Source organism: Bacillus sp. AF62 (assembly GCF_050312695.1).
Taxonomy (GTDB): domain Bacteria; phylum Bacillota; class Bacilli; order Bacillales; family Bacillaceae_G; genus Bacillus_A; species Bacillus_A cereus.
Window position 1 is genome coordinate 56,721 of record NZ_JBNPJZ010000082.1, and the last position, 95,266, is coordinate 151,986.

The following is a 95,266-nucleotide window of genomic DNA, read 5'->3' on the forward strand; positions in this document are numbered from 1 at the left end:
CAAACGAGTGACGCAACGTATGAGGTGTAAGTTCTTTTTCAATATTTGCCTCTTTCGCTAATCGTTTTAATATTTTCCAAAATCCTTGTCTTGATAATCGATTACCATGATGGTTTAAAAAGAGTGCATCTACTACTTTTTTCCCCATTAATTCTCTTCTTCCTTTTTCAATATACTTTTGAATCGCTTCCGTTGCTAAACTTCCTAGTGGAATAATTCTTTCTTTATTCCCTTTCCCTATGCAACGAACAAATCCCATCGTTAAATGTACATCTTCTAAATTGAGTGCAATCAATTCTGAAACACGAAGTCCTGTCGCATACAGTAACTCTAGCATCGCCTTATCACGAATCCCAAAAGCACTTGTCATTTTTGGTGTTTGAAGTAACGCCTCTACTTCATCAACTGATAATACCTTTGGTAATTTCCGTTCCCCTTGTGGCGTTTCAATATGTACGGATGGATCGTGTTCTACCGCTCGTTCACGAAGTAAAAATTGGTGGAACGAACGAATTGATGCGATATGACGCGCCAATGTTTTCGAAGATTTTCCGTTCTCTTTTAAATACTGCAAAAAGTTAACAATGTGTAAACGGGTCACTTCATGAAAAGTTTTCGTCTGTTCCACATTTTGCAAATACTTTACGTAGCTTTTTAAATCCCGTTCATAAGATACTACTGTATTCTTTGCTAATCCTTTTTCGACAACCATATAATGAATAAAATCTTTTAATTGATCTTCCACTCTACACTACTCCCCATTTTCATAGAAAAACATCATTCTATTTACGAAAGCATCCTTTGCCGGTTCTTCATTCCCTGATACTTTTTCTACAGTCTCTTCTTTAGGTTTTTCATAACGATGATAGCTTTCATATTCTTCATTTATCCATAGTATAGCGAAATAAAACAAAATCGTACAACTTGTAAATAATAAAAATACTTTTATTCCATCAAAAGTTAATTTTAAAGCTCGGCGCATTGTAAATTCCTCCAAAATATAAGTTATTACAACATATGCCAAGCTTTCACCAATTTATACCTTATTCAAATAAAAAACCTCTTCCTAGATAAATAGGAAAAGGTTATTTTTCATCCGTTTCATTTTCTTGACAATTTTTACAAATCCCATGGAATGTTAAACGATGATCTTTCACCTTAAAGCTCCAGTCTCGTTCTACTTTCCTTTCCACTTCACCAAGTAAATCTTCTTGTATTTCTTGTACAGCACCACATTGTGTACAAATCAAATGATGGTGGAAACGCTGCGCACCTTCTTGGCGTAAGTCATAGCGTGAAACACCGTCTCCGAAGTTAATCTTATCGACAACTTTTAACTCAGATAATAGTTCTAAAGTTCGATAGACGGTTGCTAATCCGATCTCTGGCGACTTTTCTTTTACAAGGAGGTAAACATCTTCTGCGCTTAAATGATCTTCTTCATTTTCTAGCAGCACACGAACTGTTGCTTCACGTTGCGGTGTTAATTTGTAGCTCGCTGCATGTAATTGCTTCTTAATTCGTTCAATTCTTTCTTCCATTCGGTACTACTCCCTCCTCGCCACTCTTACACCATTATATCAGAAGAAGGGCTTCTGTCAAAAGAAAAAACAATAAAAACAAATTGATAATTATTCTCAAAAAGTATTTATTTTTTATTAATAGCCTCAACGACTTCTTTCATTAAAACTGGTGATGCGTAAGCCTCCACACTAGAAGCAAGTGCTAACACCACTCCAATTACGAGAAAGAAGCATGTATAACGGATTAATAATGGTAATAGTGGCTCGGTTATTTTTCTAATAAATTGATGCCTAATCATCCGTAAAGAAAAACTTGCAGCAATAGTTGTCATAACGAGAAAGACTGGAATGATAATTAAATTTTGTGGCAAAACAGATACAAAAGCTAATAATAGTCCATTCCATCCATGCTGACTTACTAAAAAACCAACTGTAAATCCAACGACAACTCCTTTTACAAATAATAAAATAAAAATAAGTGGTAATCCAATAATTGAAATCCCTAAAATCCAAATAAATCCGATGTATTTTAATTGCGAAAAGTAACTTTCTCGAAACATTTCGCCTGCAATGGCAAATTCTCCTTTAGAGACTTGTCCAAAAAAACGTTGTAAATAAAATGATAAATCTTGTTTTTGATTGATTTGTAAACTATTCACCAGAATGGCTCCGAATATTACTCCCATCAATAATAAAACGGCGTTAAATATATATAATGAAGAGTTTTCCTGTATGTGAGACATTACACGGTCTTGCCAATTTTTTCGCCACATTTTTCTTCCCTCCGTTCACACTCTTATTAAAAATGTATGAAAGAAAGAAAAAAGTATGACGAATTAACATTGAAATTCCGCTCTACTTTGCTAAACTAAAAAGTAGAGAATAGGAGGGATTTCTCTTGAAACCATTATTATTAGATTTTCCAACATTATTTCAAACTGAACGCTTGCAAGTTCGTAAACCATTTCCAGGTGATGGTGCAGAAGTATATGAAGCAATCCAAGCTTCTCTAGAAGACTTAGTACCGTGGATACCAATTAACGCTGAAACAGAAGAGAGTGCTGAAGAAATTGTTCGCGAAGCTCACGGACAGTTTTTACTTCGTGAAACACTTGATTTTCACTTATACGATAAAGTATCTGGTACATTCATCGGAGCAATTACACTAAAGCCTGAAATCTGGGATATTCCAAAGTTTTCACTTCACTTCTGGCTACATAGTGCCTATACAAAACAAGGCTATATGACCGAAGCTGTTAAAGGTGCAATTCAGTTCGCCTTTGATAAACTAGGCGCTAGAAGAATTGAAATTCGTACTGATGCAACAAATATAAATGCATGTAGCTTAGCAGAACGTCTAGAATTCATTCTAGAAGGGACAATGGAAAATGATTTCCTAGCACCAGATGGTAGCTTACGTGATGCACGTGTATATGCAAAAATCAATTAAAAAACACTCGCCTTTGGCGAGTGTTTATTTTTGTAGTTGTAAATATTGTACTGCAAACATCGTCTTCGCATCATGAATACGAAGATCTTTCATAAGAGTAATCGCTTCTTCTAACGATACTTCCATTAATTCCACAAACTCATCTTCATCTAACTCAGCTTTATTTTCTTTTCTTGTCAAACCTGTCGCTTTATATACATATAAAATTTCATCTGCGAATCCTGGAGATGTATAGAAAGAAGTAATGAGCTCCATATTTTCACATACATATCCTGTTTCCTCTTCTAATTCACGAACTGCTGTTACCTCAGGTTTTTCACCAGGTTCTAACTTGCCAGCCGGAATTTCTATAATCGCCTTTTCAAGTGCTTTACGATACTGCTCAACAAGCACAATTTTCCCCTCATCAGTAATAGCAATAATAGCAACTGCACCAGGGTGATTTACAATTTCACGTTTACTCATTGCTCCATTTGGTAATACTACATCATCAACACGAACTTTTATAACTCTACCATCAAAAATTGGCTCAGTTTTTACTGTTCTCTCTGCAAGATTACTCATACTACTTCATCTCCCTGTTCTATTTCCTATTCTTTCCTCATACATTTTACCACATTGAAAGGAGCGTGATAGAAATGAAAGTTTATATTTTACCAAATCGCGTCACTTTAGTCGGAAAAGCATGGCAAATTCGCCATAAGCTAAAGCAATATAGCAAAGAGTATACAACTGTACAAGAGTGGATTACAGCAAATAAAGTGAAACATTAATCATGCTTTTACGGGCAGTTAATGCGAAGCGGAAAGTAAACGTTTGTCAACCTCTTTTCCCTCTCGTACAATAAAGGTAAGGAGGTTGACCTATGAAAAAACGTCAATTAGGAAACTCAGATTTGTTTATTACAGAAATGGGCCTTGGCTGTATGTCTCTCGGTACATCTGAAACAGAAGCTATGCATATTATCGATGAAGCTATCGATTTAGGAATTAATTTTTTTGATACAGCAGATTTATATGATTACGGATTAAATGAAGAATTTGTTGGAAAAGCCTTGAAGGGAAGAAGAGACCAAATTGTACTTACAACAAAGGTTGGAAATCGTTGGACAGAAGAAAAAAATGGCTGGTCTTGGGATCCTTCTAAAGCTTACATAAAGACTGAAGTAAAGGAAAGTTTACGTAGACTTCAAACTGATTATATTGACCTTTACCAACTTCATGGCGGAACAATTGAAGATCCAATAGATGAAACAATTGAAGCTTTTGAAGAATTGAAAAAGGAAGGTATTATTCGCCATTACGGTATTTCTTCTATACGCCCAAATGTCGTTCGTGAATATGCAAAACGCTCAAACATCGTTAGTGTACTAATGGAATATAACCTTTTAAATCGTCGTCCAGAAGAATGGTTCCCCCTTCTAAATGAACACCAAATTAGCGTCATTGCCCGCGGGCCACTTGCAAAAGGAATTTTAACTGACAATAATGCAAGAAAGATAGAAAGAGTAAAGGAAAAGGATTATCTCTCTTATTCTTACGATGAATTACATGCAACTCTAGCAAGTGTAAAAGAAATGATTGGAGAACGCTCTTTAACAGGAACAGCTATTCAATATTGCTTACATAATAAGACTGTTGCAGCTGTTATACCTGGTGCAAGCTCTCTTCAACAATTACAGGAAAATATACGAGCTAGCCAACAGTTACCTTTAACAAAAGAAGAATATATACAACTTCAAAAGATTGTTAAATATGACACATATGCTTTGCATCGTTAAAAATATCAAATTACCGATAAAACAGAAGACTGCCTCCAGTATTAGGAGACAGTCTTTTTTATAACGTATCATATTTATCAGGATTCGTTCCTACATGTAAATCACGATTCAACGTGTTAATTTGACGTATCTCTTCTTCATTTAGTGCAAAATCAAAAATAGTAAAGTTTTCTTTAATGCGAGATGGTGTAACAGATTTAGGAATCGTCACAATCCCGCTTTGAATATCCCACCTTAATATAACTTGCGCAGGTGTTTTTTCATATTTAGTAGCAATAGCCTGAATAATCGGGTGCTGAAATACTTCTCCGCCTCTCATTAATGGACTCCATGCTTCCATTTGAATCTGCTCACCTTGACAGAAATTACGCAACTCAAATTGCGTCAACATCGGATGAAGTTCCACTTGGTTTACCATCGGCTTCACTTTGCAATTTGGTAATAATAGTTCTAAATGATGTTTATGAAAATTAGAAACACCAATCGCACGCACTTTACCTTCTTCATACAATTTCTCTAAAGCTCGGTACGTATCAACATACTTCCCTCTTACCGGCCAATGTATTAAATATAAATCTACATAGTCCATTTGTAATTTTTTCAAACTCTTTTCAAACGCCTCGAGTGTCTCCTCATATCCTTGATCGTCGTTCCATACTTTTGTTGTAATAAATATATCTTCTCTTGGAATTCCTGATTCACGTATCGCCTCTCCGACACCGCTTTCATTTTCATATACAGTTGCTGTATCAATCGAACGGTATCCAACTTCTAACGCTGTTTTTACTGCTTGCTTTACTTCGTCTCCTTCTTTCGCTTTATATACGCCTAGACCAATCATCGGCATTTTCACGCCATTATGAAGTGTAGTTGTTGGAATATGCACAGTCGTCTCCCTTTCATTGTTACATTTTTTATAAGCCACAATTTTATTTCAACAAGATTCATCCCAAAAGTCAAAACATACGTACAGTTTACATAACACTTTTATATAGCTAAAAAATAGCGTGAACTCATTCATTCACGTTATTTTTTCTCCATTCTTTCGCTTTTTCATCCACATTGCGCACAAACTCATTTTTTCCTTCCGTATATAACGCGCCATCATATGTATACTTTTCGGCTAATTCTTTCTTTAAGGTTGCATATGCCTCTGCTTCTTCACAATGAGCCATCATATAATCACGAAATGCTAAATGCCTTACTATCTCTGGATTTCCTTTTTCAAACACGTGTAAATGATACGAGCGTTTTTCTTCAGTTCCATGAATAAAATATCGGCGTCTTGAAATACCATTTTCCCCTTTTACGATGTAACCAAGCTCTATAAATCGTTCATTCCACCCATCTACTCTTTCGATATTTTCTACTTCCATGATCATATCAATAATAGGTTTAGCTGCCAGTCCGGGAACTGACGTACTTCCAATATGATGAATTTTTACCGTTTCTGGCATCGCTGATTTTAATCTTTTAGCCTCCATTTGAAATTTTTCACTCCAATGGTTTTCATGTGGAACAACGACAATTTTTCTCATTCTAACTCCCCTTTTCTTACAAGCTCGTCAAAAAATGACCAGTGGTATTTCACTGATCATTTTTTTATTATTTAAAGTCTTTCCAAGTAAGGTTACTTTCACTTAGCAGTTCTTCAAATGATTTATTCTTTTCACGTTCTTTTTGTTCTTGGCGCTTTCTTTCCAGTTCAGCTGCCTCTTTTTCCTCTTCCCTCACTTGCAACTCTTTCTTCTTACTCTTTAATTGTTGCATGAGTGAATCATTTAATTGATCGCCTAATGTAAGTGTTTCTTTCTTTGGTTGATTCACTTGCGATTGTCTTTGCATTTGTCTTTGTTTCTTTTTCTTCATGCTACTCACCTTTTACTTTTTTCTCCATTATAGTAGATACACGATGAAATCGACAATAAAAAAGGGTCTTTACTCTATTATTCACTTTTTGTAAATATATTAATTTTTCGAAAAGACTAAATTTTTATGTAGCTATAATCCTATGAATCTATTAAAATTATGTCGTATGATGTCAGATTATAAAAAGAGGAGAATTATATTATGTGGAAAAAAATTATTCCTGCCGTTGCTGTTTTAAGCACTATTACTTTTTCAAGCGTATTTGCCGCTCCCCCATCTCAGAATCCAGCTGAACAAAACCGCTACATAGACGTACAAATGCTTGGTATTAATGATCTCCATGGACAACTAGATACTGTTAAAAAAATCAATAATAAAGAAGCTGGTGGCGCTGATTACTTAGCTACTTATTTAAAAGAACGTAAAAAACAAAACCCTAATACACTTCTCGTACATGCTGGTGATATCGTCGGAGCTAGTCCACCAGTTTCAGCATTATTACAAGATGAACCAACGATTGAATTTTTAAATGATTTAAAATTTGATGTTGGTACAATCGGAAACCATGAATTTGATGAAGGCATTGATGAAATGAAACGCCTCATTTACGGTGGATATCATGAAAAAACAAGGAATTTCAAAGGGGCTAACTTCCCCTATGTAGCTGCTAACTTCTATAACAAATCAACTGGCCGCTTATTTTTACCACCATTTACTGTAAAAATGGTAGATGGTGTTCCTGTTGGATTCATTGGTGTTGTTACAACTGATACACCAAATGTTGTTATGCCTACGATGCTTAAAAATGTACAAATTACTGATGAAGTAGAAGCAATTAATAAATCAACACAACAATTAAAACGCCTCGGCGTTAAATCGATCGTCGTTCTTGCTCATGTCGGTGGAACAACCGATGAGTCTGGGGTAACAAATGGCGATCTTACTCGAATTGCAAATGAAACAGACCCAGAAGTTGATGTTATTTTCGGTGGACATAGTCATACGTATGTAAATGGTACAGTAAATAATAAACTAATTGTCCAAGCAAATTCATACGGAACGGCTTTCTCAGACGTGGATGTAACAATTGATCGTAAAACAAAGGATATTGTAAAGAAAAAAGCTGAAGTTGTTACAACGTATCATGAAGGTGTAGAACCTGATAAACAAGTAAAGAAAAAACTAGATCAATATAAAGAAAAAATCGCACCACTTGTAAATGAAGTGGTCGGAAAATCTACAGCACCTATCGACCGTAAACAAAATGATGCTGGTGAGTCCACTCTTGGAAATTTAGTTGCCGATGCTCAGCGTCAAACGATGCAAACTCAAATCGCCCTCATGAATCCTGGTGGCATTCGTAATGACTTAGATGCTGGTGATATTACGTGGGGTGAGTTATACGGCATTCAACCTTTTGGAAATCAATTGATTAAAGTAGATTTAACAGGTCAAGACATTCGCGATATTTTAAATCAGCAATGGCAAAAAGGAACAACAAGAATGCTTCAAATTTCAGGTATTCAATATACGTGGGATGCAAATAAAACAAACGGTGAAAAAGTTACAAATATACGTTTAACAAACGGAGAAGAATTATCTCCATCTAAAACGTATAGCGTAGTTGCAAATGCCTTCTTAGCTTCTGGCGGTGACGGATTCGTATCATTTAAAAATGGTAAAAATGCAGAAACTGGTCCAAACGACTTTGAAGCGTTAGTCGATTACGTAAAACAATTAAAAGAACCAATTCAGCCAGTTATTGATGGAAGAATTCAAAAAGTAAATTAAGTGTTTCTCTAATAATAAATTTCATTTTTCACGCCATAAAGGATTTGTACTAATCCTCTATTTTATACGTAATATACATCATAAAAAGGATACTCGTTCTTCCAATGAACATAGTATCCTTTTTTTAGTTATCAAAATGTGATGTTTTGTCAACTTCATATTGCTGTAAAAATTGGTGCAACGCCTCTTCTACAAGTTTAGACTTTTGAATTCCTTTCGATTCTGATATAAGGTCCAATCTTGCTAATATTTCTGTATTAATAGAAAAGGTTCGTCTCTTTTTCTCTGTACTCTTACTCATAATTGGTGCAATTACTTCGCCTCTTTTTCTTAGTAACTCATAAATGCTTTGTAATTGCTCGTAAATTAATAATTGATAATCTGTTTTCTCATATTGAAGGGCGGTCGCTTCTTGGAGTTGTAAGTGACGTGGTTCTTCTCCATCTCCTACAAAAATACGTTTCTTCTGCTCTCCATCATATTCGTATCCAATCAATCTTAATTTCTTCGATAATGTATACGGGCTTATTTCAAGACGTTTTGCTATAATAGCGATGGATTCACGTCTATTTAAACCATCTATAATTTCTCCAATCGTCACAATTTCCCTCCTCCCGTGTTGAAATGACACTAGTATGGTATGTTACAATGATTTTCTAACAGTATATGCAAAATGAATAGCCTGTGCGATTCATACGATTTCACAAAAGGAGGTTTTCAATATGCTTTTTCGTAGCTACACCCCTCAGTTCTATAACGAAAACAAACAACTCATTCCTAATAGTATCGCTACGATAGAAAGCGTTATGATTAATAATCGAAAACAAACTCTCCTTATGCGTGGACAAAACGTAGAGCAACCTATTTTATTATGCTGTCACGGCGGACCTGGGATGGCACAAATCGGATTTATTCGCCATTTTCAAAAAGAATTAGAGAAGCAATTTATTGTTATTAATTGGGATCAGCGCGGGGCTGGTAAATCCTTTTCAATGAAAGATTTCGGAGCAAATTTCACAATCGAACAATTCGTTTCCGATGCAAAAGAAGTGATTCAATATGTACTTAAAAGGTTCAACAAACAAAAACTATTTCTCGCTGGTCATTCTTGGGGAAGTATTATTGGGCTTAACATAGCACATCAATATCCAAAGTATATCGAGGCTTACATCGGTATTGGGCAAATTGTACATATGAAACAAAATGAAGAATTGCTATATCAACATTTAATTCATTCTGCAAAAAAACATGATCATAAAAAAGCATTAGCTTCCCTTTTAAAATTAGGCAAACCACCATTTTTAGATACGAGACGTCTCATTATTCAAAGAAAGTGGCTTGGCACATTTGGAGGCGCAATCCAAAACGGATCTTCCTTTTCTTTCATACGAAAAGGTTTCTTTTCTCCTGAGTATACGCTATTAGATTGGTTCAAGTTTCTCGCAGGAAATTTAAAATCTGGCGTTTTATGGGAAGAAATGCTGACAATCGATTTCTTTTCTTCTATCTCAAGTTTATCTATTCCAGTTTATTTTTGTTCTGGTCGCTATGATTATCAAACTCCTTATGCACTCGTTCAGGAATATTGCGATATTATTGAAGCGCCTATAAAAAAGATGATTTGGTTCCCAAATTCAGCACATTCTCCTGATTTAGAAGAACCAGAATTATTCGCTAATTCTTTGCAATCAATTAAACAAGAGCTAGCTTTTCAGCATTAGTAACAAAAGGCTCTTTTACATTTCATAGAAAACATTTTATAATAATATGTCGCAAGTATGTATAAACATAGCAAAATGTTTCATATTTACTTGTCTTAACAGAATAAAAATTTAGGGAGATTACATTTATTATGAACGCTGTACTCGTCGCAGTAGCAATTATGCTATTGCTTAGTTTGTTACGTGTCCAGGTCATTGTCGCCATCATTGTTGGAGCTTTAACAGGCGGAATTATCGGCGGACTCGGTATTTCAGAAACGATTAACACTTTTACAACTGGTCTTGGAAACAGTGCTCCAATCGCTTTAAGTTATGCAATGCTTGGTGGTTTCGCTATTTCCCTTTCCAAAACAGGACTTCCAGATGCTATGATTCAAACTGCATTAAAATGGATTGGCAATGAACAAGACACGAAAAAACAAGTTTATTCTAAAATACTTATTTTATTCATTATTTTAACGATGGCTTGTTTCTCACAAAATGTGATTCCTGTTCACATTGCTTTCATCCCCATCTTAATTCCAGCACTTTTAAAAGTATTAAATGAGCTGAAAGTGGATCGCAGACTTGTCACATGTATTATTACATTTGGATTGATTACTCCTTATATGTGGATCCCTGCAGGATTCGGAAAAATTTATCATGACGTATTACAAACCAACGCTGCGCAAAGCGGCCTTACATTTGATGTCACACTTATTCCAAAAGCAATGACTATTCCAGCAATTGGTATGATTATTGGATTATGTGTAGCGGTATTCATTACGTACCGAAAACCTCGTACGTATGAAACAGAACAAATTCATACTACCGAAAATGAAATCGTTCCCTATACAAAACGTAGCATTACTTTCGGGTTATTATCTATCATTGCTACATTAACTGTTCAATTAACAACAGAATCAATGATTTTCGGTGCTTTAGCAGGTATTATCGTCTTATCGGTTAGTGGCAGTCTACCACTTAAAGAAGCAGATGCGATATTAACAAGCGGAATGCGTATGATGTCCTTTATTGGCTTTGTTATGATTGCTGCCGCTGGATTCGGCGCTGTTCTTCGAAAAACAAGACATGTTGAATCTCTGGTGCAAACGAGTGCACATATAATCGGAAATAACAAACCACTCGCTGCATTTCTTATGCTCGTTATTGGACTTCTCGTTACAATGGGAATTGGTTCATCCTTTTCAACCATCCCTATCTTAACAACCATTTTTGTACCTCTTTGCATTCAGCTTGGATTTAGTCCAATGGCCACAATTGCAATTATCGGTACAGCCGGAGCACTAGGTGACGCAGGATCTCCAGCATCGGATAGTACCCTTGGACCAACATCCGGTTTAAATGCTGATGGTCAGCACCATCATATATGGGATACATGTGTACCCACTTTTCTACATTACAATATACCGTTACTTATATTTGGTTTTATTGCCGCAATTACATTATAAAAAGGTGCGTATAAAACGCACCTTTTACTTTTTTATTTTTCCTTTTAATTGTTGAAAAGCTAATTTTCCATTATCTTTGACATAGCTTTCAATTGCCGGTAGTGATGAACCTATCCATTCACACTCTATGCTCCCATTAGGTCCAACAATTTTTAATTTATCTGGTATATGTATATTTAGAAATCTCGCTGACCGAATTAACTCAATAGCAATCTGATCACTTGAGGTTACAATTCCATCTATATACGGATTGTTTTGCAATAATGTAATAAATTGTTTATTTGTATACCCTTGTACACATTCTTCTCGATAAGAGATTCCTTCATCCCAAACAGCGTCTAAAAACCCTGCTATATAATCTTCCATTTCTTCACTTTCTTCTCCCTCACCGAAATAAGCAAGAAAGTGACACCCTTTCTCTTTTAATAAAGAAACAGCTCTCTGTCCACTTTCATAATAATTTCTATGTGATTGTTGCTCATCGATCACAACAAACGGAAATGGAATTTCTCCTACACTTTTAAAAACTGCTCTCGTCAAAATAACACCTGCAATGTTATTTTGCTTCAGCATATGTATGTATCTATCTTTATTCTCTATATTACAAATAATGATTTGATAGCCTTCTTTATATGCTATTTCCTCAATACAATGTAGCAAAGTGATGTTTGATTGGTTACATAAATTATCTACAAGTAATGCAATTATCGTTGAATTCTCTTTAAATAGTGGCTTCGCTGCACTGTTTGGCCTATAACGTAATTCTTCAATTGCTTCCTTTACTTGTTTTACTGTGTCCTCATGAACGTATCCTTTTTCATTAATAACTCGTGAAACGGTTGCGACTGAAACACCTGCCAATTTTGCAACATCACGTATAGTTGCCACATCGTCACCCCTTAATATGGTAATAGATTACAATTTTACGGTAACCTAAATTACACTATCCGTCAAGATTAATAACTCATATTTCTGAAAATTGTTACATCATTTGACTAAATGATACTCCAACTGAATTTCATGTAAAATTGGGATATTATCATATCCAATACGTGGAATTTCTTTCTTTATTTTTCGTGCCTTCTCTACCGCATTCACATATAAATTAGTCATTACAAAATTACGTTTTTGGTAAAATCGTAACGCATTCATATTATCATTTGTTGTAATAAGCCAAACCTGTCTGCACCGCTCTTCTTCTGCAACTTGTAATACACAATCCACAAGTTTCGTCCCCTATTCCTTTTCTTTCTTCAAAGCTATCTAGCGATACAATTTCACACATATTTCCAGTCACTTCATACGTTATAATTCCGATTATTCTGTCATCTGAGAGCGCAACAAATCCTGGCAACTCTTCTAACTGATGTCCCTTACCACGTGAAACCATCAATGAACTTCCCCAGTTCTTACACATGAACATTCGGATTGTTTCTTTCATCGCTGGCGTAATTTTTTGTATATGCAGCATTTCCTATTTCTCCCCTTTTATATCATTGTGATACAATATAAGTGTATCACATGTAACGGTATTTGGAGGATGAGGTAAAGTATGAAACGTTTTTTTGCAGCATTGTTTACTATACTAGGTGCAATAACTGCCCTTGGGATTTTCTTTACAAATAAAGTGATGTACTTAAAGAAAAAAACAGAGGAAGAAGTACTCGAAAGAGAAACGAAAAAACATTTTCGTATAGAGGATTTTGATGCTCTTCATAAAGAAGAAATTCATATCCCTTCACAATTCGGATACGACCTTCACGGATATTACATTCCTGCTGGTCATTCCAATAAGTTTATGGTTTTTTGCCACGGTGTAACTGTAAATAAAATAAACTCTGTAAAATATGCAAACTTATTCTTAAAAAGGGGATATAATGTCCTCATTTACGATCATCGTCGTCATGGTAAAACTGGCGGAAAAACAACAAGCTATGGATACTATGAAAAGCATGATTTGAAATCCGTAGTTGACTGGCTAAAAAACCGTTTTGGAACCAATATTACACTTGGTATTCATGGTGAATCTATGGGAGCCGCAACAATTCTTCAATACGCAGGACTTGTAGAAGATGGCGCTGATTTCTATATTGCAGATTGTCCTTTCTCTGATTTTCACGGACAATTACAGCACCGTTTAAAGGTTGAATTCCATTTACCAAAATGGCCTTTATTACCTTTAGCAAACGCATTTTTAAAAGTTCGTGACGGTTATACAATTCGTGAAGTTTCACCAATCGACTGTATAAAAAACATTAACAATCCCGTTCTCTTTATTCATAGTAAAGATGACGACTATATTTTAGCTGATATGACAAAAGCGTTATATGAAGCGAAAGAAAATAATAAGCAACTTTATATTGCAGAACACGGTGCACACGCTTGCTCTTATAATGAAAATAAAGAAGAGTACGAAGCAGCCATCGATCAATTTTTAAACACATATGTGAAAGAAACAAAAAACAGGCTTGCATAAGCCTGTTTTTTTATTGCGCTAAAACGTCTGTAACTTGTTCCATATTTTCAGAAATCCATTGCATTGCATCATCTAACGTTGGAAATTCTGTCGTTTGAAATGTTACTTCATCTTGAAGTAACCAAACATCCTTTACCTCTTGCCCTACACCTGCAATGGACCAATGTAACAAACTATATGGATGATTATCATTCAAAAATGATGCCCACGTGCGCTCATTTGCAATGTTTCGTAATGTATGTAATTGTTTATCCATCTCTCGTCACCTTACTCTAGTCAGTTATGAAAACTATTATAACACTCTCTTCTTTCTCAAACAAAGCGCTCTTTTTTCCCCGCTATTTGTGGGCAGTAAAACTCCCACCTCAAAATTCGGCTGAAACAAAGAAGTTAGGCGGGAGATTAACTACCCCTAAAAGCCCGATTGGTTCAAATAATAATTAGTGGGGGATGCCTCCCCCACTAATTAAAGTTTCACTTTATATTGCCAAGCACTTCCCTTGATTATATGATGAAATTAAGCGTTTGGGAAGGAGGGATAACGTTGGCAAAAGTACAAATTAAAGTAAATGATAATGGCTCTTTTCGCGTTACAGGGGACGTGGAATTAATCGACTCACAAGGGAATGTATTCCCAGCAAAACCGGCATTTTCTTTATGCCGTTGTGGTTTATCAAAAAATATGCCTTATTGCGACGCTTCGCATAAAGGTAAATTCGAGTCTGTTGTTAGAGCACCAGAGGCAGAATAATTTTACATGTGACATGCACATTTTTTTGTGCATGTTTTTTCTTTTTAGCAACTCCGTTATATCCCTTCTCCTTACAACATTTCTAATACTTTTATTTCCATTCCAGCCTGCATATATTTTCACACAATTCTTCACATTCGAATATTTTTTACTAGCCTTTTATTTTTTTTGTGCTATAATTTGAGCAAACAGCATCCTTCGGGGTCGGGTGAAATTCCCAACCGGCGGTGATGAAGTGAAAACTTCTAAGTCCGTGACCCGTTTTCAACTCGAAAACGGTGGATCTAGTGAAACTCTAGGGCCGACAGTATAGTCTGGATGGGAGAAGGATATGTTTCTAGTTTTTTATATAGTGAATACACTTTTATTTCAGTATGCATATTTTTAAAGATTCATTTTGATTCTTTATATATGTTTAATTTCCTATACTTATTTTTTATACTGAAATAAAAAGAGACAACTAGCGTTTAAAAATTCGATATTTTGCTAGGTTTTTTTCTTATGCAGAAATATCAATTATCGTTAGGTTTCTTTCCTATGCTTTCGTATTCAAACTATATTTCTAGAAATCACGTCTCCCAAACCCCAAGGATATTAAATCCTTGGGGTTTTTTGATTTTTTTAGGAGAGGTGAAGAAAATGACAGATCAAGAATATATGAGGATTGCCCTGCTGTTAGCAGAAGGAACATCAGGACAAACAAGTCCAAATCCTATGGTTGGTGCTGTTGTTGTAAAAGATGGAAACATCGTTGGTATGGGGGCTCATTTACGAGCTGGTGAAGAACACGCAGAAGTTCATGCCCTTCAAATGGCTGGTCAGAACGCCAAAGACGCTACCGTTTATGTAACACTGGAACCGTGTAGCCACTTTGGAAAAACACCACCTTGTTGTGAATTGCTCATCGAAAAAGGAGTTAAGCGTGTTGTAATTGCTACTCTCGATTGTAATCCGCTCGTTTCTGGTAACGGAAAAAGAAGATTAGAGGAAGCTAGAATTGAAGTAACTACCGGTGTTCTTGAAGCAGAAGTAGTTTTATTAAATCGCTACTTTTTTCACTACATGAAAACGAAACGCCCTTTTGTAACAATCAAAACAGCGATGAGCTTAGATGGAAAAACAGCAACTGTAACTGGTGAAAGTAAGTGGATTACAGGTGAAGAAGCACGTGCTGATGTTCACCAATATCGCCATATACATGATGCAATTCTTGTTGGAGTGAATACAGTTATAGCTGATAATCCTCATTTAACAACAAGAATTCCAAATGGTGGGAAACATCCTATTCGCGTTGTTTTAGATACCCATTTACGAACACCACCATCTTCTCATGTTATAACAGATGGTTTAGCACCGACATGGATTATTGTCGGTAAGGATGTAAAGAAAGAGAAGATATCTTCTTATGAATCTAAAAATATAGCTATATTCCAAATGGAAACGAAGCATATAGAAATCGAGGACCTTCTTTCCTTTCTTGGAGAAAAACAAATTCTTTCTCTATTCGTTGAAGGTGGCCAATCGATTCATGCAAGTTTCTTAAAAACAAACAATTTTAATGAAATTGTAACCTATATAAGCCCGAAATTAATTGGTGGGAAAGATGCTCCTACTTTATTTGGAGGAAATGGTTTTTCAAAATTACAAGATGCGCTTACCTTGAAAATTCAAGAGATGAAACAAATTGGTGATGATATAAAAATCGTTGCGAATGCCCGAAACGAGGTGACAAAATGTTTACAGGAATTGTAGAAGAATTAGGAACGATAGCAAACATGCAACAAAGTGGAGAAGCGATGAAATTAACGATTCATGCAAAGAAAATTTTATCAGATGTTCACTTAGGTGATAGTATCGCGGTTAACGGTATTTGCTTAACTGTAACAAGCTTTACAACTACTTCATTTACAGTTGATGCAATGCCTGAAACGATGCAGTCGACATCACTTCGCATGCTTAAACCGCACTCTAAAGTAAATTTAGAGCGAGCAATGGCTGCAAACGGACGATTCGGTGGACATTTCGTTTCAGGACATATTGATGGCATCGGAACGATTTTAAATAAAAAACAACATTACAATGCCGTCTATTACAAAATAGCAATTTCTGATGAACTGCTGCGCTATTGTTTGCATAAAGGATCCATTGCTGTTGATGGAACGAGTTTAACGATATTTGATATAGACGAATCTTCCATAACGATTTCACTCATCCCGCACACAGTAAGCGAATCTGTCATTGGAGAAAAAAATGCCGGAGATATCGTAAACATTGAGTGTGACATGATTGGTAAATATATCGAACGCTTTATTACTAAACCTACAAAACGAGTAGGTTCAATGACTGAAAGCTTTTTACAAGAAAACGGATTTCTATAAGGGGGAAGCACAATGTTTCATCGTATTGAAGAAGCTCTAGAAGATTTAAAACAAGGTAAAGTCGTTATCGTATGTGATGATGAAAACCGAGAAAATGAAGGCGATTTTATTGCTTTAGCAGAGTACATTACACCAGAAACAATTAATTTTATGATTACACATGGCCGTGGTCTCGTTTGTGTACCGATTACAGCAGGGTACGCAGAACGTCTACAATTAGAACCAATGGTATCTCATAATACAGATTCACATCATACTGCGTTTACAGTGAGCATTGACCATGTTTCTACAACAACAGGGATTAGCGCTCACGAACGTGCAACTACGATACAAGAATTGTTAAACCCCGCATCAAAAGGCGCTGATTTCAATCGACCTGGACATATCTTTCCATTAATTGCGAAAGAAGGCGGTGTCCTGCGTCGTGCAGGTCATACAGAAGCTGCTGTTGATTTAGCGAAGCTATGCGGTGCCGAACCAGCTGGAGTTATTTGCGAGATTATAAATGAGGACGGCACGATGGCACGTGTACCTGATTTAATAGAATGCGCAAAACAATTTGATATAAAAATGATTACAATAGAAGATTTAATTGCTTACCGCCGCCATCATGAAACACTTGTGACGAGAGAGGTGGAAATTACATTACCTACAGATTTCGGTACTTTCCACGCAATTGGCTATTCTAACTCATTAGATACGAAAGAACATATCGCACTTGTAAAAGGTGATATTTCAATAGGTGAACCGGTACTTGTGCGTGTTCATTCTGAATGCTTAACAGGAGATGTATTCGGTTCACATCGCTGCGATTGCGGACCACAACTCCATGCAGCACTTGCTCAAATTGAGCGTGAAAAAAAAGGTGTTCTTCTTTATATGAGACAAGAAGGAAGAGGCATTGGGCTTCTTAATAAGCTTCGTGCTTATAAATTACAAGAAGAAGGATTCGATACTGTAGAAGCAAATGAAAAACTCGGCTTCCCTGCTGATCTTCGTGATTACGGTATCGGAGCACAAATATTAAAAGATTTAGGTTTACAAAGTTTACGATTATTAACGAATAACCCAAGAAAAATTGCTGGCTTACAAGGTTACGATTTAGAAGTAGTCGAGCGTGTACCGTTGCAAATGCCAGCAAAAGAAGAGAATAAATCGTATTTACAAACGAAAGTAAACAAATTAGGACACTTACTAAACTTATAATTAAAGGAGAGATTTATTATGGTATTCGAAGGTCATTTAGTTGGTACAGGATTAAAAGTTGGAGTTGTTGTTGGACGTTTTAACGAATTTATTACAAGTAAGTTACTTGGCGGCGCTTTAGACGGATTAAAGCGTCACGGTGTAGAAGAAAATGATATTGATGTTGCTTGGGTTCCTGGTACATTTGAAATTCCTTTAATCGCTAAAAAGATGGCTAGTAGCGGAAAGTATGATGCTGTTATTACATTAGGTACTGTAATCCGAGGTGCTACAACTCACTACGATTACGTTTGTAATGAAGTAGCAAAAGGTGTTGCGTCTTTATCACTACAAATGGACATCCCAGTTATTTTCGGCGTATTAACGACAGAAACAATTGAACAAGCGATTGAACGCGCAGGTACGAAAGCTGGTAATAAAGGATATGAATCAGCTGTTGCTGCAATTGAAATGGCTCACTTATCAAAACAATGGGCATAAAAAAAGAGGCTTCGGCCTCTTTTTATTTTTTTACCTTTTTTTGTACATCTTTTATTAATTCATTCATCGTTTTTCCTTCTGTTTTTATATGAAGAGCTTGTGCTGTTCTCCATACATTCTCTCTTTTTTTCGCTTCTTCTATAATAGTAATTTCTTTTCTAACTTCCTTTAAATCTTTTCCTTCCGTTTTCAATCCAAAATGTTCAGCTTTCGTTCGAAAGTGTTGTTCGATTCTTTGTTGCATCTCTTTTTGTTCAGGATTTTCAGCAGCCTTAACTGGATCAGAACTTATTGCTTTTATTAAAATTAAACAAGTCATAATCGCTAATATGTATTTGTACATGTAAAATCCTCCAACCCAATATAAATTACATATTTACTATGTACAACTAGGGCTTGGAAAATTCGTCCACAAAAATTCTTTTTTTCGTTCAAAAACCAATAGTAACAGGCGTTCACAACTATTTATTACATTTTATTTACAAAAAAAGCAAACCCTTTTACAAGTTTGCTTTTTCATCTATCTTATAATGCACACTCTTCAATCTCAAATCCTAAATCTGCAATCATACCCCAGTCTGCAGTCGGCTCTTGTCCAGCTGTCGTTAAGTAGTCCCCGACAAAAATAGAATTTGCTGCAAATAAACCGATTGGCTGTACAGAACGTAAATTGATTTCACGTCCTCCTGAAATACGAATTTCTTTTGTCGGGTTTACAAAACGCATCATTGCCAGTACTTTTAAACATTCTACTGGCGTTAACTCTTTTTGCCCTTCAAGAGGTGTTCCCTTTACAGCAACAAGGAAATTACAAGGGATAGAATCTGCATCTATACGTTGTAATTCAAATGCAATTTCAGCACGCTCTTCAATTGTTTCTCCCATACCAAAAATCGCTCCAGAGCATGGAGAAATGCCCGCTTGTTTCGCTTTTTGAACTGTATCAACACGATCATCATACGTATGAGTTGAACAAATACTATCGTAATTATTTTCATGTGTATTTAAGTTGTGGTTATAACGATGCACGCCCGCTTCCGCTAAACGTCCTGCTTGATCTTCATTTAAGAAACCTAAACAACAACAAATCTTCAAGTCTGTCGTTTCACGAATTTCCTTAACTGCTCCAATTACGTGATTTACCTCTTTATCCGTCGGACGACGACCAGACGCTACAATACAATATGTACCTGCTTTACGGCGTATTGCTTCATGTGCCCCTTCTACAATCTTCTCCTGCGTTAACCATGCATATTTATCAATCGGTGCTTCTGAAATAATAGACTGTGAGCAATATCCACAATCTTCAGGACATAATCCAGATTTCGTATTAATAATCATATTCAATTTTACTTTCTTACCAAAGTGATGATGACGAATGATGTAAGCTGCATTCATAATTTCTAGAACTTCTGTATCATCAGCTTCTAATATCGCTATTGCATCTTCTTTCGTAATCATCTTCTCTTCCACTACGTCGTATGCAAGTTTTTTCCAATCCCTTTTTGTTTGTACTTGTTTCATTTCATCTCTTCCCCTCTTTTGTTATATGCATAAATAAAGCATGATACGTTGCCATTATCCCTTCTTTTCCCGTGAAGTCTCTTTCGTATATGCGCAGCATCGCACGAAAGAGTGAGGGACTTTGACAATATGATCCTTCATTGCTATTAGTCGCTCCTACTTTTCGAATAGAATGTAGAAACTCCTTAACTTCTGTAAAACTCTCTATGTAACATGTTTCAGAAATATGCACATCCCCTGTTTCTATCTTGCATATATGAAGCAACTGATCTTTCGAATAAAAACGTTGACCAATCGATGTTTCATTTTTTATATTTCTTTCTTCTTTCGCACGTTGGAACGAAGCATGCAATTCTTGAAATGTTTCATGTCCAAACGTTGAAAAGAGTAATATCCCATCTATAGACAAATGTTGAAATAAATTTCTTAACACTTGTTGTAAATTATTTAACCATTGAAATGTAGCATTTGAAATAATGACATCATATGATTCTTCTAATCGTAATCGCTCAATATCTTCACAGTGAAACGTTACATTTTTTACATTTTGTCTAGTTTGCGCAATTGCAATCATACTTTCAGCAAAATCAACTGCTGTAATATGTGCTTTCGGAAATAACTTTGATAATTGCTCTGTTACATACCCCGTCCCGCACCCCAGTTCTAAAATACGTATTGATGCCGTTTCACTATATCGTTCCTTTAAGATTGAAAGTAATGAATGTGCCATCTTTTTTTGTACATTTGCATATCGATCGTAAGATACGGCTGCCCCATTAAACCGTTTTTGTAGTAACGTTTTGTTGATCATGTCGTATCCCCTCTACAAATTGAATCGTCTCATTTGCGCAATATTCAAAATTCGTTACACATAACGCATGCCCTGCATCACTTACTACTTTCAGCTCGCTGCTGCTATTCTCCGTCATACTACGTGCCGCAGACAATGGGCATATTACATCCTGTTCTCCGTGAATAAGTAGTATAGGTACTTTAATTTCTTTTAGTTCTTCTCTCATATCTGTTTCTATTAAATAATCCAAACCTAGTTGTAAAGACTGAATAGAATCACCTTTAAAACGGTCTACAATGTCTTCAAAGTTTTTATTCTCTTTTAACTCATCTTTCGTAAACATATTTTCATAAAACCGCTTGAGCGTATCTTCTTTCCTTCTCGCCAAATTCCTTTTCAGCCGTTCTACATGCAAAGCATTCCATCCGTTACTGTAATCGCTCGTATTTGTAAATTTAGCAGTACCACCAATTAATACGATGCCTTTTGCCTTAATCTTTTTATAAGCTTCAACTGCTGCTAACGCTCCTAGTGACCAACCAACTAAAATTACGTTGTCGTTATGCGCTACATCTATAATTCGTTCCACAAATTCACTTCGTTCGTTCACATTACGCCAATCTATGCATTGAACAGGATATCCTTTAAAATACGGAAGTACTAAATCCCAAATATTCTCTTCCATTCCCCATCCGGGGATAAAAATAATCTTTAGCTCGTTCATACGAAAATCTCCTCTTCTTTCGCAATGTGAATAATTCGGTCAATAGCCCATTTTAAATCAGCTATTGTATGTTGCGATGTAACTGCAAAGCGAATTCGAGAACTATGAACCGGCACAGTTGGCGGACGAATTGCAATGGCCGCAATCCCTGCCTCTTGCAACCTTTTACTAAACCGTAAAGCATGTTCATTTGAACCGACTACAATCGGTACAATATGAGTTGAGCTATTCCCAATATCAAAACCAGCATCCCTTAATTTAGTTCTGAAGTATTCTCCATTTGCTATAAGGTTCTCTCTTCTTTCGTTATCTTCTTTTACAATTTCAATTGCTTTTTGCACTGCTCCTAACGTACTTGGTGGTAAAGCTGTAGTAAAAATAAAGCTTCTCATCATATTTTGTAAATACTCTATATAAATTTCATCACCTGTCAAATACGCACCATAACACCCTAAAGCCTTGCTAAACGTCCCCATATGTATATCAATTTTTTGAGCAAGATTTTTTTCTATATGAGATAACCCAGCTCCGCCGATTCCATATATTCCACTCGCATGTGCTTCATCGACTATAATGATTGCCCCGTATTTCTCTTTCAGCTGTACTAAATCTCTCAAATAAGCAGTATCACCATCCATACTAAAAACGGTATCAGTTACGATTAATTTCCGCTTTTCAGGTGACGCTGTTTTCAACAGCTTCTCTAAATGATCCAAATCATTATGACGATACCTTTTATGCTCTGCCCCGCTTAATATGATTCCATCAACAATACTTGCGTGATTTAACTTATCACTAAAAACAATATCGTGCCGAGAGGCTAAAGAAGATATGGCACCTATATTTGCCGTATACCCACTATTTACAATTAAAGCTCTTTCAGTACCTTTCCAGTCACATATGCTTCTCTCAACCTCTTCATATAATGGATGATTTCCTACAACGAGACGAGAGGCAGTCGCTCCAGTTCCACATCTTTTTGTACAGGCAATAGCAGCTTCTTTTAACCTTTCATCTCCAGCTAACCCTAAATAATTATTTGACGCTAAATTTAACATCCTTTTTTTATCTCGAATAAGCCAAGTCTCTTCTGCCTTCTCTGTTACATATAAATTTCGATACTGCCCTTGCTCATGTAATTGTTGTAATTTAGATTGAAGGTGCGCCCGCCACGTTTGATTCATTTTGGATAAACTCCTCTAATTTTGAAATCATAATATGTTCTTTTGCAGATTCTAATACTTCTTCTTTCGTAAACTCACCTTCAAAGAATGGTAATAATCCTAAAACTGGTACCCCGCTCAGCTCTTCAATCATCTCTTTATTTTCTTGCACTCTTTCCATTTCACATTCTTTGCAACCTGATAAAATGACACCCGCTACGGTTAAGCCATGCGCCTTTGCGTAAGCAATCGTTAACACTGTATGATTTACTGTTCCTAATGTAGGACGAGCTACTACAATAAGAGGCAACTGTAATTCTTTTGCAAAATCAATTACTAAAGCATCTTCTGTATATGGAACAGCAAGCCCACCTGCTCCTTCTACAAATAAGCTATTAAACTCTTTTAATAGTTCATTATAGCAATCAGTAATTTCTTTTAACTTTACTACTCTTCCAGCTCTTTTCATGGCAAGTCTCGGAGCAAGTGGTTCTTCAATAGAATAAGGGCAAATTTCATTTTCTTGTGTCGGTACACCTGATAGTACTTTTAATCTTGCCGCATCTCCCTCAGGGTTTGATGCAACATGCCCACTTTGCAACGGTTTATATACCCCTACGTTATATCCTAATTCTCTAAATACACCTGCTATAGCACCTGCAACTACTGTTTTTCCAACTTCAGTATCAGTTGCTGTTATGAAAAAACCACTCATTATTCTCCCTCCGTAACATCTGAGATTGCCTTATATAAAATGCGTAACATATCATCAATCTCTTCAAAAGTAGAAGCAAGTGGTGGCATAAATACAATCGTGTTACCTAGCGGTCGTAAAATCACACCCAGCTCTCTTGAGCGTTTACATACTTGAACACCGACTCTTTCTGTCCAGTCAAACGCTTCTTTCGTTTCCTTATTCTTCACAAGCTCAATACCAACCATTAATCCGCACTGACGAATATCACCTACATGTTTATACGCAAAGAGCTTTTCTAATTGCGCTGCCACATAATCCGTTTTACGTGCCACTTCTTCTATTAAATTTGTTTTTTCATATAGTTCTAGATTCGCGATTGCTACGGCACACCCTAACGGATTACCTGTGTAGCTATGTCCATGGAAAAATGTTTTTTGTTCTTCATATTCTCCTAAGAAGGCATTATATATTTCATCTGTCGTTACCGTAACTGCAATTGGTAAATATCCACCTGTTAAACCTTTCCCAGCAGTTAAAATGTCTGGCGTCACATTTTCATGTTCACACGCAAACATTTTCCCTGTACGCCCAAATCCAGTCGCTACCTCATCTGTAATAAATAATACATTGTACTTAGTACATAAATCGCGCAGTCCTTTTAAATATCCTTTTGGCATTGTAATCATTCCGCCAGCACCTTGCATTAATGGCTCTACAATGATGGCAGCTACTTCTTCATGCTTTTCTTTCAACAATTCTTCCATTTCTTCTAAATGGCTTTTTACAATTTCCTCCTTATTATTTCCGTAAGGAGAACGATATGTATATGGATACGGCATTTTAATCGCATCAAATAAGAGCGAACTATACACTTGGTGAAACAAGTCTATTGCTCCTACTGAAACAGCTCCAATTGTATCACCGTGATATGCTTCTTTTAATGTAACGAATCTTTGTTTCTTTGGTTTCCCTTTATGCTGCCAATATTGGAAAGCCATCTTAATTGCAATTTCAACAGCGGTAGAACCTGAATCAGAATAGAATACCTTCTTCAATCCATCTGGTACAACCTCAATAATTTTTTCTGCTAATAAAATAGATGGAACGTTAGCAAGTCCTAACATAGTAGAATGAGCAATTTTATTTAATTGCTCACGAATTGCTTCATCTAATTCCGGTACTTGATGTCCGTGAACATTTAACCATATAGATGAAACACCATCCCAATATTCATTACCATTTACATCGTATAGTTTTCTTCCCTCTCCACGTTCAATAATGACAGGATCTTCTTCTAAATAATCTTTCATTTGTGTAAATGGGTGCCATACGTAAGCTTTATTTTTCTCTGCTAATTCTTCATATGTATAAGATGATTTTTCAATCGTTCTACTATTTATTGTCACAACTGTCACCCCTAATGTTAACTTGTTTATAAATATAGTTAACATTAAATCCGAATGACTGTCAATTATTTTAAAATCAAATAGTTCTTAAAAAAGAACAACTTATCATACGATAAGTTGTTCTACTTTCCATGCTGTATCTTTCCAATTTCTAAAATAATTTCTTCATCTTTTTTCCCCTCTGTATCAATTCCAAGTTGCTTAGCGTGCTCAATTAATAAATCATGACGCTTCTCAAATCTAGCGGTATTTACTTCTTTCGTAACCTCTTCTTTTGTTTTCCCCTCAGTAGAAACTCCTAGTTTTTCTGCTGCTTTTTCCATTGATTTCTTCTCTTCTATTTCTTTTACTTTCTTCACTTCTGACTGTTGTATTTGCTTTTGTTTCAACTGCTCTGATTCAGCCGCAAAAGCTGTGTAAATTCCAGCACTTCCTCCAATAACTAATAAAGTGGTAAAAAGAATTATTTTTTTCTTCACTCTTTGCTCCCCCTTTCAAATTCATTATAACGTACATTTTTACAGCGTTAAAAACAATTATCCTTTATTTCCCTAAAAAAAACATTTAATATTTTTATTGACATGTAAGATGAAAATATGATAAAAATTTAACTAACATCATATGAATCGGCGTTGATAGGATTTAGTAGTATTTCGATTTCTGATTTCAGAGAGCTGGTGGTCGGTGCGAACCAGTACAGAGCGAATTATGAATTACCCCCTGGAGCTTCTTTTACGAAACGTGAGGAGTAGTGAAAGACGGTTATAGACCGTTATGTCTAAAGAGTGGTGAAACGACACTGTTTCACAATTTAGGGTGGTACCGCGAATTTTTCGTCCCTGCATATATTGCAGGGGCGTTTTTTATTTTATAAGCGCATATCATATGACCCTTTATTTTGTGACGCATTCATTTCACAAGCTAGGGTGGTACCGCGATTTCTTCGTCCCTGCATAATTATATGCAGGGACGTTTTTTTATCCAATCATTTCCGTATCATATAGAAGGACTAACAATTACCGGTAATTTGTCACAAAATTCTAAATTTTAGAAGGAAATATACAATATTGGCGAATTTTATATAAAAAAGAGCTATTTTACATTACTTAGGAGGGGAAAACAATGGTTTCAAAAATTGAGTCTGTTCTTTTAACAATTTTTATCTTTTTCTGTATTGGTTTTAGTGTTATTCAATTAGAAGTTTCACCACACATCCCAATTTTATTTGGTATCGTTCTTTTATTAGCATTTGGATTCCTGAAGAGAATCTCTTGGTCTACTATGGAGAAAGGGATGATTAGTAGTATTTCAGCTGGTATTCCATCTATATTTATTTTCTTACTTGTAGGCGTATTAATTAGCGTTTGGATCGCAGCTGGAACTATTCCGACTTTAATGGTATACGGCTTCCAGCTTGTATCTCCAAAAATTTTCGTTCCAACTGTTTTTGTTGTTTGTGCAATTGTTGGAACGAGTATCGGTAGTGCTTTTACAACTGCTGCAACTGTAGGACTTGCTTTTATGGGAATGGGTACTGCCCTTGGATACGATCCAGCTCTTATTGCTGGTGCAATTATTTCTGGTGCATTCTTCGGAGATAAAATGTCTCCTTTATCTGATACAACAAACTTAGCGCCTGCTGTAACGGGTGTAGATTTATTTGAACATATTCGTAACATGCTTTGGACAACAGTGCCAGCTTTCATTATTGCATTTATCGCATTTTTCATTTTAGGAAGCGGATCTGGTGGAAACGTTGATTTCTCAGCATTTATTAACACATTAGAAAAAAATGCAACGATTTCTATCGTTACACTGATTCCTATTTTATTACTGTTCCTATTCGCATTTAAAAAGGTACCCGCAGTTCCAACATTACTTGCAGGAATTGTGGTAGGGATTATTATTCTCTTTATTTTTAAACCTAGCACTTCTTTAGCTGATTTAATGAAAATTATGCAAGACGGTTACGTTTCTAAAACTGGTATCAAAGACATTGATAGCTTATTATCTCGCGGTGGCCTGCAAAGTATGATGATGTCAATCGCTCTTATTTTCCTAGCTCTTTGTATGGGAGGATTATTACAAGGAATGGGTATTATAGCGCAGCTGATGAATATTATCTCTAGCTTCGTAAAAACTAGTACACGCTTAATTATTTCTACTGCTTCAACTGCAATCGGTGTAAACTTCTTACTTGGTGAGCAGTACTTATCCATCGTTTTAACAGGACAAGCATTTGCTAATAAATACGATGAAGTCGGTTTAGAACGTCGTAATTTATCACGAGTATTAGAAGATGCTGGTACAGTAATTAACCCACTCGTACCATGGGGTGTAAGTGGCGTATTCTTAACAAACGTTCTTAGCGTTCCAACATTCGATTACCTGCCATACGCAATCTTCTGTTTAGCATGTCCAGTCGTAACCATTATCGTCGGCTTTACTGGATTCGGTCTTTCATGGAAAAAAGAAAAAGCAGTACCAGTTTCATAATATAACAAAAAGGATTACCAAATCGGTAATCCTTTTTATATTTCTCGACTATCTATTCGCTTTCTTTCTTCTAAATAACATAAGTAATCCCACTCCAACAAACGCAAGACCAGCTCCAATTGTAGAAGCAATACTTGCACCTGTTTTCGGTAAATCACGTTCATCTTTTTCAGCTTCTTTATTTTCACTTACAGTTGTTGTTGTTTCTTTTGTATTTTGATCATCTGTTGTAGTTTGTCCAGATCCAGCATTATTTCCTTCACCTTTTGGTGGTGTTGTTGGATTTCCTCCATTATTTCCTTCACCCGTTGGTGGTGTTGTTGGATTTCCTCCATTATTTCCTTCACCCGTTGGCGGTGTTGTTGGATTCTCTCCATTATTTCCTTCACCCGTTGGTGGTGTCGTTGGATTTTCTCCACCAGTTTCTTTATCATCATTTTTCTTCGTTATATCAATTGCATATTTAGCAAATTCATTTTCAGATGGTCCAACATATGATATGTTCCCATCTTTCTTTATATACTTTTGTGCATTTGGTGAAGAATCAAATGTTGTATTTAATTTATCTGCAACAATCGGTTTAAACGTCCAATTTTGATCAGCTGCTGGATCAATATTTTTTATTTTTTGCATATACTTCACAATGATTTGACGTGTTTCATCTTGTGATTGGTATACAACTTCCCCTTCACTTACACCTGGGAACGTTTGACTACTTCCACGATAGTTATTTGTAGCGACGATGAACTTTTGATCATCAGCTACTGGCTTACCTTCATATGTCATATTTACAATACGATTCGTATTTGCATTTACAACTTTTCCATCTTTATCGTATTTCGCTGGTTGTGTTACATCAATTTCGTATTTTAAGCCATCTAAAATATCAAAGTTATATGTAGGATAGCCTATATTTACTAACGGCTGTTCTTCTGTTTTCTTTGGATCAATTTGATTAAACTGACCTGCAGACATTTCAAGCCATTCTTTCACTTGTGCCCCATTTACTTTTACAGCATATAACGTATTTGGATACACGTATAAATCTGCAACGTTTTTAATTGCTAACGTTCCAGCTGGAATATCCGTATAATATGTAGCACCGTTTCGGCCACCTGCTTTAAATGGTGCGCCTGCAGATAAAACCGGAATATCTTTAATCTCTTCGTACTCTGGTTTTTTAAGTTCTTGTTCTACATACCATTTTTGCGCATTTGTCACAATTTGTACGGAAGGATCATCTTGTACTAATGAAAAATAACTATTAATTGGTGCTTTCGTTGTACCTACAGGTGTATTTACATAGTCGATTGTCGCTTGATGCTCATCTTTAATTTCATTAACTAATTTTTGATCAGATTCTACTAATGGGGTACCTTTACTATTAGCAATCGGGCGAAGTTGTGGCTTAGATTGATCTTTTTGCACTTCCCATTTTCCGTTTACCTTTTTCAATTGCATATCAATAATACCTAAGTTACTACCAAAAACACCAGGCATTACGACTGGAACACCATTAAATACATCCTTCACTTCAGTATGTGAATGTCCCATTAATACTGCATCTACGCCTGGAACTTGTGTTGCTAAATGATATGATGCATTTTCCATTTTATTTACTTCTTTATATTCGCTCTTATCGACGCCTGAATGAGCCAATGCAACGATAATATCCGCACCCTCATTTTGCATTTTTTTCACCATTATTTTTGCTGTTGCGACGATGTCTTTCGCTTTTACTTTTCCTTCTAAGTTCGCTTTATCCCAGTTCATGATTTGTGGTGGAACAAATCCCATTACACCAATTTTCACTATTTGTTTTTGGCCTGCTTCATCCACTACTTCTTTCTTTAAAATATGATATGGTTTAAAATAATTTTCATCGTTCTCTTCCTTATCATCATGGTCAACTTTATATACATTCGAGTTAATAACCGGGAAATCCGTTTTTTCAATCACCTTGTTTAAATAATCTAAACCGTAGTTAAATTCATGATTCCCAAGAGAGATGACGTCATACTTCATTAAATTCATTACACGATATAATGGATGTGTATAACTAGGATCCACACGATTCTTCGAATCTTTTATTGTATTCGCTACGTAATCCCCAAGCGGTGTCCCTTGTAATGCATCCCCATCATCAAATAGGACAGAGTTTTTCACTTCTTCACGTGCTTTATTAACGAGTGTTGCAGTTTGCACGAGGCCTACTTTATTATCTGTTTTCGTTTGATAATAATCGTAATTCATTAAGTTAACGTGAATATCCGATGTTTCTAGAATTCGTAACTTAACTGTACTCTCCCCAGTGTTCTCATCTGCATGAGCTGTTGTTGGCATTACTTGCGGTGCTATAACACCAATCGCAAGAGTTGCTCCAGCTAGCATTTTTTTTGACTTTTTCACAAAAAATCCCCCTTATACAATTACCAAAAATAATGAAATGAATCCCTATCTGTCTCTAACCACATACCTTTTTTCTTCTATTAGAGACACAATTTTCATTTCACCCTGCGCTAACGAGTAGTCCCCTTAAACGCTCGATTGATGAAGACTAACAATTAATAGGAAATAAAGCTCCCACTAATTAAAATTTCACCTTATCTGACATTATCATATATAAAGTTCTTTCCTATCGTCAATATTTTTTGACAAACTTCAACAAATTTTCTGTAAAGTTATTATAAACTTTTCATAAACATATAATATGCCCTTACATTGCTAATACTGCTGAATATGATACAATTACCAATTACAAGGAGGATGAATTTATGAAAAGAGTCATCTTAACAATTGTTTGTCTCCTCCTTCTGATCATTTCTTATTCTTATTTTGAAAAGAACGACGAGACAAAACAAAATGAATCTGAAGAAAAAACAGAAAAAACATCTGCCCCAAATTGGATTGATAAGCAAACAAACGAATCTTTTTATCATCTTGTATTAGGTGATTCACTCGCTAAAGGATATGGATCGACACAAGGTGGATTTGCTGAATTAGCTTCTACGCAAATAGAAGCACAAATTCATAAACCAATTACAGTAGAAAACCTTGGGGTAAACGGTCTTACAACAGATCGTCTCGCTAAAAAAGTTCAATCAGAAGATGTAAAGGAAAAAATTAGAGCAGCAAATATCATTACCATTAATATTGGAGGAAATAATTTATTTCGTTTAAATCGTGATGTTGGTGTTATAGATGGTATAAAAATGTTAAATAAAGAAAAAGCTCATTTTGAAGCGGATGTAAAAAATATTGTAAAGACAGTCCGAGATCAAAATCCGGATGCTTTACTCATTCTTTCTGAACTCTATAACCCGTTACAACTCGATGACTCCATCGCAAGTTATGCAGATATGTTTTTAGACGGCTGGAATGAATCCGTTTATTCTATTGCAAAAGTGAATCAACCATCTATCGTTTTGCCAATTCGTAAATTAATATCGAATGATAAAAAAGATTTGCTCTTTGACCAAGTACACCCAAATGATAAAGGCTATACGATTATTGCCGATTCATTTACAAAAAAAGTGTTGGCCTACAAATATTAAAATTCCCATGAAACAATTCTATTTTTATAACATGTCTTTTTTGTTACAATGAGAGTGGAAGGGGGCCTTTATATGGAATCACGCGAGTGGGAACGTATTGTTGATCATCTTCTTTCGCTAGTGCCTCTTTTTTATCGCAAATTTATGCTTCCTGGAGAATTTTCTTCTCAAAGACATATGCCGCCATCACATACACAAGTATTACTGCTTTTGCATGAAAACGGCACATTAGCAGTTTCCGAAATCGGCAAGCGGCTAGCGATTTCACGGCCTAACATGACACCTCTATTAAACAAACTTATTCAAGAAGAACTAATAGAGCGTCATTATAGCGAAAAAGATCGACGGGTCATTTTAATTTCTCTAACAGCTGAAGGGAAATTATTAGTAAATCAGTATCAGCAATTCATTTTAGACAAACTAAAAGAAAATTTCCAAACATTATCTGAGGAAGAGCGCGAAAAGCTCATTCATTCTCTTCAAACCATTCAAAATTTAATTTTGAAAACAAACGTATAAAGCTGCTTCTAAATAGAAGCAGCTTTATGATTCGTAATAATTACCATAGTACACATTGGAATATGGCCATGTTGTTAAATATGGTTTTTTTTCCTGTGTAGGCTGTTGTTGTGGTAATTGTGGTATTTGCTGTAATTGTTGTTGCCGATATAATTCGTATTGTCTACTCGTATCATAAACCGGATAATAATTTACATATGGATATACTTGAGGTACGTAATAATAATACATTATCCTCTCCTCCTTTTTCTTAAACATATTCAAAGGAGAAAATGAATGTGACATTGTTTATAATTGTACAAGTGGTTCTCTCACTCGTTTCTTCCTTTTCTTCAAGCGTAACTTACGGTTCTTTTCGTATAAATAATGCACAACGAAATATGAAATGAGACCAAACACAACTCCTAAAATCGTCATTCCAATTAATACATACACTTCACTTTGTAATAAGCTCTTTAATATCGTAAAAATGTGACTTGAAAACAAGTCCGATATCGTAAATGGTTCATGATGAATTTTCTGTACATGAAATGGATAAATCATTTTTCCTAGCGCATACGCAAGCGGAAATAAAAATACTGGGAGAAACGATATTTTCCCAATAATATTGCCAATAACTGCCGCAGGAAAAGATCCCTTTGCTAACCTGACGATTGGATAAAATATTACATATACGAGCGATGCCGTATAAATGACTAACATTTCTAAGCCGAATCCTATAGCAAACCCTAACGATACTTTCTTTGCGCCTTCTGGCGATCGAAGCAACTTATAATATTGAAACTTTAATATTCTCCACATCCGCTGAAAAAACGAATATGTTTTCTTAGTTGTTTTCACCCTCATCATCTCTTTAACTATATTTTTATATGTAGTATGTCCTTACACACTCTGAAAAACAAATTTAGTTTTCTCTTTTATTATAAATGATATCGAAATGGTTAACCAAATATACATCCGACATTTTAATATAAAAAAACCTCCCTTTTAGGAAGGCTCTTCTACATTTTTAAATAAACTCACTAATAACGCTTTTTGAGCATGCAATCGATTACCAGCTTGCTCAAATACGATAGACTGTGGTCCATCTATAATTTCGCCTGTTACTTCTTCTTCACGATGGGCAGGTAAACAGTGTAAGAAACGATATGTTTGTTTCGCATGCTTAACAAGTTCGTTATTGATTTGGTAAGGTTGAAATAAAGAATATTTCTCTTCTTCGCCCTCTTGCCCCATGCTCATCCAAACGTCAGTATAAATGAAATCTGCTTCATTCACCGCTAATTCAGGATCATGCAAAACTTCAATTTCAGCTCCTGTTTCCTTGGCAATCGCTAACGCTTTTTTTACAATCTCCTCATTCGGTTCATACCCTATAGGCGTTGCAACAGTCATATGCATTCCAACTTTTGCACTAGCTAACAACAATGAATGACATACATTATTTCCGTCACCTACGTAAGCTAATTTTATTCCTTTAAATGTATTTGTTTCTTCATATATCGTCATGAGGTCTGCCAATGCTTGACAAGGATGATGGTCATCCGTTAATCCATTAATAACAGGAATACTCGATTCTTTTGCAAGCTCTTCTACATCCGCGTGTGAGAATGTACGTATCATGATCCCGTCAATATACTGCGATAATACTTTCGCAGTATCTGAAACGGTTTCTCCTCTTCCCATTTGCATCTCTTTCCCACTTAAAAACATACCATGTCCCCCGAGTTGTACCATTCCCGCTTCAAAAGATACACGAGTACGAGTTGAATGCTTATCAAAAATAAGCCCTAATATTTTGCCTTGTAATAAAGGCTCTTGCTTATTCTTTTTTAAATATATAGCGAACTCAATTAAAGAAATAACTTCTTCTTTCGTTAATTCTTCTAGTGTTAAAAGATCTTTCGTATTTAATTTCGGTACTTGTACAGTTGACATGAAACTTCCCCCTTATATGATTGATACGTTTTTTGTACAAACTACTTTTTTTATTATATATACTGCCTGTTCTAACTCTTCATTCGGGACAATGAGTGGCGGTAATAGTCTTATAACATTAGGGCCTGCTTGTAATACGAGAAGTCCTTCGTTTTCTAGTTGTTCTATAAAACTTGCAACTTCATGCTTACACTCAATCCCAATCATAAGCCCCTTACCACGTATATTTTGAATACATTCGACATGCTGTAATTCCTCTTGCAGCTTCTCTAATACATACTCGCCTTTTTCTTGTACTTCTTTTAAAAACAATGGTCTTTTACTCACTTGCAATACTTCTTTCGCTGCAGCCATCGCGATGTAATTCCCGCCAAAAGTTGAACCGTGTGATCCTGCAGTAAACGACGTTCCGAGCTCTTTCCCGCCAATCATCGCTCCGACAGGAATCCCATTCCCAAGTGCCTTTGCAACGGTAACGATATCAGGCTCTATTCCCACTTGTTCATAAGCGAATAGTGTTCCAGTTCTTCCTATCCCCGTTTGAACTTCGTCTATAATAAATAAGGAACCGAACTTATTACATAATGTTTCAATCTCTTTCAAAAAAGATAGATCAGCAGGTATTACTCCTCCCTCTCCTTGAACAACTTCTACCATTACCGCCGCAACTTCTTCATTCATTACTTCCTCTAATGCTTTAATATCGTTAAAAGGGATATGTAAAAAAGATGGAAGTAATGGACCAAATCCTTCTTTTACCTTATCTTGGCCTGTTGCACTCATCGTTCCAAATGTTCTACCGTGAAAAGACTGCTGGCATGTTACGACGAGAGATTTTCCAGTATGCTTACGTGCTAACTTTAAAGCCGCTTCATTTGCCTCTGCCCCACTATTACAGAAAAACACATAATCTAATGCTCTATTTTCTGTTAATAATGACGCAACTTCTTCTTGTAAGCTGTTTGTAAACAGGTTAGATATATGCCATATATCATCAAGTTGCTCTTGTACACCTTTGAGAACAGTAGGGTGACAATGTCCTAAATTACATACGCCAATTCCTGATGTAAAATCTAAATATTGCTTACCTTTATTATCAATAACTTTCGTTCCAGTTCCCTTTACAAACTCAATAGTTCTTCTGCCATACGTTTGAAAAAGATGACTCGTCATGCAATACTCACACCTTTCGTTACCGTCGTTCCAATACACTCTCCCGTAACCTCAGTAAAATCTTTTGTACCATTCACAATACTTATCTTTTGCACTCCCATTTTCAATGATGCTAGTGCCGCCTGTACTTTCGGAATCATCCCACCTGTAATAACACCTGTTTCTATAAAAGTTGCAATTTCAGATTCATCCGTTTCCTTTACCAAATTCCCTTCATGTAATATTCCATCTACATCCGTAATAAAAATCAGCTCTTTTGCCCCTAACGCGGCCGCAATCCCAGCTGCAACATTGTCCGCATTTATGTTATAAATTTCATTACCATTTACCCCGATTGGAGCAATAACAGGAATATACCCCATATTTATTAATCCTTTTAATAAGGCTGTTTCTACATAACTTACTTCTCCCACATATCCTATCTCCTCGCTGACAGGTTGAACTTGAAGTAAATTACCGTCACACCCTGAACAACCTACAGCAAGTAAATTATGCTTTTGTAAATTCATTACGAGTTTTTTATTCGTACTTCCGCATAGCACCATTTGAACAACATCCATAACTTCTTTTGGTGTTACGCGTAATCCATCTCTTTTTTCTACGTTGATGTTACAATCTTTTAATTTGGCATCAATTTCTGGCCCACCACCATGAACAATCACTACTTTATACTTCTGTTGCAATTTCTTTATACAATCAAAAAACACAGCATTTAATTGATTCAACATACTACCGCCGCATTTCACTACAATATAATCGCTCATCTTCTCTCTCCTTATGTACGATAACAAGCATTTATTTTCACATATTCATAGCTTAAGTCACAGCCCCAAGCTGATCCTGTCTCTTCACCTAAGTGTAAGTACACATTAATGACTATTTCATCTTCTTGTAATCTCTCTTTCATTTCTTCTTCAGAAAATATTTGAGGCTCACTATTTTTTAATACCGATATAGATTGAAGAGTAATGTCAATTGTGTTCGGATGAATAGCTACTTCACTTTGTCCAATACTGCTAATAATTCGCCCCCAGTTTGGGTCTTCACCATGTATTGCTGTTTTCACAAGACTCGAACCGACTATTTGCTTTGCAATTTTTTTTGCCTCTTCATTCGTTTGAGCTCCTAGCACATTTACTTCTATTAACTTCGTAGCTCCTTCACCATCTTGCGCAATTTTTTTCGCTAAATCTTCACATACTTGCTGTAAAGCACATACGAAAGTTTCCCAATCTGTATGTTCCATATTTATCGGCCTTGTTTCGGATAATCCACTTGCCATAACGATGACCATATCATTCGTAGAAGTATCTCCATCTACCGTAATTTGATTAAATGTATGATTCGTTATTTGTGATAACGCTGTTTGCAATACGTCATGCTCTATATGAGCATCTGTCGTAATAAAACTAAGCATCGTTGCCATATTCGGATGAATCATCCCTGAACCTTTTGCAACACCCGCAATCGCCACTTTCTTCCCATCAATAATCATTTCATAGCAAGTTTCTTTCGTTATAAGATCCGTCGTTAAAATTGCTTCAGAAAAACAATATGCTTCACTTTCTTCCTTCGTCGGTATAAGAGTTGCAACTCCCTTTCGGATTATATCCATCGGCAGTGGAACACCAATTACACCTGTTGAAGCTACTGCAACGTAATTTTCTTTCATCCCAAAATGTTCCGCCCCTAATGCGCGCATCTCGTATGCGTCTTGTAATCCTTTCATTCCAGTACAAGCATTTGCATTTCCACTATTAACGATAATTGCTTGTAACTTCCCTTCTGCCGTTATACTATCCTTCGTTACTTGCAAAGGAGCTGCTTGTATTTGATTCGTTGTATACACAGCGGCACATGATGCTGGTACATCACAAACGATGGCACCTAAATCCTTTTTCTCCTTTTTTAAACCATTTGCAGTACCAATTGCCGAAAAGCCTTTCGGCGTTACAATTGAACCATTTTCTAATTTTGTAATAGACGCTACTTTAATCATCATGTCCCCCTTATACATAAAGCGGCATATGTTGTAAACCTGTTGTCTCTTCTAGTCCCGCTATTATGTTTGCATTTTGAATCGCTTGCCCAGCCGCGCCTTTCATCATATTGTCTATAACAGAAACGACCGTAACTCTTTCAGCTCTTTCATCGTAAGCTATGCCAATATCACAATAATTTGAGCCTCTCACTTCTTTTGGACTTGGAAATTTCCCTTGCGTACAAATTCGGATGAAAGGCGATTGTTCATACGTTTCTTCATACAATTTTTGAAGTTGCTTTATTTCCATCTTTTGTTTTACTTTTGCATAAAGTGTAATCATGATTCCTCGTGATATCGGTATTAAATGTGTGCTAAATGTAATTGGCTGTGATCCACTATTCCATTCTGTAAGCATTTGCTCAATCTCTGGAACGTGCTGATGCTCATTCACTTTATAAATGTGCAAGTTATCATATAGCTCAGGAAAGTGAGTCATTGTTGTTGGTGTTTTACCTGCTCCTGATACCCCTGATTTCGCATCAATAATAATCGAATCTTCTTCAATCATGCCGCTACGTACTAACGGCGCTATCGCTAGCAATGTGGCTGTAGCAAAACATCCTGGGTTTGCAATTAAATTTGCCTTTTGAATCCCAGTCCTTTTCCATTCACTTAACCCATACACTGCTTTTCTAAGAATTTCTTCTTTCGCTGCTGGCCTTTTATACCACAGTTCATATGACGAAGAATCTATCATACGAAAGTCTCCAGATAGGTCAATTACTTTTAAACCTTCTGCTAATAACTTGGGAGTTAACTCCGCCGATACTCCTGCTGGGGTTGCTAGAAATACGATTTCTGCTTCTTTTCCTATCGTCTCCACATCAATTTCTTGTAACGTATGAAAAAGGACATTTCGAAGATGCGGATATACATTTGTTATACACTCACCAACTTGTGAAAAAGAATGGAGAGATGCTATCGAAAAATATGGATGTTGTTCTAATAAACGAATTAACTCAATGCCCCCATATCCAGTGGCTCCAATAATTGCGACTTTCATAAGTTCCTCCTCATATCGATTCTTTAAATTAAGTATGATTATAATATTGTATATTTATAGAGTCAATTAAATATTTATAAATTTTTAAATCTAAAAAAACTTAATTTTATTAGAAAAATAATATACCCAACCGAATTTTTATACAAAAATAGTGCATAGTAGTTTTTTTATTTCACTTCAAGTACAATAAAACAATACATACGTACATACAGGCGGGGAAAAATATGAACGAAAAATTAATTGAGAAAATGATTATAAAAAGTTTTCAACAATATCAATGCAGTCCAATATCAAAAGAAGATCAGGAAATGCTAGTGAAACATATTCAAACGGTGACTCATTCAAATATTGAAATTGATTTATACGAGGAAATTGAGGATATTGTTTATGATTATGTAACTGGAAAACAATAAAAAATAGGAGATTTCCATATGGAAATCTCCTATTTTTTACTTAATGATTTACCTGCTACACGTTCAAATAAACCTGGGAATAAAGCATAAAGTTTCGGGCCAATTCCCATCCACTTCGGTAAGTTTACTTCACGTTTTTTCGTGTGCATCGACTTTACGATTTGTTCTGCTACGTATGTTGGTTTTAACATGTAACGTCCCATATTCTTTACATATGTACCAGATTGATCCGCTATTTCAAAAAAGTTTGTATCTATCGGACCTGGATTAATTGCTGTAACATAAATATCTGTATTCGCTAATTCCATGCGTAAACTATTCGTAAATCCTAATACGGCATGTTTCGTTGCTGCATAAGCACTCGATTTCGGAGTTGCAATTTTTCCAGCAAGTGAAGCAATATTAATAATATGTCCTTCATTCTTGTTTACCATATAAGGTAGTACCGCTTTCGTACATGCTACTAATCCAAATACATTTACTTGGAACATATCTTTTACTTCACCCATTGACGCATCTTCAAACGTTTTAAAAATACCAAATCCCGCATTGTTTACTAATATATCAATACGTCCCACTTCTTGTAATACCTTTGAAAAAACAGACTGTACTTCCATCTCTTCACTTACATCTAATACATAATAATAGCAAGACGTATTATAAGTTTCTTTAATTTTGTCTACTAACGCTTGTAGTTTCTCTTCTGTTCGAGCCATTAATACTGGAGTCGCTCCCTGTGCTGCAACTTGCATTGCAACTTGCTCACCAATCCCACTAGAAGCACCTGTAATGACGATTACTTTATTTTGTAAACGTCCTGTCATTGCTGTCACCTACTTTGCATAATAAATCAATTGTTGCGATGACTCATCAATCATCACTTGTTGATTATATGCTAAATAGTCCAATTGTCCAACCGTTTCTGAAATAGTAAGTGGTAATTGTTCTTTATATAATACCGGAAATAGTTTTACACATACTTCAAATGCTGTCATTGGTTTTTCCTTTAATAACTCAAGTACTTTAAAAGCACGTGTTTCTTGCTTTTGTAATCTCGTTTCAATAAGTTGTTTCACATTTAGAACATCTTCCCCATGCCCTGATAAAATGCGTGAAATATTCATTTCGCTTAAACGCTGTAATGTTTGATTATATTGTAGTAATGGGCGTGCCCGTTCTGTTTGCCCTTCATATGGTGGTTCTAGTATTGGATTCGAAGAAATATGACTAATGAGAGCATCTCCACCAATTAATATTCCATCAGATTCTCTATATAAAGAAATATGAGTAGAAGCATGACCTGGTGTTTCAAGCACTGTAAATCCAGGCAAAGAATTAATACGATCTCCTTCTCTCACAGTATGCGTTAACGATCTATTACAAGAATATTTAAGTGTCCTCGTCGTCAATAACGACTCGTCTTTCAAAAATGCTACTGGCACACCAAACTGTAAGGCCGTCTCTCTAAAAAATTCATGATACCGCTTTAAAAACTCTGGATTTTGTGTGATCCAAGGCTCATTCCAAGGATGTCCAATAATATTCGTCTTCTCAGAAAATATATTTAAAAGTCCACAATGATCTGCATGATGATGCGTAATGACTACTGTTTCAATATCTTCTATCGTATGTCCTAATGTACCTAATTGACTTTCTAACGCATTTCTTGCCTCTTCTGTATTCGTCCCTGTATCAATTAATGTTAATGTCTCCCCCTCAACTAAAAACACATTCACAGTTTCCACTGCAAATGGTACAGGAATCTCCATTCGGTGAATCGCCGTCATGCTTAGCCCCCCTGTCTCTTTCCGGTTCAAAAATGAATACTTCTTCAGTTTACAACTTCTATATATATTTGTCATTATTTTCAGATAAAAAGAGGTGTTTCCTATAAAAAAACGAATGTATGTACATTTATAAGAATTTCTAACCAAAATTAAAGGAGGAACATCATGTCTATTCAAAACATTTCCTTTCTCGGTGCAGGCTCTATTGCTGAAGCTATTATTGGTGGCTTGTTACATGCAAATGTTGTTAAATGTGAACAAATTACTGTAAGTAATCGTTCTAACGAGACAAGATTACAAGAGCTACATAAAAAATACGGTGTCAAGGGTACTCATAATAAAAAAGAATTACTTACTGATGCAAATATTCTTTTTCTAGCAATGAAACCAAAGGATGTTGCAGAGGCGCTTATCCCTTTTAAAGAATACATAAATAATAACGTGCTTATTATTTCATTACTAGCAGGTGTTTCTACTCACTCAATTAGAAAACTACTTCAAAAAGACGTTCCAATTATTCGTGCAATGCCAAATACATCCGCAGCCATTTTAAAATCAGCTACCGCTATCTCCCCTTCGAAACATGCAACAGCGGAACATATTCGCACTGCAACATCTTTATTTGAAACGATTGGTCTCGTCTCTGTTGTAGAGGAAGAAGATATGCATGCTGTCACTGCATTATCCGGAAGTGGACCTGCTTATATTTATTACGTAGTGGAAGCTATGGAAGAAGCTGCAAAAAAAATTGGTTTAAAAGAAGATGTTGCAAAATCACTTATTCTTCAAACGATGATTGGTGCTGCTGAAATGCTAAAAGCAAGTGACAAACACCCTTCTATTTTGCGAAAGGAAATTACTTCTCCTGGCGGAACTACCGAAGCAGGTATTGAAGTATTACAAGAACATAAATTTCAACAAGCACTTATTTCTTGTATTACACAGGCAACGGAACGATCACATAATCTTGGAAAAACATTAGAACAACTAACAAAAGAAAAATAAAAAAAGGAGCTCAAGTTTATTTGAGCTCCTTTTTCTATAATTACACTTAGTTATTGTTCTTCCCAAAAATCTCTTCTTGCAGGCGACGACCAGTCGGCGTTGCTGCAAGTCCACCTTCCGCTGTTTCACGAAGTGCTACTGGCATCGTTTGTCCGATTCTAAACATTGCCTCAATTACTTCATCACATGGAATTGTACTCGTTACACCAGCTAATGCTAAATCTGCTGAAATCATCGCATTTGCAGCTCCTGCTGCATTACGTTTTACACAAGGTACTTCTACAAGTCCTGCAACAGGATCACACACTAAACCAAGCATGTTCTTTAATGAAATTGCCATCGCTGTAGCTGCTTGATCTTGTGTTCCACCAGCCATCTCAACTGCAGCTGCAGCCGCCATTCCACTTGCTGAACCAACTTCAGCTTGGCATCCTCCTGCAGCACCAGAAATACAAGCGTTATTCGCAACAACCATACCGAAAGCTCCTGCTGTAAATAAGAATTCAATCATTTCTTCACGTGTAGGCTGCAATTTTTCTCTTAGCGCAAATAGTACACCTGGCACTGTTCCAGCAGACCCTGCTGTTGGTGTTGCACAAATAATTCCCATCGCTGCGTTTACTTCATTTGTTGCAACAGCTTTGCTTACTGCATCCAAAATCGTATCTCCAGATAAGCCTTTTCCACTCTTCATATACGCTTGAACTTTTACAGCATCTCCACCAGTTAAACCAGTTGGTGATTTCACGCCGCGAATACCACGTTCTACTGCTTGTTCCATCACGACTAAGTTCTTTTCCATACCAGCAATTACTTCTTCACGTGAAATACTTCTTGTTTCCATTTCACATTGAATCATAATTTCTGCGATTTTTACATTTTGTTCTTTAGCTTGCGCCACTAGTTCCGCTGCGTTCCGAAACATGGTGTGTCCCCCCTGCAATTAATCCATAATAGTTACTTGACAAATATTTTGTTGCGCTTTTATTTCTTCAATCACTTCATCTGCTAATAATTCATCTGTTTCAATAACCATAAGCGCTCTTCTTCCTTTTTCTTTACGAGAAACACTCATTGTACTAATGTTAATCTCGTTTGTAGCAAGGATTGAAGCTACTGCTGCAATAGCACCAAAGCGATCGTTATTTACAATAAGTAGTGCTGGACTTGTGCCTGATAATTGAAGATCGAATCCGTTTAATTCTACAACTTCAATTTTACCGCCACCAATTGAGCAAGCAACAACTTCAATTTCTTCTTCACCTTTATACAAACGAATTTTCGCTGTATTTGGGTGAGGTGCATTGGCATCTTCTTCAATGAATTCCACTTCAATTCCGCGCTCTTTTGCTATTTCTAGCGCCTCTGGAATACGTAAGTCATCTGTTTCAAATCCTAATATTCCACCGATTAGTGCTACATCCGTACCATGCCCTCGATACGTCTTTGCAAATGATCCATATAACGAAATGCTTACTCTTTCTGGTTCATGACGAAACAGCTGGCGAGCAACTTGCCCCATTCTTGCCGCGCCTGCTGTATGTGAACTTGATGGTCCAATCATAACTGGACCGATAATATCAAATACTGAGCGATACTTCATCATAACTCCCCCTAAACCTCTATGCAAAAATTTATTCTACTATTCTATTAACCTGCTACATCTGTCGCTTTTCCAGTTGTACCACGAATTTGTTCTGCTGTATGAATTGGATAATTTTTAAATAAAAGTAATCCAATATAACCTGAAATAATACCAGTTATAATAATACATAAGAATCTTAGCATTATTTTCATTAAAAAATGATATAAGATAATCCACAATAAAGTCTGGTAGCAATCCAAAGTTTAACACAGAAGCCATTGCAAGGATAGCATAAACAAGCGATATCTTTCCTATTATAATTCTCATGTTACTCTCTCATGGTTTAGTCAACTTCACTTGTTACGATAATAACTAAAAAGCATGTGACTTATCATAAATTATAATCTGCCCTCATTATAGCTTGTTTTTTATAAAACGCTTACTTTTGTTGAATTTTAAAAGTTCTGAATAAAAGTCCATTCCTGCTATTTGTATCACTTGTATGTCATCTGACTTATATAACAGTTTTTCTAAATAATCATTATTTCGTATTTTTATCGTATATATTCAAACCATTCTAATTTTCTGTATCATCCAAGTATAAGTATAAAATAATAACAGTTTTATTTTTAAATTTTTTTAGACATAAAAAAATGGTAACCCATCGTTACCATTTTTTACAAAATTATTATTTTTCTACTGGGAATGATTTCAAATCTGTCGCTATTTCTGTATTAGAAAACAACTCTCTTGCCTCTTTCAATAATTCCTTATATGTATCTCCTTGATAGCGAGAACTAATGTGAGTTAAGATTAATCGCTTCGCATTTGCCTGAAGTGCAATGCTCGCAGCTTGCTTAGATGTGGAATGAAAATAATCATGCGCTTGTTGCTCATCTTCTGCTGCGAAAGTCGCTTCATGGACAAGTACATCTGCATCTTGCGCAAGCTCCCTACTCGCTTCGCAATATCGCGTATCACCTAAGATAGTAATAATTCTTCCTTTTTGAGGTGGGCCGATAAACTCATTTCCATTTAATATCGTGCCATCCTCTAATTCAACTACTTCTCCATCCTTTAAACGTTTAAAGATTGGACCTGGTTTCACACCCATCTCAAGCAACTTATCAACTAAAAGAGCACCTTGTATATCTTTCTCTACAATACGATATCCAAAACATTCTATACCGTGTGACAATCTTTTCGTTTCTACATAAAATTCATTATCTTCAAATACGGTACCTTCTTCTGTTATCTCCACAACTTCAAGTGGATATTTCACATGTGTCGTACTTACCGATAATGCCACTTCAATAAATTGTTTAATTCCTTTCGGTCCATACACCGTTAAAGGCGTAGTTCCTCCTTGAAATGAACGGCTACCTAATAAACCAGGCAATCCAAAAATATGATCGCCATGTAAATGCGTAATAAATATTTTTTCAATGCGGCGCGGACGTACAGATGTATGTAATATTTGATGTTGCGTGGCCTCGCCACAATCAAATAACCAAGTTTGTCCTCGTTCTTCTAACAATTGTAAAGCAATTGCTGAAACGTTCCTTCCTTTTGAAGGAACACCTGCACCAGTTCCTAAAAATACAAATTCCACTTTCTTTCCTCCAGCTCTAAATATACTCTATCTCTCATCTTACGGAATGTTATTTCAAATGGCAAATTGAATTTACATAACCAATCATCTAGACAACTATATAACACGAACATTATACTTAAAAAACTTAGCAATCGTTCGTGTTTTGTGTTAAAATGATTATATTACATTTTAAGGGAGCGTTTTATTATGAAAGAAGTATTTCGTTTACAAACTGATTTTTCATCTTCATTTGATCGCTGGGTAAGTTCTTTCGTGTCTGATCACCCAGCACAATTAGAATGGACAACTTTAAAGGAATTAATCCATGAATATACAACATCACATACAAATGATACGTTACCAGCATATATTTCTTCAGCTTTAACATATTACGCCCAACGCGTTTCAACTACAAACAGTTCAGAGATTGTTATTTTTGAAAACCCTACAATCTCGTAATCTATAATAAAAAAGCACTGGTTACAGTGCTTTTTTATTTATACTTATTTAGCAAATGATTATATTCCGTCCAAAAGTCTGTATACATACTTTGATCAAACTCATCTAAAATTATCTTTTCACTTGATTTATTGAATAATTCTTTTGCTTGTAGCGCAAAAGAAACAATTTGTTTTCTATATTCATTTTCATTTACTTCTATATGAAGCCCTTCATAGTATATAGCCTTTTGATCAGTAGAAATAACTTTGACAAAATCCTTTAAAACCACATTTTCACCTATATGGTTTACAGTCCAATGAATTGAAATTGGGCATCCTAACATGAGCATAGTGCCACATCCGTGCAAAATAAGCCCCTCTTCATTTTCAATATCACAAATATATTCTTTATCTAAAGTTCGTAACAGAGCTAAAGCTGATTCACTTATTCCCCATTCCTCATCCATACCTGTTTGTGTAATAATCGTTCCATCCACATTTAAATAAATTTCCCCGTGAGAACATAAATCTTCCTGCTCATTAAACAACCACTTTTGATTCTCAATATTTATAATAAAATTTTGTGGTACCATTACAAATTCCCCTTTTATAAAAATATTTATTTTCCACATTATTTATAATTAATATCATGTATTTCATCCCATATATCTATTATAAATCCATTTAATATTTTAAAAACACAGATAAAAAAGATATTGACACTACGATTTTACAGTGCTAACATTCAACATGTAATTGAATATGGTCTCTGTTAGGTGAGGCTCCTGTATAGAGAAACGCTGCTGCCCAAAAATGTCGAGAGACGCCAATGGGTCAACAGGAAAGGTCGGAATGAAGGCCTTTTTTAACGTAGCTGGTTTCAGTACCTATGCTATACAGTGCTAAAACTCAACGAGGGAGAGGTGCATGTATTTTGTCATACACAAAAACTGTTTTTATTTATGTCTACTAGCAGTCTTTGTTGTGGACTCTTTTAACTGCGAATTCAGACCTTTACTCGTTTTGAGTAAAGGTCTTTTTACGTCTATATGCACCTTACTATGAAACAAACATAGCATATTCAGAAACTACTAAATTGTACGGAGGTGAGGAACAGTTGGCAATTGATGATTCGGCCCAGATACCCATACGTTTTACATTCATATTTCATCATGTAGGTAGGAAAGAAACTGTTCCTCACCATTTCAAATAGTTAGGTAACAGATTGTTTCCTCCTTCATGACAGAGGAGGAACTACCGATGTTTAATTTACAAAGACAAGAAACAAAGCATGCTTATGAGCAAGATAGCATGAAAACAAATAACGAATTATTAGTGGAGATTGCAACACAAGATGTAATCTCTGCGTTAAAACTTCTAGAAACAACACAAGATGGATTATCTAAACAAGAAGTGGCTCGTAGACTTTCTTTATACGGTCCGAACGAAATAGCTCATAATAAAATGGCGCCGTGGTACATTCAATTTCTGCTGGCATTTAAAAATCCATTTATTTTCGTTTTATTAGCTCTTGGAGCACTCTCCTTTTTCACAGATGACATACAAGGAACAATTGTCGTATCTGCAATGGTACTACTTAGTGCAACGATTCGGTTTTCCCAAGAATTTCGTTCTCAAAAAGCTGCCGATAAGTTAAAGGCTATGGTTCGAACAACTGCGAGCGTATTTAGAATAAATGGATTTGTACATGAAACAAAAAATGTAACGAATTTAAATCGAAATTACACAACAGAAATTTCAATTGAGGAACTTGTACCTGGCGATATTATTTCCCTTTCAGCTGGTGATATCGTTCCAGCTGATGTGCGTGTTGTATCCGCTAAAGATTTATTTGTTAATCAATCTTCTTTGACAGGGGAAGCACTTCCTGTAGAAAAATACGAACACTGCTACCATACAGAAAATAAGCATATCTTACCGAAAAACATGAAAAAAAATTACAATCCACTCGATATGGAAAACCTTTGCTTCATGGGAACAAATATTGTAAGTGGTAGCGCAAAAGCTGTTGTCATCTCAACAAGTACCGATACGTATTTCGGCTCTTTAGCAAATAAGGTAATCGGAAAGCGTGTAGAAACAAGCTTTGATAAAGGTGTAAACAAAGTAAGCTGGCTCTTAATTACATTCATGCTTATTATGGCGCCTATCGTCCTTCTCATTAACGGATTCACAAAGGGAGATTGGCAAGAAGCTTTCTTCTTCGCTATTGCCGTTGCTGTTGGCCTTACACCTGAAATGTTACCAATGATTGTATCTGCTAATTTAGCTAAAGGTGCCGTTAACATGTCTAAACAAAAAGTAATTGTAAAACAGCTAAATTCTATTCAAAACTTAGGTGCTATGAACATTCTTTGTACAGATAAAACCGGAACTTTAACAGAAGATAAAGTTGTCCTTGTTCGTCACTTAGATTCTAATGGAAATAAATGCAATCGTGTCTTGCAATTTGCCTATTTAAATAGTTTCTATCAAACTGGATTGAAAAACTTAATAGATAAAGCTGTTATTAAGCATACAGAGGAAAACAATACATTTGACCCATCAGCTTTTCAAAAGCTAGATGAAATTCCATTCGATTTCGCCCGCCGGCGTATGTCAGTCATCGTAAAAGATATTTCAGGTGAACATACAATGGTTTGTAAAGGTGCCGTAGAAGAAATTTTATCAATTTGCAACTACACTGAAGTGGATAAAAAAATCGTTACACTCACTGAGGAAATACGCTCAAATGTCAAAAAACTAAGCGAGACATTGAATAGTGAAGGTATGCGGGTTATTGCTGTGGCTTATAAAAAAGATAGAAACATAAATGATAAAGAGTACGCAGTAAAAGACGAAACTGATATGATTCTCGCTGGATATATCGGCTTTTTAGATCCCCCGAAACCATCTGCAGCAGCTGCAATTCAAGCATTACAAAAGCATGGTGTACAAGTGAAAATTTTAACTGGCGATAACGAAATTGTTACACGAAAAGTTTGTAAAGAAGTTGGATTAGATATCGGCGAACCAATCCTCGGTTACGAGATTGATTCTTTACCAGATAAAGCATTAGCAAAACTTGCTGAAGAAACGACTGTATTTGCGAAGCTTAATCCAATGCAAAAATCTCGCATTATACACGCATTACAAGGAAACGGACACACTGTAGGTTACATGGGAGACGGCATTAACGATGCTGTAGCATTACGTGAAGCTGATGTCGGAATATCTGTTGATACTGCTACTGATATTGCGAAAGAAGCTTCTGATATTATTCTACTCGAAAAAAGTTTAACTATATTAGAAGCCGGGATTGTAGAAGGACGTACTACATTCGGAAATATTTTAAAATATATTAAGATGACAGCTAGCTCTAACTTCGGTAATGTGTTTAGCGTGTTAGTAGCAAGTGCTTTCATTCCTTTTTTACCGATGCTTGCCATTCATCTTTTAATTCAAAACTTACTTTATGATATTTCACAACTTTCTATTCCATGGGACAAAATGGATAAAGAGTTTCTAGAAAAACCCCGAAAATGGGATACTGCAAACTTACGAAACTTCATTATTTGTATCGGCCCAATTAGTTCCATATTTGATATTATCACATACGTAGTCATGTGGAATGTATTTGGCGCAAATACACCGAGCGAGCAATCATTATTCCAGTCCGGTTGGTTTGTGGTTGGATTGTTAACACAAACTTTAATTGTTCACATGATACGAACACAGAAGATTCCATTTATTCAAAGCGTTGCATCAACACCCGTCGTTTTATTAACCGCTCTTATTATGGCAATCGGGATTTATATTCCATTCTCACCACTTGGTGCAGCCGTTGGTTTACAAGCATTGCCACTTAGCTACTTCCCTTGGTTAGTAGGAATACTATTAGGCTACGCTTTTTTAACACAATTCCTGAAAAAGCTTTATATTAAAAAGTTTCATAGCTGGTTGTAAAAATAAGAATGAGTGGGTATTCCCCGCTCATTCTAAAAGACATAACACATATTTATATATGGAGGTGACCATGATGGTATGGTACGACATTATATTCAGATTAGTTATAGCAATTATTGTAGGAGCTTGCATTGGAATGGAAAGACAATGGAGACATCGAATGGCTGGGTTACGAACAAATGCTCTCGTATCACTTGGTGCCTGTATATTTGTTTTATTATCCGTCATGCTTGATCATGATGCTAGCCCCTCCCGCATTGCTGCTCAAGTCGTTAGTGGCATTGGCTTTTTAGGGGGTGGCGTTATTATCCGCGATGGTTTTAGTATTAGAGGGCTAAATACGGCAGCTACTTTATGGTGTGCAGCTGCTGTCGGTACTCTTACAGGCGCCGGTTTCCTCGTTGCAGCTATATTAGGTGCAGCCGGCGTGTTACTAGCAAATATACTTCTTCGCCCAATTGCTCTTTTTATGAATAAAAAATCAAAAGAAGAATCACCTGAACAAACGAACTACTTACTTTCCCTTACTTGTTCAGAGGAAAATGAAGCACATATTCGTTTTTTACTTATGCATATGGTAAGTACAGAAGGGCTCGGTTTAAAAGAGTTGTATAGTGAAGATGTAGATTCTAATCAAAAAGTTTGTATACAGGCTACATTACATTGCAAGACAAATGCAGCTATCTTAATTGAAAAAATAGTAAGTAGAATGCTATTAGAATCTGGCGTTACTGGAGCTGAATGGAAGACTTCTTTAGATTTAGAAGCGAGTTAAATAGGAAAGGTGTCATGATTTTTACTCCTTCATGACACCTTCTACATAAATTTATTTTCTAACTTTTGTTGAAACGACTTCTCTTGCTTACGTAGTAGTTGACTACCTCGTTGTAAAAGCGGTGTTCCATACTTATCATTAATTTGATCAATGACAGCAAGTAGCGGTTCTTTTTTTGCATCCTCTTCAAATGAAAACAAATCTAATTGTTTCACCGATTCTGTCTTCCACTCTATTTCAGTAGCTGTAACACCTAGTAAACGAACGGAATCACCATCCCAATGTTGCTTCCATAAACGGGATGCTGCTTGAAAAATATCGCGTTCTTCCCAAATCGCATTTTTCAATTGCTTACTCCGTGTTACTGTTCGCCTATCATGGTATTTAATCATAATTTGAATATTATAGCTGACAAGGGTTCGCTTTTGTAACCTTTTACTCACTGACTTTGATAAACGTTCTAACATATCAAGTAATTCTTTCTCTTCATCCATATCCTTTGAAAAAGTCATCGAGTTACCGACACTTTTATGCTGTCCCATTTGACTCGGATCCACTTCCCTATCATCCATACCTTTTGCACGCCTTTGCAAATCAACACCGTGCTTGCCAATTTTAGCGCGAATGATATGCTCGTCTCCCTTTGCCAACTGTTCAATTGTCTGTATATGAATATCATTTAATTTTTCAGCTGTTTTCTCACCAATTCCATGCATTGCTCCAACTGGACGTGGCCAAATCAGTTCTGGAATATCGCGTTTTCGAAGCACGGTAATACCAAGTGGTTTTTTCATATCTGAAGCGGTCTTTGCTAGGAAAAGATTTGGAGCGATTCCAATACTACACGGAAGCTGCAACTCTGTTAATAGTGCTTGTTGAATCATCTTTGCTATTTCAAGAGGAGAACCAAGTGCGTAGCAATCTGTAATATCTAAATATCCTTCATCTATTGAGACTGGTTGTATCTTTTCTGTAAAACGAGAAAGGACTTGAAACATTTGAAATGAAGCTTCGCGATATAATGTGAAATTAGGACGCCTTACAACTAATTGCGGGCATAACCTTTTCGCTTCCCAAAGGGGCATCGTCGTACGTATTCCGTATTCTCTCGCCTCATAACTACATGTTATAATAATTCCTTTTCTCTCTTTTTCATTTCCAGCAACCGCTAATGGCTTTCCTTGTAATGATGGATCATGAGCAATTTCAACAGATGCGAAAAAGCAATTCATATCTACATGTAAAATTACACGACCATTTTTCGGATACATTTCTCGCATAGTACTCACTCCCTAATCAGAACGTTCGTTCTTTTATTATATCAAATTTTGCACAATAGTTATAATAATTACTTGTTCTTTTTTATAATCCATATAAAGAGGATACACATATGAAAGAGGCTGATTATGGTGAAATTAACTATATGTTCCTTGTAGTTATATTAATTATTTACTCCTTCCAATTTTCAACATGAATACGTTTGGATTTTTCTCTCGTCTAATATTATATACTGCTATGATTTTTCTTGTATTGGCTTATACGCCTTGTAAAAACAATCGAATCAAAATAAAAAGCGTGTAAATCACAATTGATTTACACGCTTTTTCTATTCTATTACTTCGCTACTTCTTCAATAATTGCAACAACTAATTCTGCTGTTTTTGCTAACTCTTCAACAGGAATCTTCTCGTTTGTTGTATGAATTTCTTCATAACCAACTGCCAAGTTAACTGTTGGGATACCGTGTCCTGCAATTACGTTTGCATCACTTCCGCCACCACTTTGGTGAAGAGAAGGTGTACGACCAATTTTTTCAGCTGCACATTTTGCAACTTCTACAACGTGATCGCCATCAGCAAATTTAAATCCTGGGTACATAACGTTTACTTCAACGTCTGCATGACCACCCATTTCTTTTGCAGTTGTTTCAAATGCTTCTTTCATTTTCGCAACTTGTGCTTCCATTTTCTCATTGATTAAAGAACGAGCTTCTGCGAAGATTTGTACATGATCGCAAACGATATTCGTTTGTGTACCACCTTCAAAACGTCCAATGTTTGCAGTCGTTTCAGAGTCAATGCGACCAAGTGGCATCTTCGCAATTGCTTTCGCTGCGATAGTAATTGCAGATACACCTTTCTCCGGTGCTACACCAGCGTGAGCTGTTTTCCCGCGAATAATTGCGTTCACTTTCGCTTGTGTTGGAGCTGCAACAACGATTTCACCAACTTTTCCATCACTATCTAATGCGTAGCCATACTTCGCTGTAATACGCTCACGATCTAAAGCTTTTGCACCAACAAGACCTGATTCTTCTCCGACTGTAATAATAAATTCAATTTTACCGTGAGGGATATTTTTCTCTTTTAAAACACGGATAGCTTCGAACATTGATGCTAATCCAGCTTTATCATCCGCACCTAAAATTGTTGTACCATCTGATACGATATATCCATCTTTAATAGAAGGCTTAATTCCATTACCAGGAACTACTGTATCCATATGAGAAGTAAAGTAAATTGTATCAACACCATCTTTTGTTGCTGGTAAAGTACAAATTAAGTTACCTGCACCATGACCCGTTACAGCCATTGTGTCATCTTCAAATACTTCTACACCTAAATCTGTAAATTTCTTCGTTAATACTTTGCAGATTTCTGCTTCAAATTTCGTTTCAGAATCTACTTGTACTAATTCCATAAATTCATTTACTAAACGTTCTTGATTAATCATAAGACTGCGCCTCCTGCACTACCATTATGTATGTAACACTATTAATTATAACAGAATTTCGCAAAAGTTTCGAAATACAAGACAAAAAACAGATGGTTTACATGTCTAGATAACCATCTGCTTTCTATTACTCATTTAACAATACCCAGCGCATATGATCCTCCCACACGCCATTTACCATTAACATCTTCCTAGACACGCCTTCATATTGAAAACCTATCTTCGTCACTACTTGTATAGATGCTAAATTACGAGGCATAATCGGAGCTTCTACACGATGTAACTGAAATTCCCCAAAAGCAACTTGAATTGCTTTTCTAAGCGCTTCTGTCGTATACCCTTTGTTTAACTCTGCTTTATCTAATTTATAACTGAGTACACAAGATTGATAAATGCCACGAACGATTAAATTAAATGAAATACACCCAATTATTTTCGTATCATCACCCTTTTTAAAAATCCATAGTCTGATGATTTTCCCTTCTTCGAACTCTTTTCTATCCTTTTGCAACTTTTTCTTTTGATAATCTAGCGTAAAAAAATCATCCGGTCTATACTCTTCCCAAGCTTTTAAAAATTCACGATTTCTGTCGTAATATTGAAGAACTGTTTCAGCATACGACTCATCAATTTCCCTTAAGTATAAACGATCTGTTTCGTATATTTTCATCATCGTATCTCCATTCTTCAGCTTGCCCAACTAAAAATTAACAATATACCCTTTTACTATATTCTCTACACACACTCAAATTTCCTGTTATATTTTGCAACCCCTTCCCGAATTTTGTCCTTACTCTCCCCTTGTCCATAATTTCATTTCTCGTTACAATGAAATTGTACTGATTTGCAAGGAGGTATAACGATGCATAAAAAAGCTCAAAAAATTATGGTTTATGTGATGCTAATTTCTATGCTTGTAACAACATTACTTGCTGGCGCGAGTATGTTTTGGTAAAAAGGGCGATGTGTTCGTCCTTTTTTTACTTTTTACACATGACAAAATAAACCATCTCGACATCGAGATGGTTTATTTTATATAAAACACAATCGCTACAATACTAAAGGAAAATGACATTACAAGTGCTATTACAAAACTTGTATATTGTTTCTGCTGAAATGCCCCAATAACAAAAGTGAGATTAAGTAATGCCATACATACAATCGCTACAAGATAAGAACATATATTAAAAGTTGCCAATATGAATGTAATAACAAATAGAAATCCCATAAAAAACTGCATATACGAAAGTTTTGGATTTAAGTACATATGAGCAACCCCTTTATCTAATTTTATCTTTCTATACTTTCATTAACGCATGGTTATGTACACATGTCAAGACAACTTATTACAATAGAAAAAGCCAACCTTTTCGTTGGCTTCTTCATATGCAACGGCTCCTTTTTCTTTTGCCAATTGCTGAAATGATTTTTTCGATTTCACAATCCATACTTTCGTTCCAATTGGAATACGATCAAACAAATATTCCACATCATTTTTCTTCATTCTTATACATCCTTGTGAAATATACTTTCCAATTGAACTCGGTTGGTTTGTTCCATGTATTCCATATTTACTTCCATCAGTTCCCCTTGCATTAAATCCAATCCACCTTGATCCAAGTGGATTTTTTGGCGATCCACCTGGAATATCCTTCGCAATGTAATACGGATCCTTCGCTTTCATTACAACATCAAAAGTTCCTTCTGGAGTTAATTCATTCGTTTTCCCTGTCGCTACTGGAAAAACCTTTTGAATCTTTCCATCGTCAATGTAAGCTAATTTATTCGTTGCTTTATTTACAATAATAAAAGGATCTCCGGCACGTGGATTATCCCCAAGAGGCCAAATCGGTGATAAAGAAAGACATAATATGATAGAGAGAAGATACGGCATAGATAATTCCTACCTTCTATATAAGTTCTTTTATATTATCCTTTCCCTTAAAGCGACTTTTAATGAGTAAATATTGTTCCATTTCATACACAAGTTGAACAAGTTTCGCACGTATCTCAAATTCTTCGCGTGTAGCTGGCAATGGCATGTCTCTAAATAATTCCCTCATTTCTTGAAGCTGCCTTAAGGAAATAACGCCTGTACTCTCAGGGCTAATAGCATTACCAATGTTTTCAACAACATCTGCAATCATGTCAGCTTGTTCATACGTCCACGATAAAGAAGCTGCTAATGGTATCATTCGCTCTAAAATTTCGAATTGTTGCATACGCATATTAAAATAACGATAGTAATAATCATCTTCTCGCATAAATGCATTCTCAAGTTTTTTAAACGATAAATCTCTTGCTTCATTTAACATATTCTCGGTTTCAATGAGTTCTGCTCCACTCCAACTACTTTCTCGATTTCGTAAATACACAACCATTTCAAACAAAATCGTTTTAAAATTACTCTCTATTTTATCCTGATACTCTTTTAGCTTATTTTCACTACTCGGCATATACATATTTACTAATAACGCCACGCTAATTCCTATTGTTAATATAGTAATTTCATTTCCAACTATAAGCCATGTAATTTGCTTCAATGAATATAGATGCATAACAATAACTGAACTCGTGACAATACCTTCTTGAATTTTAAGCATTACTGCAGTCGGAATAAATGTAAGTAACAATATGCTAATTGCAAGTGGTGTATAGCCGATCGTTTCAAAAATACAAAACGCGAATACCATTGATAATACACACGCTAGAAAACGATGTAACGACACTTGAAGCGATTTGCGCTTCGTATTTTGTACACATAAAATAACTAAAATACCTGCTGAACTATAAAATTCTAATCCTAATAACTGAGCAATAAAAACTGCCGCGCCTGTCCCTATTGCTGTTTTTACTGTACGGTATCCAATTTTGAACATATCATTGCTCCTATATGTATAAACGTATTTACAGCTAGTATAAAAAAAGGATGACACAATGTCATCCTTTTCTACTTATTATTCACATAACCTTTTCATATTACAATATTTTTTGTAAAAATTGTTGCGCACGTTCACTTTTCGGCGCTGCAAAAAATTCTTCTGGCGCACTATCTTCTACAAGCTTTCCTCCGTCCAAGAAAAGAACACGATCTGCCACTTCTTTTGCAAAGCCCATTTCATGTGTAACGATAGCCATCGTCATTCCTGTCGTAACTAACGATTTCATAACTTCTAACACTTCTTTCACCATCTCTGGATCTAGCGCCGATGTCGGTTCATCAAATAACATAACTTCCGGTTCCATCGCTAACGCTCTTGCAATTGCTACACGTTGCTTTTGTCCTCCCGACAAACGATTCGGATACGTATTTTTTTTATCTACTAATCCAACCTTTTCTAAAAGTTTCTCAGCTTTCTTTTCAGCTTCTTGCTTCGTTACCCCTTTTACATTGATAGGAGCATACGTAATATTTTCTAATACAGTCATATGAGGAAATAAGTGAAAATGCTGAAATACCATACCGACATTTTCACGAACATGCATAACATTCGTTTTCGGATTCGTTACTTCTTCCGTTCCAATCCAAATGTGACCATCCGTTGGTGCTTCTAACATATTCATACAACGTAAAAATGTTGATTTTCCTGATCCAGAAGGTCCTATAATTGCAACTACTTCCCCTTTTTCAATCGTTGTTGTAATTCCTTTTAATACTTCGTTTTTACCAAATGATTTATGAAGGTTTTCAATTTTAATCACTTTTCTTCATTCTCCCTTCAATTGCCTTCCCGACTAATGTAAGAATAATGACTAACATATAATAAATCAGTCCAACAAAAAGTAATGGTTCAAGATATTTAAATGTCTCACCGCCTACGATGTAAGCACGACGCATTAAATCAGTCGCGCCTATTACTGTTACTACAGCTGATTCTTTCGTAAGTGTCGCAAATTCGTTCACAAGCGCTGGTAATATATTTTTTAATGCTTGAGGGAAAATAATATTTCTCATCATTTTTCCGTATGGTATCCCTAAAGCCATTGCTGCTTCTGTTTGTCCTTTATCAACTGCTTGAATACCAGCACGAATTACTTCTGACATGTATGCACCTGAATTCAAGCTAAATGCAAGTACAGCTGCTAAGAATGCTGGTATTTCATAACCAATTATTTGCGGGACACCGAAATAAATAATCATTAATTGCAATACAAGTGGTGTACCACGAAAAATTGATGTATAAAAATCTGCTGCTATATTTAATGCTCGTATTCTAGCAATTTTACAAAGTGCTAATAACGTTCCTAAAATAAATCCTGCTAAAGCTGATACCGCTACAATTTTCAAAGTAACTTCTAAACCTTTTAGTATATATGGTATTGAAGGCGTAATCGCCGAAAAATCTAAGTTCATTCTTTTCATTCCCCTCACAGAAAAGTGAAAGGCAGCTTATTTTCCGCTGCCAAACCATTTCTTCACTAATTTATCCATTTCTCCATTTTCTTGCATTTTTTTAATTACTTTATTAAATTCAGCTGTTTTATCACTGTTTTTCGGAAGGGCAATTGCTGCTCCAACTTCTTCTGGCGCTTCTTTAATTTCAATTCCTTGTAAATCTTTCATTTTCTCTAAATAATTTTTAGCAACTGTGTCTTCTATAATTGCAGCGTCAAAACGACCAGCTTTAATTTCTTGTACGATTTCTGGTATACGGTCACGTCCCTCAACTTGGAAATCTACTTGTTTTTTAAATTCTGCCGCTTTCTCTTCTTGAATAGATCCTGTTTGTACCCCTACTTTTTTCCCTTTTAAATCCTCTACAGATTTAATGTTAGAATCCTTTTTAGAAACAACCATATTTTTCGCAACAAAATAAATATCTGTAAAATCAACATTATTTTTACGCTCTGCAGTTGGCGTCATGCCTGCCATTACGAAATCAACTTTTCCTGAACTAAGAGATGCTAATAAACCACCAAAATCCATATCTTTCACTTTCACTTCATACCCAAGTTCTTTTCCGATATATTTAGCAACATCAACATCAAAACCAATAATTTCATCACTTTTTGAAGCTTCCACGTATTCATATGGTTTATAATCTGCTGAAGTCCCCATTACGAGTACTTTCTTATTTCCTTTTGTTTCTTTCGATTCCCCATTACTACAAGCGCTGAATATACTTACAATTAAAATAAGTGCAAACGATATTGATACTAACTTCTTCATCTTTCTTCCCCCTAATGATGTATATTTAAAAGTTTAATAGAATATTTATTCGATGTTTGTATTGTATCAGCACTTTTATTTTTATGCAATATATAAAATAAAAATAAATAATAAAACAATATAAACGCTATTTGTTATGTATAAAATGATGCATAAAACAACATAACTATGCATATCTCTGAAATTTTAATAATAAATAAAAAAGGCGGCACATCCACTTGATTGTGGATGTGCCGCCTTTTCTCTTATTTTTTATAGTTCTTCACAATTCTCTTCAAAATATGATTGTAGTTTCGCAATAACTTGCATCGGTTCATGACCTTCAATTTCATGACGCTCTACCATCGTTACAATTTTTCCATCTTTTAATAAAGCAAATGATGGAGAAGAAGGTGGGTACCCTTCGAAATATTCACGCGCTCTTGCTGTCGCTTCTTTATCTTGACCTGCAAACACCGTTACAAGGTGGTTAGGACGTTTATCATAATGTACGGAATGCGCAGCAGCAGGACGAGCAATACCACCTGCACAACCACATACAGAGTTTACCATTACAAGTGTTGTTCCATTTCTTTTAAACGCTTCTTCTACCGCTTCTGGCGTCGTCAATTCTGTATATCCAGCAGAGACAATCTCTTCACGCGCTTGGCGGACAACATCATTCATAAAAAAGTTAAAATTAATCACTCTTTTCCCTCCTCTAAAACTACCTATTTGTATCTTACCAGTTAATGTTTATGAAATACAAGTAAGTTTACTTGTATTTAAGTATAGAAAAGGTGTTAGAGCAATTGCTCTAACACCTTTTCTTTAATGACCACGATGTTTTTGCTTTGCTTTTTGTACTTTAATTAAACGTCTTCTTTCTTTTTCAGCTTCTCGCTTCTCCTTAGACTGCACTTTCTTTTCTTGTTTATGCAATTCATAAGATAAACTAATCGCCTCTTGCGCCTTAGTAAAACGTTTAACATTTGTTTCTTTTGCTGCTTGTCGTATGATACGCTTTATGTTTTTAGGACGCTGTTTTTCTTTAACTTCTACACCACATTTTGCAAAATGCTGAAAATGCTCTAAAAGTGAACCATTCACAAACATAAGCACTTCTTCATCTGACGGTTCCGCTCCAAAAATATACCTCGCTCCATACAATTTCCCTTGTTCTTTGCATGTAATAATTCCAACAAAAAATTGGCCATCGTGATATACTGTCAAATCCATTGACAGCCCCTCCTTTAAAAGATTAGAAATACGGGACATCCCGGAGGGGAAGGTTACTGACATGAAATCATGCGTCTGGACTACCAACCAGAACTGTGTTTTTGTATTTCTTTCACTATTATTATATCTTTTTTTCCATAATCTTCATATATTCAGCAATCATTTTTTTATGCGATCCTACAATATAGTCAGGTAGTTCTGTTACTGAAAAGAATTTAAGCTGAACTGCTTCTTCTTTATTCATAACAAAATCCCCTTCGTATTCATCCGTATAATAGGCGGTTGTTACAGATTGAAATTCATCACCGTTTGCTAATTTTGTAAAGTAGTTCGCTCCAGAAAATACATTGATTAGTCGCAAGTTCTTCACTTTTATTCCTGTCTCTTCATATACTTCACGATAAGCTGTTTCTTCTGGTGATTCACTAAGCTCCATTAGCCCGCCAGGTAGCCCCCATTTTCCGTACGGCTCTGTCCGCTGCTGCAATAAAACATATCCATTTTCATTTATAACGAGTACAACAGCACCAACTAAAATTAAAGGGCGATGACCAACTATTTTTCGTAATTCTTCTACATATCCCACCGTATCGCCTCCTTTTTCGTTGTCCACACTATTGTATCATATGTACGAAACGACAAAATGCGTATATTTTTCATTTTTTTAACAAAATATTTATTTTATGTGATTCATCTACTGTAGCTAACATAATGGATTCGACTTCTGTACTCTCCTCTAGAAATTCTCTCGCCCACGCTTCTGTTTTTCCTAATAATGCAAGAACATCTTTCTGAATCCTCCCATCCTTTACTAATACAAAAGAAACTGGAGATTTTCTTCCCGCCACTTTAAGATCAAGCCGCGAAACTGCTTCATATTCTGGATACCGAAATATAGAAACGACACCGTTCGCTTCCCATAATGCTAATTTAATCGTTTGAATATCGCTCACATTTCGCATGCGAAGTTCCGAAAACAAATATTCCACGGTAATTCTCGCCTTTTTCAAATTGCTAAAATCAATGGAACCATTATGTATAAGAATGATAGGTGCTGGCTCTAAAAAGCGTCTCCATCTATCCCATTTCAGCATTAAAACTGAGCTTATAATATGAAGTACAACGAGTATGAACGTTGTAATCATCGAGCCCAGTAACCCTACTTTTTCATCAGACAATGCGTTAGAAATATTCCCACCAAGCAATAACACTAATACAACATCTAAAAAACGAAGTTGTGCGATAGACCTTTGCCCCATTGCTTTCGCAACTAATATTAAAAATATGTATGCTATAATAGCCCGAATAACCCATTCACTATTAGAAAGATGCCGTGCTCCTTCAAAAATATGCATATGCATCACTTTGCACTCCTTACCCGTCTCAAACTGCTATCCTGTTTTAGTTTGCAACGTTTATGAGCATATATGTAAAAAAAGCTGGTTCGTTTAAAAACGAACCAGCTTTTTTTACTTAACTGAAAACATATATTTTTTATAAGTTTTCCGTACCGATAGTATGAGCCCCATCATAATCATATTCGAGAATAAGGAACTTCCCCCATACGATAAGAAAGGTAATGCAATACCTTTTACAGGCATTAATCCAACGATCATACCGATGTTTTGGAATATTTGAACTGTTAATATACCGATCGATCCAGCGCATAATAATGTACCAAATAAATTATCAGCGGAATAACCAATAATAATTGTTCGATATAGTAGTAATAGGAACAAGAAGACAACTAACGCTGCTACGATAAATCCACCTTCTTCGGCAATTGTAGCGAAAATAAAGTCAGTATGCTTCTCTGGGATATAGACGCTTCCTCCCCCAAACCCTTTACCTTCCATTCCTCCACTACCTACAGCTAAAATCGATTGTTGCGTTTGATAACCTTGATCTGCATTTTCAAATGGATTTAACCAACCTACAATACGCGACTGTTGGTGAGGTTTTAGTAAAGTAACTAAATTATTATAGAAAAAATCTTGATACTTAAAGAAAATAAATATTAAAGCAGATAATATGGTCAACGGAATAACTGTACATAATGCTATCAATTTCTTTTGAATACCTGACATAAATAAAATACATGCAATAGCAGCAGCATATAAGAACACCATACCTGTATCAGGTTGACTATATACAACCGCCATAGGTGGAAGTGACACTAGCATAATTTTACCTACTAGCTTTAAATCTGTTTGGAATGTCCTTGCCATATACTGTGCATTATGTTTTACTGCTATACTCGCTACTACAAGTAGCAATGCAATTTTGAAAAACTCAGACGGCTGAATTTGTCCAAATACTGGGAAAACAAACCATCTTTTTGCACCTAATTTTTCAGGTGTAAAACCTGATGGTGGTAATACTTTCAAAAGAATAAGTGAAGCAAACCCAGCAATATAAAGCGGCCAAGATAATTTTTGTAACTGATCTAAATCAATGCTTGCAACAAGAAGTAACAATACAACCCCAATTATGTAGTTAACACCTTGTTTCATAGCAAAGTTTGCAGCTCCATACTGTCCCGTTTGCTGACTGCTATATATAGCAGCTATACTCGTCACACATAGTGCACACAAAATTAAAATTAATTTTACATCTAAACTTTTTAGAAACTCGGTACTTCTTTTCATGACATCCTCCTGAAACATTGTTACGGCAAAAATAAAAAACCAGGAGTCAACATTCTTCATGTTTTGACGACTGATTACACATTATCTATAAAACACTTATATAGAATAACTCTCTTTTTCATACAATACAATATATTATACTACAGTTTCATCAGTAAGATTTGCCAAAAAAATTATTCTTTTCTTATTTTATATCCATATACCATATATCAGCAATGTATTTTCGTAAATTCCTAATACATAATCGTTTATTGTAAGATTACTGGGAAAGGTATTTATACATATAGTAGGATGTAGATGAAGAAATAAGATAATAAAAAGCTCGCATAAGCGAGCTTTTTATTAATATACAGATGTATTATTTTCTGACATGTTTTCCAAAATTTCTTTAACACGTCCTAAGAATTTACCACAAATTAAACCATCAAGTACTCGGTGATCAAGTGATAAACATAAGTTAACCATGTCACGAGCACCGAACATACCGTTATCCATAATTACTGGGCGCTTTACAATTGATTCAACTTGTAAAATAGCCGCTTGTGGGTAATTAATAATACCCATAGATTGAACAGAACCGAATGATCCTGTGTTATTAATTGTAAATGTTCCACCTTGCATTTCGTCTGCTTTTAACGATTTCGTACGTACTTTTCCTGCAAGTTCTGTAATTTCACGAGCGATACCTTTAATTGTTTTCTCGTCCGCTTGCTTAATTACTGGTACAAATAGTTCTTCCTCTGTTGCAACAGCGATAGAAAGGTTAATATCTTTCTTCTGAACAATTTTATCGCCAGCCCACATTGAATTGATTTGAGGATACTCTTTTAACGCTTGTGCTACTGCTTTTACGAAGAAAGCAAAGAACGTTAAGTTAAAGCCTTCACGCTTCTTAAAGTCACCTTTGATTGAGTTACGGTATGACACAAGGTTTGTCACATCTACTTCAATCATCATCCAAGCATGTGGTGCTTCATGTTTACTACGTAACATGTTTGCTGCGATTGCTTTACGCACACCTGTGACTGGAATTTCGATATCTCCAGGCATTGTAGGTACAGAAACTGGTTTCGCAGCTTCTACTTTTTGCGCTACTGGTGCTGCTTTTGGTGCTTCTGGGCGAGCTTCTACTACCGCCGCTACAGCTTCCTCTTTCTTCGCCGCACCTGCTTGCGGAATATTTCCAGATTCCACTAGCTTTAAAATATCTTTACGAGTGATACGGCCGTTTGCTCCCGTACCCTCTACTAGATCTAAATCAACGTTATGCTCACCCGCAAGTTTTAACACAGCTGGTGAAAAACGTGGTTTTCCATCAGTTGGTTGTTTTACTTTCGGTGCTTTTCCAGGCGTAATTGCTGCTGCCTTTGGTTCTTCTTTCGTTTTTTCCTCAACAGCTGTTGCTGCTACTTCGTCTGCGCCTTCTACTTGAATCACACAAACTACTTCACCTACAGCTAACGTATCACCTTCACCAGCGATTAACTCTTTCACAATACCAGTGAAAGAAGATGGTACTTCAGCATTTACTTTATCAGTCATTACTTCTGCAAGCGGATCATACTTGTTTACGTGATCGCCAACATTAACGAGCCATTTACTAATTGTGCCCTCTGTAACGCTCTCCCCGAGCTGAGGCATTGTAATATTTTCTACAGCCATGTATAGTCCCCCCGATTAAAATTCCGCAAGTTCACGCATTGCTTTTTCAACTTTATCTGGATTTACCATAAAGAATTTTTCCATTGTTGGTGCATATGGCATTGCTGGAACGTCTGGACCTGCAAGACGTGCGATTGGCGCATCTAAATCAAATAGACAGTTTTCAGCAATAATTGCTGCCACTTCACTCATAATGCTTCCTTCTTTATTGTCTTCTGTTACAAGAAGAACTTTACCTGTTTTAGAAGCTGCTTCAATGATTGCTTCTTTATCTAATGGATATACAGTACGTAAATCAAGAATGTGTGCAGAGATGCCATCTTGTGCTAACTTTTCAGCTGCTTGAAGAGCAAAATGAACACATAATCCGTACGTGATAACTGTAATATCATCACCTTCACGTTTTACATCTGCTTTTCCGATTGGTAATACGTAGTCATCCTCCGGCACTTCACCTTTAATTAAACGATATGCACGTTTATGTTCGAAGAATAATACTGGATCTTCATCACGAATGGCTGCTTTTAATAAGCCTTTTGCATCATATGGTGTAGAAGGGATAACGATTTTTAAACCTGGCTGGTTTGCAAACATCGCTTCTACAGATTGTGAATGATACAATGCACCGTGAACACCCCCACCAAATGGTGCACGGATTGTAACTGGACAAGTCCAATCATTATTAGAACGATAACGAATTTTTGCTGCCTCAGAAACAATTTGGTTTATTGCTGGCATGATGAAATCAGCAAACTGCATTTCAGCGATTGGACGCATACCATACATTGCTGCACCAATTGCTACCCCAGCAATTGCAGATTCTGCAAGCGGTGCATCAAGCGCACGATCTTCACCAAATTGATCATACAAACCGTGTGTCGCTTTAAACACGCCACCTTTTTTACCAACATCTTCTCCTAAAACGAATACTTTCTCATCGCGTTCCATTTCTTCGCGCATTGCTAATGTAATAGCATCAATATAAGACATTACAGCCATGAAACGTTCCCCCCTATTCTGCGTATACGTGCTTCAATGCATCTTCAGGTGCTGCATACGGAGCATTTTCTGCATATTCTGTTGCTTCATTTACGATATGCATAATTTCGTCTAACATTTGTTTTTCCGATTCCTCAGTTAACACACCAGCTTCTTTTAAATAAGCCGCGAATGTTATAATTGAATCTTTTTTCTTTGCTTCTTCTACTTCTTCTTTATCACGATAAACACGATCATCATCGTCACTAGAATGTGCTGTTAAACGATATGATACTGTTTCAATTAAAGTTGGGCCTTCACCACGACGACCGCGATCTGCTGCTTCTTTTACAGCTTTATATACTGCAAGCGGATCGTTTCCGTCTATTGTATATCCAGGCATACCATAACCAATTGCACGATCTGATACGTTTTTACATGCTAATTGTTTTTCAACCGGAATAGAGATTGCATATTTGTTATTTTCACACATAAAAATAACAGGTAGTTTGTGTACACCAGCAAAGTTTGCCCCTTCATGGAAGTCACCTTGGTTTGAAGAACCTTCTCCAAATGTAACGAACGTTACTAAATCTTTCTTCTCCATTTTTCCAGCTAGTGCAATACCAACTGCATGTGGTACTTGCGTTGTTACTGGAGATGAACCTGTAACAATACGATTTTTCTTTTGACCGAAGTGACCAGGCATTTGACGACCACCAGAGTTTGGATCTCCAGCTTTTGCGAAAGCAGACAACATAAGCTCTTTAGCTGTCATACCAAATGCTAGTACAACACCCATATCACGATAGTATGGTAATGCATAATCTTTCTCTCTATCAAGAGCGAACGCCGCTCCAACTTGTGCAGCCTCTTGTCCTTGACAAGAAATTACGAATGGAATTTTACCAGCGCGGTTTAATAACCACATACGTTCGTCGATTTTACGTGCAAGTAACATCGTACGGAACATTTCTAATACTTGCTCATCACTTAAACCAAGCTCTTCATGGCGCTTTTCTTTTACTTCTGCCATTTTTCATAACCTCCTAAATCCACATTTTTATGCGTGTAACGCTCTTCCATCTACAGCAAGTGCTGCTTCACCAATCGCCTCAGATAATGATGGATGCGGATGAATTGTATGTGCTACTTCCCAAGGTGTTGCATCAAGTACTCTTGCAAGACCAGCTTCAGAAATCATATCTGTTACATGTGGTCCAATCATATGAACACCAAGAATGTCATTTGTCTCTTCATCAACTACAAGTTTTACGAAACCATCTGATTCTCCGTATACAAGTGCTTTTCCGATTGCGCGGAATGAGAACTTACCTACTTTTAACTTATAGCCTTTTTCTTTCGCTTCTTGTTCTGTTAAGCCAACAGAAGCAACTTCTGGACTGCTATATACGCATTTTGATACCATAGAGTAATCAATTGGTGTAACTTCTTTCCCTGCAATATGTTCTACTGCAGTAATTCCTTCATGAGAAGCAACGTGAGCAAGTTGCAGGCCACCAATTACATCTCCAATTGCGTAAATATGCGATTCTTTCGTTTGATAAAACTCATTTGTTTGAATGTATCCTTTTTCCACAACGATATCTGTGTTCTCTAAGCCAATATTTTGCGTATTCGCTTGTCTTCCTACAGATACAAGCATTTTTTCTGCTTTAAATTCTTTATTTTCGCCGTTGTGTTCAGCTTGGATTGTTACTCCATTATCTTTTACCAATGTTTCTGGTAATACTTTTGCACCAGTTACCACTTTAATACCTTTTTTCTTGAATAGACGTTGCATTTCTTTTGAAACGTCTTGATCTTCTAGTGGTAATATCGTTTTTGCATACTCTAATACTGTAACTTCTACACCGAAGTCAGCAAGCATAGATGCCCACTCAATACCGATTACACCGCCACCAACGATAATAATCGAACTAGGAAGCGTTTCCATTTTTAGGGCATGATCCGAAGACATTACGTATTCTCCATCTAATTCTAAACCTGGTAATGAATTTGGACGAGAACCTGTTGCAACAAGTACATTTTTTGGAATTAACATTTCATTCTCTTCTCCACTTGCAAGTTCAACTGAAATTGTCCCTGGCATAGGAGAGAAAATAGACGGGCCAAGAATACGACCAATACCTTCAAACACATCAATTTTACCTTGTTTCATTAAATGTTGAACGCCTTTATGAAGCTGCGTTACAATCTTCTCTTTACGCTCTTGTACTTTCGCAAAGTTTAGTTCTACATTGCTTGCAATAACTCCGAACTCTTCGCTTTTTTTAGCAGTTGCATATACTTCCGCACTACGTAAAAGAGCTTTACTAGGAATACATCCTTTGTGTAAACAAGTACCACCAAGATTTTCTTTTTCGACTAGTGCTGTTTTTAACCCTAATTGTGATGCACGAATTGCAGCAACATATCCACCAGTACCGCCGCCAACGATGACTAAATCATATTCTTTTGCCATTATCTCAACCCCTAGCTACCGTTTCTTTTTCACGTACAACGTATTCTTTTGGAGCTTCTTCTTCACGTAATACACGAAGTGCTCCTTCTGCTAACGCTTCTAACTCATCTTCGCCTGGATGTACGATAACATCTGCAATCCAGTCCACTCGCTCTTTTATTTCATCGACAAGAATTTTACTGTATGCCAGTCCACCAGTTAATACGATTGCATCGATTTTCCCGTGAAGTACAGCGCTAGCTCCGCCAATCTCTTTTGCAACTTGATATGCCATTGCTTTATAAATAAGAGTTGCTTCAGGATCACCTTTTTCAACCATTTGCTCTACTTTAATCGCATCATTTGTACCGATTAAACTTACAAGTCCACCTTGTCCGACAAGTTTTTTAATCATTTCATCACGGTAATACTCACCAGAGAAACACATTTCTACTAGTTGCCCTACTGGTACTGTACCAGCGCGCTCTGGACTAAATGGTCCTTCTCCGTTTAAACCGTTATTCACATCGATTACTCTTCCTTTTTTATGAGCACCAACTGTAATACCGCCACCCATATGTGTAACTAATAAATTTAAATCCTCGTATTTGTGATTTAACTGTTCAGCTACTTTACGAGCAACTGCTTTTTGATTTAATGCATGGAAGATACTTTTGCGTTCCATACCAGCAATACCACTTATACGAGCAACCGGCTCCATCTCATCTACAACGACAGGATCCACAATGAATGCAGGAATGTTTAATCCAGAAGCAATTTCATATGCTAAAATGCCTCCAAGGTTTGAAGCGTGATGACCGCTAAAGCCATTTTTCAAATCTTCTAACATCGCATCGTTTACTGTATACGTACCGCCTTCGATTGGACGAAGTAATCCACCACGCCCACAAACAGCGTTTAATTTTGAAATGTTAATACCATGAGAATGTAGAACTTCTAAAATCGTTTCTTTTCGAAACTCATATTGGTCGATAATTCTCTTATATTTTCCAATCTGTTCTACGTCATGACGAATCGTTTCTTCTAGAACGGGTCTTTCATTATCAAAAACACCAATTTTTGTGGATGTACTACCTGGGTTAATAACAAGAATTCGATTTACAGACAATGTTGCTACCTCCACTAATAAATTCAAAAGGAAGCGGAAACCTCATAAGAGGTAACCACACCTTTTGTAAAAGTTATATATGAATGATTAGCGACGGCTAATAATATCGTGACCGTTGCGTAAGTAAGTGCTACGAGAATTTTTCAAGCTTGCAATGCGCTCTTCAGCTAGACGATCTGCCGCTACATAAGTTGCTATGCCATCGCGTTTTGAAATTTCGATTACTTTTGCAATCGTGTCATAAATAGACTCAACACGTTTTAGTGCACGTTCTCTATTGTATCCATATAATTCGTCTGCTACGTTAATTACGCCACCTGCATTAATTACATAATCTGGTGCGTATACAATACCCATTTCATGAATGATGTCACCGTGACGATCTTCTTTTAATTGGTTATTTGCAGAACCTGCGATTACTTTTGCTTTAAGTTGTGGAATAGTTTCATCATTAACTGTTGCGCCTAATGCACATGGTGCGTAAATATCGCATTCCACACCGTAAATTTCATTTGGTTCAACTGCTGATGCACCGAATTCTTCTACAGCACGTTGTACAGCTTCTTTATTAATATCTGTAACGATTAATTTTGCTCCTTCAGCGTGTAAATGTTTGCATAGATGATATGCTACGTTACCAACGCCTTGAACAGCAATTACTTTTCCTTCTAAATTGTCAGTACCGAAAGCTTCTTTTGCAGCTGCTTTCATACCACGATAAACACCGTATGCAGTTACTGGAGATGGGTTACCAGAAGAACCGAATGATGGTGAGATACCTGTTACAAAGTCAGTTTCTTCGTGGATAATATCCATATCATCTACTGTTGTACCAACATCTTCAGCTGTAATGTATCGTCCGTTTAGTCCTTGGATATAACGTCCTAGTGCACGGAACATTGCTTCGCTCTTATCTTTACGAGGATCACCGATAATTACTGTTTTCGCACCACCTAAGTTTAAACCAGCTGCTGCGTTTTTGTATGTCATCCCTTTTGCAAGACGCAATGCATCTTCAATCGCCGCTTCTTCAGAATCATATGTCCACATTCTTGTTCCTCCAAGAGCCGGTCCAAGTGTTGTATCATGAATTGCAATAATTGCTTTTAAACCAGATTCTTTATCTTGACAAAATACCACTTGCTCATAATCATATTTTTCTAAGTATTCGAAGATTTCTAATGTCATTGTCGTTTCCCCCTAATGTTTTACCCTTTTTGGTTTATTTTGAAGCAGTCGCAACTGCCAATGCTAATGAATATACTTTTGTTTCTGCTGAATCAGCACGAGATGTTAAAACAATCGGTGCTTTTGCGCCAGCAATCATTGCTCCTACTTTTGCATCCGCAAAGTATACGAGTGATTTATATAGCACATTTCCAGCTTCAATCGTTGGGACGAGTAAAATATCTGCCTTACCTGCTACATCACTTACTATGCCTTTATGCTCTGCTGCAATTTGTGATACTGCATTATCTAAAGCAAGTGGTCCATCAACGATACAATCTTTAATTTGTCCGCGGCGATTCATTTGTGTTAACATCGCTGCATCAATTGTCGCCTGCATCGCTGGATTCACAACTTCTACTGCTGCAATTGGTGCCACTTTTGGCAAGTCGATTCCTATTGCCCGGGCAACTTCTACAGTATTTTGTATAATAGCAGCTTTTTGTGTTACATCAGGTGCGATGTTCATCGCTGCATCTGTAACGAAAATAAGACGATCATAATTTGGAACTTCAAATGCTGCTACATGTGAAAGTACGCTACCTTTACGTAGGCCCCACTCTTTGTTTAACACAGCCTTCAAAATATTCGCTGTTGGGATGTTACCCTTCATAAGCACGTCTGCCTCACCATTTCTCACAGCTTTAACAGAAAGTTCTGCAGCCTCTGCATTAGACATTGCTGCAATCACTTCAACATGTTCTGAAGTTTGTAAACCATGTTCTTGTAGCATCCCCATTATTTTTTCTTGATTTCCATATAGACGAAATTGAGCTAGCTGTAATTTAATTGCTTTCGCTACAGCTTCAATTACTTCATGATCTTCAGCTACTGCTACAGCTACAGTTTTTTTAGGCTTTCCCGCTGCTTGATCAATTAAGTATTCTAACTTCATATTTTGTAATCAACCCTTTCCGTCGTCCCTCGTCTATTTATAAAGCAAATACCGTGCCAACTTTTAAAAGTGGTCTTACCAATAATGAAAACGCATTCAAAATGCAGTAAAATCAATACTTTGGAAAATAACGAAAGATTCTGTCTTATTTTGTCGCTTTTTGTATACCATGCAATAAATTGCACGGTGCGCAATTTATTGCATGCTATTTTTTGCATGGTCATACTTTTCTAGCTTATAATATAAATTTCGAACGGAAATTCCTAACACTTTTGCAGTTTGTGTTTTATTCCCATCAAATCTCTCCAAATATTCATGAATAATATTCCCTTCAAACTCTGTTACTAAATGTTCAAGTGGCTTTTCTTCTAATTCAGGTAATAAATGTGATTGCTTTGACTCCACCTGCTCTTCATTATGTAATGGTGGTAAATGTTGCACATCAATATAGATCTCGTTATAATTCATAAAAATAATCGCTCGTCCTAAAATATTTTCAAGTTCTCTCACATTTCCTGGCCATTCGTATGATTGTAAATATAAAATAGCTGAATCAGTGAGCCCTTCTACATTACGACCATAATCTTGATTAATTTTTTGAATCAACCTGTCCGCAATTTTCGGTATATCTCCTTTACGTTGACGAAGAGATGGAATTTGAATTGGAATTTTATTTAATCGATAATATAAATCCTCCCTAAACTTCCCTTCTAGAATAGCCTTTTCTAAATTCACATGTGTCGCTGCAATTACTCGAACATTAATGGGTATCGCTTTCGTCCCACCAACTTTTACAATTTCTTTTTCCTGCAATACACGAAGGAGTTTCGCTTGTGTATTTGCAGATAACTCCCCTATTTCATCTAAAAAAATACTACCGTTATTCGCTTCCTCAAAGAACCCACGTTTCCCGCCTCTTTTCGCTCCAGAAAACGCCCCTTCCTCATAACCAAATAATTCACTTTCTAACAACGTCTCCGAAATGGCCGCACAGTTTACACGGACGAATTTATTGTATTTTCGATTACTTCCATTATGGATTGCATGTGCAAACAATTCTTTACCAGTCCCAGATTCACCGCGTAACAGTACCGTTGCTGGTGTATTCGCTCCTAGCTTCGCCTGTTCGATAGCTGCCGTTGTTTCATCTGAATTTCCGACAATATCATCAAATGAATATTTTGCTTCTAATGTGCGAATAATTTGCCTTGCTCTATTCAATTCATTTGTTAACTTTTGAATTTCCGACACGTCACGGATAACGCCAACGCTCCCTTTCAATATTCCATCCACAATAACTGGCGCTACGTTTACAATTACATCGCGCTTTTTTTGCCCAATCTTCATATGTATTCCGCGCACCGCACGACGCGTTCGAAGTACTTTCATATGCATACTTTCGCCTTCTACAATATCAGTTGTAGCAGGCTTCCCAATAATATCTTCTTCTGTTAGACCCGTTAATTTCGTATATGCCGGGTTAATGACTAAACCTCTTCCTTTTTCATCCACAACCGAAATCGCTTCTTCAGATGAGTTGATAATTGCCTCTAATAGTGTTTGAATTTCTTTTAAGTCTGTAACTTCTTCCGCTAAATCTACAACTTCTGTTATATCTTTAAAAATTGCAAATGCCCCTTGTACCTCTCCGCCTTCTTTTAATATCGGTATACGCGTTGTAATAATTTTCTTTCCATTCTCTAATGTTAGTTCATAATTTACTTCTATTTGTTTCGTACGTATAATGCGAAGTAATTTACTAGTGGGAATGACTTCTAAAATATATTTTCCTATCGCCTCTTCTTTTTTATATCCGATAATACGCTCCGCACTTTTATTAAAAAGACGAACTTGTCCCTCTCGATCAATTACGATCATGCCGTCATGCGTAGAATTTAAAATTAATTCTCCTTGTTGCGTTTGTTCCTCTAACCGCCCAATTAACCCTTCCTTCTCATGCGCTAATCCTGTAACAATTTTTGCAATATCACCTGGTATAAGAAGAGTGTCTTTTTTCTTTTTTTCCAATAAAACTTTATGTACATCATCTTCACCTGTCATATCAAATATTACATCGATATGCATAGAAAGAAATGGAGTTACACTTTCTCCAATTGCAATTCCATATTCCTTAGCAATTTGTAATCCTTTTGCCAACGGATTTATATCAATAATCCCTATAATTTGAAATATATTCGAACTATGTAACAGATTCAGCAGTGCGCTCCCGCCTTCACCTGCACCAACAATTAATACTTTTTGTTTCATATATTACACTTCCTCTCGAAGTAACTCTGCAAATTTTTTCACACCCTTATCTTACTCGTTCAGCACCCTCTTGACAAACCCCCTTTCCGTATAACATCATTAAAATATACGAAATAATCTGAAAAGGAGAGTTATGTATGCAGCGTTACGTTGCTCTACTATTAGCACTCATCCCTATTTCATTAGCTGTGTTTGGTATAAAGTTAATGAGAGATACTGTATTCGGGATTCTATTTCCACCAATCTCTATACTGTGGTTACAATTTTTAATCGGTGCTCTCTGCTTCGGGCTCGGGTTTTATATCTTCGGTGGCTTCGTCTTGCACCGAGACCGTAAACGAAATAAAGTACAAGCTCACTTTAGAAGATAGGAAGGCCCCACTATTTATAAATAAAAAAATGAGACCGTTACACGCGGTCTCATTTTTTTATTGGCAACAACGTTCTTGCCGTTTCAGGGTAATCAGTAATAATCGCCGATATATTCATATCAAAATATTTACGCATAAGCGTTTCTTCATTAATTGTATAAGGGCGAACCTCTACACCACTTTCCATCGTTAGTTCGGCAATAGCATCTTGAAGATAACGATAATTCGGATGTACTGCTGTAGCTCCCATTTTTTTTGCGTATGCCCACGGACTATGCAAACCTTCGCGATATAAAATAGCTGTTTGAATATCAGGAGCCATCATATGGCACCGTTTCATACTGTAGTGATTAAACGAAGAAAATACAACGCGATCCTCTAAACTAAATTTCCGTACAAGCGTTATAACTTCTTCCTCTAAACCTCTGTATGGAATTTTATTATTTTTAAGTTCAATATTAAGTAGCAAACTCGTTCGTTCAAGCCATTCTAATACCTCTTCTAAAAGTGGTATTTTACAAAACCCTACTTTATCACCAAATTTATAACTTGCATCTAACTTGCATAAATCCTCATATACATAATTCCGAACCGCACCTTTTCCATTTGTTGTCCGGTCCACCGTTTCATCATGAATGACGACAACTTTTCCATCTTTCGTTAATTGAACATCAAGTTCAATTCCATCCGCTCTAAAAGACTCAGCCGCTTCAAATGAAATCATTGTATTTTCTGGGTACGTTCCAGCCGCACCACGATGTGCAAATATAAGAGTCATCCTCACTCCCCCAATCTTATGCTATACTATACGAAAAAGGAGGTACTTCTATGAGACCATTACAAATTTCTCCAGATACTGCAGTCCGCTTATCAAAAGCACTAGGTGTTCCACTTGAACAACTCATGCATATGCCGCAGCACATTTTAATTCAAAAGCTAGTTGAATTAGAAAAACAAAATAAAGACGAAGAGTAATACAGTCCTGTTTTGCAGGGCTTTTTATTGCCCTCCATTATACCATGGATACTTTCCCTACTAAAATTCTTTAATAGATGTACTTCGGTGCAATTTAGCCGTTCCTTCATCATTTAATAATGAATCATATCTTTTCTTTTTTGTTACAAGTCATAAAGAAAGCAGACTATTTATTTATAAGTCCCCATTGCATCCTTAAAACACGATAATACAAAACTAGAAAGCCTTTATATTATTTTTTATTGAACGTGCGGAGCATCCCCTGATTCGTATAGTTCTTTCGCCTTTTCCTCCCCGAATGTAGTTAAAATATAATGTTGCTCTTCTAACGCATCCATTGCTCTAGTTGCTTTACAAACGCTATCTTCTTGAGCATCCGAGAAATAATTGTGATCTTCTACAATTTTACTAAAATCTTTTTTCACCCATCTATCAGCAATTGCTAAAAGCTCATTTTTCTTCGCAAAGCTACTCTTATTTATGATTTCTTTTAACTTTTTAGCATTATTTTGAACCATTGGGATAGAGCCCGATTTTCGTTCTGCCACCACTTTTTGATGAGTCATGTGATGCATCGCTATAATGACTTCGCTTTCAGTAGAATTTTCAGTAACATACACATCAACAAAGACTCCATCTACCTCTCTACCTACTATCGTTTGGTCTTCTTTTTTGTCTATTTGAGCACTCACCTCTTTATCTGCTGGATTATCGGCAAGTTCTAACATTCCAAATGTAACTGCTACAGCGAGAACTCCCATAGCTGCTACTATTCCTAACCAAGTTAAAATTTTATTTTTCATTCCCCTTCTCCCTATCTATACCTATTTAATTACCTTATAAAAAACTCACTTATATGTAATATTACTAAAAATAGGTTTTATTTTCCATGGTATGAAATAATCTCTTTTTCTCAACAAAATAAAAAGACCAACGAATCATAAAATTCATTGGTCATTGAGTGAAAAGTTTATTGGTTTTAAAATTGATATTAAGTATAGATTTCAAGAATTTGTCGGCTTAGCTAAAGAGTAAACCCTTACTATCTTTACTCTCAGCTAGCTTTATGTTCAAGTCTCAGCTTATCCGCAACCATTGCGATAAACTCAGAGTTCGTAGGTTTTGCTTTTGACATGGATACTGTATAACCGAATAAGGACGAAATAGAATCAATATTCCCACGGCTCCAAGCTACTTCAATCGCGTGACGAATTGCTCGCTCCACACGGCTTGCTGTGGTATTATATTTCTTTGCGATATCTGGATACAATACTTTCGTAATCGATCCTAATAATTCGATATCGTTGTATACCATGGAGATTGCTTCTCGTAAATACATATATCCTTTAATATGAGCGGGTACACCAATTTCATGAATGATACTCGTAATACTCGCATCTAAATTTTTCGGTTTTCCATCTACTGTTGTTGCTGATCGGAATGATGGTAGTGGACGTTTAATCATAGCATTTGCTTTACCACTCACTTGACGAATATGACTAGTTAAATTCTCCATATCAAATGGTTTTAATATGAAATATGAGGCACCTAAGTCAACTGCTTTTTTCGTCACATCTTCTTGCCCGAATGCTGTCAACATAATTACGCTAGGCTGTTTTAACCTTTCAATATGTCGCATTTTTTCCAATACAGCTAAACCATCTAAGTGTGGCATAATAATGTCTAAAACGAGTACATCAGGTTGCTTATCTGTTAATAAGTTTAAACACTCTTGACCATTATAAGCAGTACCGATTACTTCCATATCATCTTGAGCAGCTACATAGCTCTCTAACATTGATACTAGTTCTTTATTATCATCCACAAGACATACTTTAATTTTCTCCACAGCTTTTCCTCCCTTACCGAATCGATTCTCCGACATGTGTATCCTTCTAGGCTACATGAATTGTTCGACAATTGTGTGAAAATTCCCTTTTAAAGTTTCTTACTTTCCGATAAAATCACAAAAAAATATGTTTATCGCTCATTTATTCCCTTTCGCAACACATTCCATCATAGAAATACAACGAAACGTTCAACCCTTTTCTTTTATTTTACAACAAAAAACACCTCTTGCGGAGCTTTTACAAAATTTCAACGAATTTTTCAACAGAAAAAGCGAGCTAATATGTATTAGCTCGCTTTTTTCTCTTGATCATAAATATTAATTCCAGCTTGATGTAACATCCATTCAATATGAACACCATATCCTGATGTTGGATCATTTACAAATACATGTGTAACAGCACCAATTACTTTTCCATTTTGTACAATTGGGCTTCCACTCATTCCTTGTACGATACCGCCCGTTTTCGCTAATAGACGTTTATCTGTTACTTTTATTACCATACCCTTTGTAGCTGGGAATTTTTGCTGCACTGTACTAACGACTTCAATATCAAACGCTTCTACTTTATCTTGATCAATAACTGTTAATATTTTTGCCGGTCCTTCTTTTACTTGATGAGATAATGCGATAGGCATTGCTTTATCCATTATACCGTTTTTCATATTCGTATTTAATTTTCCAAAAATACCATATGGACTATTAATTGTAATATTGCCAATCACTTCACGATCTGGTGAAAATCTTGCTAATTTCTCGCCTGGATTCCCATGACTGCCTCTTTCAATTGATGTAACTGTCGAGCGCATAATTTGTCCATCTTCGACTTGAATCGGCTTTTTTGTATCATTATCAGAAATAACATGACCAAGCGCCCCGTATTTCATAGAATCCGGATGAACAAATGTCATCGTTCCAATTCCAGCTGCCGAATCACGGATATACAAGCCAATTCGATAAGACGCTTCACCATTGTCTTTTTGCGGCGTTAGCTTCGTGCGAATATATTTTCCATCTCTTAGCAATACAAGATTAAGCGGTTCACCTGTTTCTCCACTATTATGAATAAACGGTGCTACATCACTCATTCTTTCAATGGTTTTACCATTAATTTCAGTAATCATATCTCCAATTTGTACACCTGCTGTTTCACCAGGAGATATTTTACCTTTTTCAGTTTGAATTAAATGATGGCCTACAACAAGTACACCTTTTGTATTTAATTTCACACCAATTGATTGTCCACCTGGAATCACTTTAAAATCTTTTAACACTTTCACATTTACTTTTTTCACTGGAAAACCCGCAAGCTGAAATACCATATCAGCTTCACCATTTTGATGAGAATTTACCATAAGTCCTTGTTTTTGTTCATTCGAACTCACTGTAAATACATGACGATTTGTGGATGAAGCTTTGAAAACTGGTAATGATGATATTTCTGATTGTTGTCCTTCAAAAACAACAAGTTGTTTCGGTGATGAAATAAACGTTCGAAGCGGTTTAAAACATCCAATAAAAACTAAAGAAACAAGGAGACAAAGACCTATTATTTTTCGAAATTTTTCTAATTTCAACTTGTTCACTCTCCTCGCTCCTACCCCACATTCAGCCTCTTGGCTTCACTTTTTAATCTCTCCTTGCAATGCTTTATTTATAACCGGAAGAATTAAGAAATCGTCATTTGAGAAAAAAAGCTATCCATTACTGGATAGCCTCTGCTGTCTGTTTAAAATGATGCGCTTGCGTAAGTAATTCTTTCGCATGCTCCGTCGTTAAATCTGTGATTTCCACACCAGAAATCATTCGAGCTATTTCTGTTACTTTATCCTCCATAGTTAAAACAGTAACTGATGTAATTGTCCGATCATTCGCTACTTGTTTTCGAATAAATAAATGCGAATCTGCCATTGAAGCTACTTGAGGTAAGTGCGTAATACAAAGTACTTGCGAGTTTACTGATACTCGATAAATTTTTTCAGCAATAGCCTGTGCGACCCGGCCACTTACACCCGTATCCACTTCATCAAAAATAACAGATGCAACCCCTTGATGCTTAGAAAAAATGCTTTTTAAAGCTAAAATGATACGAGATAACTCTCCGCCAGAAGCAACCTTTGAAAGTGGTTTTAGCGGCTCTCCTGGGTTCGTCGAAATATAAAATTCCACATGATCGTAACCATCCGCCGTAAGTCTTACCGGTGCACCTTCTACAAGGGGTTCTTCTGCATTTCCTTCTCTCTTCATAATTCTCACTTCAAATTTCGTTTTTTCCATATATAATTCTTTTAATTCCTGATGAATTGCATTTGTAAGGTGTTCTGCAAGCTCATGACGCATATTACTTAACAACGTTGCTTCTTTCAGAATAACACTTTCTAATTCCTTCAACTGTTTCTTCGTCGTTTCAATATGAACGTCTTTATTTTCAATTGTAAATATTTCTTGTTCAATTTTATCTGCATACGCTAAAATCTCTTCTACAGTATTTCCATATTTTCTCTTTAGCATACGAATTTCATTCAAACGTGTTTCGATTTCATCTAAACGATTTGGATCATATTCCATCATATCGAGCTTTTCTCTCAGTTGATATGCAACCTCTTCTAATAAGTAATAGCTATTTGCAATTGAATCATGATTCTCTTGATACATTTCATCTAAATGTGTAATACTTTCCATTTGTCCCATTGCGCTTCTTACATTATCTAATCCTTGTCCGTCAGCACTCAATGAACGATATGCATCACCTAATGCTTTATAAATCTTTTCAAAATTAGAAATTTGCAATCGTTCCTCAGTTAATTCATTTTCTTCATCCATCTTTAAATCGGCTTTGCGAATTTCTTCATGCTGAAATTGAATTAAATCTAAGCGATGTGCCATCTGTTGTTCATTTTCACTTAACGATTTCAATTGTTTTTTTAATTTTTCATAGTCAGCGTATACGTTTTGATATATGTCTAGTTGTTTAACGATTCGATCCCCATCAAAGTGATCAAGCATAAACAGATGTCGTTCTTCATTCATTAAATCTTGCGTTTCATGCTGTCCATGAATATCAACAAGTGTTTTCCCAATTTCTTTTAATATGCTAAGTGTAACAAGCTTCCCATTTACACGACATACACTCTTCCCGTTCGCAGCAATATCACGCTTTAAAATAATCATGCCATCTTCTATTTCTATATCTAACTCTTCTGCCTTTTCAATACATGGATGCTTATCATCTTCAACATAAAACAGCCCTTCAATCTCAGCCTTTTCTGTTCCATATCGAACAAATTCTGCTGACCCACGGCCACCTACAAGTAAACTAATCGCATCAATAATAATCGATTTTCCGGCCCCTGTTTCACCGCTTAAAACCGTTAAACCTTTTTGAAAAGAAATATTTAATGCTTCAATAATAGCAAAGTTTCTAATCGATAATTCCGATAACAATGCCCCATTCACCTCGTTATAAAATAATCCCTTACTAAAGGATTTTCTCAGTTCTTCATTCAAATAATCATGCTATATATTTGTATGTATATACTCTTCTAACCCGCTTCATTGTACCAAACATTCGTTTTACGGGTCAATCCATCTATTTTCTAACTTTATGCAAACAAAATATTATATTACAATTGAAAAATCATATTTTTGACCAATAAAAATATCTTGTTCACTTCCCACTTTACGATGGAAAGCAAACAAGATTTTTTGTTACAACATATTTAAGAAACGATCAGAGACAACACCTGTATCGTCAGGTGTACGGCAAATAATTAAGCAAGTATCATCACCACAGATGGTTCCGATGATCTCATCCCACTCTAAATGATCAATAAGTGCTCCAAGTGAATGAGCGTTACCAGGCAATGTTTTTAGCACAAGCATATGTCCTGCCGTGTCTAATTTTACAAATGAATCCACTAGATTTCGTTTTAATTTTTGTAACGGGTTAAATCGTTGATCTGCTGGCAAGCTATATTTATAGCGCCCATCATGTAATGGCACCTTCACTAAGTGCAGTTCTTTAATATCGCGCGATACTGTTGCTTGCGTTACATTAAATCCCTCATTACGTAAAATATCAACTAATTCATCTTGTGTTTCAATTTCTTTGTTTGCAATAATTTCCCTGATTTTAATATGGCGCTGACCTTTATTCATACATTTGCACCTCACACTATCTCTTACCATAGTTTAAACATTGGTATACTTCACTTATTTATGTTAACTTATAATTCGTTTCTTGTACACAATTGTTTTTACAATCATTATACAATTACAGCAAAAAGAGGAACAACATATGTTATTCCCCTTTCCCTTTTTGTTTTAGAACGTCATGCGCTTCTGTAACAACTTGCTCTATAGAAATCGGAGAATGATTTTCGCCATTCTCACGTTCACCATGCCATTTCAGATGAATTAAAAATTCAATATTACCATCCCCACCCGTAATTGGTGAGAATGTTAAACCTTCCACATCATAGCCCTCTTTTAAAGCAAAATCGACAATCATCTCTACAACAGCTTCATGTACTTTTCTATCACGAACGATACCTTTTTTCCCAACTTGCTCTCTTCCAGCTTCAAACTGCGGTTTAATTAACGCTGCTACATCTCCGTTAGGCATAAGCATTGTTTTTAAAACTGGCAGTATAAGCTTTAATGATATAAATGAAACATCAATACTTGCAAATTGAGGTAAACCACGTTCTAAGTCTGCTGGTGTCACGTAACGGAAGTTTGTTCGTTCCATTACAACAACACGCTCATCTTGACGTAATTTCCACGCTAGCTGATTGTATCCTACATCTAATGCATAAGATAATTTCGCTCCATTTTGAAGCGCGCAATCTGTAAAGCCACCAGTTGATGAACCAATATCTATCATAACTTTATCTTGTAAATCAAGATGAAATGTCTCTAATGCCTTTTCAAGTTTATAACCACCACGACTTACATACGGCATAACTTGTCCCTTCACCGTAATCTCAGTATCTTGCGAGATTTTCTCTCCTGGCTTATCAAGTCTCATCTCATTTGCATATACGAGTCCGGCCATAATGGCGCGCTTTGCTTTCTCACGCGTTTCTATAAGTCCTCGCTCTACTAATAGTACATCTACTCTTTCTTTTTTTACGCTCATTTGTTACGCCCTTTTTTGTTTTGATGGAATCATTGTATGAATACGGTCTACAACAGCATCTGTCGTTAAACCAATTTCTTCTAATAATTTTGTTACACTTCCGTGCTCTATGAAGCGGTCTGGAATACCCATTCGTTCAACTAATGCACTATGGTAACCATTTTCAGATGCAAATTCAACTACTCCTGTTCCAAAACCACCGATTAAACAAGCTTCTTCAATCGTTAAAATCGGTATATTCTTCCCTAGAAGATCATGTAAATATGCTTCATCCATTGGTTTAATAAAGCGAGCATTCACTACTTTCACTGAAACCCCAGCTTTTTCAAGACGCTCAGCTGCTTCCATTGCCATTGGTATTGTCGTACCAAACGTTAAAATAGCTGCTTGTGTACCCTCTTTTAACGTCTCCCACGTACCGATTGGAATCGCCTTTAATTCTTCATCCATATGAACGCCAAGTCCATTACCACGAGCATAACGCAATGCGATTGGTCCATCTTCATATTGCATCGCCGTATAAACTAAATGTTGCCCTTCATTTTCATCTTTCGGCATCATAAGCACCATATTCGGCAAGTGACGTAAGAATGAGATATCAAATACGCCTTGATGCGTTTCACCATCTGCTCCTACTAATCCCGAGCGATCTATTCCGATGAAAACATTTAAATTTTGGCGGCATATATCATGAACAACTTGGTCATATGCTCTTTGTAAAAATGTCGAATAAATTGCTAAGAATGGCTTCATTCCTTGCGTTGCCATACCTGCTGCCATTGTTGTAGCGTGCTGTTCTGCAATACCTACATCAATCATACGATCTGGGAATTCTTTTTGGAATTTCTCAAGTTTTGATCCAACAGGCATTGCAGGTGTAATTGCTACGATACGCTCATCCGCTCTCGCTAGCTTAAGTACTGTTTCACTAACGACAGCACTCCATGCTGGTGCAACTTCTTTTGGCTTAACGAAGTCACCTGATTCAATTTTATAAGGTCCTGTTCCATGCCAAGTTCCAATAACGTCACTCTCAGCCGGTTTATAACCTTTTCCTTTTTTCGTAATAACGTGAACAAGTACTGGGCCTTTTGTTTTCTTTGCATATTGCAACGTTTCGAATAACTTTTCATAATCATGCCCATCGACTGGACCTAAATATGTAAAGCCTAACTCTTCGAAAAAGACACCAGATACTAGTAAATATTTAAGACTATCTTTTATTTTCTCTGCTGTCGCAGCCACTTTCCCGCCAACTGCTGGGATTTTCTTTAATATATACTCTAATTCATCTTTTACCCAGTGATATTTTCCTGCGGTACGTAAACGACCGAGTACATTATGAAGCGCACCAACGTTTGGTGCAATTGACATTTCATTATCATTCAAAATAACAATCATGTCTGTTTTTTCATGTCCAATATGGTTCAATGCCTCTAAGGCCATTCCACCTGTTAAAGCACCATCTCCAATAATTGGTATAACATATTCTTTCGTTTTCTTTAAATCACGTGCCAGAGCCATTCCCATTGCAGCCGATAACGAAGTCGAGCTATGACCAGTTTCCCATACATCATGCTCACTCTCGCAACGTTTCGGGAAACCACATAGACCTTGATATTGCCTTAATGTACCAAACTCTTTCGCGCGTCCAGTTAAAATTTTATGTACATAGGATTGATGTCCTACATCCCATAAAAATTTATCTTGCGGGCTATCAAATAATTTGTGCAGAGCAATTGTGAGTTCTACTACACCTAAATTAGGTGCAATATGTCCACCTGTTTGAGAGAGCTCTTCAATTAAAAACTTACGAATATCCTCACTCAATCCCTCTAGTTCACTGATAGACATATCTTTCAAAAAACTAGGGTTTTGAATTTGCGTTAGATCCACATGGATCACTCACTTTCATTTCATAATCTGTCAACATGTCAAATATTATAAAAAACATTTACACAAAACAAGAAATTCTCTTTTCTATTTTTCGTCTTGTCCCGCTATTAACCAGTCTATTGCGCCTTAATCCTATTATAAACCATATTTCTTTAGGCGATGAAAAAAATAGCCGCTAACACGAAGTGATAACGGCAATGTAATCTACATATATTTTTGCCAATAACAAGAAAAGAAAAACCTTTTCCTACATTTATATCATAAAATGATGAATGACTCAACAAATGAAAACGCTGTTATATTAGTTATTACGTTTTGCAATCAAATCGCAAATAGATAGTAAATATTCATCTTGTAATTGCAAGGAGCTAATTGCACCTTTTGCTTCTGCAATTGTTTCTTCTAAAATATCCTTTGCTCTATCTACAGTAAACAACGTCGTATATGTGCTCTTTTCATTAGAAAGATCGCTACCAATCGGTTTTCCAATCTCTTCTTCGGTGCCTTCGACATCTAAAATATCGTCTCGAATTTGGAAAGCTAGACCGATATATTTAGCAAACGTAAGCAACTTTTCTTCTTGCTCTTCTGTCGCATCAGAAAGTATCGCACCCGCAAGTACAGCAAATTCAAGCAGTTTTCCGGTCTTATGTTTATGGATGTACTCCAATTCATCAATCGTAAGGCGTTTCCCTTCAGCTTCCATATCTGCCACTTGTCCGCCAACCATTCCTTCTGGTCCTGCTGCTTTTGCAAGTTCAAGTACAAGTCTTACTTTTTTTTCTGCAGAAATTTCTTTTTGCTCATATGCCATAATAACTTGAAAAGCATACGTCAATAAGCCATCTCCTGCTAAAACTGCCATCGCTTCACCAAATACTTTGTGATTTGTGGGCTTTCCTCTTCTTAAATCATCATCATCCATACAAGGTAAATCGTCATGAACTAACGAATATGTATGAATCATTTCAAGAGCACAAGCTGCACCTACTCCAAGATTTCTTTCTTTCCCAAAAGCTTGTAATGTTGCAAACAAAAGTAACGGGCGGAGACGTTTTCCACCCGCTTCTAAAGAATATGCCATCGCTTCACGAAGTACATTTGGACATTGTAATTCATTTGCATAGCTTACAAGTTTCTCTTCTACGAAAGTTTTACTTTCCTTCAAAAAAGTATCAAAAGCAATCGTCACTATGCTTCATCTCCTAAAGCAGTAAACGGTTCAAGCTCTCCATCTTCCCCAAGAATAACTGCCATTTGTTCTTGTACATTCTTCAACTTCTCATCACAAAGCTTAGATAATTCCATACCCTCTTTAAAATAAGAAATCGCTTCTTCTAAAGGTACGTCACCTTGTTCTAGCTTAGAAACAAGATGCTCAAGTTGCGAAATTGCCTCTTCAAAGCTTAATTTATTTTCCATTATTCAATTCACGCTCCTCTATGCCTGATACGCTACAATCTAGTATTCCATCTTGTAATTGAACTGAAACAGCATCTCCAAGGCTTACATCTTTCACACTTTTTAACACTTGCTTCTCTTCATCATATACAAGCCCGTACCCTCTCATCATTACTTTAAGCGGACTTAACGCTTCAAGTTTTTGAGCAGCTCTTACAAAGGCAAATTCTTTCGTTTGAAGTAACGTTTGCATTTCACGTTGTAATTGCTTTTGCAACGTTTCAACAGCTACCTTCGTTTGAATAATTTTTTGAGATGGGTGGTGCTTCTCTAAATAAAATGAAAGTTGCTTTAACTGATTCACCTTTTTATCAATATAGCGCTCTTTCGCTAAAACAAGCTGTTCTAGCGCTCTATCTAATTGCTCTTCCTTTTGCTCATATACTTGTCTTGGATAACGGAACGCATACGATTTTTGCAACACTTGTAGTTTTTCTTCTTTTTTATGTACTAACTCTTTCATTGCTCTTTGCAATCTCAGAGTTCTTTGTAATACCTTTTCTTGTAACTCTATAATATTAGGTGCTGCTAGCTCAGCTGCTGCAGTCGGTGTTGGCGCGCGTAAATCTGCAACAAAATCTGCGATTGTAAAATCCGTTTCATGGCCTACTGCCGAAATAATAGGAATTTCACTCTTAAAGATTGCTCTTGCAACCATTTCCTCATTGAAAGCCCATAATTCCTCAATAGAACCTCCACCACGACCAACGATTAGTACATCTATCTCTCGCATTTCATTCGCTGTACGAATCGCTTGTACAATCGAGGGAGCCGCTGACTCCCCTTGTACAAGTACCGGAAATACAATAACATTCCCAATTGGATAACGACGTTTAATCGTTGTTATAATATCACGAATCGCTGCTCCTGTTGGCGACGTAATCACACCTATTGTTTTAGCGTAAGGAGGAATTGCTTTTTTATAAACTTGAGAAAAAAGTCCTTCTTCTTCTAAGCGAACTTTTAACTGTTCGTACGCTAAATGTAAATTTCCGACTCCGTCAGGCTGCATGTCTTGAATATAAATTTGATAAGAACCACTCGCCTCGTAAACAGAGATTTTCCCTTTCACGAGTACCTTCATCCCATTTTCAGGTTTGAATTTAATATTACGATTATGACCCGCAAACATAACCGCTGCGATTCTTGCATTTTCATCTTTCAATGTAAAATACATGTGGCCACGGCTATGATTTTTAAAGTTGGAAATTTCACCTTTTAACCAAACAGACTGCAAATGCGGATCATATTCTATTTTTGTTTTTATATAGCGTGTTAACGCTGTAACGGTTAAATATTGCTTCTCCATTTCTCTCTCCTCATAGCCGACTCAAATTATTTACAAACGACACCTGCACGTTTGGCAGATTCAACAGTATTATGAAGAAGCATTGTGATTGTCATTGGACCAACACCCTTTGGCACAGGTGTAATGTAACCCGCAACATCTAACACGTTGTCAAAGTCAACATCACCACAAAGTTTTCCTGTTTCTAAACAACGGTTAACACCAACGTCAATTACAACCGCTCCTTCTTTAATATAATCCGCTGTTATCATTTTAGGTCGTCCAACAGCTACGATTAAAATATCAGCTAACTTCGATAACTCTTTCATATTTTGCGTCTTAGAATGACAATATGTGACAGTGGCATTTTCATTTAAAAACAATTGCCCCACTGGTTTACCGACAATATTACTTCTTCCAATTACTACTACATGTTTTCCAGAAATATCAAGATTTGTTTCTTTTACTAATTCTACAATACCATGCGGTGTACATGGAAGGAATGTATCTTGTCCCGTCATCATACGTCCCACGCTGATTGGGTGAAATCCGTCTACATCCTTTTCTGGTGAAATTCTTTCAATGATAGCTTTTTCTTCAATATGTTTTGGTAAAGGTAATTGCACCAATATGCCATTAATACGGTCATCGCCATTTAAGCGATCGATTTCAGCAAGCAAACGTTCCTCAGTAATTGTTTCAGGAAGTTCAATTAGCTCTGAGTAAATCCCTACTTGTTCACAGCCTTTTTCTTTTCCTTTCACATAAGAACGAGATGCTGGATCTTCTCCAACTAAAATAACTGCTAACCCTGGTACAATACCTTGCTCTTTCAACTTCACAACTTCTTCTGTCAATTGTGCTCGTTTTTTCTCCGCAACTTCATTTCCTTTGATGATTACTGCTACCATTTTAAGATTCCCCCTTAAAGAATTTACAGTGTATCTTTTATATTAGATAAAACGCCGTTAATAAAACGACGAGATTCCTCATCCCCAAATGTTTTAGCAATTTCAATTGCTTCGTTAATTGTTACGTTGTGTGGAATTTCTTCCATGTATTTCATTTCATACACAGCTACACGTAAAATACTGCGATCAACAATGCTAATACGCTCAAGCTTCCACTTTTTTAAGTTTTGACGAATCGCTTCATCGATTGCTTCTTTATTTTCTACAAAACCTACTACAAGTGACTCTAGAAACTCATTTGTTTCTTCGCCTTCATCTAGCGTGTTTTCCACTGCTACTTTCGGTTCTAATTCACCTGTAATATCCATTTGGTATAATGCTTGCATTGCTCTTTCTCTAGCCGTCCTACGTTTCATTGTAACTCTCCTTTATGCTTCAAGTCTTTCCTTATACTTTGTTATATTATTATAATTTATAAGCCGTCAATTCACTTACTCTTACAGTTTTCATTGATTTTCCAACCTTATAATACAATGATAATAACACAATTTATCGTTTCACACACGGGTTACAAGGCTGAAAAATAATAAAAAGATTAACTTCAAGTTCCATATCTTATCACAATGTACGTTTTTTGGAAAAACGACACATTTCCTTGTTTATTTCTTATTTTTTGAAATAGTATAATAATTAGAGGGTTGTAATTTGTGAAGAAATGAAACGATAAAAAAGATGCCTATGTTACTAGGCACCTTTTCATTCTTACACTGGTTCGATTTCTGTTTTTTGTGTTTCGAATGTTACGCCAACGATGTGAACATTCACTTCTTTTGGCTCAAGTCCTGTCATCGTAAAGAGTGCTTGGCGAATATTGTCTTGAATCTTTTGTGCAACAACTGGAATTGCTACACCAAAATACATTACAACATAAAGGTCAACGATAATATCTTCGTTTGCTAATTCAACCTTTACACCTTTACCATGATTTTTCTTACCTAACTTCTCAACAACATCTGTAGCAAAATTACCGCGCATTGCCGCTACACCTTCTACTTCAGCAGCTGCAATACCTGCAATTACTTCAATTACTTCTGGTGCAATTTCTACTTTACCAAGAGTTGTATCTTGACCCATATCTAACATATGTTCAGCCATGAAAAAAACCTCCTTTAATGTATCACTGCGTCACAAGTTCATGCTCTTCCAAAAATTTCGTATTAAACTCACCTTTTACAAAATCAGGATGATCTAGCAATTGCAAATGGAACGGGATTGTTGTATGTACGCCTTCAATGACAAATTCACTAAGTGCGCGCTTCATTTTTGCAATTGCCTCTTCACGTGTTTTTCCGTGAACAATTAATTTAGCAACCATCGAATCATAGAAAGGTGGGATTGAATATCCCGGATATACAGCTGAATCGACGCGAATACCAAATCCTCCTGGTGGTAAGTACATTTCTACTTTACCTGGAGATGGCATAAATTTTTTGGCAGGGTTTTCCGCATTAATTCGACATTCAATTGCCCAACCATTAAATTGTACTTCTTCTTGCTGTAACGATAACTTTTCTCCTGAAGCAACAAGAATTTGTTCTTTAATTAAGTCCATTCCCGTTACCATTTCAGTAACCGGATGCTCAACCTGAATTCTCGTATTCATCTCCATGAAATAAAAGGTTTTCGTTTTATATTCATAAATAAACTCAACCGTACCAGCACCTGTATAATCAACCGCTACCGCCGCTTTAACTGCCGCTTCACCCATCTGCTTGCGAATATCTTCATCAAGTGCAGGTGATGGACTTTCTTCTAATAGTTTTTGCAAACGGCGCTGAATTGTACAATCACGCTCTCCTAAATGAATGGCATTTCCGTGTGTATCTGCCATTATTTGAATCTCAACATGGCGGAAATCTTCAACGTACTTTTCTAAGTATACACCAGGGTTCCCAAAAGCGGTACTAGCTTCTTGCTGTGTAATTTGAATTCCTTTTATAAGCTCTTCTTCATGGCGTGCAACACGAATACCTTTTCCGCCGCCACCTGCAGTCGCTTTAATAATAACTGGATATCCAATTTGATTAGCAAGCTCGATCGCTTCTTCGGTATTTTTAATAATCCCTTGTGAACCTGGTACAATCGGAACCCCTGCTTCTTTCATTGTATCACGAGCAACGTCTTTTGTGCCCATCTTTGAAATAGCTTCTGGACTTGGACCGATAAAAATCAAGTTACATTCACGGCATAACTCTGCGAAATCTGCATTCTCTGCTAAAAATCCGTATCCCGGATGAATAGCATCGCAGCCTGTTAACTTCGCAACGCTAATAATGTTCGTCAAATTTAAATAGCTTTCTTTCGAAATCGTTGGTCCTACACAATACGCCTCGTCTGCAATCTGTACGTGAAGTGACTCTTTATCTGCTTCTGAATAAATTGCAACTGTTTCAATATCCATTTCTTTACAAGCACGAATAATTCGTACAGCAATTTCCCCACGATTGGCTATTAATACTTTTTTTATCATCACAAAGACTCCCTTATTACGCTTTTACAAGAAATAGCGGTTGTCCATACTCAACAAGCTGTCCGTTATTAACAAGAATTTCAACAATTTCGCCCTCTACATCAGCATCAATTTCGTTAAATAACTTCATAGCCTCGACAATACATACGATAGAATCTTTCGATACTCTATCCCCAACACTTACATATGGAGGTGTATCAGGTGAAGAAGAAGAATAGAATGTACCTACCATTGGTGAGGTGATCTTATGTAGGTTTTCATCTTGAACAGTTTTCTTCTCTTCTTGTTTTGGCGCTTCTGCTTGCGCTGCTGCTACTGTCGTTTCAACTTCAACAGGCGCTACTGGTTGCATAGCTTGTTTTGCTGCAGGTGCTTGCACAGCAACAACTTCATTACCACGCTTTTTCATTTTGATTGTTGTACCGTCTTTTTTGTATTCAAATTCATCAATATTAGAGCTATCAATTAATTTAATTAATTCACGAACTTCTTGAATTTTAAACATGTAAAATCCACTCCCATACTCTTGTTTGTCCCGTTTTTACAGATTCTCGTCACGAAAACTAGATTGACTGTAAAAATACGATGTATTCTATTAGAAAATATATTTCATTAACTAATAGAAATATTTACTATTTCCATCTTACGATAAATTTTTTAAACATTCCAATTTATATTTCTTTATAATAAATCGAAACTCCTGTAAAAATATTATTCCAATAAAAATTTAATACCTAGTAATAATACCAAGTTTCACATGAAATTGGCAAGACCACTTCTTAAAAAACATTCACTACTTTAGCAAAACGTTACACAGCAAACATGCCATTCCCTCTCCACTCTTCACTACACCTATAGTCAATAACATATTTTTACCAAATATTATTTTTTTGTTTACACGCCGTTCATCATTCCTTCATATAAGAATAGTATGTTCAAAGTGTAGAAAATATATTGTGTCGAGGTGTGGAAATATGATATGGCTCATTCTCTTTTTACCTGCTGTAATCGTTTGGGCATGTGTTCTTTGCATCCACGTCAAATCCGGAAAAAGTAATCATCAGTACCATGAACCATTAATCTTTTACTCGCAACGTGTTTCTCCATTCCGAGTTGAACATAGTAAAAATAACTACAAAGACGAAATAGAAAAAAGCTATCGAAAATGATAGCTTTTTTCTATTCACACATTTACTTACATACTCTATTTTACTATTTGCATACCCTTTGCTTAGTAAAAGATAATAATCCGCAGGGAAATCCCTGCGGATTAAAGTTTCACTTATTTCGCTGGTGGATCAAATTTCACACCTACATCTTTTGATCCGCCTTCACTTCTTACAAGTTGAATAATTTTATTTGCTTCTTTCTGTGAATGTTTTGCCGCTTTAACCGTTACTCTAATGTCAGTACCATCAGCTCTTACAAGAGCATCTGGATATCCTCCTTGAGATTTAATTACTGTCTCAAGTAATTCTTGCTTCGTTTCCATTGTCGTAATGGCATCAAAATTTTCTTTTGCTTTATTCTTTTCTGTTGCTGAAGCTTTTGTTGAACTCATCACTTCTTGTAATTTTGCTTTTTGTTCACTACGCTGATCTTCCATTTGCATACGTAAAGCTGTGAAATTCTCATCACTTGATTGAACTGATACATTGCCCTCTTTTTTACTTGTTTCTTTTTTTGCATTTTCTTTTTTATCTGTTTCTTTATTTGTTGTTTCCTTGCTTGTATTTTCTTTTTTCGGAGTTTCTTTAGGCGCTTCGTTTGTTACTGCTTTATCAGTACCTTGTTTTTCTTGTCCAATCTTTTCACCTGTTGCCGGCGATGCTGTATTCATTTTGTCAGGAGTTGTCACGTAATACACAGATAGTACAACAACTAAACTTAACATCGTTAATAACCAAACTGTTTGTTTTTTTAACACTTTATTTCCTCCCTATCAATTTTTCGGTGAAACTGAAACGCGATGGGCCGGTACATCTAGCAGCCTTATCACAGCTTCTTTTACCATTGCTTTAACTTGTATATTATCCACTCCCTTTGCTACGACAAGAACACCACGTACTTTCGGCTTCTCTGTTCGTAAAACAACAGGAGTTTCTTTATCCCCTTCACGTATAATGACAGTCTTTTCATCAAGAGACTCGTCCTCTACTTCTCTCTTACCGCCTGTTTTATCTGTTTCACCTGTTGTTTGTGAGCGTTTCACTGTATTTTTTTCTAAAATTTTTTCTTCAGATGAATCTAAATTCACTTTAATCGTTACGTCTTTTACTCCTGCTATTTCTTCTAAAGCAGTTTTTAATTCTTGTTCATACGCTTTTTCATATTTTTCTACATTTGACATACTATCATTACTTTTTTGTCCGAAAGTTGGTACGTCTTTTTCTTGATTTTGAGTTTTTTGTTCTTTAAATACAGGTACTTCTTCTTTTTTACTTGAAAAGAGACTACTAGAAAACATAAGCAAAATTCCAAGTATGAGTAGGACAAGTAAAAACTTAGGTGTTACCTTTTTACCCTTCTCGTTGCTTTCTTTTTGATCCCCATTCAATAAGTTTCGAAAAAATGAGAACTTCGAATTTTTATCTTTATTGTCCATTTACTCTACCTGTCCTCCCTTCCATTTGAACTTGGATTTGTTTACCCTCTAGTTGCCACCTGCTTGAAAAGAAATCTTTCATTTCTACATTCGTTTCTTCCACTTTTTTTGGCGGCTCTTTCGTGTTAATTTCAATTGGCTTTACTGTTTCGATTGCATCATTTTTACTACGTTCTTTTTCTTTCAACGTCACAACAACAGATTGAATATCTTTCGCTGACTTTACTTCTTCTGTATTTTCTGCTGCGACTATTTGTATTTCAGAGACAGTCATACCATACTTTTTCTCAAACTCTTTTCCTACTTCTTTTTTCATTTTGGTAGCCATCTCTTCTAAACTATATGCACGTGTTAGAGCTTGTATTTCTTTTTTCTTCGAATCTATTGAATTTTTTACAGATCCTTCTGCTACGTACTTTTCTTCATTAAAATTTGCAATTACTTCATTTACATCTGTCTGCAATAGTTTAAAAAGGGGCGTTAAAATTAATACAACTAACAAAAGACTTACAACGAATTTAACGTATTTTTGCAAATTCGAATTTGGAAGAATAAGATGAAGCATTGTTGCTAAGAGCAAAAAAACGATAATATTTCTGATCCACTCTGTAACAAATTGCATACTCTTCACCTCCTACCGCATCATAAGTGTAATATTCCCCGCAGCAATAATAATTGTAATACTTAAAAAGAACATAAATGATACGATAGCTAAGCAAGCAAATACGTAAATGATGCTTCGTCCAATAATGTCTAAACATTGAATAATTGCTCCGCCGCCAACCGGTTGCAATACTGCTGCTGCGAATTTATAAATAAATGCAATACAGAAAATTTGAATCGCTGGAAAAGCAACAATTAAGCATAAAATGACGAGCCCAATAATTCCGACTGTGTTTTTCAATAATCCTGATGCGCTAATAACAGTATCTGCCGCTTCTGTAAACATCCTTCCAACTACTGGAATGAAGTTTCCTGTTACAAATTTAGCAGTTTTCACAGCTATTCCATCAGCAACAGCTGTTGCTGTCCCTTGTACAGATAATACTCCTAAAAAAATTGTTAAAAAGACACCGATAATCCCTACGCTAACGTTTTGCAGAAGCTTGGATAATTTCGTCACTTTATATTGATCACTCATTGTACTTACAATACTTAATATCGTTGCCAGTAATAAAAGTGGTAGAACGATATAATTCATAAGAAGCCCACTCGTATTCATTAAGAAAATGATAACCGGATGAAAAAATGATACAGATACAACCCCGCCCCCAGTTGCTATAAGCGCCAGCAAAATTGGCAATAACGCTAATATGAAATCTACCATTGTTTGTATCGTTTCTCTTGCATATGTCATAACGACATAAAAACTATTTAAAGCAAAAATAATAAGTACCATATACACAACAGCATCAGCAATTTTACTTACGCTACTTTTTGAAAAAGCGGATTGCAGTGATTGCAACAATGCACTAAAGATTGTGAGCATAATAAGTGTGCCAAGCAGTTTTCCATTAGCAGCAAGCTCATGAAATAAATATTTTAATAACCCTATCATCCACTCTTTTAGAGAGAATTCTTTTTCTCCCTTTACAAACTCCATAAAGCTCCCTTTTTGACTCTCTGGCAAATAGCCTCCATATTTTGTAACAAGCCCGTCCCAAAATTGCTTCACATCTTCAATTCCGAGCTTATCCAATTGTTGATCAACGACGTTTGTTTCTACAGGAGAAGCTTGTACAACAACCGGTAAAGAAAAGAAAAGGAAGCAAGCAAATAGCAGCTTAGCTCCAAACCTCCTCAACATTCACTCCCCCTTATCCCGTCGGTAAAAATCCGAGAATAGTTTCAATTACAACCGTCAAAATAGGAATCGCCATAACGAGAATTAAGATTTTCCCAGCAAGTTCAATTTTCGAAGCGATGGCACCTTGACCAGCATCTTTTGTAATTTGGGCTCCAAACTCAGCAATATAAGCAATTCCAATAATCTTTAGTAACGTTTCCACGTAGACGTTACTAACTTTCGCTTCACTTGCTACTCTCTCAATCATTTGTAAAATAGAATGAATTTGATCGATTAAAATAAGAAACATCACGCTACCTACGAACACAATAAATAAAGATGTAATACTAGATTTATGCTGATTCAAAACAGCAGCTAAAAACGTAGCAACGAGGCCTAATCCGACAATTTGTATAATTTCGATTCGAACCGCCTCCTTTACTGGAAGAGAAAGACACTTTTAATCTTGTCAAATAGCGTGTTAATTAAAAATGCAACATGAAATAAAATGACGACAAAACCGACAAGGATAACCCAATTTGCAATATCCTCCCGCTTTAATTCTTTTAGTACAGTATGAATGAAAGCTAAAACAATGCCGATTCCGGCGATTTGAAATATTAATCCAACATCAATGGACATCGCCTTTCTCCCCCCTATAGCAGTAAAATTACAATAAGTAGCCCTGCTAGTACCCCTAAGCTCTTAATCATTTTTTCGTATTGCAGTTGTAGCGCTTTCGCTTCTCCTTCTTCTCTCTCCAAATGTGTAATACATAAGCGAATATGTTTTTGTTGTGATTCACGATCATGTTGTCCGAGCGTTTCACCAAATTGCTGCAGTATTTCATACTCAGTTTGTTGAAATGCAGTTAACTTCCAGTTCTCTTTCAAACTATCTATCCACGCTTCTCTTACTGTTTGTTCCCCGCTTTGTAGTCTTCTGGCGAAACTTTGAAATATCCAATTTAATGGCTTTGGCATTTGTTTAACTAATCGCTCGGCAGCCTCAGATAAAGGTGTGTGTCCATACATAATTTCTGCTTCTAATGATTGAAGTGCTGATTTTAATAATCTAAGTTGCCTCGGCCTCTCACTATATCTTTTAGCGTATGAAAACCCGAAAAAGGTGCTGACCGCAACGATTAACACTGCACCGAATATTTTCACCATACGCCCTCAGCCTTTCTACTTGATAACACTGGTTTTCCATATTTATCTTTCACCTGCATGACCGTTCCTGGACCCCTCGCTTTTGACAACTCCACAAACCTATCAAATATACCAAGCTCTAGCACTGCCTTTAGCGATGGACGTCTCACAACATCCTCATAGGAAAATCCGTGTGCACTTATAAAAAGCTGAACACCTGCATGCACTGCCTCCATAATTGCTTCACTATCTTCTTTACGGCCAATTTCATCTACGATCAAAATATCAGGACTCATAGAACGAATCATCATCATCATTCCTTCTGCCTTTGGACACGCGTCTAACACATCGACTCGGGTACCAAAATCATATTGCGGGATCCCTTTCACACAGCCAGCAATTTCTGACCGTTCATCAACGATCCCCACTTTACAAGAAGGAATTTCCGAAGCACTTACTCCTTGACTCATGCAACGAGCTACATCTCTTAAAAGTGTCGTTTTTCCCGTTTGCGGAGGGCCAATTACCATCGTGTTTAACCATCTTTTTTCATACAAATATGGCAAAAGCGGTTCAGCAATCCCTATTTTTTGACGAGCAATACGAATATTAAAGGAAGAGACATCACGAATCATTTTCACTGCGCTTTTTTCTGTAATGACTTTTCCCGCTAATCCGATTCTATGCCCCCCGCGAAGTGTCACATACCCACGTTTTAATTCCTCTTCCATCGTATAAATTGAGAATTGACTTAACTTATTCAGTAAGTAAATAGCATCCTCTGCAGTAGTGATATAGTCATAAAAAAACACCTTTCCGTGTGCAATACACTCTAGCGGTCTTCCAATTCGAACACGAATTTCCTCTAAAGCATCGTATTGCTTACATTCTTCAATTAAGTACTTCATCGTTTTTGGTAAAACTTCTAATACCTCTTTCATCGGCTTCTCCCCACTATACTCGACTTACTATTTCAGTAATGCGATAAAAATACAGCAAATTCCAAGCGCTAGAAAAAAGAGCTTCAAGAAAGAAATTTCACTTGCTACACTCGCTATCCCAATTGTCATTGTTAAAATTAATACGGTAGGTCCAACAAACGCTAACATACCATTTATAAACAACGCTTTCTTCGCATCATTCACATAAAGCATAAGCAAAGCAGCAAATATCTCCGCACTACCTGAAAATAATCGAAGTGCTCCCATAACAAGCACGGATGTTTCCATTGCCGCTAGCCACTGTTTCATTCTTCCACCTTCTCCCGTAACAGTTACTAACTTCGTATTCTTAAAAAGAATATATTTGTACAACCATATGCAGAGGTTGTCTATTTCAGAAGTAAAAACATAATTTTTCTCTAAGAACCTGTTTAAAATCTTTTTAATAAAATCGCTACACCTGCCAATAAGCAACTCTGTCTGCTATTTTCAAGT

Annotated in this window: 105 protein-coding genes, 1 pseudogene, 2 riboswitches and 1 other annotated feature (1 of these 109 running past the window's edge); of the genes and pseudogenes, 24 read left to right on the top strand and 82 right to left on the bottom strand. The window is 36.2% G+C overall.

From position 1 onward, the window contains the following. From xerD to spoIIM, 4 genes are all read right to left on the bottom strand, one after another. Positions 1-745: the 5' portion of a site-specific tyrosine recombinase XerD gene (gene xerD, locus ACQRBL_RS20350; protein ID WP_000390088.1), read on the bottom strand. It extends 146 nt beyond the left edge of the window; 745 of the gene's 891 nt are visible here — the first part of the coding sequence; the start codon lies at positions 743-745; its stop codon lies beyond the left edge, outside the window. Between the two features lie 6 nt (positions 746-751). Further along, complete coding sequence (locus ACQRBL_RS20355; RefSeq protein ID WP_001250432.1) at positions 752-982, bottom strand: YqzK family protein; 231 nt, start codon at positions 980-982, stop codon at positions 752-754. Positions 983-1,085: 103 nt separating this feature from the next. Continuing rightward, positions 1,086-1,541, bottom strand: coding sequence for a Fur family transcriptional regulator (locus tag ACQRBL_RS20360; protein WP_000392657.1), 456 nt, complete (start codon positions 1,539-1,541; stop codon positions 1,086-1,088). A gap of 107 nt (positions 1,542-1,648) precedes the next feature. Next, a complete protein-coding gene (gene spoIIM, locus ACQRBL_RS20365) occupies positions 1,649-2,266 on the bottom strand; it encodes a stage II sporulation protein M (RefSeq protein WP_013142149.1) in 618 nt (205 codons plus the stop codon). A gap of 155 nt (positions 2,267-2,421) precedes the next feature. Between spoIIM and ACQRBL_RS20370 the strand changes: the two genes are divergently transcribed. Then, the gene (locus ACQRBL_RS20370) at positions 2,422-2,973 is read left to right on the top strand and encodes a GNAT family N-acetyltransferase (RefSeq protein WP_411995608.1); all 552 of its coding nucleotides are present in this window, start codon (positions 2,422-2,424) and stop codon (positions 2,971-2,973) included. A 24-nt stretch (positions 2,974-2,997) separates the two neighbouring features. Here the strand turns inward: ACQRBL_RS20370 and ACQRBL_RS20375 are convergent, their stop codons facing one another. Beyond that, positions 2,998-3,537, bottom strand: coding sequence for an NUDIX hydrolase (locus ACQRBL_RS20375; protein WP_000067042.1), 540 nt, complete (start codon positions 3,535-3,537; stop codon positions 2,998-3,000). 74 nt (positions 3,538-3,611) lie between these two features. Between ACQRBL_RS20375 and mciZ the strand changes: the two genes are divergently transcribed. After that, positions 3,612-3,746, top strand: a complete 135-nt coding sequence (mciZ, locus tag ACQRBL_RS20380) for a Z-ring formation inhibitor MciZ (protein WP_000870302.1) — start codon at positions 3,612-3,614, stop codon at positions 3,744-3,746. A gap of 92 nt (positions 3,747-3,838) precedes the next feature. Beyond that, positions 3,839-4,753, top strand: coding sequence for an aldo/keto reductase (locus tag ACQRBL_RS20385; protein ID WP_000747184.1), 915 nt, complete (start codon positions 3,839-3,841; stop codon positions 4,751-4,753). Between the two features lie 58 nt (positions 4,754-4,811). On the opposite strand, the gene ACQRBL_RS20390 is transcribed toward ACQRBL_RS20385, so the two are convergent. From ACQRBL_RS20390 to ACQRBL_RS20400, 3 genes are all read right to left on the bottom strand, one after another. After that, positions 4,812-5,639 carry an aldo/keto reductase gene (locus ACQRBL_RS20390; RefSeq protein ID WP_000547989.1) on the bottom strand — a complete coding sequence of 276 codons (828 nt, stop codon included), beginning with the start codon at positions 5,637-5,639 and terminating at the stop codon, positions 4,812-4,814. A 127-nt stretch (positions 5,640-5,766) separates the two neighbouring features. Further along, complete coding sequence (locus ACQRBL_RS20395; protein ID WP_001227186.1) at positions 5,767-6,291, bottom strand: GrpB family protein; 525 nt, start codon at positions 6,289-6,291, stop codon at positions 5,767-5,769. A gap of 67 nt (positions 6,292-6,358) precedes the next feature. Then, complete coding sequence (locus ACQRBL_RS20400) at positions 6,359-6,622, bottom strand: YqkE family protein (protein ID WP_000727561.1); 264 nt, start codon at positions 6,620-6,622, stop codon at positions 6,359-6,361. A 201-nt stretch (positions 6,623-6,823) separates the two neighbouring features. Between ACQRBL_RS20400 and ACQRBL_RS20405 the strand changes: the two genes are divergently transcribed. Further along, complete coding sequence (locus ACQRBL_RS20405) at positions 6,824-8,413, top strand: bifunctional metallophosphatase/5'-nucleotidase (RefSeq protein WP_411995609.1); 1,590 nt, start codon at positions 6,824-6,826, stop codon at positions 8,411-8,413. A gap of 124 nt (positions 8,414-8,537) precedes the next feature. Here the strand turns inward: ACQRBL_RS20405 and ACQRBL_RS20410 are convergent, their stop codons facing one another. Continuing rightward, positions 8,538-9,014, bottom strand: coding sequence for a ribbon-helix-helix domain-containing protein (locus ACQRBL_RS20410; protein WP_000151932.1), 477 nt, complete (start codon positions 9,012-9,014; stop codon positions 8,538-8,540). Positions 9,015-9,135: 121 nt separating this feature from the next. On the opposite strand from ACQRBL_RS20410, the gene ACQRBL_RS20415 reads away from it, so the two are divergent. Both ACQRBL_RS20415 and ACQRBL_RS20420 read left to right on the top strand, forming a co-directional pair. Beyond that, the gene (locus ACQRBL_RS20415) at positions 9,136-10,134 is read left to right on the top strand and encodes an alpha/beta fold hydrolase (RefSeq protein ID WP_000898973.1); all 999 of its coding nucleotides are present in this window, start codon (positions 9,136-9,138) and stop codon (positions 10,132-10,134) included. 131 nt (positions 10,135-10,265) lie between these two features. Next, positions 10,266-11,585 (top strand): Na+/H+ antiporter family protein, encoded by a 1,320-nt coding sequence (locus tag ACQRBL_RS20420; protein WP_411995610.1) that lies wholly within the window; start codon positions 10,266-10,268, stop codon positions 11,583-11,585. 24 nt (positions 11,586-11,609) lie between these two features. Here ACQRBL_RS20420 and ACQRBL_RS20425 read toward each other — a convergent pair whose 3' ends face one another. Both ACQRBL_RS20425 and ACQRBL_RS20430 read right to left on the bottom strand, forming a co-directional pair. Then, positions 11,610-12,473, bottom strand: a complete 864-nt coding sequence (locus tag ACQRBL_RS20425) for a LacI family DNA-binding transcriptional regulator (protein ID WP_023522965.1) — start codon at positions 12,471-12,473, stop codon at positions 11,610-11,612. 99 nt (positions 12,474-12,572) lie between these two features. Then, a pseudogene (locus ACQRBL_RS20430) lies at positions 12,573-13,056 on the bottom strand (GNAT family N-acetyltransferase). 81 nt (positions 13,057-13,137) lie between these two features. Between ACQRBL_RS20430 and ACQRBL_RS20435 the strand changes: the two are divergent. Next, a complete protein-coding gene (locus tag ACQRBL_RS20435; RefSeq protein ID WP_000819228.1) occupies positions 13,138-14,061 on the top strand; it encodes an alpha/beta hydrolase in 924 nt (307 codons plus the stop codon). Between the two features lie 10 nt (positions 14,062-14,071). Here ACQRBL_RS20435 and ACQRBL_RS20440 read toward each other — a convergent pair whose 3' ends face one another. After that, positions 14,072-14,317, bottom strand: coding sequence for a DUF2552 family protein (locus ACQRBL_RS20440; protein ID WP_000360796.1), 246 nt, complete (start codon positions 14,315-14,317; stop codon positions 14,072-14,074). A gap of 288 nt (positions 14,318-14,605) precedes the next feature. Here ACQRBL_RS20440 and ACQRBL_RS20445 point away from each other — a divergent pair, with 288 nt between their 5' ends. The 5 genes from ACQRBL_RS20445 (at position 14,606) to ribH (ending at position 18,876) form a co-directional block, all read left to right on the top strand. Then, on the top strand, positions 14,606-14,812 hold the full coding sequence (locus tag ACQRBL_RS20445; protein ID WP_001151578.1) for a CDGSH iron-sulfur domain-containing protein: 207 nt from the start codon (positions 14,606-14,608) through the stop codon (positions 14,810-14,812). 190 nt (positions 14,813-15,002) lie between these two features. Continuing rightward, positions 15,003-15,146: riboswitch (FMN riboswitch) on the top strand. A gap of 305 nt (positions 15,147-15,451) precedes the next feature. Continuing rightward, on the top strand, positions 15,452-16,564 hold the full coding sequence (gene ribD / locus ACQRBL_RS20450; protein WP_411995611.1) for a bifunctional diaminohydroxyphosphoribosylaminopyrimidine deaminase/5-amino-6-(5-phosphoribosylamino)uracil reductase RibD: 1,113 nt from the start codon (positions 15,452-15,454) through the stop codon (positions 16,562-16,564). Beyond that, the gene (ribE, locus tag ACQRBL_RS20455) at positions 16,546-17,190 is read left to right on the top strand and encodes a riboflavin synthase subunit alpha (protein ID WP_000493907.1); all 645 of its coding nucleotides are present in this window, start codon (positions 16,546-16,548) and stop codon (positions 17,188-17,190) included. The genes ribD and ribE overlap by 19 nt, the downstream gene beginning before the upstream one ends. A 12-nt stretch (positions 17,191-17,202) precedes the next feature. Further along, positions 17,203-18,396, top strand: coding sequence for a bifunctional 3,4-dihydroxy-2-butanone 4-phosphate synthase/GTP cyclohydrolase II (gene ribBA, locus ACQRBL_RS20460; protein ID WP_097920364.1), 1,194 nt, complete (start codon positions 17,203-17,205; stop codon positions 18,394-18,396). Between the two features lie 18 nt (positions 18,397-18,414). Next, positions 18,415-18,876 (top strand): 6,7-dimethyl-8-ribityllumazine synthase, encoded by a 462-nt coding sequence (gene ribH, locus ACQRBL_RS20465; RefSeq protein ID WP_044784458.1) that lies wholly within the window; start codon positions 18,415-18,417, stop codon positions 18,874-18,876. 22 nt (positions 18,877-18,898) lie between these two features. On the opposite strand, the gene ACQRBL_RS20470 is transcribed toward ribH, so the two are convergent. The 8 genes from ACQRBL_RS20470 to ACQRBL_RS20505 all read right to left on the bottom strand — a co-directional run bounded on the left by ACQRBL_RS20470 (position 18,899) and on the right by ACQRBL_RS20505 (position 25,662). Beyond that, complete coding sequence (locus ACQRBL_RS20470) at positions 18,899-19,219, bottom strand: hypothetical protein (protein ID WP_000280032.1); 321 nt, start codon at positions 19,217-19,219, stop codon at positions 18,899-18,901. A gap of 182 nt (positions 19,220-19,401) precedes the next feature. Further along, positions 19,402-20,400 (bottom strand): biotin synthase, encoded by a 999-nt coding sequence (gene bioB, locus ACQRBL_RS20475; RefSeq protein ID WP_000815858.1) that lies wholly within the window; start codon positions 20,398-20,400, stop codon positions 19,402-19,404. Between the two features lies 1 nt (position 20,401). Then, on the bottom strand, positions 20,402-21,211 hold the full coding sequence (bioC, locus tag ACQRBL_RS20480) for a malonyl-ACP O-methyltransferase BioC (protein WP_023522968.1): 810 nt from the start codon (positions 21,209-21,211) through the stop codon (positions 20,402-20,404). Beyond that, positions 21,177-21,917 (bottom strand): alpha/beta fold hydrolase, encoded by a 741-nt coding sequence (locus ACQRBL_RS20485; RefSeq protein ID WP_097920365.1) that lies wholly within the window; start codon positions 21,915-21,917, stop codon positions 21,177-21,179. Before ACQRBL_RS20485 ends, bioC begins: the two co-directional genes overlap by 35 nt. Next, a complete protein-coding gene (gene bioF, locus ACQRBL_RS20490; protein ID WP_023522970.1) occupies positions 21,914-23,101 on the bottom strand; it encodes an 8-amino-7-oxononanoate synthase in 1,188 nt (395 codons plus the stop codon). The genes ACQRBL_RS20485 and bioF overlap by 4 nt, the downstream gene beginning before the upstream one ends. Further along, positions 23,067-23,795, bottom strand: coding sequence for a dethiobiotin synthase (gene bioD / locus ACQRBL_RS20495; RefSeq protein ID WP_023522971.1), 729 nt, complete (start codon positions 23,793-23,795; stop codon positions 23,067-23,069). Before bioD ends, bioF begins: the two co-directional genes overlap by 35 nt. Next, a complete protein-coding gene (gene bioA, locus ACQRBL_RS20500) occupies positions 23,795-25,228 on the bottom strand; it encodes an adenosylmethionine--8-amino-7-oxononanoate transaminase (RefSeq protein WP_411995612.1) in 1,434 nt (477 codons plus the stop codon). Before bioA ends, bioD begins: the two co-directional genes overlap by 1 nt. Before the next feature lie 77 nt (positions 25,229-25,305). Beyond that, positions 25,306-25,662: a hypothetical protein gene (locus tag ACQRBL_RS20505; RefSeq protein WP_000726902.1), complete on the bottom strand. Its 357-nt coding sequence runs from the start codon at positions 25,660-25,662 to the stop codon at positions 25,306-25,308. A 144-nt stretch (positions 25,663-25,806) separates the two neighbouring features. Beyond that, positions 25,807-26,027 (top strand) — a binding site (T-box leader). Between the two features lie 278 nt (positions 26,028-26,305). Between ACQRBL_RS20505 and nhaC the strand changes: the two genes are divergently transcribed. Continuing rightward, complete coding sequence (nhaC, locus tag ACQRBL_RS20510; RefSeq protein ID WP_000253737.1) at positions 26,306-27,679, top strand: Na+/H+ antiporter NhaC; 1,374 nt, start codon at positions 26,306-26,308, stop codon at positions 27,677-27,679. A gap of 48 nt (positions 27,680-27,727) precedes the next feature. Here the strand turns inward: nhaC and cpdB are convergent, their stop codons facing one another. Next, positions 27,728-30,088, bottom strand: coding sequence for a bifunctional 2',3'-cyclic-nucleotide 2'-phosphodiesterase/3'-nucleotidase (cpdB, locus tag ACQRBL_RS20515; RefSeq protein ID WP_411995613.1), 2,361 nt, complete (start codon positions 30,086-30,088; stop codon positions 27,728-27,730). 365 nt (positions 30,089-30,453) lie between these two features. Between cpdB and ACQRBL_RS20520 the strand changes: the two genes are divergently transcribed. Both ACQRBL_RS20520 and ACQRBL_RS20525 read left to right on the top strand, forming a co-directional pair. Further along, entirely contained in the window at positions 30,454-31,233 is a 780-nt protein-coding gene (locus ACQRBL_RS20520; protein WP_023522974.1) for a GDSL-type esterase/lipase family protein, read from the top strand. 72 nt (positions 31,234-31,305) lie between these two features. After that, entirely contained in the window at positions 31,306-31,752 is a 447-nt protein-coding gene (locus ACQRBL_RS20525) for a MarR family winged helix-turn-helix transcriptional regulator (RefSeq protein WP_000445819.1), read from the top strand. A 24-nt stretch (positions 31,753-31,776) separates the two neighbouring features. On the opposite strand, the gene ACQRBL_RS20530 is transcribed toward ACQRBL_RS20525, so the two are convergent. The 7 genes from ACQRBL_RS20530 to argC all read right to left on the bottom strand — a co-directional run bounded on the left by ACQRBL_RS20530 (position 31,777) and on the right by argC (position 37,910). Continuing rightward, the gene (locus ACQRBL_RS20530) at positions 31,777-31,983 is read right to left on the bottom strand and encodes a hypothetical protein (RefSeq protein ID WP_016080355.1); all 207 of its coding nucleotides are present in this window, start codon (positions 31,981-31,983) and stop codon (positions 31,777-31,779) included. Between the two features lie 57 nt (positions 31,984-32,040). Next, entirely contained in the window at positions 32,041-32,601 is a 561-nt protein-coding gene (locus tag ACQRBL_RS20535; protein WP_002005691.1) for a DUF2062 domain-containing protein, read from the bottom strand. A gap of 138 nt (positions 32,602-32,739) precedes the next feature. Further along, positions 32,740-33,690 (bottom strand): ornithine carbamoyltransferase, encoded by a 951-nt coding sequence (argF, locus tag ACQRBL_RS20540; protein WP_088020475.1) that lies wholly within the window; start codon positions 33,688-33,690, stop codon positions 32,740-32,742. A gap of 12 nt (positions 33,691-33,702) precedes the next feature. Further along, entirely contained in the window at positions 33,703-34,863 is a 1,161-nt protein-coding gene (locus ACQRBL_RS20545) for an acetylornithine transaminase (RefSeq protein ID WP_098256491.1), read from the bottom strand. Continuing rightward, positions 34,860-35,627: an acetylglutamate kinase gene (argB, locus tag ACQRBL_RS20550; RefSeq protein WP_023522977.1), complete on the bottom strand. Its 768-nt coding sequence runs from the start codon at positions 35,625-35,627 to the stop codon at positions 34,860-34,862. The genes ACQRBL_RS20545 and argB overlap by 4 nt, the downstream gene beginning before the upstream one ends. 11 nt (positions 35,628-35,638) lie before the next feature. Continuing rightward, a complete protein-coding gene (gene argJ / locus ACQRBL_RS20555; RefSeq protein ID WP_000598385.1) occupies positions 35,639-36,862 on the bottom strand; it encodes a bifunctional glutamate N-acetyltransferase/amino-acid acetyltransferase ArgJ in 1,224 nt (407 codons plus the stop codon). 10 nt (positions 36,863-36,872) lie between these two features. Continuing rightward, complete coding sequence (gene argC, locus ACQRBL_RS20560; protein WP_023522978.1) at positions 36,873-37,910, bottom strand: N-acetyl-gamma-glutamyl-phosphate reductase; 1,038 nt, start codon at positions 37,908-37,910, stop codon at positions 36,873-36,875. Positions 37,911-38,134: 224 nt separating this feature from the next. On the opposite strand from argC, the gene ACQRBL_RS20565 reads away from it, so the two are divergent. Beyond that, positions 38,135-38,323: a YqzH family protein gene (locus tag ACQRBL_RS20565; RefSeq protein WP_001003222.1), complete on the top strand. Its 189-nt coding sequence runs from the start codon at positions 38,135-38,137 to the stop codon at positions 38,321-38,323. Between the two features lie 29 nt (positions 38,324-38,352). Here ACQRBL_RS20565 and ACQRBL_RS20570 read toward each other — a convergent pair whose 3' ends face one another. Both ACQRBL_RS20570 and ACQRBL_RS20575 read right to left on the bottom strand, forming a co-directional pair. Further along, positions 38,353-39,147: an SDR family NAD(P)-dependent oxidoreductase gene (locus ACQRBL_RS20570; protein ID WP_097960769.1), complete on the bottom strand. Its 795-nt coding sequence runs from the start codon at positions 39,145-39,147 to the stop codon at positions 38,353-38,355. Positions 39,148-39,156: 9 nt separating this feature from the next. Further along, complete coding sequence (locus ACQRBL_RS20575; RefSeq protein WP_000125135.1) at positions 39,157-40,110, bottom strand: MBL fold metallo-hydrolase; 954 nt, start codon at positions 40,108-40,110, stop codon at positions 39,157-39,159. A gap of 165 nt (positions 40,111-40,275) precedes the next feature. Here ACQRBL_RS20575 and proI point away from each other — a divergent pair, with 165 nt between their 5' ends. Continuing rightward, the gene (proI, locus tag ACQRBL_RS20580) at positions 40,276-41,115 is read left to right on the top strand and encodes a pyrroline-5-carboxylate reductase ProI (RefSeq protein ID WP_000027242.1); all 840 of its coding nucleotides are present in this window, start codon (positions 40,276-40,278) and stop codon (positions 41,113-41,115) included. 46 nt (positions 41,116-41,161) lie between these two features. On the opposite strand, the gene sdaAA is transcribed toward proI, so the two are convergent. The 4 genes from sdaAA to rnz all read right to left on the bottom strand — a co-directional run bounded on the left by sdaAA (position 41,162) and on the right by rnz (position 44,312). Beyond that, positions 41,162-42,040, bottom strand: coding sequence for an L-serine ammonia-lyase, iron-sulfur-dependent, subunit alpha (sdaAA, locus tag ACQRBL_RS20585; RefSeq protein ID WP_000489461.1), 879 nt, complete (start codon positions 42,038-42,040; stop codon positions 41,162-41,164). Positions 42,041-42,058: 18 nt separating this feature from the next. Beyond that, a complete protein-coding gene (sdaAB, locus tag ACQRBL_RS20590; RefSeq protein WP_000877449.1) occupies positions 42,059-42,718 on the bottom strand; it encodes an L-serine ammonia-lyase, iron-sulfur-dependent subunit beta in 660 nt (219 codons plus the stop codon). 47 nt (positions 42,719-42,765) lie between these two features. Next, the gene (locus tag ACQRBL_RS20595) at positions 42,766-42,903 is read right to left on the bottom strand and encodes a hypothetical protein (RefSeq protein WP_000943432.1); all 138 of its coding nucleotides are present in this window, start codon (positions 42,901-42,903) and stop codon (positions 42,766-42,768) included. Between the two features lie 485 nt (positions 42,904-43,388). Then, entirely contained in the window at positions 43,389-44,312 is a 924-nt protein-coding gene (gene rnz, locus ACQRBL_RS20600) for a ribonuclease Z (protein WP_000397454.1), read from the bottom strand. Positions 44,313-44,501: 189 nt separating this feature from the next. Between rnz and ACQRBL_RS20605 the strand changes: the two genes are divergently transcribed. After that, complete coding sequence (locus ACQRBL_RS20605; RefSeq protein WP_000665709.1) at positions 44,502-44,753, top strand: DUF3932 family protein; 252 nt, start codon at positions 44,502-44,504, stop codon at positions 44,751-44,753. Positions 44,754-44,787: 34 nt separating this feature from the next. Here the strand turns inward: ACQRBL_RS20605 and ACQRBL_RS20610 are convergent, their stop codons facing one another. Beyond that, positions 44,788-45,327: a hypothetical protein gene (locus ACQRBL_RS20610; protein WP_023522981.1), complete on the bottom strand. Its 540-nt coding sequence runs from the start codon at positions 45,325-45,327 to the stop codon at positions 44,788-44,790. A 168-nt stretch (positions 45,328-45,495) separates the two neighbouring features. Continuing rightward, positions 45,496-45,663, top strand: a riboswitch (M-box (ykoK) riboswitch). Between the two features lie 331 nt (positions 45,664-45,994). Here ACQRBL_RS20610 and mgtA point away from each other — a divergent pair. Both mgtA and ACQRBL_RS20620 read left to right on the top strand, forming a co-directional pair. After that, a complete protein-coding gene (mgtA, locus tag ACQRBL_RS20615; protein ID WP_411995614.1) occupies positions 45,995-48,700 on the top strand; it encodes a magnesium-translocating P-type ATPase in 2,706 nt (901 codons plus the stop codon). Positions 48,701-48,773: 73 nt separating this feature from the next. Then, the gene (locus tag ACQRBL_RS20620) at positions 48,774-49,475 is read left to right on the top strand and encodes an MgtC/SapB family protein (RefSeq protein WP_411995615.1); all 702 of its coding nucleotides are present in this window, start codon (positions 48,774-48,776) and stop codon (positions 49,473-49,475) included. A gap of 41 nt (positions 49,476-49,516) precedes the next feature. Here the strand turns inward: ACQRBL_RS20620 and ACQRBL_RS20625 are convergent, their stop codons facing one another. The 3 genes from ACQRBL_RS20625 to ACQRBL_RS20635 all read right to left on the bottom strand — a co-directional run bounded on the left by ACQRBL_RS20625 (position 49,517) and on the right by ACQRBL_RS20635 (position 52,881). Further along, on the bottom strand, positions 49,517-50,755 hold the full coding sequence (locus ACQRBL_RS20625; RefSeq protein WP_001208854.1) for a DNA polymerase IV: 1,239 nt from the start codon (positions 50,753-50,755) through the stop codon (positions 49,517-49,519). Between the two features lie 334 nt (positions 50,756-51,089). Further along, positions 51,090-52,208, bottom strand: a complete 1,119-nt coding sequence (locus tag ACQRBL_RS20630) for a tripeptidase T (protein ID WP_411995616.1) — start codon at positions 52,206-52,208, stop codon at positions 51,090-51,092. A 127-nt stretch (positions 52,209-52,335) separates the two neighbouring features. After that, positions 52,336-52,881: a GNAT family N-acetyltransferase gene (locus tag ACQRBL_RS20635; protein WP_411995617.1), complete on the bottom strand. Its 546-nt coding sequence runs from the start codon at positions 52,879-52,881 to the stop codon at positions 52,336-52,338. Between the two features lie 189 nt (positions 52,882-53,070). Between ACQRBL_RS20635 and prli42 the strand changes: the two genes are divergently transcribed. Beyond that, positions 53,071-53,163: a stressosome-associated protein Prli42 gene (gene prli42 / locus ACQRBL_RS20640; RefSeq protein ID WP_000549037.1), complete on the top strand. Its 93-nt coding sequence runs from the start codon at positions 53,071-53,073 to the stop codon at positions 53,161-53,163. Between the two features lie 72 nt (positions 53,164-53,235). On the opposite strand, the gene ACQRBL_RS20645 is transcribed toward prli42, so the two are convergent. From ACQRBL_RS20645 to ACQRBL_RS20735, 19 genes are all read right to left on the bottom strand, one after another. Next, positions 53,236-53,475 (bottom strand): DUF3894 domain-containing protein, encoded by a 240-nt coding sequence (locus tag ACQRBL_RS20645; protein ID WP_000281167.1) that lies wholly within the window; start codon positions 53,473-53,475, stop codon positions 53,236-53,238. A gap of 66 nt (positions 53,476-53,541) precedes the next feature. Next, positions 53,542-54,102, bottom strand: coding sequence for a L,D-transpeptidase (locus tag ACQRBL_RS20650; protein ID WP_001146564.1), 561 nt, complete (start codon positions 54,100-54,102; stop codon positions 53,542-53,544). Positions 54,103-54,118: 16 nt separating this feature from the next. Next, the gene (locus ACQRBL_RS20655) at positions 54,119-55,087 is read right to left on the bottom strand and encodes an aromatic acid exporter family protein (protein WP_023522985.1); all 969 of its coding nucleotides are present in this window, start codon (positions 55,085-55,087) and stop codon (positions 54,119-54,121) included. A 100-nt stretch (positions 55,088-55,187) separates the two neighbouring features. Beyond that, a complete protein-coding gene (locus tag ACQRBL_RS20660) occupies positions 55,188-55,910 on the bottom strand; it encodes an amino acid ABC transporter ATP-binding protein (RefSeq protein WP_000590203.1) in 723 nt (240 codons plus the stop codon). Next, positions 55,903-56,562, bottom strand: coding sequence for an amino acid ABC transporter permease (locus ACQRBL_RS20665; RefSeq protein WP_001046915.1), 660 nt, complete (start codon positions 56,560-56,562; stop codon positions 55,903-55,905). Before ACQRBL_RS20665 ends, ACQRBL_RS20660 begins: the two co-directional genes overlap by 8 nt. Before the next feature lie 36 nt (positions 56,563-56,598). Further along, positions 56,599-57,378, bottom strand: coding sequence for a transporter substrate-binding domain-containing protein (locus ACQRBL_RS20670; protein ID WP_000737678.1), 780 nt, complete (start codon positions 57,376-57,378; stop codon positions 56,599-56,601). Positions 57,379-57,630: 252 nt separating this feature from the next. Further along, positions 57,631-58,044 (bottom strand): BrxA/BrxB family bacilliredoxin, encoded by a 414-nt coding sequence (locus tag ACQRBL_RS20675; protein WP_001979317.1) that lies wholly within the window; start codon positions 58,042-58,044, stop codon positions 57,631-57,633. A 144-nt stretch (positions 58,045-58,188) separates the two neighbouring features. Further along, on the bottom strand, positions 58,189-58,596 hold the full coding sequence (locus ACQRBL_RS20680) for a YjdF family protein (RefSeq protein ID WP_000366603.1): 408 nt from the start codon (positions 58,594-58,596) through the stop codon (positions 58,189-58,191). Between the two features lie 121 nt (positions 58,597-58,717). After that, positions 58,718-59,182, bottom strand: coding sequence for an NUDIX hydrolase (locus ACQRBL_RS20685; RefSeq protein WP_000542551.1), 465 nt, complete (start codon positions 59,180-59,182; stop codon positions 58,718-58,720). A 70-nt stretch (positions 59,183-59,252) separates the two neighbouring features. Continuing rightward, on the bottom strand, positions 59,253-59,957 hold the full coding sequence (locus tag ACQRBL_RS20690) for a DUF421 domain-containing protein (protein ID WP_000550963.1): 705 nt from the start codon (positions 59,955-59,957) through the stop codon (positions 59,253-59,255). A 108-nt stretch (positions 59,958-60,065) separates the two neighbouring features. Beyond that, a complete protein-coding gene (locus ACQRBL_RS20695; RefSeq protein ID WP_000831181.1) occupies positions 60,066-61,244 on the bottom strand; it encodes an FtsW/RodA/SpoVE family cell cycle protein in 1,179 nt (392 codons plus the stop codon). 342 nt (positions 61,245-61,586) lie between these two features. After that, positions 61,587-62,906, bottom strand: a complete 1,320-nt coding sequence (locus tag ACQRBL_RS20700; RefSeq protein WP_023522987.1) for a dihydrolipoamide acetyltransferase family protein — start codon at positions 62,904-62,906, stop codon at positions 61,587-61,589. A 15-nt stretch (positions 62,907-62,921) separates the two neighbouring features. Further along, complete coding sequence (bfmBAB, locus tag ACQRBL_RS20705) at positions 62,922-63,905, bottom strand: 3-methyl-2-oxobutanoate dehydrogenase subunit beta (protein WP_411995618.1); 984 nt, start codon at positions 63,903-63,905, stop codon at positions 62,922-62,924. 13 nt (positions 63,906-63,918) lie between these two features. Then, positions 63,919-64,920, bottom strand: coding sequence for a 3-methyl-2-oxobutanoate dehydrogenase subunit alpha (gene bfmBAA / locus ACQRBL_RS20710; RefSeq protein WP_000852551.1), 1,002 nt, complete (start codon positions 64,918-64,920; stop codon positions 63,919-63,921). Between the two features lie 27 nt (positions 64,921-64,947). Next, positions 64,948-66,369, bottom strand: coding sequence for a dihydrolipoyl dehydrogenase (lpdA, locus tag ACQRBL_RS20715; protein WP_411995619.1), 1,422 nt, complete (start codon positions 66,367-66,369; stop codon positions 64,948-64,950). Positions 66,370-66,373: 4 nt separating this feature from the next. Beyond that, positions 66,374-67,477 carry a butyrate kinase gene (gene buk, locus ACQRBL_RS20720; RefSeq protein ID WP_000115781.1) on the bottom strand — a complete coding sequence of 368 codons (1,104 nt, stop codon included), beginning with the start codon at positions 67,475-67,477 and terminating at the stop codon, positions 66,374-66,376. An 87-nt stretch (positions 67,478-67,564) separates the two neighbouring features. After that, on the bottom strand, positions 67,565-68,665 hold the full coding sequence (locus ACQRBL_RS20725; RefSeq protein ID WP_000171355.1) for a leucine dehydrogenase: 1,101 nt from the start codon (positions 68,663-68,665) through the stop codon (positions 67,565-67,567). A 34-nt stretch (positions 68,666-68,699) separates the two neighbouring features. Beyond that, positions 68,700-69,599, bottom strand: coding sequence for a phosphate butyryltransferase (gene yqiS / locus ACQRBL_RS20730; protein ID WP_023522989.1), 900 nt, complete (start codon positions 69,597-69,599; stop codon positions 68,700-68,702). 195 nt (positions 69,600-69,794) lie between these two features. Beyond that, entirely contained in the window at positions 69,795-71,867 is a 2,073-nt protein-coding gene (locus tag ACQRBL_RS20735) for a sigma 54-interacting transcriptional regulator (RefSeq protein ID WP_411995620.1), read from the bottom strand. A gap of 137 nt (positions 71,868-72,004) precedes the next feature. Between ACQRBL_RS20735 and ACQRBL_RS20740 the strand changes: the two genes are divergently transcribed. After that, positions 72,005-72,238: a DUF2627 domain-containing protein gene (locus ACQRBL_RS20740; protein WP_411995621.1), complete on the top strand. Its 234-nt coding sequence runs from the start codon at positions 72,005-72,007 to the stop codon at positions 72,236-72,238. 49 nt (positions 72,239-72,287) lie between these two features. Here ACQRBL_RS20740 and ACQRBL_RS20745 read toward each other — a convergent pair whose 3' ends face one another. Next, a complete protein-coding gene (locus ACQRBL_RS20745) occupies positions 72,288-73,016 on the bottom strand; it encodes a glycerophosphodiester phosphodiesterase (protein ID WP_000172589.1) in 729 nt (242 codons plus the stop codon). A gap of 50 nt (positions 73,017-73,066) precedes the next feature. Between ACQRBL_RS20745 and ACQRBL_RS20750 the strand changes: the two genes are divergently transcribed. Further along, positions 73,067-73,213, top strand: coding sequence for a YycC family protein (locus tag ACQRBL_RS20750; protein WP_001247671.1), 147 nt, complete (start codon positions 73,067-73,069; stop codon positions 73,211-73,213). Positions 73,214-73,452: 239 nt separating this feature from the next. On the opposite strand, the gene ACQRBL_RS20755 is transcribed toward ACQRBL_RS20750, so the two are convergent. The 15 genes from ACQRBL_RS20755 to accB all read right to left on the bottom strand — a co-directional run bounded on the left by ACQRBL_RS20755 (position 73,453) and on the right by accB (position 88,793). Further along, positions 73,453-74,016, bottom strand: a complete 564-nt coding sequence (locus ACQRBL_RS20755) for a PRK06770 family protein (RefSeq protein ID WP_000790987.1) — start codon at positions 74,014-74,016, stop codon at positions 73,453-73,455. Positions 74,017-74,267: 251 nt separating this feature from the next. Then, the gene (gene spo0A, locus ACQRBL_RS20760) at positions 74,268-75,062 is read right to left on the bottom strand and encodes a sporulation transcription factor Spo0A (protein WP_011110369.1); all 795 of its coding nucleotides are present in this window, start codon (positions 75,060-75,062) and stop codon (positions 74,268-74,270) included. Positions 75,063-75,349: 287 nt separating this feature from the next. Beyond that, a complete protein-coding gene (gene spoIVB, locus ACQRBL_RS20765; protein ID WP_063548618.1) occupies positions 75,350-76,648 on the bottom strand; it encodes a SpoIVB peptidase in 1,299 nt (432 codons plus the stop codon). Between the two features lie 118 nt (positions 76,649-76,766). After that, positions 76,767-78,506, bottom strand: a complete 1,740-nt coding sequence (gene recN, locus ACQRBL_RS20770) for a DNA repair protein RecN (RefSeq protein ID WP_000947734.1) — start codon at positions 78,504-78,506, stop codon at positions 76,767-76,769. Positions 78,507-78,770: 264 nt separating this feature from the next. Next, positions 78,771-79,220, bottom strand: a complete 450-nt coding sequence (gene argR / locus ACQRBL_RS20775) for an arginine repressor ArgR (protein ID WP_001032580.1) — start codon at positions 79,218-79,220, stop codon at positions 78,771-78,773. A 142-nt stretch (positions 79,221-79,362) separates the two neighbouring features. Further along, on the bottom strand, positions 79,363-80,202 hold the full coding sequence (locus ACQRBL_RS20780) for a TlyA family RNA methyltransferase (protein WP_000111872.1): 840 nt from the start codon (positions 80,200-80,202) through the stop codon (positions 79,363-79,365). Between the two features lie 3 nt (positions 80,203-80,205). Beyond that, on the bottom strand, positions 80,206-82,098 hold the full coding sequence (dxs, locus tag ACQRBL_RS20785) for a 1-deoxy-D-xylulose-5-phosphate synthase (protein ID WP_000366452.1): 1,893 nt from the start codon (positions 82,096-82,098) through the stop codon (positions 80,206-80,208). Between the two features lie 301 nt (positions 82,099-82,399). Further along, a complete protein-coding gene (gene ispA, locus ACQRBL_RS20790) occupies positions 82,400-83,290 on the bottom strand; it encodes a (2E,6E)-farnesyl diphosphate synthase (protein ID WP_000150374.1) in 891 nt (296 codons plus the stop codon). Next, positions 83,290-83,520 (bottom strand): exodeoxyribonuclease VII small subunit, encoded by a 231-nt coding sequence (xseB, locus tag ACQRBL_RS20795; protein ID WP_000428423.1) that lies wholly within the window; start codon positions 83,518-83,520, stop codon positions 83,290-83,292. Before xseB ends, ispA begins: the two co-directional genes overlap by 1 nt. Continuing rightward, positions 83,510-84,868 carry an exodeoxyribonuclease VII large subunit gene (gene xseA / locus ACQRBL_RS20800; protein ID WP_000415253.1) on the bottom strand — a complete coding sequence of 453 codons (1,359 nt, stop codon included), beginning with the start codon at positions 84,866-84,868 and terminating at the stop codon, positions 83,510-83,512. The genes xseB and xseA overlap by 11 nt, the downstream gene beginning before the upstream one ends. Positions 84,869-84,894: 26 nt before the next feature. Continuing rightward, complete coding sequence (gene folD / locus ACQRBL_RS20805; RefSeq protein ID WP_411995622.1) at positions 84,895-85,758, bottom strand: bifunctional methylenetetrahydrofolate dehydrogenase/methenyltetrahydrofolate cyclohydrolase FolD; 864 nt, start codon at positions 85,756-85,758, stop codon at positions 84,895-84,897. Positions 85,759-85,781: 23 nt separating this feature from the next. Next, positions 85,782-86,174 carry a N utilization substance protein NusB gene (gene nusB, locus ACQRBL_RS20810; protein ID WP_000830247.1) on the bottom strand — a complete coding sequence of 131 codons (393 nt, stop codon included), beginning with the start codon at positions 86,172-86,174 and terminating at the stop codon, positions 85,782-85,784. Between the two features lie 346 nt (positions 86,175-86,520). Continuing rightward, complete coding sequence (locus ACQRBL_RS20815; RefSeq protein WP_000807630.1) at positions 86,521-86,913, bottom strand: Asp23/Gls24 family envelope stress response protein; 393 nt, start codon at positions 86,911-86,913, stop codon at positions 86,521-86,523. Between the two features lie 22 nt (positions 86,914-86,935). Continuing rightward, entirely contained in the window at positions 86,936-88,288 is a 1,353-nt protein-coding gene (gene accC / locus ACQRBL_RS20820; protein WP_000592870.1) for an acetyl-CoA carboxylase biotin carboxylase subunit, read from the bottom strand. A gap of 16 nt (positions 88,289-88,304) precedes the next feature. Beyond that, a complete protein-coding gene (gene accB / locus ACQRBL_RS20825) occupies positions 88,305-88,793 on the bottom strand; it encodes an acetyl-CoA carboxylase biotin carboxyl carrier protein (RefSeq protein WP_000472863.1) in 489 nt (162 codons plus the stop codon). A gap of 469 nt (positions 88,794-89,262) precedes the next feature. On the opposite strand from accB, the gene ACQRBL_RS20830 reads away from it, so the two are divergent. Beyond that, on the top strand, positions 89,263-89,457 hold the full coding sequence (locus tag ACQRBL_RS20830; protein WP_002000935.1) for a hypothetical protein: 195 nt from the start codon (positions 89,263-89,265) through the stop codon (positions 89,455-89,457). 113 nt (positions 89,458-89,570) lie between these two features. On the opposite strand, the gene ACQRBL_RS20835 is transcribed toward ACQRBL_RS20830, so the two are convergent. Genes ACQRBL_RS20835 through ACQRBL_RS20875 form a run of 9 tightly spaced genes read right to left on the bottom strand, consistent with a single transcriptional unit; the run spans position 89,571 to position 95,080 of the window. Beyond that, complete coding sequence (locus ACQRBL_RS20835; RefSeq protein WP_000914710.1) at positions 89,571-90,215, bottom strand: SpoIIIAH-like family protein; 645 nt, start codon at positions 90,213-90,215, stop codon at positions 89,571-89,573. Positions 90,216-90,230: 15 nt separating this feature from the next. Further along, positions 90,231-90,893, bottom strand: a complete 663-nt coding sequence (gene spoIIIAG / locus ACQRBL_RS20840) for a stage III sporulation protein AG (RefSeq protein ID WP_000368890.1) — start codon at positions 90,891-90,893, stop codon at positions 90,231-90,233. Then, a complete protein-coding gene (gene spoIIIAF, locus ACQRBL_RS20845) occupies positions 90,883-91,515 on the bottom strand; it encodes a stage III sporulation protein AF (protein ID WP_001161037.1) in 633 nt (210 codons plus the stop codon). The genes spoIIIAG and spoIIIAF overlap by 11 nt, the downstream gene beginning before the upstream one ends. A 12-nt stretch (positions 91,516-91,527) precedes the next feature. After that, entirely contained in the window at positions 91,528-92,700 is a 1,173-nt protein-coding gene (gene spoIIIAE, locus ACQRBL_RS20850; RefSeq protein WP_000946113.1) for a stage III sporulation protein AE, read from the bottom strand. A gap of 10 nt (positions 92,701-92,710) precedes the next feature. Continuing rightward, positions 92,711-93,094, bottom strand: a complete 384-nt coding sequence (gene spoIIIAD, locus ACQRBL_RS20855) for a stage III sporulation protein AD (RefSeq protein ID WP_077393170.1) — start codon at positions 93,092-93,094, stop codon at positions 92,711-92,713. Positions 93,095-93,117: 23 nt separating this feature from the next. Further along, positions 93,118-93,321, bottom strand: a complete 204-nt coding sequence (gene spoIIIAC, locus ACQRBL_RS20860) for a stage III sporulation protein AC (RefSeq protein ID WP_000020914.1) — start codon at positions 93,319-93,321, stop codon at positions 93,118-93,120. A 14-nt stretch (positions 93,322-93,335) separates the two neighbouring features. Next, positions 93,336-93,851 (bottom strand): stage III sporulation protein SpoIIIAB, encoded by a 516-nt coding sequence (gene spoIIIAB, locus ACQRBL_RS20865; RefSeq protein ID WP_000238703.1) that lies wholly within the window; start codon positions 93,849-93,851, stop codon positions 93,336-93,338. Beyond that, on the bottom strand, positions 93,845-94,771 hold the full coding sequence (gene spoIIIAA, locus ACQRBL_RS20870) for a stage III sporulation protein AA (RefSeq protein WP_000665907.1): 927 nt from the start codon (positions 94,769-94,771) through the stop codon (positions 93,845-93,847). The genes spoIIIAB and spoIIIAA overlap by 7 nt, the downstream gene beginning before the upstream one ends. Positions 94,772-94,798: 27 nt before the next feature. Further along, positions 94,799-95,080: a YqhV family protein gene (locus ACQRBL_RS20875; RefSeq protein WP_000816050.1), complete on the bottom strand. Its 282-nt coding sequence runs from the start codon at positions 95,078-95,080 to the stop codon at positions 94,799-94,801. Between the last annotated feature and the right edge of the window lie 186 nt (positions 95,081-95,266).

Excerpts from the sequence above, each read along its gene's own strand:
- ACQRBL_RS20355 (WP_001250432.1), bottom strand. The coding sequence starts at position 982 with ATGCGCCGAGCTTTAAAATTAACTTTTGATGGAATAAAAGTATTTTTA.
- ACQRBL_RS20360 (WP_000392657.1), bottom strand. The coding sequence starts at position 1,541 with ATGGAAGAAAGAATTGAACGAATTAAGAAGCAATTACATGCAGCGAGC.
- spoIIM (WP_013142149.1), bottom strand. The coding sequence starts at position 2,266 with ATGTCTCACATACAGGAAAACTCTTCATTATATATATTTAACGCCGTT.
- ACQRBL_RS20375 (WP_000067042.1), bottom strand. The coding sequence starts at position 3,537 with ATGAGTAATCTTGCAGAGAGAACAGTAAAAACTGAGCCAATTTTTGAT.
- mciZ (WP_000870302.1), top strand. The coding sequence starts at position 3,612 with ATGAAAGTTTATATTTTACCAAATCGCGTCACTTTAGTCGGAAAAGCA.
- ACQRBL_RS20385 (WP_000747184.1), top strand. The coding sequence starts at position 3,839 with ATGAAAAAACGTCAATTAGGAAACTCAGATTTGTTTATTACAGAAATG.
- ACQRBL_RS20395 (WP_001227186.1), bottom strand. The coding sequence starts at position 6,291 with ATGAGAAAAATTGTCGTTGTTCCACATGAAAACCATTGGAGTGAAAAA.
- ACQRBL_RS20400 (WP_000727561.1), bottom strand. The coding sequence starts at position 6,622 with ATGAAGAAAAAGAAACAAAGACAAATGCAAAGACAATCGCAAGTGAAT.
- ACQRBL_RS20405 (WP_411995609.1), top strand. The coding sequence starts at position 6,824 with ATGTGGAAAAAAATTATTCCTGCCGTTGCTGTTTTAAGCACTATTACT.
- ACQRBL_RS20415 (WP_000898973.1), top strand. The coding sequence starts at position 9,136 with ATGCTTTTTCGTAGCTACACCCCTCAGTTCTATAACGAAAACAAACAA.
- ACQRBL_RS20420 (WP_411995610.1), top strand. The coding sequence starts at position 10,266 with ATGAACGCTGTACTCGTCGCAGTAGCAATTATGCTATTGCTTAGTTTG.
- ACQRBL_RS20435 (WP_000819228.1), top strand. The coding sequence starts at position 13,138 with ATGAAACGTTTTTTTGCAGCATTGTTTACTATACTAGGTGCAATAACT.
- ACQRBL_RS20440 (WP_000360796.1), bottom strand. The coding sequence starts at position 14,317 with ATGGATAAACAATTACATACATTACGAAACATTGCAAATGAGCGCACG.
- ribD (WP_411995611.1), top strand. The coding sequence starts at position 15,452 with ATGACAGATCAAGAATATATGAGGATTGCCCTGCTGTTAGCAGAAGGA.
- ribE (WP_000493907.1), top strand. The coding sequence starts at position 16,546 with ATGTTTACAGGAATTGTAGAAGAATTAGGAACGATAGCAAACATGCAA.
- ribBA (WP_097920364.1), top strand. The coding sequence starts at position 17,203 with ATGTTTCATCGTATTGAAGAAGCTCTAGAAGATTTAAAACAAGGTAAA.
- ribH (WP_044784458.1), top strand. The coding sequence starts at position 18,415 with ATGGTATTCGAAGGTCATTTAGTTGGTACAGGATTAAAAGTTGGAGTT.
- ACQRBL_RS20470 (WP_000280032.1), bottom strand. The coding sequence starts at position 19,219 with ATGTACAAATACATATTAGCGATTATGACTTGTTTAATTTTAATAAAA.
- bioB (WP_000815858.1), bottom strand. The coding sequence starts at position 20,400 with ATGAAACAAGTACAAACAAAAAGGGATTGGAAAAAACTTGCATACGAC.
- bioC (WP_023522968.1), bottom strand. The coding sequence starts at position 21,211 with ATGATCAACAAAACGTTACTACAAAAACGGTTTAATGGGGCAGCCGTA.
- ACQRBL_RS20485 (WP_097920365.1), bottom strand. The coding sequence starts at position 21,917 with ATGAACGAGCTAAAGATTATTTTTATCCCCGGATGGGGAATGGAAGAG.
- bioF (WP_023522970.1), bottom strand. The coding sequence starts at position 23,101 with ATGAATCAAACGTGGCGGGCGCACCTTCAATCTAAATTACAACAATTA.
- bioD (WP_023522971.1), bottom strand. The coding sequence starts at position 23,795 with ATGAGTGGTTTTTTCATAACAGCAACTGATACTGAAGTTGGAAAAACA.
- bioA (WP_411995612.1), bottom strand. The coding sequence starts at position 25,228 with ATGTTAACTATATTTATAAACAAGTTAACATTAGGGGTGACAGTTGTG.
- nhaC (WP_000253737.1), top strand. The coding sequence starts at position 26,306 with ATGGTTTCAAAAATTGAGTCTGTTCTTTTAACAATTTTTATCTTTTTC.
- ACQRBL_RS20520 (WP_023522974.1), top strand. The coding sequence starts at position 30,454 with ATGAAAAGAGTCATCTTAACAATTGTTTGTCTCCTCCTTCTGATCATT.
- ACQRBL_RS20525 (WP_000445819.1), top strand. The coding sequence starts at position 31,306 with ATGGAATCACGCGAGTGGGAACGTATTGTTGATCATCTTCTTTCGCTA.
- ACQRBL_RS20530 (WP_016080355.1), bottom strand. The coding sequence starts at position 31,983 with ATGTATTATTATTACGTACCTCAAGTATATCCATATGTAAATTATTAT.
- ACQRBL_RS20535 (WP_002005691.1), bottom strand. The coding sequence starts at position 32,601 with ATGATGAGGGTGAAAACAACTAAGAAAACATATTCGTTTTTTCAGCGG.
- argF (WP_088020475.1), bottom strand. The coding sequence starts at position 33,690 with ATGTCAACTGTACAAGTACCGAAATTAAATACGAAAGATCTTTTAACA.
- ACQRBL_RS20545 (WP_098256491.1), bottom strand. The coding sequence starts at position 34,863 with ATGACGAGTCATCTTTTTCAAACGTATGGCAGAAGAACTATTGAGTTT.
- argB (WP_023522977.1), bottom strand. The coding sequence starts at position 35,627 with ATGAGCGATTATATTGTAGTGAAATGCGGCGGTAGTATGTTGAATCAA.
- argJ (WP_000598385.1), bottom strand. The coding sequence starts at position 36,862 with ATGATTAAAGTAGCGTCTATTACAAAATTAGAAAATGGTTCAATTGTA.
- argC (WP_023522978.1), bottom strand. The coding sequence starts at position 37,910 with ATGAAAGTCGCAATTATTGGAGCCACTGGATATGGGGGCATTGAGTTA.
- ACQRBL_RS20565 (WP_001003222.1), top strand. The coding sequence starts at position 38,135 with ATGAACGAAAAATTAATTGAGAAAATGATTATAAAAAGTTTTCAACAA.
- ACQRBL_RS20570 (WP_097960769.1), bottom strand. The coding sequence starts at position 39,147 with ATGACAGGACGTTTACAAAATAAAGTAATCGTCATTACAGGTGCTTCT.
- ACQRBL_RS20575 (WP_000125135.1), bottom strand. The coding sequence starts at position 40,110 with ATGACGGCGATTCACCGAATGGAGATTCCTGTACCATTTGCAGTGGAA.
- proI (WP_000027242.1), top strand. The coding sequence starts at position 40,276 with ATGTCTATTCAAAACATTTCCTTTCTCGGTGCAGGCTCTATTGCTGAA.
- sdaAA (WP_000489461.1), bottom strand. The coding sequence starts at position 42,040 with ATGTTTCGGAACGCAGCGGAACTAGTGGCGCAAGCTAAAGAACAAAAT.
- sdaAB (WP_000877449.1), bottom strand. The coding sequence starts at position 42,718 with ATGAAGTATCGCTCAGTATTTGATATTATCGGTCCAGTTATGATTGGA.
- ACQRBL_RS20595 (WP_000943432.1), bottom strand. The coding sequence starts at position 42,903 with ATGCTAAGATTCTTATGTATTATTATAACTGGTATTATTTCAGGTTAT.
- ACQRBL_RS20605 (WP_000665709.1), top strand. The coding sequence starts at position 44,502 with ATGAAAGAAGTATTTCGTTTACAAACTGATTTTTCATCTTCATTTGAT.
- ACQRBL_RS20610 (WP_023522981.1), bottom strand. The coding sequence starts at position 45,327 with ATGGTACCACAAAATTTTATTATAAATATTGAGAATCAAAAGTGGTTG.
- mgtA (WP_411995614.1), top strand. The coding sequence starts at position 45,995 with ATGTTTAATTTACAAAGACAAGAAACAAAGCATGCTTATGAGCAAGAT.
- ACQRBL_RS20620 (WP_411995615.1), top strand. The coding sequence starts at position 48,774 with ATGGTATGGTACGACATTATATTCAGATTAGTTATAGCAATTATTGTA.
- ACQRBL_RS20625 (WP_001208854.1), bottom strand. The coding sequence starts at position 50,755 with ATGCGAGAAATGTATCCGAAAAATGGTCGTGTAATTTTACATGTAGAT.
- ACQRBL_RS20630 (WP_411995616.1), bottom strand. The coding sequence starts at position 52,208 with ATGATTAATCAAGAACGTTTAGTAAATGAATTTATGGAATTAGTACAA.
- ACQRBL_RS20635 (WP_411995617.1), bottom strand. The coding sequence starts at position 52,881 with ATGATGAAAATATACGAAACAGATCGTTTATACTTAAGGGAAATTGAT.
- prli42 (WP_000549037.1), top strand. The coding sequence starts at position 53,071 with ATGCATAAAAAAGCTCAAAAAATTATGGTTTATGTGATGCTAATTTCT.
- ACQRBL_RS20645 (WP_000281167.1), bottom strand. The coding sequence starts at position 53,475 with ATGTACTTAAATCCAAAACTTTCGTATATGCAGTTTTTTATGGGATTT.
- ACQRBL_RS20650 (WP_001146564.1), bottom strand. The coding sequence starts at position 54,102 with ATGCCGTATCTTCTCTCTATCATATTATGTCTTTCTTTATCACCGATT.
- ACQRBL_RS20655 (WP_023522985.1), bottom strand. The coding sequence starts at position 55,087 with ATGTTCAAAATTGGATACCGTACAGTAAAAACAGCAATAGGGACAGGC.
- ACQRBL_RS20665 (WP_001046915.1), bottom strand. The coding sequence starts at position 56,562 with ATGAACTTAGATTTTTCGGCGATTACGCCTTCAATACCATATATACTA.
- ACQRBL_RS20670 (WP_000737678.1), bottom strand. The coding sequence starts at position 57,378 with ATGAAGAAGTTAGTATCAATATCGTTTGCACTTATTTTAATTGTAAGT.
- ACQRBL_RS20675 (WP_001979317.1), bottom strand. The coding sequence starts at position 58,044 with ATGAATGATGTTGTCCGCCAAGCGCGTGAAGAGATTGTCTCTGCTGGA.
- ACQRBL_RS20680 (WP_000366603.1), bottom strand. The coding sequence starts at position 58,596 with ATGGATTTGACAGTATATCACGATGGCCAATTTTTTGTTGGAATTATT.
- ACQRBL_RS20690 (WP_000550963.1), bottom strand. The coding sequence starts at position 59,957 with ATGCATATGCATATTTTTGAAGGAGCACGGCATCTTTCTAATAGTGAA.
- ACQRBL_RS20695 (WP_000831181.1), bottom strand. The coding sequence starts at position 61,244 with ATGAAAAGAAGTACCGAGTTTCTAAAAAGTTTAGATGTAAAATTAATT.
- ACQRBL_RS20700 (WP_023522987.1), bottom strand. The coding sequence starts at position 62,906 with ATGGCTGTAGAAAATATTACAATGCCTCAGCTCGGGGAGAGCGTTACA.
- bfmBAB (WP_411995618.1), bottom strand. The coding sequence starts at position 63,905 with ATGGCTGTAATGTCTTATATTGATGCTATTACATTAGCAATGCGCGAA.
- bfmBAA (WP_000852551.1), bottom strand. The coding sequence starts at position 64,920 with ATGGCAGAAGTAAAAGAAAAGCGCCATGAAGAGCTTGGTTTAAGTGAT.
- lpdA (WP_411995619.1), bottom strand. The coding sequence starts at position 66,369 with ATGGCAAAAGAATATGATTTAGTCATCGTTGGCGGCGGTACTGGTGGA.
- ACQRBL_RS20725 (WP_000171355.1), bottom strand. The coding sequence starts at position 68,665 with ATGACATTAGAAATCTTCGAATACTTAGAAAAATATGATTATGAGCAA.
- yqiS (WP_023522989.1), bottom strand. The coding sequence starts at position 69,599 with ATGAAGTTAGAATACTTAATTGATCAAGCAGCGGGAAAGCCTAAAAAA.
- ACQRBL_RS20735 (WP_411995620.1), bottom strand. The coding sequence starts at position 71,867 with ATGAAACAAAAAGTATTAATTGTTGGTGCAGGTGAAGGCGGGAGCGCA.
- ACQRBL_RS20740 (WP_411995621.1), top strand. The coding sequence starts at position 72,005 with ATGCAGCGTTACGTTGCTCTACTATTAGCACTCATCCCTATTTCATTA.
- ACQRBL_RS20745 (WP_000172589.1), bottom strand. The coding sequence starts at position 73,016 with ATGACTCTTATATTTGCACATCGTGGTGCGGCTGGAACGTACCCAGAA.
- ACQRBL_RS20750 (WP_001247671.1), top strand. The coding sequence starts at position 73,067 with ATGAGACCATTACAAATTTCTCCAGATACTGCAGTCCGCTTATCAAAA.
- ACQRBL_RS20755 (WP_000790987.1), bottom strand. The coding sequence starts at position 74,016 with ATGAAAAATAAAATTTTAACTTGGTTAGGAATAGTAGCAGCTATGGGA.
- argR (WP_001032580.1), bottom strand. The coding sequence starts at position 79,220 with ATGAATAAAGGTCAGCGCCATATTAAAATCAGGGAAATTATTGCAAAC.
- ACQRBL_RS20780 (WP_000111872.1), bottom strand. The coding sequence starts at position 80,202 with ATGAGCGTAAAAAAAGAAAGAGTAGATGTACTATTAGTAGAGCGAGGA.
- xseB (WP_000428423.1), bottom strand. The coding sequence starts at position 83,520 with ATGGAAAATAAATTAAGCTTTGAAGAGGCAATTTCGCAACTTGAGCAT.
- xseA (WP_000415253.1), bottom strand. The coding sequence starts at position 84,868 with ATGGAGAAGCAATATTTAACCGTTACAGCGTTAACACGCTATATAAAA.
- folD (WP_411995622.1), bottom strand. The coding sequence starts at position 85,758 with ATGGTAGCAGTAATCATCAAAGGAAATGAAGTTGCGGAGAAAAAACGA.
- nusB (WP_000830247.1), bottom strand. The coding sequence starts at position 86,174 with ATGAAACGTAGGACGGCTAGAGAAAGAGCAATGCAAGCATTATACCAA.
- ACQRBL_RS20815 (WP_000807630.1), bottom strand. The coding sequence starts at position 86,913 with ATGGCTGAACATATGTTAGATATGGGTCAAGATACAACTCTTGGTAAA.
- accC (WP_000592870.1), bottom strand. The coding sequence starts at position 88,288 with ATGATAAAAAAAGTATTAATAGCCAATCGTGGGGAAATTGCTGTACGA.
- accB (WP_000472863.1), bottom strand. The coding sequence starts at position 88,793 with ATGTTTAAAATTCAAGAAGTTCGTGAATTAATTAAATTAATTGATAGC.
- ACQRBL_RS20830 (WP_002000935.1), top strand. The coding sequence starts at position 89,263 with ATGATATGGCTCATTCTCTTTTTACCTGCTGTAATCGTTTGGGCATGT.
- spoIIIAG (WP_000368890.1), bottom strand. The coding sequence starts at position 90,893 with ATGGACAATAAAGATAAAAATTCGAAGTTCTCATTTTTTCGAAACTTA.
- spoIIIAF (WP_001161037.1), bottom strand. The coding sequence starts at position 91,515 with ATGCAATTTGTTACAGAGTGGATCAGAAATATTATCGTTTTTTTGCTC.
- spoIIIAE (WP_000946113.1), bottom strand. The coding sequence starts at position 92,700 with ATGTTGAGGAGGTTTGGAGCTAAGCTGCTATTTGCTTGCTTCCTTTTC.
- spoIIIAC (WP_000020914.1), bottom strand. The coding sequence starts at position 93,321 with ATGTCCATTGATGTTGGATTAATATTTCAAATCGCCGGAATCGGCATT.
- spoIIIAB (WP_000238703.1), bottom strand. The coding sequence starts at position 93,851 with ATGGTGAAAATATTCGGTGCAGTGTTAATCGTTGCGGTCAGCACCTTT.
- spoIIIAA (WP_000665907.1), bottom strand. The coding sequence starts at position 94,771 with ATGAAAGAGGTATTAGAAGTTTTACCAAAAACGATGAAGTACTTAATT.
- ACQRBL_RS20875 (WP_000816050.1), bottom strand. The coding sequence starts at position 95,080 with ATGAAACAGTGGCTAGCGGCAATGGAAACATCCGTGCTTGTTATGGGA.